We start from the raw sequence: 94,117 nt of genomic DNA, 5'->3' as shown, positions 1-94,117 counted from the left end.
TAAACCGCCATAGGGAATGCCGCACGGAATGGCGTATTGATTAAGGGAGGTATTCACTTGGAAGAGGCGGGTTCACTTGAAGCCATAGCCTTTGACAAAACTGGAACCTTGACCAAGGGTGTCCCGGCGGTAACCGATATAAAAACTCACCGTACGATGGATGAAAAAGAAGCGTTTTCCTTAGTGGCTGCGCTTGAATATGGTTCGCAGCATCCCCTTGCCTCGGCTATTCTTAAAAAGGCTGACAGCATCGGGGTAAATTATAGAGATATAGAGGTAGAGAGTGCTTCCTCGGTTACAGGCAAAGGCTTAAAAGGCATAATTAACGGAACAACCTATTACGTAGGAAATCCTCAGTTTATGGATGCGGTTTGCAGTGAAAAGGTAGAAACAGAACAATTAAATAGTATAACGTCACTTCAGGAGCAAGGGAAAACAGTAATGGCCCTCTTTACTGAAGCTAATATCCTTGCTTTCATAGCGGTTGCCGATGAAGTCCGGGGCAGCAGCAGGGAAGTAGTTGCGAGGCTTCATGAAACGGGTATAAAGAAGACAATTATGCTGACAGGTGATAATCAAGGAACTGCTCGTGCTATCAGTAAACAGATTGGCGTCACGGATGTACATGCAGAACTCTTGCCTGAGGAGAAGCTAAGACAAATTAATCTACTGCGCAAGGAATATGGCAAGGTGGCAATGGTTGGAGACGGCATAAACGATGCCCCGGCACTTGCGGCAGCAAACCTCGGGATTGCAATGGGAGGAGCAGGGACAGATACTGCGCTTGAAACGGCGGATGTTGCTCTCATGGGCGATGATTTGCGCAAGCTCCCTTTCATGATTAAGCTGAGTCGTAAAGCACTTACCATTATAAAACAAAACATTACGTTCTCTCTTGCAGTCAAGCTTTTGGCATTGCTTCTCGTTGTACCAGGCTGGCTGACCTTATGGATTGCCATTTTTGCTGATATGGGTGCGACACTTCTTGTAACTCTGAATGGCCTGCGGCTATTAAAAGTAAAAGATTGAAACCGGCCACACGAAGGCGGAATTGAAATGAATAACAAATGGAATGCGTTCATTTATAAGCTTTGGGCACCGTTTTATGACCAATTGTTTGCTAAAGGTTCTTTTCTCAGGGCACGAAAGAATATTTTTGGTTCACTTTCCTTTCAACAAGGCGATAAAGTTCTGTTGGTTGGAGTAGGCACAGGCGCGGATTTAGTACACATGCCGCACAATCTTGATATAACCGCAATTGATTATTCAAACGAAATGCTTGAAAAAGCAAAAAGTAATCTTCCTGGCTCTGGTATTCAATTTTTTCAGATGGATGCCCAGGACTTGAAATTTCAGAATGAAATGTTTGATTGGGTAATTGGAAGCTTAATTTTAACCGTCGTACCTGACGGGGGAAAAGCACTTGCCGAAATGGTTAGAGTCTCAAAAAGAGGCGGCCAAATCGTTATTTTTGACAAGTTCAAACCAAGTGGACGGAGCCTTAGTCTGCTGAAGAAAATGGCAAGACCGATTATCCGCCTGTTAGGAACGGATATAGGCGTTTCTTTTGAGGGATTGGCCGAACGGGTTCGGCGGGATATTATTATTAAGAAAAATGAAGGCATCCTCTTTAATGGAATGTATAAATTTATCCTGTTGGAAAAGAAACGGGATAAGTCAAAATAAAGCGGCAGGGGAGAAAAACGTCATGGGACATCACCATTCACATGATCACGGACATGGACATCACCACCATCACCATTCAGGTAACAAGAAGGCACTTCTATTGTCATTCATCCTGATTGCAACTTTCATGGTTATCGAGGTAATCGGTGGCATTGTAACAAACAGCCTGGCTCTTTTGTCTGATGCCGGGCATATGCTAAGCGACGCAGCCGCACTTGGGTTAAGTTTCTTTGCAATTAAGCTTGGGGAGAGGAGCGCAACTCAGGCAAAAACTTACGGATATAAAAGATTTGAAATTATCGCTGCTGCACTCAACGGCCTTACATTAATTGCTATTTCAATTTTTATTTTCATCGAAGCCTTTGAAAGGTTTTCAAATCCTCCTGAAGTTCAGAGTTTTGGGATGCTGATTATTTCAACACTTGGGCTCCTAATCAATATAGCTGCCGCCTTTATTCTGATGAAGGGTGACAAGGACGAAAATCTGAACGTTCGAAGTGCTTTCCTCCATGTATTGGGGGATATGCTTGGCTCTGCAGGAGCGATTGTAGCTGCTTTATTAATGATGTTCTTTGGCTGGGGCATCGCAGACCCAATTGCAAGTGTGATTGTCGCAGTGTTGATTGTCATCTCTGGCTGGAGGGTGACTAAGGACTCTTTCCATATCCTTATGGAAGGGGCACCTGAACAGATTGATTTTGAATCGCTTCGAAATGCATTGATGCAAATTCCTTGTGTGAAGGATGTCCACGACTTGCATATATGGTCGGTTACATCAGGGATGCCGATGCTAAGCTGCCATGTCGCCATTTCGGTCGATGGTGTGCATGATAGTGTACTTCGGCAAGCACAATCCATACTTCATGACCAATATGGGATTGAACATAGCACTATCCAGGTTGAAAAGGCCGATAATGGCTGTGCCAATCCTCATGAAGTTTGCAATTAAATATAAAAAATAAACATGGGCGGAATCGTTCATGTTTATTTGTGGAAAATAGAGAGAAAATCTGGAAAACAAACTTAAATTCTAAGTAGAATGAAATAAGGAATCTAATGATTGGAACGGAAAGCGAAGCGCCCAGAGTGGAAATCAAACGTTAAACTAAATAGTTCATTCTATATACATATAGTTTTGTAAGAAAGAATAACCTGAAGCTGTTAAGTTGACAATTTACATGTAAGAATTTATAGTTATCTTGAATTGATAATATTTTAATTAAAAATGTCGAAGGGTGGAAACTCCTATGAAACATATTTTCAAGCAAGGACAAAACTCAGATGCTCCCGTCCTTTTATTACTACACGGTACGGGTGGAAATGAACAGGATTTATTGCCCCTGGCTGACATGATTGACCAGAACGCTTCTGTACTAAGCGTTCGTGGCAATGTGCTGGAAAATGGGATGCCCCGCTTTTTCCGCCGCTTGGCAGAAGGTGTTTTTGATGAAGAAGATCTAGTCTTTCGTACGAAGGAATTGAATGATTTTCTTGATGAAGCAGCAAAGAAATATCAGTTTGACAGGGATAACATCATCGCGTTGGGATATTCAAATGGTGCCAATATTGCCGGCAGTTTGCTGTTTCATTATGGAAAGACTTTGAAGGGGGCAATTCTCCATCACCCGATGGTTCCCAGAAGAGGCATCGAACTACCAGACTTGTCAGGAACTCCGGTATTTATTGGTGCAGGGACGAATGATCCAATCTGTCCTGCACAAGAGTCGGAAGAATTGAAACAATTACTCGAGGGTGCCGGAGCCAATGTGCAGATTCATTGGGAACAATACGGCCACCAATTGACCAGGAGTGAAGTGGAGCAGGCCAGTCAGTGGTACAAAAATAGTTTCCCAGTCGCCGAGTAAGTCCAGTGGTGGAACAAAAATTCGAATACTGTTTATCGAGCCGCCGATTTACGGCGGCTCTTCTAATTGTTACCTAAGCTTCATATAACATAACATGTCCAAATTAGAAGGCGGGATGGATATGTTATGGCTTAAAAAAGGTGTTGCGATCATAATCGGCAGCATCCTGGTGGCAATTGGAATCAACCTGTTCCTGATTCCCCATAAGGTTCTCGATGGGGGAGTCATAGGACTTGGGCTGATTGTAAACTATCTTTGGGGAATTGAACCTGGTAAATCAATAATTTTATTGAGTATCCCTGTCTTTGTTTTAGCCTGGTTTAAGTATCGGGCTTATTTCTACAACAGCCTTCATGGTTTACTTGTATCTTCGCTATTCATAGACTGTTTCAATTTCCTTGAGGTATATGGGATAACTGCAAGTCCCGCCTGGTGCTCGATTTTAGGAGGAGTCCTTGTCGGGATTGGAATTGGAATTATGCTTAAGTATAAAACAAGCACTGGTGGGACGGATTTGATTGCCCAATTCATTTCAGATTTGACAGGCTTTAATGTAGGTATGCTGATTTTTACAATTGATATTATTGTCATTTCAATAGGAGGGTTCCTTTTTGCAAAAGAAACCTTCCTGCTTTCCGCTTTGGCAGTACTTTCCGTTGGGTTGGCCACAAGTATGGTTACGTGGGGAAAACAAGCTTAGTGGTGTTTTCATGCTCTTCCTTTTTGTTATAGTAGAAGCATGTATACAGTAAAGGAGCTAGTAAAATATATGAAATCCCGCTTATTAATACCAGTACTTTGGTTGCTGATACTATTTTTGCTTGTTTCATGTTCAAAGGACGAAAGGGAAGAAAGCAAGGAGGCATTGCTTATTTCTTCAGCAGTCAGCATGAAAGGAGCGCTAGAAGAGATAAAGTCCGTCTATGAAAAAGAGAATCAGGAAGTAACAATTCAATTCAACTATGGTTCATCAGGTGCTCTTGCAACACAAATTTCCCAGGGTGCACCAGTGGACGTATATATTTCTGCAGCGACTGAACCGTTTGAAAAACTTGTACAAGCCGGGAAGATTGATCGTGATTTTCACAGCACTATCGCCGGGAATAAGTTAGGTCTGATTCAAAAAAAGAATAGTGGGAAAAAGATTAGCAGCTTTGAAGAACTGGAACGGACCGATATAGAAAAAATCGCGATAGGTACTCCAGAAACTGTTCCCGCTGGAAAATATGCGAGGGAAGTACTAGAAAACCTACATCTTTGGGAAAGACTAAAAGGGAAGCTCGTTCTTACAAAGGATGTCGGCCAGGTAGCCTCCTATGTGGAAACGGGAAATGTCGATGCAGGCATTGTGTATAAAACGGACGTGCTAGGTACGGATAAACTTGTGATAAGGGAAGAAGCAGCAGAGAGTCTTCACTCACCAATCGTTTATCCTGCCGGTGTACTTGAAGACAGTGAAAACAAACAGCAGGCAGAAAAGTTTTATAAGTTTCTTTCCGGAAAAAAGGCAAGTGCTATCCTTGAGGAACATGGTTTTCTTATACTGAAGTGAACCGCCGAATTAGACACGCAATATAGAAAGATGTAAATTGGTTAAAAAGAGTTATTAAAAAGACTCGGCCGGCAGAGTGGTTTCGAAAGGGGAGTAAACAAATGGAAGCAAACACGCAGGAAGGACAAACGCAAATAAATGTTGGCGGTTTGGATTTCGAATGGAATCTTAAAAATGGCCAATTTATTTTTGAAAAAGAAGATGCTGTATTATTTTGGATCAGCTCCGCCATGAAAACATTCTTCGACACCATTGAGGAAGTTTCCGGTGAGGAGGCAGGTGCATTGGTTCTTGAAGCAACCGGATTTCGCCAAGGTCTTGTCGTCAGCGAATATTTTACATCCCGGAATGTTTCTGTAAAAGAAGCTTCCAGCCTGATACCCAATACATACGCATCTGCGGGATGGGGCACAGCCATCATTAAAGATTTGGATATTGATGAAAAAACGTTAAGGATTGAGCTAAAGGATAGCTGGGAGTACAAAATAAATAAGGCACAGGAGAAAAGTGCCGGCGGAAAATACCTGCCAGCGCATTATGCCGGCATTTTTACCGGACTCCTAGGCACAAATATTTGGTACAGGGTTGTGAGTGACCAGCTTACGGGGGATGAATGTACGATTGTTGAATACTTTCCTTCCAACATTACTGTTTCAACCAATATTCATGAACTTGCAAGACGGAGGGAATCCGAGAAAATCCGGGAGCTAGAGAGCCTGGTAGAGGAAAAGACAAAAGATCTGCAGGAATTGGTTAAGGAACTCTCCTCGCCTATTATTCCAGTTTTAGAAGGTATTGTTGTGGTGCCATTGATCGGCAAATACGATGAAAGCCGCTCTGAAAACCTCCTTGTAAAAACTTTGTTCAATCTTCCTAAATATAAAGCTAATTACCTTGTTTTGGATTTGACTGGACTAGATCATGATGTCGAGGATTACGGTATCGATTTTATCCAAAAGCTCGGATCCGCTGCTTCACTTGTTGGAATTGAGACAATCCTTGTCGGGATTTCTGCTGAATTAGGAGCAGTTGTAACCCAATCACAGATTAATTTATCAAAATTTCAATGCTTTCAAACATTACAGCACGGGATTTATTATGCACTGTCGCAAAGCGGCAAGAAAATACTCTAAAAAACAGGCATTGCAAATTGCGCAATGCCTGTTTGTATAACAAAAAAAGGCCGATTTCCGGCCTCTAATTTAGAGAAACTCGAAGTATCAGCCCTGCTTTGCAGGATCTGATGTATTCAACTGAAATACAAGTTCGCTCAAAGCAATAGTTACAAGATCCCGCTCCGTATAATCAAACGTCTCCAAAGGAGAGATCCGGTTTCGCTCAGCCAATTTTTCTCTGATTTGCTGGCACATCCATAGGTGATAGTCTGAAAGCTCAACCTGTTTCAACAAATTAGCAATCCCTCCTTTCTGACGCTGAGCTTTACCCAGAATCAGAAACTAAGTGAACCTTTAATGAAGTGGAGATTCTTCATTCTCCACTATTGCAAGAAGTGTTAATGTGGGGAAATATGAAAATTCTGTTTAAAGTCCCTCTATTACTATTTATCCCCATATTAAGGCTTTAGCAAACGTTCTAAAAGTATGCTTCATCCAATTTTTTGACAGGTAATTTCAGGAAAGCTCCCTAGCCGCGCTTTTTTTGTGGCGGTTTTATATGAGAAACAAGACCGTCAACATCGGTAATATAAAACTGTATTTCGGGGCGCTCTTTTAAATAATGGTCCTGTAAAAGCTGGTAATAGTTTACACGTCTGCTTGGATCAAATTGGAGCATGGGGTATTCGTTCTTTTCTTTCACATACAAATCCACTGCTTTCTGTACTTTATCCATCTCGACCGGGATTGCCTTGTCGCTTTCCTCAAAAATATCATACGTCTCCTTGGACATATAGAATTTCTTGGACGGAATTCCCCCTAGAATATGAGCAAGCTGGGTAAAATCAATGCTGTTATCATCATTGACGAGTATAGTCCGGTAAACCCCTTTTGGCAGGCTGTCGGAGAATTTCCTGATAGCGTTTCTAACTTCTTCAAGGTATACATCTATCTCTGGCAACTGCTTTGCGGATTCCGCTTCTGCTGAAGTCTTTTTCTGTTTATGCTTCTTAATCTTATCTGCGGCCGGTTTAAAGTATTTTATTGCCAAGGCATAAGCTGAGTATCCCCCAAACAATATACCAGCAGCTAAACCAAGAAGCGTAAATAATGGATACAACGACAGCAATTTATCAAGCATATTGCCACCCTTATAGCCAAGAAACACAGATATGCCGATTGTAAAGGCAAATACCATATGGAGGGATAGCGCTTTCATTAAAAAAATAGAAAAATCATTCCAATGCTGGCTGTTAATGTCTTTTGCACTTTTTAAATACTCAATAACCTTAGTCTTTAAATCATCCGATACGTTATTTTCATCTAAAAAGGAATTTAGATAATCTTCCAAGGGTTTATTCTCATTTTTTAGAATACAGGCTGATTTTTCAAAAGGGCCCCTTTTGTAATGAACATAAATCATCTTTTCTTCAAGGCCAAGCTCAATATCTTCTGTAACTCTTCCAAAATTGGTAGAAAAGGTCTTTTTCATTGTTATGCCCCCTTTTGGCAATTCTGGGCAGCGGCCTGTTTCCTGGCGTCATTCCTCGCATCTTTGATGATTTCTACGGCCTCTTGCTTAGAACGCTCGAAAAGCTCCATGGCTTCTTTTTCACTGCTGGCTCTGATAAGCCTTGCCTCTACTTTGGCATGTTGGACTAATTGCTGCTGTTCGGCAAGTTTTTGTTCGGCTTCAGTTTTATATTTTTCAGCAATCAGCAATTGTTTTTCAATATAAGTTTGCCTATCTTCCATAACATTTAAAAGTTTCTTCATTACAAATTTTTTGATAAGAAATACTAATATAGTAAAAATGATAGCTTGATAAATCATTGTTCCAAGTGATATTTGTATGCCAAACAATTCGATGTCTCCCATTTAGAATCTCTCCTTTCTTAACTTTTACTAATCATTTACCCATTCTAACCAAATAAATTTATGTGAGTCGATGAGCGATATAAACCATAGTCAGAGTCACAAAAATATATGCCTGGATAGCACCGATAAATAGGCAAAATGCCTGCCAAATCAACATTGGAAGTGCGGCGAGCAGCGCTAGGTAGAAACCGCTTACAATTGTTCCAGCAAGAATAGCAAGCATTACCTCACCTGCGTATATGTTCCCGAAGAGTCGAAGGCCCAGGGTGAGCGTTGTACTTAATTGTTCAAGGATATTAATGGGAAGGAATGCTTTGAATGGTTTGAAATAGCTTTGGAAGTAATGTTTGAATCCATGTATGCGGATATCAATGAAGTGGGTGTAGGCCATAATCATGATGGCTAACGTCATTGTTACGTGGGCATCGGCTGTGGGTGATTTCCACCATACAACCTGTTGTTCTTCACCTGTTACAATTGAAAATGGGATTCCCATGCTGTTGGATATAATTAAAAAGAGAAGCAGCGAAACACCTGTGGATAAAATAAAAAGATTTTTTAATGCCCCCAATCGAATTACTCATAATTCCCTGGACGAATTCAATTGTCCATTCCATGAAGTTCTGAAGGCCTTTTGGCACCCCTTTTTCCAATCTTCTTATTGACAGGAGTGCAATAATGAAGACAAGCAAGGATGCGACGGTACTTGTTAAAATCACAGATAAATCGAAGGTAACCCCAAGCCATGTGACCAAAGGCTTCCCGTAATGCATGATTTCCTACCCCTTTCTTTCTCTAATCTATATAAAGTATGTTCTGCCTGGAAAAGTAATTTCGCCTTGGAAAAACGAAGCATCTTCCTGTAGATATACAATTGAGGGAAGGATGTAGGATGTGTTATCTGCTTAGTCAATCTTAACATATAATTATTCTTCCTTAATTGTAAAATTTGTCACAATATTTCCGGAACTTTATTTCAAAATTATCACACATTTGACTAGATTATTTATTGAAAAAATAAGACTTTGTTATAAGAACATTGTTTTTAAACAGAAAGAACCTCAGTATTATCCCAAATAAAAAACCTGATTCTAGGAGAATCAGGAGCCGGCTTTAAACTGTTTAGTTCAGTATATTTGGATTTTCTTCGTATTTTACACTAATTTCGTTCAAGGTTTCATCGAAGCTTAGAATGGTATTTGTATGTTCAAAGAACCACCGGTCATTTTCTTCAACATAAAAGGTGATCCCTTTGACTATTTTTGAATAACCAGCGTTTGTTGGCGCTTCAGCAGAGAAGGCAAGGGTATAGCCCTTATGTTTGACTCCAAGGCCTGCGTATTGAGGGTAAAGGCGTATGCTTAAGGGAGCTTTTATATCAAATTCATTGGAAAACCAGGAAAATGCTTTTTCATCCAGTGACAAGATCATACTATTTACACCAGCCTTTTAAAGGTATTGGGAGGCGTTTGCTTCCTTGACTCTAGATTAAACCGTTTTCATCGCCGGATACTATGATAATGTTCACACTTGGAGTGAAGTTCATAGAGTGTTCAACTTTTTAGTTTGTTTTATAGTTTTCTTCAATTTGTAACATCCTTATAGTGGCTATGGTGTTATGATAAATCAAAAGAACGAAGGAGATAAAAAAATGGCTGATACCAACAAGGAAATCACTCTAGCAATAAATGACATAAAAAACATCATCCAAGGATTTAGTTCATCTCTTGAGAATATAGAAAATAGGCTGGCCCGGCTCGAGAAAATGGACAGCATTGAGCATCGGGTTGCCGTCAATCAAATTGACCTTTCGGATATAAAAGAATCTCTAGAGAGAATCGAGGAAAGGCAAACAGACGAAATTCTCAAAGCCGTCAAAGAAATCAGGGAAGCAACTAGCAGGCCAGCCAATGACGATATTAAGCATATTAATAGAAGGCTTGATTCGCATCTAGTTAAACTCGCAAAGGCCGAAGAAGAACTTATCATGCTGCGGAATAATAGGTGATTTTTAAATAGGCTGTGTTAGCGGATATTGTTGATTTTATAGCAGTGTTGATTGTAGCGAAAGGCGTGAAGACTCCTGTGGGAGCAGCTGGACAGGTGAGACCCCGCAGGAGCAACGCGACGAGGAGGCTCACCGCCAGCCCCACGGAAAGCGAAGCGCCTGGAGCGGAAATCAACAACATTGTTTAACACAGCCAAAAATTAGAAAGGCAATTCCCATTAAATTAAGGGAACTGCCATTTTTCGTTTAATACAGCACATGATAAAATCCATGCTAAGTGAAGCTTCAGTTATGAAAGAATTCCGGGGTTAGCAACCGGAATTTGCTGTTGTAAAGCAGGTTCTTCTGCTTCTGCCATCTTGACAGCCTCTATATACCGGATATGATGTTCTTCCATATCAAGTATTCTGAAAGAGTACTGATCGCAATGGATAATATCGCCTTCCCGTGCATCAAAGTTCTCTGTCAGGATCCAGCCGCCAATTGTATCGATATCTTCATCATTGATTTCAAGGCCAAGCAAATCATTGACTTCACTTATAAGGACCTTGGAGTCGATGATATAGTGTTCGTCCTTTATTTTCCGGACCATAGGGATTTCGTCCATATCGAACTCATCGCGGATGTCCCCGACGATTTCCTCCAAAATATCTTCTACCGTTACGAGCCCCGAGGTACCGCCATATTCATCCATCAGGATGGCCATATGGATCCGGTCCTTCTGCATTTTCAGGAGCAAATCATGAATCGGAATTGTATCGATTACACGGATGATTGGCCTTACATAATGCACGATTTTTCTTTCTGTATATTTACCTGTGCCAATCAAATCGGTCATGATTTCTTTAATATTAATTAATCCTATAATATGGTCCTTATCACCGTCGATGACGGGATAGCGGGTAAATTTCTCATCCTTAATGGTAGCAAGGATGCCCTGAAGTGTATCATCCTTTGAAAGCGAGACAATTTCTGTTCGAGGCACCATAATTTCCTTGGCTATCCGGTTATCAAATTCAAAAATTCTATTTACATACTTAAACTCTGATTGGTTTATTTCACCACTTTTATAGCTTTCGGACAGGATGATGCGAAGTTCTTCTTCTGTATGGGCCAGGTCATTCTCTGAAGCCATTTTCATACCGAAAAGCCCTACAGTAAGCCTTGCGGAGCCATTTAAAGCCCAGATGAAAGGATACATCAGCTTATAAAAAAAGATCAGCGGCCTTGCCATCATTAAAGTAATAGTTTCCGCTTTTTGGATAGCCAATGTTTTTGGGGCAAGCTCCCCTATAACAACATGGAGAAACGTAATCAGCCCAAACGCAACGGCAAATGTCAATACCTTGGAAACAGTGGGAGCAACATTAAGCCAATGAAGGACCGGCTCCAGCAATTTTTCCATTGTTGGCTCTGCAATCCAGCCAAGGCCCAGCGCAGTAACTGTAATTCCAAGCTGGCAGGCGGACAAATACTCATCCAAATTGGTAATTACCCTTTTTGCTGCTTTGGCGCTGCTGCTTCCTTCCTCAATCAACTGGTCTATCCTTGAACTTCTAACCCTGATAATCGCAAATTCAGATGCGACAAAAAAGGCTGTCAAAGCGATTAAAATGGCTATTAAAACCAAGTTTAATATGTCCAATAAAGTTCCTTACCCCGATTCTTTCGGGTAAAGGAGTCACCTCCTGAGAGTTTAAAACTAACTTGTTAATTCCTTAAGGGATTTAAGCAGGGCATTCCCTTCCTCATTCAAGTTTCTCGATACTATATCCCTTTTTTTCGTATCAAGCTTCTGGATCAGCGGCAAGAGGGCCGACAAATCGTCATGAAGCTGTTTCATTTGCTGAGCGACCAAATGGGCCTGGTCTTCCAATTGGGATTCACGGATTCTTCCGGCTTTCTTGATTTCTAGCTTTCTCTTAATCTCATCAAGCGGAAAATGCATACTTTTGCATTCCTCAATATACTTCAAGTCGGCAAGTGTACTTTTATCATATAGCCGGTAGTTGGAGTGGGTCCGTTCTGCGTTCAGGAGTCCAATCGACGTGTAATAATCAATGGTCCTCTTGGAAACACCGGCCCTGGTTGCTAGTTCGCCAATTCGGTAGAAAACCCCATCATACCACCTCGATATATAAAATTAACAATAATTATATCGGATAACAAACTATACAGTCAAACGTACCAGTTGATGGATTACTGCTTTACAACAGTTTATGGGATACGCGGCAAGGTTATGTGCATAACCTACATGAGTTTTTTCCAATCACGGGCAAGAAGTCCATACACAATTAAATCATGGAATCCAGTATGAAGAAGTTCGCCATCCCTGATCTTTCCTTCCAACGCAAACCCGAGCCGTACCGGGATTGCCCTGCTTTTCAGGTTATGTTCTCCGCAGCGGATTTCGACTCGATTTAGGCCAATATCATAAAATGCATAATTTAAAACAGCTTGGACCGAACGGAGCATAATTCCTTTACCCTGGGCTTGTTCAGCAAGATAGTAACCGACTGAAGTTTGTCTGTTCCGCCAATCTATAAAATGCATACCAATGCACCCGACTAGTTGGCCCCGGTAACGGATTCCTGCATTGAAGCCGTTGTTTTCGGCAAATTGCTTAAGCCACATTGGAATGATGGTTTCGTATTGATAGTGACTTGCCATATCATCGACCCAGGGAAGCCATTTCCGCAAATGATGTCTGTTTTGGTCAACCAAATTAAATAATGTTCTGCAGTCCTTTAATTGGAATAGCTGCAGCTCTATATCCTGATCCACTTTTAATGTAAACATTTTAAATCCCCCTCTAAAAAAACTTTTATTATAACTAAGGTTTCTCGGGTTATCACTTGGCTATTGTGTTTTGGTAAAAACAACAATAGAAAAGACATGTAGGCGTGGGCAGCGTTAATCGCAGGATACTTACTGTGTTAGTTTTGAATATATATGCTCAATGGAGATTTGTAACCCTACATAAATATACTTTCAGGCTAGGGAAAATATTTATTTATAGAGTCACGGACTGTGTACGCATGGTTTTCGAAAGCAGAAATAAGCACCTTGATATAGAGAACCGGAACCACATATCTTTTTTGTCCTAAAAAGAAACCCGTACTTAAGGAAATTAAGTACGGGTTTCTTTTTGTTCACTTGTGTTTTTTTCGAAGTGTGGCTCAACATGGATAATTGCATAGCGGACTCCATGTTTGGATTGTAATCCCTTTTCTATTGCTTCTGTGATGGCATGCCCCTCAATGATAGTGAGGTTTGGATCTACAAGGATGGTCGATTCTATGAGCGTCTGATTTCCGTGTGTTCTTGCCTTTATTTCGGTAACACCTTTAACTCCGGCTGTACTCTCAATCGTCTGCTGTAGTTCAGGGACCTTTGTCACATCAAAACCATCTGTTAATGCGTGAGAGGCATCGTGGAAAATTTCCCATGCCGTTTTGCATATGATTAATCCAACAATGATGGCGGCAATCATATCAAGCCAGACAATGCCTATCTTTGCACCAATAATTCCGATAAACGCTCCTACTGATACAAGGGCATCTGAACGGTTATCCTGAGCAACCGCTCTGATCGCGTTGCTGTTTATCTTTCTACTCAGGTTAATGTTGTAACGATAAACACCCAACATAATGGCTGCCGCTCCTATCGCGACCCAAGCTGTGAGCCAATCCGGTTCAGCTTGGCTTCCAGAGAATAGAGATTGGACACCATCCATCAATACCTGAAACCCAACACCTAGCATTATGAAGGCTGCTACTAGGGAAGCAATAGTCTCAGCACGGTAATGGCCATAATGATGATCTTTGTCAGGCGGCTTTTTTGAAATCTTAAGCCCTACCAGTACAGCTACTGACGCCAGGACGTCTGTCAAATTGTTCAGTCCGTCTGCCCAAAGGCCATCGGAGTTACCCATTTTTCCGGCAATTAATTTGCATGCAGCCAGAAAGATATAGGCAAAGATACTAACCCAAGCACCCGTCTCCCCAGACTTCAGTTGGTTCTTCCTCTCCATTGTTGTTCCTCCTAAAACAGATATACAAGCTAACCATAATTTATAAAAAAGTATATACTCTCCACATACAATTCTTATTGTTGTCAAAGTTGCCCGAGAATAGTATAGTTAAAGTGGATATCAATTGAATACTTCCACAAGGGGAGCTGTTAAAAGCGGCTGAGAGTGAACGTTTAGTTCTTACCCTTTGAACCTGTTAGTTAACGCTAGCGTAGGGATGTGGCATGCCGAATGTTTGGCAATACAGGACCCTCTTTGTATGCGTTTTGTATTGCCTTTTTGCATTGGCGGAAAGTACCCATATCAAAAAGGAAGGTTTCAAACGGATACCCAATATCAAGAGTAGGAAAACATGGAAGTAAAATCCTGTTTGCCTATTTCGGACAATAGGGGGAATCGTTTATGGAACAAAATCGTAAAACATTATTTTTGGTGGAGGTTGCTGTTTTTACGGCAATCGCATTGCTGCTTGATTATGCAGCCAATATTCTATCACTGAAAATTTGGCCACAGGGAGGTTCCATCTCGATTGCGATGGTGCCTATATTCTTAATGGCCTATCGCTGGGGGTTAAAAGGAGGCCTGCTCACTGGCTTTTTGCTGGGATTCTTGCAAATTGTGCTTGGCCAGGCATATATTATCCATCCTGTGCAGGGGGCGCTTGACTATGTTGTGGCCTATACTGTCGTCGGGCTGGCCGGAGTCTTTTCGTCTTCTGTTAAAAAAGCACAGGCGGATAGTAAGAAAACTCTCTGGATATTCTACATGGTCCTTGGAGTTCTGTTAGGGAGTGCCTTGAGGTTTATTGCCCACTATATTGGCGGTATTGTTTTCTTTGCGTCTTCAGCTCCTGAAGGGACTCCTGTTGCATTATTTTCATTCCTTTACAACGGAACCTACATGCTTCCAAATGCAATTATTTCAGCGATTGCAGTAGTCCTGGTGTTTGGAGCATCCCCTAGGCTGATCGCCGGACAGAGGCATTCTATGAATCATTCATAGGTTGTTTAAAGAAGTTAATGAATTTATTTTGGAAAAGGGCCTCCCTTTTCCTTTTTTTATTTTCATAGGTTTAACATAATTTTCACAACTGGTTATAAATCTCCTATTTGAATGATGTTAAAATTAACTCATAAGAAAGAGAATCATTCTCATTTAAATGCTAAAGGGTGATAATCATGCTGGTTCAATTGAAAACGGGAGAAAAAGCGACGATTAAAAATATATCCATGGTTGACCAGCTGGTGCAAAGAAGGCTGCTTGATCTTGGTATCACAGAAGGCAGTGAGGTTTGCGTCAAATGCATCCTGCCATTCGGCGGGCCGATTATGATTGAATCCTGTGGCCAATGCATAGGGATTCGGCGCAAGGAAGCAAAATGCATCGAACTGGAGAGGGTTTAATATGGAAATTGCATTAATAGGCAATCCCAATACAGGCAAAACCTCATTGTTTAATAATCTCACAGGTTCCTATGAATACGTTGGCAATTGGAGTGGCGTAACTGTTGAGAAGAAGGTTGGGATTTTCCGTAATAAAAGGGACCGCCTCATCGACTTGCCTGGCATTTATACGTTGAATCCACTGTCGAAGGACGAAGGTGTTGTAACCAGGTTTTTCCTGGATGGCCCCGTAGACCGTCTCCTGAACATCCTTGATGCATCTCAAATCGAGCGGAATTTGCATCTGACCCTGCAGTTAATTGAATTTGGAAGGCCAATGTTAATAGGTTTAAATATGGTTGATGTAGCAAGCAAGCGCGGCATTCATATCGATACAGAAAAGTTATCCAGTCTGCTTGGCATCCCGGTTGTTCCGGTTGTCGCCAGAAGCGGAAAGGGCTGCGATAGACTGCAGGATATGGCGGCTGCTGAAAATGCACTTCCTCCAAAAAAGAACCTTGTTTATTATGGAAGGGAAATTGAAGAAGCAATTGGGGAGGTCTGTGCTCTGATTAAGGGGAAAACCACCCATTCAGACAGATGGCTTGCTCTACAGCTTTTTGAAGGGAATCAATATGTGGCGGATTATCTTGAACAAAAAGCTGATGGTACAAAAATCAGGGCGATTGTTTCTGGACTATCCCAAGCACTTGGTTACCATGGGAAGATGTCCCTTGCCCATGTCATCCATGAAAAACGGAAACTGGTTATAGAAAAAATAGCTACCGAAGCAGTCAGGAAGAAAGGGGAGGTTGTTCCTCTTTCGGAACGGATAGATGCCATTGTAACCAACAAATATCTCGGTATGCCAATTTTCCTCTTGATGATGTATTTAATGTTCATGCTGACATTTGACTGGCTCGGTTCCCCGCTTTCGGATATTCTTGATGGCATTATTACCGGCCCAATTGCTTCATGGGCAGATGGTGCTTTAAATGCAGCTGGAGCTTCTGCTTTCCTTCATGCACTCGTCAATGAAGGGCTGATTGCAGGAGTTGGCGGAGTACTGGTTTTTGTTCCGCAAATCTTCATCTTGTTCTTTTTTATCTCATTGCTTGAGGATTCGGGTTATATGGCTCGTGTGGCTCTAGTAATGGATCGAATTATGGAATCAGTTGGCCTTAATGGGAAAGCATTCATTCCGATGATGATCGGCTTTGGCTGTAATGTACCGGGAATTATGGCCGCGAGGACGATTGAAACACCAAGGGAAAGACTTTTAACAATCCTTTTGACGCCGCTTATGTCTTGCTCTGCAAGGCTTCCAGTTTATGCTTTGTTTGTTGGGGCTTTCTTTGCAGCAAATAGCGCTGGTATCGTTTTAAGTCTCTATATTATAGGTATACTCATCGCTCTTCTTTTAGCGAAATTGTTTTCAAAAACAGTACTGAAATCCGAAGCATCACTCTTTGTTATCGAGCTTCCGCCATACCGTTTCCCTCAATTTAGGGCGTTGTGGAGAAGTACTTGGGATAAAGGAAAGGGCTTTGTTAAAAAAGCAGGTACTTTTATCTTTGCGGGCTCCGTCTTCGTCTGGCTCCTCTCTTATTCGGGGACTGGGGGATTTGATGTAGAAATGGAGCAAAGCTTCCTTGCTTCTATAGGAGGAGTCCTTGCCCCGATATTCCAGCCGCTAGGCTTTGGTAACTGGCAGGCGAGCGCATCATTATTGACAGGCTTTTTTGCAAAAGAATCGATTGTATCAACAATGAATATTATTTATTTTGCACCATCAGAGGCACAGCTTCAAGGCATGATGACAGCGTATTTCACACCGCTGGCAGCATACAGCTTCATGGCATTCATCCTGCTATATATCCCTTGCCTGGCTACAGTGGCGACGATTTATAAAGAAACCGGATCAAAGAAGTGGACAGTTTTCTCAATGGCCTATGCATTCACCATCGCCTATCTACTCTGTCTTATCATCTACCAGGGCGGTAAATTGTTTGGCTTAAGCTAAATCGGAAGGAGATGTTCAGCGATGGAAATGATTACTAATATCGTTATCGGCGGTGCAATATTCGGATATGCCGGCTGGGCGTTTGTGCGGTTTATTAACCGGTCTAAAAAGGGCAAATGTGCAGCCTGTTCCATATCTGATAGCTGTTCTAGCGGCAGCTGCGCACCTGCTAAAAAATAATACAAAAGGACAGCGCCCGCGAATTGAACGTGAGGGCGCTTTTATTTTTTGGGGCTGAGCGCTTACGCTTTTATTTTCTTCTTTTATTGTGTAATATTACACTTAGGAAAGATGAAAGAAGGGTTTTACGTGACAAGAGATGACATCATTATAAAGGTTTCTGAAAAGCTTCGCCTTATTCGGGCAGAAGCAGGCTATACACAGGATAAAATGGCCGATATAATCGGCGTCTCCAAAAAAACTCTTGTCCAAATTGAAAAGGGCAGGGTGCTGGCAGGCTGGTCAACAGTGGTGGCTGTTTGTGCGCTGTTTCGCGAAACTGAGACGATCCAGTTTCTTTTTGGAAACGAGCCTCTCGAAGTCCTCGAAACTGTAGCGAGGGAAGACATGGATTACCGGGGTGGTAAGACAATGGGCGGTAAAATATGGTGGCGCGAGCTAAAGAGGAAGAACGGCTATATTTTACAGCAGAACATTCTAAGCAAGCATCTCCGCATCCTTGATGAGGAGCATTATCGAATTTACAGTTCATTTGATGAAGAGAGTGCAACCCATCGGTTCAATGAAATTGCAGAAGGGAAATAAGCCGGAGGGGACCGGCTTATTATTTTGCAATTAGTACATGGCATGGGGCCATTTTTGTAATTTTTTCTGTGACATTTCCAAGCAGCAGTCCTTTAAGCCCGCTTTTCCCCGAGCTTCCTGTAATAATTAAATCAGCTCCCGTTTCCTCTGCATATGCGCAAATGCTTTCTGCGGGTGCTCCTTCAAGAACCTGAAAGCTGACGTTTGCCCCATCCAGTTTCTTTTTTGCATCAAAGAAGACTTGATCGACACTGTTGGTAATAATAGACTGGGTTGAATGTTCCGTTTGGTTAAAATTATGGAAAGAGGCAGGAATCCCTTCTGCTAAATAGCCTGACATGGGTGCTGGGGCAGTTCCTGCAATATCCACTCTCCGGTTCTCGATTTTTTCATCATACACATTGACTACTGTCAGTGCCGAATTTCCTCCTTGTTTACTAACTAAAGCAGCAAGTTTAAGCGCTTTGTCACTTCCTTCACTTCCGTCATAAGCCAGGATAATATTATTGAAAGAAAAAGACATACGTTAATCCCCCCTCTTATTTTTCAGAAGTTTCAGTCTTTTATTCTTTTACCCTAAATCAGGAGAACTTACTCTCCTTATCCACTTGTTACCCCCATAAAATGGGTACGGCCTGCGTAAAATTTGAAAAAGAGGTCATGAGGTGATTTTGGATGAGCAAACAGGTGCACCCAACAATACGGAAATGCCTTCAACATTTAGATATATTGGAAGCGGATGATAAGATAAAGCAAATCGTTTATATGTATATGGAATCACTTCAAAAGGAAATGAGCGAATACAAAGCGGAAACCAGGAAAACAAGCTAAAAAGCAGCCGGGCAATCGGATGCTTTTTATTTTTTGAAAAACTTGTTAGCGAGTAATAGTGATTTGCCATGGGTAAATGCTAATGAGAATATCAATCTTGGGATTTGCCAGGGGGACAACATGATGAGAAAGTTATTGTTTAATGGTCTAGTTGAAAATTGGAAAAAATGGCATATGAACCAGGTGCTAATTTTAACGCTGGCCATGGTGGTACTTGGGTTTCTAGGTGCATTCAGTTTTTTTACAAAGGATGCCGATATTTCTTCACTGGAGAATGTATTAAATCAGGCAACCGTTATTTACGATATAAATAGTGAGGTTGCAAGCAAAGTGACAGCAAATAAGAATGAGGGCACCCCAATCAATAAGGTTCCTGACCATATGAAAAACGCAGTCATAGCGATAGAGGACCACCGTTTTTATGACCATAATGGTGTAGACCTGATTGGGATTGGGAGGGCGTTCTTCCGTAACCTTTTGGCAGGCGGCGTCGTTGAAGGAGGAAGCACGATCACCCAACAGCTTACGAAAAACGCACTGCTTGATTCCGAAAAGACATACAGCAGGAAGCTTCAGGAAGCGTCTTTGGCGAGGGAGATTGAAAAAGAATATTCAAAGGATGAAATCCTTCAGATGTATTTGAATACAATTTATTTTGGCGATGGCGCCTGGGGTATAAACCGCGCTGCAAAGAAGTACTTTGGCAAAGAAGTGGAGGACCTTTCACTTGGCCAATCAGCAATGCTAGCTGGGATAATTAAAGCTCCATCTGCCTTGAATCCATATAACGATATGGAAAAAGCAGTCGCCAGACGCGATGTTGTGCTTGCCGCAATGGTCCAGCATGAATTTATTACGAAAGACCAAGCGAAAAAAGCAAAGGAAGAAAAAATTAAGCTTGTTGACAAGAGTGAAGATCCGTTTACTGGAAAATATCCATATTATGTGGATGCTGTACTGGAAGAAGCGATTAAAACGTACGGATTTACCCAGGATGAATTGCTGACAGGCGGTTACAAGATTTATACGGAGTTAGATCCAAAGATGCAAACCGCAGTTGAGAGTTCTTATAAGGATAATTCGCTGTTCCAGGTTGGAAATTCAAGTGACCCTGTTCAAAGCGGGGCAGTTCTTCTTGATGCGAAGTCAGGTGGCATTAGGGCATTGGTCGGCGGAAGAGGGGAGCATGTTTTCAGGGGCTACAACCGTGCCACCCAGTTGAAGGCACAGCCAGGCTCTATAATAAAGCCAATTGTTTCCTATACACCAGCACTCGAAGAAGGCTGGGAAATTACTGATATGGTCAAGGATGAAAAAATGAGTTTCGGAAACTATGAGCCAAGTAATTACAACGGCCAATATGAGGGTGAAGTGCCTATGTATGAGGCACTAATGGAATCCAAGAACGTTTCGGCTGTCTGGCTTTTAAATGAACTTGGGATTGAAAAGGGCTTGGAGTCGGTAAAGCAGTTTGGACTTCCCCTTGAAAAAGAAGACCGGAACCTTGCTGTCGCGCTTGGCGGCTTGCATACAGGTGTATCGCCTAAACAAATGGCGGAGGCGTTTTCTGTTTTTGCAAACCGTGGAGTTCGTTCCGGTGCCCACACTATCATCCGGATTGAAGATCCTTCTGGAAAAGTAGTAGCCGAGAGAAAAGAAGAGAAAACAAAAGTGACCACTGCAGAAGTAGCGGATAAAATGAATACGATGCTACTCGGAGTGGTGGAGCGGGGCACTGGGAAAAGTGCACAAATCGAGGGCCGAGAGATTGCAGGTAAAACCGGTTCGACCCAGGTGGCAATAGAGGGAATTAATGGTGTTAAGGATCAATGGTTTGTCGGATACACACCGGACCTTGTAAGTGCGGTTTGGGTAGGATATGACAAAACTGATAAGGATCATTATCTAACTACCACAAGCAGCCAGGGGGCGAGCAAGGTTTTTCAGAATTTCATGACAGCTGCCCTCGAAGGGACCGAGCCGACAAGTTTCAATGTCCAGGATGTAGGGGTACTGATAGAGGAAAGGGAAAGAAAGTCGTTCTGGGATGAAATTAATGAAGGCGCTAAGAAGTGGGAGAACCGCATAAAGGAAGAACAAAAGAAATGGAAAGAGCGCGGGAAGGGAAAAGATAAAGAAAAGAAAGATAAAGGCAAAGACAAAGACAAAGGAAAAGGCAATGACTAAAGTGGGGAATTTCCCATTTTTGCTCTAAATTAGGAGTTGCATGTCGTATCTATGAGCAAACTATTTTTGTCAATGTGTAAAATATGATAAAATCAATTATATTGAAATAACACTTTGACGATTGTCAAAGGGGAGTAGCTTCGAATTGGGAACCCATTCGCAATAAAGTCGTCATTACATGGTGGTTTCATCATCGGCTTTGTTGGCTTTTAAAAGAGCTAAGCGAGACCTTTGCCTTTATGGTACAGGTCTCGCTTTTTTTTATTGCCAATTTACTCCTATTATCAAAAATGGATTGTAAGGAAAGGAGCGAACAAATGGAATACTTTCAACAGACTAAGGAAGAAGTCCTGCAATCTGTAGAGACTTCAAGTGAAGGCTTGAAAGAGGAGGAAGTTCAACTCCGTCTTGAACGAGATGGCTATAACGAAATTAAGGATAAAGAAAAGGTTCCGACATGGAAGCTATTCCTTGAAACCTTTAAGGACCCCATGGTCATTGTATTGGTCATTGCTGCCGGAATCCAGCTCATCCTTGGAGAAGTAGTGGAAGCTTTAATTATCCTGCTAGTCCTGATTTTGAATTCAATTATTAGTGTTGTCCAGACGAAGAAAGCAGAAGGATCGCTTGAAGCCTTGCGTAACATGTCAGCACCTGAAGCGAAAGTAATCAGGGGTGGAATAAAACAAACGATACCAGCCAGGGAACTTGTCCAGGGAGACATTGTATACCTGGAAGCAGGTGACTATATTCCGGCTGATGGGCGGATCCTTGCTAGTGCCTCGTTAAAGGTAAATGAAGGAATGCTGACAGGTGAGTCCGAGGCAGTTGAAAAACATACAGATGCCATCCCAGGTGAGGCACCTCTGGGAGATAGGAAAAACATGGTGTTCAGTGGTTCCCTTGTTGTCTATGGTCATGGGCAATTTGCGGTAACAGGTACAGCTGAAAAAACGGAAATCGGGAAAATTGCTGACATGCTCGCCTCTGCCGAAGCCAAACAAACACCGCTTCAGCGCAAGCTTGATGCATTTAGCAAGAAGCTGGGAGTCGGCATTTTAATACTAAGTATTTTTATCTTTGCGTTGCAAGCGGCAAGAATTTGGCTCGGGGATGGAGTTGTTGATACGGGCACAGCCCTTCTGAGTGCCTTGATGTTTGCCGTTGCAGTTGCCGTTGCAGCGATACCTGAAGCGCTATCTGCTATTGTAACAATTGTCCTCTCAGTAGGGACTAATAAAATGGCAAAGCAAAACGCAATTATTCGCAAGCTACCGGCTGTTGAAACCCTTGGTTCGGCCAGCGTCATTGCGACAGATAAAACTGGCACGTTAACAAAAAACAAAATGACAGTTACAGATTATTTTCTTCCAGGGAATGTTCAAAAGCCTTTGAATGAAAATCCGGCCAACTGGAATAAATCAGAACATATGCTGGTTAATATCGCTGCATTGTGCAATGATTCCTACATTAATGACAGCGGGCAGGAGGTTGGAGATCCAACTGAGGTAGCTCTAATCCAATTTGCCAATAAAAACAACCAGAATTATAACGAGCTTCGCAATACGTATCCGCGTGAGGCGGAATTGCCTTTTGATTCCGATCGAAAGTTGATGTCGACTGTCAACACCATCAACGGTTCTCGGATGATTTTGACAAAAGGCGGCCCTGATATTATGTTTGGCCGTGCTACCCATGTATTACAAAACGGTAAAGAAGAGCCTTTAACAGATGATAAACTGAATCAATTTAGTAAAGCCAATGAGGATTTCTCCAATCAGGCGCTGCGTGTCCTGGCCTATGGGTATAGGGTACTGCCTGAAGGACAGACAACCATTGATGAAGGTGATGAAAACAATCTTGTTCTAGTCGGACTTACTGCAATGATTGACCCTCCGCGCGATGAAGTGTATGACGCAATTAAAAATGCGAAAAGTGCAGGCATTAAAACAGTCATGATTACTGGTGACCATAAAACAACTGCCCAGGCGATTGGCCGTGACATCGGGCTGATGTCTGGAGATGATATTGCCTTATCTGGACAAGAACTTGATGCGATGACTGATGAAGAGCTTGACAGAAAACTTGAACATATTTCTGTATATGCTCGTGTTTCACCGGAGAATAAGATTAGGATTGTCCGCGCATGGCAGCGGAAAGATAAAGTTACGGCCATGACAGGTGACGGTGTCAACGATGCTCCTGCATTAAAACAAGCAGATATCGGGGTTGCCATGGGAAGCGGGACAGATGTAGCAAAAGATGCTGCTTCGATGATTCTGACTGACGACAACTTTGCATCTATTGTCAAAGCTGTTAGTGTCGGCAGGACAGTATACGCCAATATTAAGAAAGCCATTGGGTATTTATTCGCCGGAAACCTTGGCGCGATTGTTGCGATTTTATATGCCGTATTGTTCAACTTACCAAACCCATTCACGGCAATTCAATTACTATATATCAACCTTGTCAATGACTCTCTTCCAGCCATTGCACTAGGCATGGAAAAGGCAGAGCCAAATGTTATGAAAAAGAAACCGCGTGATCCTAATGAAGGACTTTTTGCCGGCGGTACTTTTCAGGCTGTTGCCATACGCGGTGCGTTAATTGGCTTGGCAGTTATTCTTTCTCTCCATATCGGCTTGGCCCAATCAATGCAAATGGGAGTAGCTATGGCATTTACAACCTTGATTCTATCAAGGACCCTCCAAACCTTTGCTGCCCGCTCCACAACGCAGACAGCCATTGGTGCTGGTTTCTTTAGCAACAAACCAGTAATTGGAGCAGTATTGCTTGGCTTCGTCCTTTATGGAGTAACAGTTCTTCCATTTACACGAGAAATTTTTGGAATCCCAGCAGAGTTTGGCTGGAACGACTTCCTAATCGCAGGAGGCCTAGCAGTTGCCGCTGTCATCCTAATGGAAGTAATCAAAGTCATCCGTGTAAAACTTCAATCAGCAAAATAAAAAGGCGGAAGCGCCTTGGTCAGCGCCGTATGGCCTAGAGTCTCTCCAACTGAGATAAAGGAAACACGAAGAGCCGGAGGCGAATCGATGTTGACTTATCGTAGGGCGGAGAGCGAAGGACACTAGGCGCTAGGCGCTGGAGCTAGATTTCACTCTTTGTACAGAAATCTACAAATATTTTTATACTCTAATACCAAAAAGACGGTTATGCCTCTCATAGTGGAGGTATATAACCGTCTTTTTTTTATAATAGTGTTAATCTAAGTGTGACCCGGAAATTGGATCGTTAAAAACGTTTCAGGATCATTCATCTGGGTTTTGAATGAAATTTCTGAAGCAGAGGATTCCTGTTTTATTAGTAAGAAAGCTCAATTTTTAAAATAGGTTTTTTAGGGTTGATAGGAGCGGAAGGCGCGAAGACTCGTTCGAAAATGAAAAATCACATTTTCTTCTGCGGTGCCTTTTCTGGGAAGATTATTCAACGTCCTAACGGGAGAAAAGGTCAGTGGGAGACCCCACACGCGCTTGCGCCGAGGAGGCTCCCAGGCCGCCCGTGGAAAGCGAAGCGCCTGCAGCGGAACTCAACAGGTTGTAAAAAAAAAATAAACAACAGGGCTTTCACCCTGTTTTAGAACATTGGCATGATGTAGTTAATTAGGAACCAAAGAACTCCAAAGAAGATAATGAGGTATGCGGCATACTTGATGAAGGTGCTTCCAACTTGGGATCTGTCCGAATGTTCTTCTTTTCTTACCTCGACATTGCGCCGTTCTTCCATTTAACACACCTCACTTTCGATTCCTAAATTTGGAAAGTTTCACCTGTATTCAGGAAATGCTTCTTGCTTTTTTGTAAAAGTGAAATATTCGAAGTACAAAGAGATTGAATCGCATCCAAATGCTTCGATACATTCTCGCCTTCTGCGATGATTTTTACAGCACTCCCGGATTCCAGCGTAAGCAGGAAGGAAACCAGCTTTGGCAGATTTTCAGCATCAACTGCGCGATGACGGCAATATAAATAAGTGGAGCCTTTGAATTGCTTTGCTGTTTGATAGATATCAAGCATTTTCTTCATATTGAATTTATTTAAAATAATAACATTGGCACTCATGATTTCTTTCATTGTTCATGTCTCCTTTTTCTTATGTCCTTTATGTGTGTTGTACAGTTCATTTACCCACAGTTTAGATATCTTTAAACCTGGCAAGCTTTCTCAATTCACCCATTTGCAAGCACAAGCAGTTAGTGGGTATAGTAAGTATGGAAATTGAAAAGGGAGGAGTTTCACAAATGTTGACCCTTATTAAGAACGGAGAAATCTATGCACCACACCATCTTGGCAAGAAAGATATTCTGATTGTTGATTCTCGTATAGGCTGGATTGCCGATGAGATTTCAATCCCTGAAGGGTTCGCTAAAGTAACTGTTGTGGATGCCTCAGGAAAATATATAGTCCCTGGCTTTATTGACTCCCATGTCCATATTACTGGAGGCGGAGGGGAAGGAAGCTACCGGACTCGAACACCAGAGCTTCTTTTGACCGATGCAACACTGGCAGGTATTACAACAATTATTGGTGTCCTGGGGACTGATGGAACGACCAGGACGATGACGAACCTGATTGCAAAGGCACGTGCCCTGGATGAAGAAGGGATTACCTGCTATATCCATACCGGATCCTATCAGGTACCTTTAAAGACACTTACAGGAAAAATTGAAGATGATATTATCTTGATTGATAAGATAATAGGAGCTGGAGAAGTCGCAATTGCCGATCATCGCTCCTCACAGCCGACCGTTGAAGAAATGGCGAAAATTGCTTCTGCTGCACGTATAGGCGGCCTTTTGTCAGGTAAAGCGGGTATCGTCAATATTCATGTAGGAGACAGTTACGATCACTTGAAAATAATTGATGAAGTCGTTGAAAAAACAGATATTCCAATCAGGCAATTTCAGCCTACCCATATTAACCGTAGCCAGCATTTATTTGAAGCAGGCATCCGTTTCGCCAAAAAAGGTGGTTATGTGGATTTTACAACAAGCTCGGTACCGAAATTTTTTGATGAAGGGGAAGTTAAATGTTCGGTTGGACTAAGGCGGATGATTGACCAACACATTGATATTTCACAAATCACCTTTACGTCCGACGGCCAGGCCAGCCTTCCTGACTTCGATGAATTTGGCGAATTGCTCGGATTGAAGATTGGCAAAGTCTCCACACTTTATGAAGAAGTGCGTGATGCAATTATGCAGGAAGGAATCCCTATAGAGGTTGCGCTCCGGGTGATCACACAAAATCCTGCATCCATCTTGAAGTTAAGCCGAAAAGGGATGGTGGCTGAAGGAAGGGACGCCGACCTTGTGCTGCTGGATAAAGAGGATCTGTCGATAAGAGATGTATTTGCATTGGGGCAGATGATGGTTCAAGACGGCAAACCACTTGTTAAGGGAACGTTTGAATAATTTTTTAGAAAATTGATTCTAGTCTGTAAAATGGATTGACAACAAGCTAGTACCGGTGGTAACCTAACAAAGTAGAAATTTCCATTTATTCAGTTACTATAAAAAGGAAAAGGAGGGGCGCGTCATGCTCACGTTGTTAAATGAATTGTATACAGCTGAATATGAGAAGAGCCGCACCCGATCCTTATTTTCTTTTCCTTTGAAAGGCAGAAAGTAACAGGCAGACCGTGCGCTCTTATGGCGCGCATCTTGGTTTGTCTCCGGCTTCCATATTTAAATTCGGGACATATCGCTTATGCTGCGGTATGTCCTTTTTGCGTCTTTTGGGGGCTGGGCGAATGGAATAAAGCAAAATTTCCAAAGGGGTCTTATTGCCCGTTAATCGGGGATAAAGGGGTGTAATTATGTTTTCTGTTTTAAAAAAATTAGACTGGTTCTTTAAAGAAAATAAGCGGAGGTATACTGTTTCAATCTTGCTGTTGATTCTTGCGGGGCTGATTGATATCCTGCCGCCAAAGCTTATTGGGATGGCGATTGACAATATTCAAAAAGGTACAATGACCAAAGATATGATTGTCCAGTTCATGCTGGGCCTCGCAGTAATAACTGTCTTATCCTATACAGTCACCTATATCTGGCATTACATGCTGTTTGGGGCAGCCTTCCTTGTGGAAAGGCAGCTGCGTGGAAATTTCATGAACCATTTGCTTAGGATGACACCGACGTTTTATGAAAAAAACAGGACTGGCGATCTGATGGCAAGAGCAACCAACGATATTAAGGCGATTTCAATGACAGCAGGCTTTGGGATTCTGACGATGATTGATTCGTCTGTCTGGATGCTGACGATTCTATTGACGATGGGGTTTACTATCAGCTGGGAGTTGACCCTGATGTCAATCATCCCGCTGCCAATTATGGCCCTGCTTGTGAATATCTATGGCAAGCGGATCCACACCCGTTTTGTGAAAGCACAGGATGCGTTTGGCGAACTGAACGACAAAGTGCTTGAATCAATTGCAGGGACCCGTGTTATTCGCGCATACGTACAGGAACAAGAAGAAATGAAGAAATTTCATAGGCAAACCGAAGACCTTTTTGAAAAAAATATCGCAGTATCGAGAATTGACTCGCTTTTTCAGCCAACAATTAAAATTTTGATTGGTTTAAGCTATGTAATTGGCCTTGGCTACGGCGCAAAGCTAGTATTCAGCCAAGCCATCACTCTTGGTGACCTCGTTTCCTTCAACGTCTACCTTGGGATGCTGATCTGGCCGATGCTCGCAATTGGTGAGTTAATCAATATTATGCAAAGAGGCAATGCTTCCCTGGATAGGGTCCAGGAGACGCTTGCTTATAAAGAAGATGTAAAGAATCCTGAAACTCCGATTTCTGTGAACTCGCCTGACAGCATTCATTATGACGACGTAACGTTCAGATATCCGAGTTCAAGCAAGGACAATCTTCAGGACATCAATGTAAGGCTGAACCAAGGCGAGACACTGGGGATCGTCGGCAAGACCGGCAGCGGCAAAACGACTTTCATTAAACAACTTCTAAGAGAATATCCAATGGGAAGCGGGAGGCTCGCTATTGCTGATGTACCGATCGAGGACCAGCCGCTGGAGAATCTCCGCAGCTGGGTTGGCTATGTTCCGCAGGATCATGTCCTGTTCTCACGAAGCATCCGGGAAAATATCCTGTTTGGTAATCGTGATGCCGGCGAATCGGAGCTTCAACAAGCAATTGACTCCGCGGCTTTTAGAGGAGACCTGGAAAATCTCCCGGAGGGGCTTGAAACGTTAGTGGGAGAAAAAGGTGTCTCCTTATCCGGTGGGCAAAAACAAAGGGTTTCAATTGCCAGGGCACTAATTAAGGATCCTGAAATTTTGATTCTCGACGATTCGCTATCAGCAGTCGATGCAAAAACCGAACAAAGGATTATTGAAAATATCCGGAGGGACCGGACTGAAAAGACGACCGTTATTACAACGCACAGGATGTCGGCAGTTATGCATGCTAACCGGATTATTGTTCTCGAAGAAGGAAAAATCACTGAGGAAGGAACGCACGAAGAATTAATGGCCCTTGGCGGATGGTACAGTGAGCAGTACGAACGTCAGCAGGCCGAGACCGCTGCGGAGGAGGGGATATCGATATGACTACCGGTAAACGATTATACAAGTATGCACTCCAATTTAAATCGATCATAGCAGGGGCATTAGTGCTTCTCACCCTGTCGGCGGCGGCTGACCTTGCCGGGCCGTTCATTGCCAAGCGGGTAATAGACGTCCATATACTCGGCATCGAATCGGTCTGGTACGAAACGGAGCAGGGCGATAGAGCAGCCGAGTATGATGGCAGCTATTATAAACGGGACATTTATTTTGATGAAGGTGAACCAAAAGGAAGTGCTGCTGAAATCCTCCAGGTTGGGACCAGATTTGTTTTTCTGGAGGGAGAGGCTGGTATTGACGGCGAGCGGAGCTACAGCAACGGGACGTTAACAATTGAAAATGGCAATGAGAGAAAAACGTATCCTGCAACCGCCCTATCCGCAAGTGATGTTATGAGGTTTTCCGCACCTGAAGTGCCAGGCATTGTTTGGCTCCTGGCACTATATTTTGGATTGTCTGTCGTATCGGCATTTTTCCAGTATTGGCAGCGCTACATGCTGCAAAAGTCTGCAAATCGGGTTATCCAGAGAATGCGTGAAGATGTGTATGCAACGATTCAGAAGCTGCCTGTCCGGTTTTTTGATAACCGCCCTGCTGGAAAAATTGTCGCACGCATCACCAACGACACCGAGGCAGTGAGAGAACTTTATGTTACTGTGCTTTCAACTTTTTTTACCGGCGGGATTTATATTATCGGTATTTATATTGCCTTGTTTATCCTTAGTCCGAAGCTGGCAGCAATCACTCTGCTTCTCTTGCCAATTTTATACGCATGGATGGTAATCTACCGGAAATTCGCATCGAGGTATAATCATAAAATCCGCTCGCGGAACAGTGAAATCAATGCGATGATTAACGAATCCATTCAGGGCATGAATGTGATTCAGGCTTTTGGGCGTGAGCAGGATACAAGGGGTGATTTTGAAAAACTGAATGAAGACCATTTCCGGAATCAGAATAAGATGCTGAACCTGAATTCATTAACATCATTCAACCTGGTCAATGTGCTCCGTAACATTGTATTCGTTGTGTTCATTTGGTATTTCGGGGGAGAATCTCTCGAAGCTTCGTCCGCGATTTCGCTTGGGATGCTTTACGCATTCGTTGATTACCTTAACAGGCTGTTTGAGCCGGTTGTCGGTATGGTCAACCAGCAAGCGAATTTGGAGCAGGCTCTCGTTGCCGGTGAAAGGGTATTCGAGTTGATGGATGAGCCGGAAGAAGAAGAAAAAGGCATGGATTTGCCGGAATATCGCGGGAATGTCCGCTTTGACAATGTATCTTTTGCCTATAAAGAAGGCGAATGGGTTCTGAAAAATATCAACTTTGAAGCCCGTCCAGGAGAAACGGTAGCTCTTGTCGGCCATACAGGTTCAGGAAAAAGTTCAATTATGAATCTGCTCTTCAGGTTTTATGACTGCCAGAAGGGTGCGATTACCATCGATGGAATCGATGTTAAGAATATTTCCAGGAACTCACTGCGCCGCAAAATGGGGATAGTCTTGCAGGATCCGTACTTGTTTACAGGAACAATTCTCACAAATGTCAGCCTTGGTGATCCAGCGATTTCCCGTGAACGGATTGAAAAGGCGCTTAAAGATGTTGGTGCAGATGATATATTCAAAAATCTTGAAGATGGCTATGATTCACCTGTGACGGAAAAAGGATCAACGTTCTCAAGCGGGCAGCGCCAGCTCATTTCATTTGCACGGGCGCTGGCCTTTGATCCTGCTATCCTGATTCTTGATGAGGCAACCTCCAGTATCGATAGTGAAACCGAGGCGGTTATCCAGGAGGCAATGGAGGTCTTGAAAAAAGGCCGGACCACCTTTATCATCGCCCACCGACTCTCAACAATCCGAAATGCCGACCAAATCCTTGTACTCGATAAAGGTGAGATTGTTGAAAAAGGCAACCATGATGACTTAATGGAACAAAAAGGCCGTTATTACCAGATGTATCAGCTCCAGCTTGGAAAGGCGGACTTAGCAGGATAATAAGTAGAGAGGGTGTCCCAGAGTCAGCTTGGGACACCCTTTTCTTAATGAAAAAATAATTAAACTGTGCTTTGTTTTGCGTTTATACCGTTATTTAAAGTCACTATTAAATGAATAGGCACTCTTACATCGGCTTTCTCCGGGTACCGATTAATCTATGAGAGGGGTTCTCTTGGATTAATCTGCTTGCTCCGGATACCGATTAATCTATGAGACGGGCTCTCTCGGATTAATCAGCCTGCATCAGACGTCGATTAATCTATGAGACGGGCTCTCTCGGATTAATCCCTCTGTCCCAGACACCGATTAATCTACGAGACGGGTTCTCTTGGATTAATCTGCTTGCTCCGGGTACCGATTAATCTATGAGACGGGTTCTCTTGGATATATCAACCATAAGTTAAACAGTACTAACTAATTGAAAACCGTAAAACAGGCAATTTTCTCCGATATAGATTTTTAATACGTCAACCCAACCCTGCAATGAAGGTATTCGAGGCTTTGAAGCTGTTGAAAGGTGAAATCTCCAGTGTCATAGATTGAAATCGAGCTCGGATTTTCCGGGAGCATATTCCTGCCAACTCGAAATGTTCCCTTTCGCTCGCCGACAGGCAAGTAAGTTGGGCAGACTGCTGTCCAATCAAGACCGGATTCCTTCATAATCAAAAAAGCCTTAAGATGTTCCTCGGCATCCTTTGTGGTAGACCGCCTTGATTCGGACGATTGGAAACGGTAAAGTTGCGGTTCGGACCTTGCCTGCAAAATTCCGGCAGTACTGACCATAATAATGCGTCGAACTTTATGGTGTTTCATTGCATCAATAATGAGTGGCATTGAATCGGACAGAATCGTAGCGCCTCCTGTATTCAATGAACTAATGACTGCATCACAGCCTTCTACAGCAAGGGATACATCTGATTTATTCCTGGCATCACCGTTTAATATTGTTAAGGAAGGATGAGAAATAGCTAGTTTTTCGGGATTCCTAACAAGAGCTCGAACGTGGTAGTCTGCTTCTTGTCAGTTTTCCAACACAATCCTGCCAACTCTACCAGTAGCCCCCAAAAGGCATATGTTCATAAAAATTTCACCTTTCTGTCACGATATCGAAAATTATTACCTATTGTTCATGGTACTTTAGTAATTGATACAAGAGTTCAATCTAAAGGAGCGGGATGGATATGTTCTCAGTTACATTGACGATTGGCAGCATGATGATTCTCACCTATTTTATCGCTTATATGATTGTAAAGCACTAAGGCTGCAGACACTGTCTGCAGTTTTTATTTTGCCAAAAACAAAAGGTATACTCAATATAAGCCTGAAAAAAGGGGATAGGGAAATGAACGTTTTAATAAGGCAAGAGGAAGCAGGGGATTACATAAAGACGGAAGAATTAATTCGAAGTGCCTTTGCCAATGTGGAATTCAGTGACAAAACCGAGCATGAACTGGTTAGAAAGCTGCGGGGTTCCAACTGCTATGTACCAGAACTATCTCTTGTTGCCATTGAAGAAATGAGCGGGGAGACGGTTGGCCATGTCCTTATGACTAAGGCAAGGATATCAAGTATCCAGTCTATTGAAACACTTGCGCTAGCACCTGTATCGGTATTGCCGGAATATCAGAATAACGGTATTGGGACTCAACTCATAAATAAGGCGCTGGCTAAAGCTATAAAGCTAGGTTTCAGCTCTGCGATTGTACTTGGGCATCCAAACTATTATCCAAGGTTTGGATTTGAGAAAGCATCTAAATGGGGAATCAAAGCCCCCTGGAATGTACCAGATGAAGTTTTCATGGCCATGGAGCTAAAAAAGGGTTCTTTGGAAAATAGTTCAGGTACAGTTGAATATCCAAAAGAGTTTAGCGACTAATCCAGTTTAAACGGGCAGACAGAAAGTGATACTTCGATCAAAGAATCCCGATAAGGTGGGCAAACGTAAATAGGCTTGTTTTTATAAAAAGAGGGAAAATGGGGAAAGGATATCCAAGGGAGGGATTAGAATGGAATACAGGATTGAAAAGGACACACTCGGTGAGGTAAAGGTTCCAAAGGATCGTTATTGGGGTGCCCAAACTCAGCGGAGTCTTCAAAATTTTAAAATTAGTACGGAAAAAATGCCTCTGGACCTTATTTACAGCCTTACTACCGTCAAACTTGCCGCGGCAGTTGCCAACAATGCCTCAGGAAAGCTTATCGATGAAAAAAAGGATGCAATCGTTCATGTATGTGCGGAAATTCTGGAAGGGAAGTATGACGAACATTTCCCACTTGCTGTTTGGCAAACCGGCAGTGGCACGCAAACGAATATGAACGTTAACGAAGTGATTGCCAACCGCGCAAATGCTCTTCTTGAGCAGGAGGGCAGTGCCATGAGGATTCATCCTAACGATGATGTCAACATGTCGCAAAGCTCGAATGATACATTTCCGACGGCTATGCATATTGCTGCCTATGGTAAAGTGAATTCAACATTGCTGCCTGCGTTGGACGAACTGACAGTAACGCTAATGCAAAAGGAGAAAGATTTTTCCCATATTATAAAAATTGGCCGGACCCACCTCCAAGATGCAACTCCGCTCACCCTTGGCCAGGAGGTAAGCGGCTGGCGGACAATGCTCGAGAAAAGCAGGAAGATGATTAGTGAATCAAGCAAAACATTGCTTGATTTGGCAATAGGTGGAACAGCAGTCGGCACAGGGATTAATGCTTCCCCTGATTTTGGGGACAGGACGTCAGAAATCATTGCAAGTGTAACGGGCCATCCTTTCCGTTCTTCGGAGAATAAATTCCATGCCTTGACTAGCCACGATGAGCTTGTCTATGTGCACGGGGCATTGAAAGCACTCGCGGCAGATTTGATGAAAATCGCCAATGATATAAGATGGCTGGCTAGCGGACCGAGGAGTGGCATTGGTGAAATCACGATTCCCGCCAATGAGCCAGGAAGCTCAATTATGCCGGGTAAAGTCAATCCGACTCAAAGCGAGGCATTGACAATGGCCATTTGCCAAGTATTCGGCAACGATGCTGCCATCGGCTTTGCCGCAAGCCAGGGCAACTTTGAGTTAAATGTATTCAAGCCTGTTATCATCCATAACTTCCTGCAATCTGTCAGACTGCTGGCGGATGGAATGAGGTCATTCAATAAAAACTGTGCTGCCGGCATAACGGCAAATGAAACAGCGATATTGTCACAAATGGAACGCTCGCTTATGCTTGTAACAGCTCTCAATCCTCACATCGGATACGAAAAAGCAGCAAAGATTGCCAAGCTCGCGCACAGCGAATCGCTAACACTTAAGGAAGCAGCCATCAGGAGCGGCTACCTGGCTGAACAGCAATTCGATGAATGGGTCAGGCCGGAAAACATGGTTTGAAGCAGAAAAGCGGAAACGCCCGTTAAGCAGCGTATGGCATGGAGGGCCTCGATACGAGGTAAAGGAAACACGAAGAGCGCTAGCGATTCGATGTTGACTTACCGTAGAGAGGGGACCGAAGGACACTAGACGCTGGGCGTTGCAGCTAGACAAGAAAAGCGGAAGCACCCCCTAGAGGTTTGCAGATGCTAAGAAAAATAAGTGCCCCCTGCCTGAAAGAGGAGGGGGCATATCCAGTGTATTAACTTTTTTAAAGCTTAAACTGTTGGTTCGTCAGTCCCGACGATCCAGTCAAATTAACGGCTAAAGCCGCCACCAAGTTGGCTTTGAGCCATAGAAACTAGACGCTTAGTAATTTCTCCACCGACCGAGCCGTTTGCACGGGAAGTAGTTTCTGCACCAAGGTTAACACCAAATTCTTGTGCAATTTCATACTTCATTTGTTGCAAAGCTTGTTCTGCACCTGGAACTAACAATTGGTTACTATTGTTGCTTGGCATGCTGCTTCATCTCCTCAGTCATTATAAAATAAATTGTGATATGGCTGGGTTGGCCGGAATTGCACCGGCTCGCCGGGATGACGTCTAGTCCCGGCCCTGGAACCCATCGTTGATATTGATTTTAGTATAATCCGCATGTGTTGGTTTATACTGCGCTTATAGTGGTAATTAATGCCACATCTAACACCAGCTCGGAATAGAAAAATCAGCAAATGCAGACACTAACAAAAAGCGGGGGAATTCAAAATGAATGTTTGTCCAGTCTGTAACGGACTGAAACAACTGAATGTTCACTGCAGTGAGTGCAGCAGCCAGATGGAAGAGAAAGGGCGCTACATGGATTATTTTGACGATTATAGCCCTTACATGCCAATTGATCAAATGAAACTTGAGGATGGCATTCCAAACGATCATAAGAATCATCAATGTCCGCACCTTTATAGGTGCCCATCATGTGGGAATGACCAAATAGTCCTCATAAAAGAGTAATTTTTTCAAGGAAAAACAAAAAGCGCCTGGCCCCTCAACAGAGGCCAGGCGCTTTCAGTTTAAGGCTTATTTGTCACTCGCAGAACGAAGGCGAAGCTCAGTTTCAACATCGAAGAAGTGAACTTTGTTCATATCGAAAGCAAGGTCAAGTTTATCATTTGGATGGATATCGGAGCGGGAATCAATTCGTGCGACAAAATCCTGCCCACCAAGGCTTGAATAGACCATTGTTTCAGCACCGGTCAATTCGGCAACATCGACTATTGCGCTGATTTTTGAACCAGCAGAAGCATCGATGAACACTGGCTCATCATGGATGTCCTCAGGACGGACACCAAGAATGATAGGCTTACCAAGATAGCCTTGCTCACGAAGGTATTTCATTTTTCCTTCTGGTACAGCAATTTTTACATCGCCAATAACGAATTTGCCATCTTCCAATGTTCCGCGGAAGAAGTTCATAGCAGGAGATCCGATGAAGCCGCCGACAAATACGTTTTCTGGCTTTTCATATACTTCTTTAGGACTTCCAACTTGCTGGATCAGGCCATCCTTCATAACAACTAGGCGGCTGGCCATTGTCATCGCTTCAGTTTGGTCGTGTGTTACGTAGATTGTTGTTGTATTCAGACGGCGGTGAAGCTTGGCAATTTCAGCACGCATCTGAACACGAAGCTTTGCATCCAGGTTGGAAAGCGGCTCGTCCATCAGGAACACTTTTGCATCACGAACAATGGCGCGGCCAAGGGCAACACGCTGGCGCTGACCGCCGGAAAGAGCTTTTGGCTTACGGTCAAGGTAAGTTTCAAGGCCAAGGATTTTAGCAGCATCTTTAACTTTTTGGTCAATTTCAGCTTTAGGAACCTTGCGAAGCTTTAGTCCGAATGCCATATTGTCATAAACGGTCATGTGTGGATATAGAGCATAGTTCTGGAACACCATTGCGATATCGCGGTCTTTCGGTGCCACATCATTTACTCTCTTGCCGTCAATGTAGAAGTCGCCTTTGGAAATTTCCTCAAGGCCTGCAATCATACGAAGAGTAGTCGATTTACCGCAGCCGGATGGACCGACAAAAACGATGAATTCCTTATCCTGGATATGAAGGTTGAAGTCTTCAACAGCTGTTACTTTGTTGTCATACACTTTATAAATGTGGTCAAGTTTTAATTCTGCCATTGTATAAAAGCCTCCTGTTAAGCTTATTTCATAATTTAATTGTACAGATATTCTTTGGAAAACCATATGGACACGCTGCACAAAGATTTTCTCACAGGTTTGGGCACTTTGCTGAAAGCCCTTTCTTTTTTGTGCACAGGAGTACTTAGGCGACTTTGTACACTGAATGTTTACGTGAAAAAACTGCCTCTATTGGGCAGTTTCTTCACTGGAGTTATTTCGATTTTGTTCAAACAACAGACAGGCTAGGTATACTGTGAAGGCCGAGTGGAATTCCTTCAAGCTAACACCGGTGCGATCTGTAAATTTATCAATACGGTATTGCAAGGTGTTACGGTGGATGAATAGTTTTTTGGCCGTAAGACTTGCGTTTGAGCCGTTTTCAAGAAAACTTTTGACCGTGCTGAACATTTCTTCGTCACTGCTGAAAGCTGGCTCAAACTCATTTTGCAATGCCTCGGCCAGCGGTTCGGGCAATTTGGACGCAATATAGGCAGGGAATACTTTTTCAAAAGAATAATACTCTTCCATTGCCATTATTTTTTTTGCAAAGGAGAAGAGTGTCCGTTCCTTCTTGAATTGTTCGGTTAATTCAGGTTGAATTCGCAGCTTTTTTCCAACATAAAGGGTTGTTTTTATGTAAAAATCGCTCTCGAATGCTGCTGCCATAGAGGAAATATCCCGTTCTTCGAGTAAGAAATCGCCTAATTCAATCACAACCGCATTGGACTGATTTTCCCAAAGAATAATAATCTCGTCAGGAAAAAAACCATTAATTGCAGTTTCAAGCGCTTCATGGTCATGGTTATAACCGAAGAAATGAAATTGCAGGAGTCTGCCAGGCTCATTCTCGTAGGCAGAAGGGACCTTCCCGGCTGTAAAAAGAAAATCCTTCCACTGTTGGAGATGGGGAGAAAGTTCCCGTTCTGTTTCAGCGGCCTTTCGAAATAGCGTTCCAAGCAATTCGAGTTCACGGTCCGTGATTGCCCCGACTGGAATGGAAAGCCATTCACCAGTTGCAGAATTATTGAATATATGAAACCTTCCAGCCTCACCAGAAGGCTGCGAATCGGTCAAGATGGAACCAGGATAAAGCTCCAGCAAATTTTCAAACATAGCATTTCCCCATTTAATTAAGTAATTTCCTCTATTATATCAGTCATGGACAAGAAGAAAAAATGCCGGAGGAGAGCTCCGGCATTAGCGGTCATAGACATGGAAAAGCATCAGTTCATGGATCTGGCTTTCAACTTGGTTTCTATCATCCTGCTCAGGAGGATTGAGAAGCCACTCAATTTTTCCATCCTGTAAATAGCGGCCCGAGCGTTTTTGTTTTTTATAAAAGCATGAAAACTCCCAGCCGGGCAGGGCTTCATTCTTATAAAGCGGTTTATATTGAAAATGTGTAAGCATGATTTTGTCCCCCTCAGGTACTATTTTACAATATTAGATTTGGGAGGGCGAGTTCATGCTGTTTATAGTTGATTTTTTCGTTGGTTTAGTGATAGATAGCTTGGGGATTGGTATCTCAATTGTGAATAATATCGATAAATTGCCAGAAGAAAGTTTCCTTAGAAAAAGAGGTTGGAAAACTGGGTGATATAATTACCCCGCTACTCTTTAAGATACATCTAAGTTCGGGAGGATGCCAGCTATCTAAAATTGGATTCCCATAGTGGATGTCATAAGCCAGGAAAGCACGCTTGTAACGAGGACAAGCAGGACAAAAGCCCATCCGGGTGCTGCTTTCCAGACCGGCCTTAGTCCGGGCAAGGCATGGAGAGCAAACGTAGCTAAAAACAGGACGAATGGAAACCAATCTAGCAAGGATTCCCGATGTGAACCATCAAGTGCAGTTGAAACAGTTGTACCGACAAAATATATAAAGGTTAACGCATGGGCAGCACAGGCTAGGAAAAACAGGGATAAAGAAGACCTATAATCAAACAAGAAATTCAGCCCCTTTTTGGTTTGTACTTATATATATGTATGGTAATTACATAAGCTACCGAGAAACTGTATGTAATTTGATTTATAATGAATGTATCGATAAAAAGAAGAAAAAAGGTGGATATATTGTTAAAGGAAGCAAGGAATCTTTTAAAAACCTATTACGGTTACGATTCTTTCAGAGTTGGGCAGGAAAGGGCTATTACAGAGGTTCTTTCGGGCAGGAACACACTTTGTGTTATGCCAACAGGCGGAGGAAAATCAGTCTGTTATCAAATTCCAGCCCTGCTTATGGAAGGAACGGCCATTGTCATATCGCCGCTTATTTCGCTCATGAAGGATCAGGTGGATGCGCTAGTCCAGCTAGGCATACCGGCAACCTATATTAACAGTTCAATTTCAGGAAGGGAAGCGGCAGAGAGGATGGATGCGGCAAGATCCGGACGGTACAAGCTGCTGTATATTGCCCCGGAACGATTGGAGTCACAGGATTTCGTTTGGGAGCTGAAAGAAATGAAAATTGGGCTGATTGCGGTCGATGAAGCTCACTGCATATCCCAATGGGGCCACGACTTCAGGCCGAGTTATAGGCATATTTCGAAATTGGCGCACAGTCTTCCAGGAAATCCGGTAGTCCTTGCTCTCACTGCCACGGCGACGCCGCTTGTACGGGATGATATCAGGGATTCGCTCTCTATACCTGAAGAAAATGAAGTCATCACAGGATTTGAACGGGAAAACCTGTCTTTTTCGGTTGTAAAAGGACAGGATCGCGGCAAATTCCTTAAACGGTTTTTAAAGGCTAACCAAAAAGAAAATGGAATTATTTATGCCGCTACAAGGAAAACGGTTGATATGCTCTATGAGAACCTCAGGAAAGGCGGTTTGACCGTAGCCCGCTATCATGCCGGAATGGCTGATGCAGAGCGGTTTGCCGAACAGGAACGGTTTTTGCGGGATGAAGCGGCTGTAATGATTGCTACATCGGCTTTTGGTATGGGGATTGATAAAAGCAATATACGCTATGTTGTCCATTATCAGCTGCCCCGTAATATGGAAAGCTATTATCAGGAGGCTGGGCGTGCTGGCAGGGACGGCCTGCCGTCTGCCTGCGTTGTACTTTATTCTCCGCAGGATATCCAGGTCCAGCGATTTTTGATTGAGCAATCGGCCGACAGGGACAGAGTGCCTGCTGAGCTTTCCAAGCTGCAGGGAATGGCGGATTATTGCCACACGGAAAGCTGTCTGCAGGAATTCATTCTCCGGTATTTTGGCGAAACCAACACGAAGCCGTGCGGGCGCTGTGGCAATTGCACGGATTCAAGGGAAAGCGAAGATGTTACAAAGGAAGCACAGATGGTCCTTTCCTGCATTGTTCGTATGGGGCAGCGCTTTGGAAAAGGGCTTACCGCACAGGTGCTGACTGGCTCAGCCAACCAGAAAATTGCTGATCTAGGCTTTAACCAATTGTCCACATACGGAATTCTGAAATCCTGGACGGCCAAGGAGGCGGGCAGTTTTATCGAGTTTCTTATTTCCGAAGAGCTGATTGGGGTAGCCCATGGAACGTATCCGACGATTTTTGTTGCTGAAAAGGGGAAAGAGGTGCTTGGAGGCAAACTGCCCGTTTTTAGAAAACAGGCTGTTAAATCTGAAACAATAGCAATGGATGATCCTTTGTTCGAAACATTGAGGAGTCTGCGCAAACACCTGGCGGACGAGGCCAATGTGCCGCCGTTTGTAATTTTCTCGGATGCAAGCCTTAAGGACATGTGCCTGAAACTTCCACAATCTGATGATGAGTTTCTGGATGTCAGCGGGGTAGGGGCCAGCAAGCTTGAAAAGTTCGGGGAACCATTCTTGGCTGTAATCAAGCAGTATCTTGTTGAACATCCGGACAGGAAGGCTGTTTATGAAAACGCGGAACCGGCCTCGAAAAAGCGTACAGCTTCGAAGCCGGTGGCTGATTCCCATCTCGAATCCCACAAGCTTTATCTTGAGGGGCATTCTATTAGGGATATAGCTAAGCAGAGAGGGCTATCCCAAACTACGGTTGAAAATCATTTAATTACCTGCTTTGAACAAGGGCTGCAGGTAGATTTTGCGAAAATTATTCCAGAGCAGTTCCTGCCGCTGCTAGAAAAAGCGGTTGAGGAGGCAGGCAGGGAACGCTTAAAGCCAATCAAGGAATTACTTCCCGAGGAAGTTTCCTATTTTATGATAAAAGCATATTTAAGTATGGAAAAGGGCCGGCAGCTTACCTAGCAGCCGGCTTCTTTATTAGATAAGTGGGGCGTTTAATAAAAAGTTAAATACCTTCCAAAATCAGGCAGGCAATGTGTTAGAATATTCCTAGATTATCAGAAACGAGGGATTCTTATTTTACATAGAGATGATGTCGTGCTGTCCTTAAAAGGGCTGAAGAAAAGCTATGGTTCCAAGCAGGTTCTTAAAGGAATTGACCTTGAAGTGGGACGCGGACAAATTATTGGCTATATCGGCCCGAATGGGGCAGGGAAGAGCACGACGATAAAGCTGCTGCTTGGCCTTGAAGAAGGCTTTGAAGGAGAAATCAAGATTTTTGGAAACCTTCTGGATTCGAAAAAAAGTGACTATAAACGAAAGATAGGCTATGTTCCTGAGATAGCCGAACTATATGATAATTTGACGGCTATTGAATACCTGACTTTCACCGGGGAATTGTACGGGATGGATCCGTCGCAGGCCGAGGTGAAGGCCAAGAAACTGATGCGGGCATTCGGACTTGATAATGTGTTTTATAGCCGGCTTTCATCGTTTTCAAAAGGCATGAAACAAAAGGTAATGATTATCTCAAGCATGCTTCATGACCCCGAACTGCTCTTCCTCGATGAGCCGCTAAGCGGGCTTGATGCAAATTCGGTGATGATATTTAAGGAAATCCTTTCTCAGCTGGCTGGGAGCGGTAAGACAATTTTTTATTCCTCGCACATCATGGATGTTGTTGAGAAGATCAGTAACAGAATAGTCCTAATCAATGGCGGAATCATTGTCGCCGATGGAAGTTTTGACGAGTTAAAGGCACGAAGCGAGGAAGGTTCGCTTGAGCAGATTTTCAACCAGTTGACAGGGTTTGATGAATACAGGGAGCTGGCAAGCGAATTTGTGTCGATTGTCAAGGAGGTGTAATCTTGCAGGATTTCAGAACGTTGAAGTTCCTTGACAAATTCTCACAAGTTTTTGAGCGGCTCGGTGCTGATTACAAGGCGATGCGGGCGATTCTTTCGGTAAAGCTTACGATGGACAGCAGGAGGGCTCCAGTCATCCTTGGCAATATGAGGCAAAAGAAGGATAAGGAAGAAAATAAGTTTATCAAGTCACTTTGGATGTATGGGCTATTTGGTCTGCTCCTGGCCCCCCTTGTGCTGCTGGGTGACCATTTCCTGATTCAGATGACCTTCTATTTTGGTGCGTTGATGTTCTTTTTAATGACGTCGCTTATTTCAGATTTTTCCTCTGTCCTTCTCGATTTAAGAGACAGGGCAATTCTGCTTCCAAAGCCAGTCAGAAGGAAGACAATCAGTCTTGCACGGGCTGTGCATGTTGCCATTTATATGTTCTTCTTAACAATGGCCCTTGCTGCGGTACCGCTGGTCGCGGGGTTAACCGTCCATGGGCCGCTCTTTTTTCTGCTTTTACTAGTTTCACTTATTCTCGTGAACTTACTGATTATTGCAGTTACAGCACTCGTTTATTATTTCATTCTCCGTTTTTTTGATGGCGAGAAAATGAGGGACATTATCAACTATGTGCAAATTCTGTTGACCGTTTCGCTGGCACTTGGATATCAGCTAGTTGCCCGGGTGTTTGAATTCGTCAGCTTTGGTGAAACAATCCAGCCTGAATGGTGGCAGGCATTCATTCCGCCGGTGTGGTTCGCTTCATTGTTCGAACTGTTCCTGAATGGCAAAAGCAGCCCTGAGCTTTACCTTTTTGCAGTCCTAGCCTTTATTGGACCAATTGCTGCTTTATCCGTTTTTATCCATTTGATGCCTTCATTTGAAAATAAAATGCAAAAGCTTGCCTCAGGAAGCGGGCCAAGCCGCGTTTGGGTACCGCCACTCGATACAAAATCCGCAAAGCTGATTTGCCCGGATAATCAGGAGAGGGCCTTTTACCGATTTGCTCTGGCAATGATGAAGAGTGAGCGTGATTTTCGCTTGAAGGTATATCCGTCGATAGGATTGTCGGTCATGGTTCCACTGATTCTTGTATTAAACCAACTGCAGTGGAGCTCATTTGAAAGCCTGTCGGAGAGTAAATATTATTTATCGATTTATACGGCAGCCCTTATTATTCCAACGTCGGTGATGATGCTGAAATATTCGGGGCGGCATAAAGCTTCATGGCTGTTTCACGCTGTACCGTTGAAATCATATGCACCCCTTTTTTCTGGAACGCTGAAAGCTTTCCTTGTTAGGCTTTATTTGCCTGTCTATAGCCTGACGGCTGTGGCGTTTTGCTTCATTTTTGGGTTCGACGTCCTCCCGAGCCTAATCGGATCCTTTCTTGCGGCAATTGTATACAGTGTTTTCTGCACCGTGCTCATAAAGGGTTCGCTGCCATTTTCTGAGTCGTTTGAAGCAAGCCATGAAAATAACGGATTGATGACTATTCTTTATTTAATTCCAATGTTGGCGCTGATGGGAATTCACTGGCTGTTTACATTTGTGCAGTATGGGGCGTATTTATATGTATTGATAATGCTTGTAGCTGCCTCGGTGTCTTGGAGAGTAGCTGAAAAGAAGCTTTGGGTGTAAGAAATAAGGGTGTAGGCGATGTTGCAATTCTAATGGGCATAGGAAAAGCTGCGGGGGGTTCCCGCAGCTTTTTTCATAAACGAATAATCCTCGCAGGGAGGCGCTTCCGCTTTTCTTCTGTCTAGCTCCACAAGGAAAGCTTCTAAGAATAATCATCGCAGGGACACAAAGGAAAGCATCCTAGAATTAACATCGCAGAGACAGGCGCACTTTGCCTGTCGCGAGGCGGTTCTTTGCCTGTAACGAAGGCGCTTCCGCTTTTCTACAAATAGATTTCCTCAGGTGCGACGGCGGATTTTTCGGCGAGGCGAATGGCGTATTCGATTAAGAGTTTCCTTGTTAGGTATTCACTTTGGCGCATGGTGCTGGAATGGAAGATGGAACGGCCAGGTTTGGAATTAGCTTCAAGCAGCCAGGCACGGCCATTGCGGTCAAAACATAAGTCCCAGCCGAATTCGCCAGTTATACCATCTAGTTTTTGTTCAAGGATATGGCTTAGTTCAAGGGCGGAGTTTGCCAGTTTCTGTTCAATTTCTGCCTTTTTGTCGCCGAATAGTTCTTCCAATGTATGAATCTGGCCGCCGTATCCGGCGTGGGTAGTAATACTTTGGTTCCCAGCGAGTTTTGCAGCGATGGCGGAAACCTGCCATTGTCCGTTTGCGTCTTTATTAGTATGGACGCGAAAATCAACAGCATTACCATCCGCCTTTGTGAGCAGGATGCGCTGCTGAACAAGTAAATTCCTTCGTTTCTTTGTGCTGAACATTTCGGAAAAAAGGGCATCCAGGTTAGGGAATTTCAGCAGTTTGTTTTCTCCCTGGTTGTTACGGAAACGGGCATAGCAGGTTGATCCGGGCAGCTCCGCGATTACCTGGCAAATGCCTTTCCCTCGGGAACCATCACAAGGTTTTAAATAGACAGAACCGTATTTGTCAAGGAGCCGCCTTACTTCTGAAACAGAGCTGTAAAGAACTGTTTCTGGGAGGTATTTGCGGGCTGCGGAACTTTCCCTTAATCGGTTGTGGATGTCTATTTTGTTGAAGAATCCTGGATTGAACCAGGGGATGAAGTAATCTTTAACGAGCCTTTCCTTGGCAAACCTGGATTGTGGGTGCTGTTCGGCCCTCCGCGATGGGACTCTGTCATAGATGACGGCAGGAAAGGGGAGGTTCCGGGTTTCCCATTTTCCATTATGGAGGATATGGCCTTTCACGGTTGATGTTTCCCAATCAATTGATTGAGGTGTAAACAAATATCCGAAAGCGCCAAGTGATGTGCAGGATTCCAGAAGCTTTGCAAAATAGTCGCTCCGGTCACCAGCTGGCTTAACGGAGGATTCAAGCAGTCCTGTAGTAAATATTCCCACGAGCGGGCCCATGTAAAGAGTTTCCTCATTAAAGTAAGGCTTCAGTTCAAAGTCGAAATCAGAAATGCAAAGAGCTTTAGAAACAGGCTTCGTCAAGGCGAATTCTTTCGTATGATTGGGATTTTGGGAAAATGCCACCTCAACAGCAGATTTCCCAAAGGCTGCTTTCTTTAAAGTTGGAGGTAGCTTGAACGCTTCTGGATAATAAATAATGGGCTTGTCATCTTCAAGGGCTTTGATTGGGTAACGCCTCGCCATAATCCTCACATCCTTTCATTTAAGTTCTTTTTTCTTTGTGGGACAATTACATTTGTTTAGCGGTAAAAATTTTTCACTCAAGGTCTTCTGTTGGTAAAAATGGGGTAAAGATGGTCAAAAACTGTTATAGTATCGTATGTATAGGACAATTGAAACGTTCTTGCGATTTTTTGGAAAGGTTGATGCAAACATGAATATGCTAGTGACAATTCTGTTTATGACAGCGATAGGCGCGTTAATAGGGGGATTTACGAATCATCTTGCAATTAAGATGCTGTTTCGTCCATATAATCCGATTTACATCGGGAAGTGGCGGGTGCCGTTCACACCGGGGCTGATTCCAAAGCGCCGGGATGAACTTGCCGAGCAGATGGGCAGGATGGTTGTTGAGCATCTTCTGACCCCTCAGAGCATCAAGGAGAAATTTTTGCAAAAAGAATTCCAGCAGGATATGACCGAACTGGTTAAAAAGGAGCTCCGTACATTATTGGAGTCTGATTTTACAATAGCCAGCCTTCTCGATAAAGCTGGAATTAAAGATGGAGCAACACGGATTGACAAACGAATTGAGCGGCTTATAGAAGGAGTATATGAACGCGCGATGTCCCGGTATCGCGGCCAGCCAATTGGCAATGTGGTCCCTCAGGCATTACTTGAAGGAGCTTCGAAAAAAATCCCGGAAATCAGCTCGTATATCCTTGGCAAGGGAGCAGATTATTTTTCGAGCCAGGAAGGGAAGCTGCGCATTCAAATTTTGTTCGATGAGTTTTTTAAGGATAAGGGAATGCTTGGCGGCATGCTGCAGATGGTTCTTGGCAACGTGAGCATAGCTGATCGGATTCAGCCGGAAATCATTAAATTTTTCAAAAGTGATGGAGCGCATGGGCTGATTTCGAGCATTCTCCGAAATGAATGGTTGAAGCTGCTTGAGCGGGATGCTGCCGAGATTGAGAACATGGTCGGACGCGACAAGGTTGTTGAAACACTGAAGGAGTATGCCATCAATCTTGCGGGTACTCAAAAACTGTTGGATACACCGGTCTCAGAATTGCTGGCATCCTATAAGGATACGATTCTTGAACGTATGGCTCCAAATCTTGTGGTTATGCTGGGTGACTGGCTGACATCAAGATTAGATGTGATGCTGGAAAAAATTCATCTGAAGGAGCTTGTACGCGCACAGGTGGCCACTTTTTCATTAGAGCGGGTGGAGGATATGGTGCTTGGGATTACGCGCAGTGAGCTAAAAATGATTACCTATCTGGGTGCTTTGCTGGGTGGTTTAATCGGGATATTCCAGGGGATATTCGCTATTCTGTTTTCATAGGTCTATTAAATATATAGTTTGCATAGGCTAAACAGATGTGATTTTCGCATTCGTTTGCCCGGTCTGGTATAGTGGACAGGAATGTAATTTAATTTAAGGAGTGTTTTCATGGCTGGAAATTTCTATGATGCCGCAAATGAGCTTGAAAAAGCCATTCGGGAAAGTAATGAGTATAAACAATTAAGGCAGGTTTATGATGAAGTGAATGCAGACCCCTCTGCACGCACAATGTTTGAGAACTTCAGGCAAATTCAAATGAATCTGCAGCAAAAGCAAATGTCTGGACAGCCAATCAGCCAGGAAGAAGTGGATCAAGCTCAGAAGTCAGTTGCGCTTGTTCAGCAGCATCCAACGATTTCACGTTTGATGGAGACTGAGCAGAGAATGGGCATGGTGATTGGTGAGCTGAACAAAATTATCATGAAGCCGCTTGAGGATTTATACGGCCCTCTGCAGCAGTAAGAATTGAATGAGTGGAGAATCCGGTGCATATCGTGCCGGGTTTTTTGTGTTTTTCAGACAATCCCTACAAATTTATCAGGCAGATTTTATTTTGGGCCTATTGTTCTAGAAAAAACCTGTTTCTCATAAAAGTGAATAAGGATGATTCCATCAGGACAGGGGGCACCAACCATGATTTATCGTATGCTTGCGCTAAATATAGACGGAACGCTTGTGGATAGCGCCGGAAAGCTTCATAAATCCACAAAGGAAGCGATCAGCTATGTGCAGAATAAGGGAATCTGCGTAACGCTGGTAACATCACGCAATTATGCATCCGCCAGAAAGGTGGCAAAGGCGCTCAAACTGAAGGCCCTGTTTGTTTCCCATCAAGGAGCGTATATTGCGAATGCTGATGACCAGCCTGTATATGTAAAAAGAATTAATGAGGACCTTACGTACGAGATTACAAGATTTCTGGAGAGTTTTTCTTGCCAGATCCGTCTTGTCCATGAAAAATTTTCTCTTGCGAATAAGCTGCAGTTAAATAACAATCTCTTAGCAAAGGCAATTTTCACCTCTGGTGATCCTCTTGGTTATTCACATCAATTTGTAACGGATCTTAGCGATTCATTGGCAGATACACCGGTCGCGCCTCCGAAAATTGAAGCTTATTTTGAATCGGAACAGGATCTCGAGGACGCCCGCCTTGCTCTTAAAGCAATGTTCACTGAAGTGAAAGCTGAAGCGAATGAAGGTTTCAGGCTTGATATAGTTCCCTCGGGTGTATCGAAACTATCAGGATTGCTTTATATTTGTGATCAGCTTGGCATCAGTTGCAGGGAAGCCGTCGCAATCGGGGATAGCCAGGATGATATCCCATTCATTGAGGCAGCAGGACTCGGGGTTGCAATGGGGAATGCCCCTTATGAAGTAAAGCGGGCTGCTGACTGGGTAACCCGGGCCGTCGGCGAGCATGGGGTTGCCTACATGGTGAAAGAACACTTCAGAAAGCAGCACCCCATTGAGTTCTTGAAAAAAATGAACATCATAAAGTAGTGGCAAGTTAGGCACAGGCGGATAGCCTGTGCTTTTAATATTGGTCACGAAATTCACTTATTTAAAATAGCTTGATTCAAAAAACTCCTCGCGACAGGCAAAGTGCGCCTGTCTCTGCGATGTTAATTCAAGGATGCTGTCCTTTGTGTCCCTGCGATGATTATTCTTGGAAACTATTTGTTGAGAGGAAGTCACAGAAAAACTCATAATGCTCATATTGGGTCTGTATTATCCCACTTGTGTCTCATATCAGTTGTTAATTGTCTCAAAAAAATTGATTTGGAAGGTAGTGAGTGAATGGCATATTTTACTTGTGTTGACCTTGGTAACCTGATTTTGTACACTTAAGAAAGTCAAATTGTAAAGGTGGATGAGTGTGCATATTTCAATAACCGGCCTATCCGACCAGCGGTTTGAGCGGCCGCTACAACTTATAGCAAACTTATTTTTTGAAGAATCACAAATATATTTTAATAAAATACCCAATGCGGATATTTCTATAGAGATAAGCCTTGAACAGAATGAAACCGAAGTTGCTGTTACCGGAGTACTGGAAAGCAATGTCCCATTAAGGGCAGAGCATAAGGCTGTAATTGACCCGGAACTATCGGAAAAAGGACAATTTAAACAGTTGAAAAATGCTGTTTCCCATGTATACTTGATGCTGTTCCAAGAGCTGACAGGCATGACACAGAAATGGGGTATCCTTACAGGAGTACGCCCGACAAAGCTTCTGCATCGGAAACTTAGGGATGGAGTAGACCCTGAAACTGCACAAAAGGAACTGGCCAAGGAGCATATGATTACTCCCGAAAAGGCAGCCTTGATGCAGCGGATTGTTGATCGCCAACTTGCGGCTGTACCGGATCTTTATTCCTTGAAAAAGGAAGTAAGCATATACATTGGCATTCCATTTTGCCCTACTAAATGCGCTTATTGTACGTTCCCGGCCTATGCGATCAATGGGCGGCAGGGCTCCGTTAATTCCTTCCTTGGCGGGCTTCATTTTGAAATGAAGCAGATGGGCAGCTGGCTGAAGGAAAAAGGAATTAAGATTACAACCGTCTACTTCGGAGGCGGAACACCAACAAGCATTACTGCCGATGAGATGGACATGCTCTATGAGGAAATGTATACATCCCTCCCGGATGCAACCGAAATCAGGGAAGTAACAGTGGAAGCAGGACGTCCTGATACAATTACTCCTGAGAAGCTTGAAGTCCTTAAGAAATGGAACATCAATAGAATCAGCATTAATCCGCAATCGTATATACAGGAAACGTTGAAGGCAATTGGCCGCCATCATACGGTTGAGGAAACGGTTGATAAATTCAAGCTTGCTAGAGAAATGGGCATGGACAATATTAATATGGATTTGATTATTGGGCTGCCAGGTGAGGGAACAAAGGAATTCACTTACACCCTCAATGAAACTGAAAAGCTGATGCCGGAATCGCTGACCGTTCACACACTCTCTTTCAAACGCGCTTCGGAAATGACGAAGAATAAGGATAAATACCGGGTTGCCGACCGCGGCGAAGTTGAAAAAATGATGGAACTTGCGGAAACCTGGACGAAAGAGCATGGGTATGAACCATATTATTTGTATAGGCAAAAAAATATCCTTGGCAATCTTGAAAATGTTGGCTATTCATTCCCGGGACAGGAGAGTATTTATAATATTATCATTATGGAAGAAATGCAGACAATCATTGGCCTTGGCTGTGGAGCATCGAGCAAGTTTGTTCATCCAGTCACCGGGGTAATTACCCACTTTGCCAATCCGAAAGATCCAAAATCGTATAACGACAATTTTGAGCATTACACGAATGAAAAAATTAAAATACTTGAAGACCTTTTCTCGGAAGCAAACGAACCCGCGTCAATCTGATGCGGGTTTGTTCTAGTCGTTAAGGATATTAAAAGTTTCTCGCATTATTATGATGGACAATAAGTATAAAAAGTGGGGCAAAACTTCTGTCATTTGCAATCTGTTTTTAGTACCAATTTAATAATATTGGTTTTTATAAGCTGGTCGGTAAAAAGCTGCTGGTTCCTACATTTAGAATCAAGTGGGCCCGCCCTTATTGGTTGCGGAGATCAGGTTAAGCACTCAATCTGATAAATAAACGGAAAAATTCCGTTTAATTAGTAAAAAGTATTGAAAAGAGCTTATATAGACGGAGAGATTCCGCCTATTGACTTCAAAATATATCAAAACGGGAGCTATTACTTTGCATAACCGGAAAATCTCCCCTTATCTACACCGATACGATTTCCATTTTGCAAATAACCGGAAAACCTCCGCTTATTTTACATTCGCTGGTTACCGATTTGGGACAAGGCATTCCCAGCAGTGTTTTTCCTGTCGTAAGTCACCCTTTGCCTATCAAGAAGGTACTTGCGCTTTGTTCATTAACTTGTAAGATTTTCCCTCTTGAATTGGACATAGAATGATAGTGTTTCCAGAGTTAAAAAACTTACCTATGGAGATAGCCAAAGAAAAAATTCAACAAAGAATAAAAAGCGATTCCTTTTTTGGGAAAATTCTTACTTCTTTTAGTCACAAGAAGTATAATGAAGGTAAGATAACAATAGGGAGGCGATGGGGTTGTCTTTAAATGGTTTAACGGAAAAAGTAAGCGTTTCCGTGGACGGTCGAGTTGCGACGGTAAAGATGAACAAGCCTGAAACCATGAATGCCCTGGATAAAGAAATGATTAAAGGGCTAATTGGAAGGCTTAAGGAGATTAGCGATTCCGATGATATTGACGTTGTTGTCCTTACGGGCACCGAAAGGGCGTTTTCATCAGGCGGGGATATAAAGGCGATGTTGTCCCTGAATGATGAATATGAATTCTTTTCGATCATGGATTGCATTAATGAGTTGATTATTACGTTGTACAGTCTTCCAAAAATCACAATCAGTGCTGTTTCGGGTGCGGCAGCCGGCCTTGGTTTTAGCATCGCGCTGGCAACGGATCATATTATCGCCGGAAAACATGCAAAGCTTGCGATGAATTTCATTGGGATCGGCTTAATTCCTGATGGCGGGGCACACTTTTTCCTGACAAAATACCTGGGAGAGATGAAGGCAAAGCAGCTAATTTGGGAAGGAAAGACGTTGAGTGCAAATGAAGCCCTTGAAAAAGGCCTTATTCATGAGGTTGCGGATAATCTTGAGGAAATCCTGCAGGAAAGAATTGATGACTATTTGCAGCAGCCGATTCAAGCAATGATTAAAACAAAGAAAATCCTCGCAGAACTGAATCGCCCGCATCTTCTCAAGGTGCTTGAGCTTGAAAAATATGCACAGCGAAAAATGAGGGAAACTAAGGACCATAAAGAAGGAATCCTGGCATTTACCGAGAAACGTAAGCCAAAATTCATTGGTAAATAATTTTTTTAAAAAAATGACGCTCAAAGTGACAAAACTCTGGGCGTCATTCTTATGTTTCGTTAAACTATATTTCAGAGGCACGCCAAAATCAGGAATGAAATAAAATCAGCTTTCCGGCAGGTGATGTGCAGCGATATGTCTTCTCGGAAAAGCCCTTTTCTTCCAGTGCCTTCATTCCAATTTCCTTTGCTTGATCGTCGTTTTCTGCTTGAAATGAATCGTCAAGAAGCTTTTCCCCGTCTTGTTCAAAAACCGTCAACTTATACGTTTTCAATCCATTCCCTCCCCAGTCCTTTGTATCCCCATTTTTGCATATCCGGCACTATTCCGTAAAGAATGAGAGCCTCTACAAAACAGAACGTGCATTCGTCTTTTTGAGATGATAGAATAAAGGAAATACAGCAAGCGTCGAGTGCTGCAATGCCGGGCATTTTTATATCCTGCTTGAGTCGGTTCATTTAGACTTTGGTGGGGATACAGGAGCATTACTTTAAAAAATGAAAGGAGTTGTGTCATGAAGAAAATACGGTTCATCCACACAGCGGACCTGCATCTTGACAGCCCGATGGCAGGCCTTAGCAAGATGCCGAAGACTATTCTGGATAGGCTGCGTGAAAGTACCTTTAAAGCATTCTCTAGAATTGTCGATGCAGCTATCGAACATGAAGTCGATTTTGTGATTATCGCTGGCGATTTGTATGACGGGGAAGACAGGAGCCTGAAGGCACAGTCAAGGTTTCGGGCCCAAATGGAAAGGCTGTTTGAAAAGAATATCCCCGTATTCGCGATTCACGGTAATCATGACCATCTTGGCGGGGACTGGGTAAAGCTTGCTATGCCAAATAATGTCCATGTATTCGGCAGCGAGCCCGAAATGGTCCATTATCTTACAAAATCAGGCGTAAGTGTATGCCTGTACGGGTTTAGCTATCCTACAAGGCATGTCAAGGAGAAGAAAGTCGATAGATACATAAAGGCAATTCATGGAGACTTCCATATTGGGATACTCCATGGCAATGATGGATCGAGTTCCGAGCATGGAAATTATTGTCCATTCACAGTTCCTGAATTAGTTGGCAAACAATTTGATTATTGGGCTCTTGGCCATATCCACAAGCGGGCTGTTCTCTCTTCTGCTCCGCCAGTGGTGTACCCGGGTAATATCCAGGGCAGGAACCGAAAAGAAAAAGATGAAAAGGGATGTTACCTTGTTACACTGGATGAAGCAGGAGCTTCCCTGGATTTTATTGAAGTGAACGACTGCGTCTGGAAGGAAACAACCATAAGCTCAAAAGGTCTTAAGGACTTGTCCGATATCCTTCAGCTTTGCCAGGAGGAGAAAGAAAGACTTCGCACCGAGGGGGCAGGGGTCCTTCTATCGATTAAATTGACTGATGTGAGTTTAACAGATGCACTGGAACAGGAAAGCCTTTATCAAGATGTGCTTGAAATTCTCCAGGATGGAGAGGAAGAGGAGACCTCATTCATTTGGACAATTAAAGTCTCAATAGAAGAAGAGGCTGCGTGGCGCCGTGAAGATTTGATTCAAGAAGCTGATTTTTACTCCGAACTTTTCGGGATAGCCGACCATTTTGAACGTGGAGCTGATGTGCTGGAGCCTGTTTATGGACGCCTTCCGGGAAGAAAGTATCTTGAACGGCCTACCGAAAAGGAACAAACCGGGCTGCTTGTAGAAGCAGAGCAGCTGCTTGTAAAGATGCTCAAAGGAAATTGATAGTAAGGAGGTGGCAGTATGAAAATTGAAGAAATTCATATTTATGGATATGGAAAGCTTGAAAATGTCTTTATTGATAATCTTGAAGATTTTCAGGTGTTTTATGGCGAGAACGAAGCAGGAAAATCGACTATCATGGCCTTCATTCATGGAATCTTGTTTGGATTTCCAACCAGGCAGCAGCTTGAACTGCGATATGAGCCTAAACAAGGCGGCAAATATGGGGGCAGGCTTAAACTCAGGCATCCGGAATATGGTTTGGCTATTATTGAGAGAGTACGCGGCAAAGCGGCAGGTGATGTCGCGGTTACGCTTGCAGACGGAACTTCGGGTGGGGAGGAACTTGTAAAAAAGCTTCTTGGTAATTTTGATAAAGGCATGTTCCAAGCGATCTTTTCCTTTAACCTTCATGGCCTGCAAAATGTCCATCAAATGAAAACGGAAGATATTGGGCGGTTCCTGTTCTCCTCCGGTACACTCGGTACGGACAGGCTTGCAAAAACAGAGAGTGAGCTGCAAAAGGAGCTGGATGCAAGGTTCAAGCCTTCTGGAAAAAAACCAACCCTAAACCAGAAGTTTGCCGAGTTGAAAATCCTTGAAGCAGACCTTAACAAGGCAGCAGACAAAAACAGCCGCTATGAGTCCTTACTAAAGGAGAAGGAAGCTGTTGAAACGAGGCTTTCAACCCTGCAGGGCAAAATCCCTGAGGTGCAGGCTGAAATCAGGAAACTTAAGGAATGGTTGAGAATAGAGGATCTGGCTCGCGAAGAAGCGATTTTAAAGGATGAACTTCAAACGTATGATAAGTTTGAGTTTCCTTCTAGGGGTATGGAACGGCTAAGCTCCTTGAAGCAGATGATTGGACCGTATCAGGCCCAAATCGAAAACCTGAAGGAACGCCGTGCAGCTCTCCTAAAGGAAATTGATAACCTCGTCATCAATCACGAGCTGCTTAGCCATGAATCTGAGGTTTTAGCTATTCTTGAAAAGAGGCCCGATTATGATCGCTCAACACAGGAAGAGTTAAAAATCAGGGAAGAGGCTTCCCGTCTTGATGAGACGATTGCTGTATTGAAGGAGAAACTCCATATTGACCTGACAGAAGAGGAAATAGAGAGAATCAATACAGATATTTACATAAAACAGCAGGTAGAGAAAGCAGCCAATACAAGGGTAAGGCTGGACAATCTGAAGGCTCAGCTGGATACAAGCTTTCATGAAGAAAAGGCTGGTCTTGAAAAACTTGAATCAGAGCTTAAGGCTGCTAAAGCATCGTTGCTCCCGCGGCCAGAACGCGAAAAGCTAGAAAAAGCTTCCCGTGTCAGTAACAAGGCAGAGCTGCAAAGGCGTCTTGAGGATACCCGGGAAAAGATAAGTTTGCTTGAAGATGCCGCCAATGATGAGATATCGTATCAAAAGCGAAACAAGGCCTTTAGCATGGCTGTCCTAGTTATAGGAATCCTGCTCATCGGGTATGGACTTACGGTTCAGCTTATTTCGCTCGCAGGGATTGGTTTGCTGTGCGCAATTCTTTCAATCACAATGTTCGCTAAATTCTCCAAGAGCCAAATGTCTGGAGGAAAGCAGGCTCAGCTTTTAAAAGAAAGGCAAAAAGCCCAGAGGATAGAAGAAGAATTATCCGGAATGAATCATGCTGCTGCCGGTGAAGCGACCGTCAGGCTTGGGCTTGATGATCAGCAGAGGAACAAGGTTTACAGTCTTGAGGCCAGGCTTGATCAGCAAAATGCACAATTTGAAAAAGTACTTTCCAGGTTCGAGCAAATTGAAAAAGAAGAGCGGGAACTCGGAGAAATCATACTTAAGCTTTCCGATGAGTTTAGAATCAGCGAAAAAATCGGCAGGCGAATGATTCTTGAGGCTTACAGGCTTATTGATGAATGGAAGGCAAGCATTCGGGAAAAGCGGAGATTGCATGAAAAAATGGATGCACTACTAGATATTAAATCAGGGATAGAGGATAAGTGGTCGGGGCTGTCAGGCCTATTCGGCAATAGTATGCCGGACGACTTTATGGTTGCAAGCCTAATGGCTAAGGCCGAGTTGGAAGCTGAAAAACAGAAACAAATCGTATACAATGAAAAGTCTGCAAAGCTCGAGGAAATAGAACAGGATCTTAAGATGCAGGAAAAGGAAAAAGAAGTACGGCAACTGGAAATTGCGCAGCTTCTAAAGCAGGCGGGAACAGAGGATGAAGAGGCTTTTTACAAGCTTGGCGAATTGGCGGCAAAAATTGATTCCATAAAAGAACGGCTGGACAATATTGGCAGGGAACTCTCCTATTCTTCGATTTCAGAGGATGAAAGAAAGGCTCTATTGCAAATGAACGACGTGGATGAGAGGTTAATAGGGCTTGAGCAGGAGGCAGCGGAAGGGGAGGGTTCAATTAAAACCCTTCAAACCCGTCTTCCGGAGCTACAGCATGAAATTGATATTCTAGAAGAAGGCGGTATTTATTCTGAGCTGCTGCATACATTCCGTCTTGCCAAATCCGAAGCCGAGCAAGAGGCAAAGGAATGGGCAGTATACCAGCTTGCGAAGGAACTGCTGATTCGAACGACAGACCGTTTTAAGGATTACCATCTTCCGAGAATGCTGAAAAAGGCAGAAGAATATCTTGCCTATTTGACAGAAGGGAATTATAGTAAGCTATACCTCGCCCCGGGAGGGAATGGATTTTTGATAGAACGAAAAGACCATACCCGCTTCGAGGCAAATGAATTGAGTCAGGCGACAACCGAACAGGTGTATGTTGCTATAAGGATTGCTCTGGCAGAGACAATATATGAAAAATTCACATTCCCTTTCATTATTGACGATAGTTTCGTAAACTTTGATGGAAATCGGGTAAAACGGGTAATAGAGCTGCTGAAGCGGTTTGAAAACAGACAGGTACTATTCTTTACCTGCCATGAACACCTCCTCGAGCACGTGGACGGCCGGCAAGTCCATCGGCTAGGCAAGGAGCATGCAGCAATCAAGGGGTAAATACCTTAAGTGGTATGATATAGTGATGGTATCGGAAGGAGTCGAGAGTATATGGGGAAAATGATACTTGAATATGAAACTGGTGAACAGGTTGACCAATTTTTATTAATAAAAAGCTCAACAAAAGGTATTGCCAGTAATGGAAAGCCCTTTTTAACCTTAATCCTCCAGGACCAGAGCGGGGACATTGAGGCGAAGCTCTGGGATGCAGGGGATGAAGAAGAAAAGACATACAGTGCACAGGCAATCGTTAAGATAATTGGAGATATCCAGAATTATAGAGGGAAGAATCAGCTGAAAATCAGGCAAATCCGTCCTGCCGGCCCGCATGATGGCGTCAAGCTTGATGATTTCCTGGAAACCGCCCCATTAAGTAAAGATGAAATGGCTGGAAAGCTGACACAATACATTTTTGAAATGAAAAATCCAAATATCCAGAGGATTACAAGGCATCTGATGAAAAAGCATCAACAGGCATTCATGGAATTCCCTGCCGCCACCAAAAATCATCATGAGTTTGTTTCCGGCCTGGCCTACCATGTTGTCAGCATGCTTGATTTGGCAAAGGCGATATCAAGCCTTTACCCGAGCCTTGATAGAGATTTGCTTTATGCGGGTATTATCCTCCACGATATGGGCAAGGTCCTTGAGTTGTCAGGGCCTGTTTCAACCGTATATACCGTACAGGGAAACCTGCTCGGCCATATCACTATTATGGTAAATGAAATCGGCAAAGCTGCCGATGAACTGGGCATCTCAGGAGAAGAAGTCCTGGTCCTCCAGCATTTGGTCCTGTCCCATCATGGCAAAGCGGAATGGGGAAGCCCGAAACCGCCATTGATTAAGGAAGCGGAAATCCTGCATTACATTGATAATCTTGATGCCAAGATGAATATGCTTGACGGTGCACTTGAACGGGTGCGGCCTGGTGAATTTTCCGAGAGGGTTTTTGCCCTCGATAACCGGTCATTTTACAAACCAACATTCCATAAATAAAATTTCAAGAGACCTGTACCTCGGGTCCCTTTCTTTTTGACCAGGATGCTGTTTCTTTGTTTAAAAAAGAACCTTTATTGCTAATGGTGAAGCATAAATTTCGCTTAACTGAATATCTATACTGTAGTGGACAACCATTACAGGGAAAGGGGCAGCGGATATGATTATTCCTCTTTGGATTTATTCAATTGTACTCGGTATTGCAATTAGTGCGGTGATGGCAGTGAAGACTGGTAAAGAAGAACGGAAGGAAGAGCGGGAACTGATTGAAAAAGAAGGAGAAATCTACATGAAACGGCTCGAGCTCGAGAAAGAAAGGCGCGGCCTGCAAACCTAAGCATGAATTCATTTAAAAAACAAAAGGGGGACTCCAGTTGTTTAAGCCGGAGTCCCCTTGTCATATATTACTGTTGAGGATTGGTTTCAAGAGCTTTCTTAAGGTCTTTGTCTTTAATTTCAACATCGGCAGCTTTAAGTTCTTCCTGCATTGCTGCGTCAATCATTTCAGGAGTCAGCTTTGAAACCTTCACCTGATACTCAATTTCATCCTTCATTTTATCATATGACTGCTTTTCTTTGATGTCAGTAACCTGGATGATATGGTAACCGTATTCGGTTTTAACAGGAGCGCTGATTTCATCCTTTTTCAGCTTGCCAGCAGCTTCATCAAATTCCGGAACCATTTTGCCAGTGCCTGGCTGGAACCAGCCGAGGTCTCCGCCTTGCTGGGCAGACAGTGTATCAGTGGAAACTTCTTTTGCTACATCCTCGAACTTTTCACCTTTATCAAGTCTTGCCTTGGCAGCTTTTGCTGCGGCTTCATCCTTGACTAGGATATGGCGGGCCTTGATTTCAGGCTTGTAGTTCTCGTAATATTCCTTCATTTCTTTTTCAGTTGCCTCGACGTCTTTTAAAGCAGCCTTTTCTTGCAGAAGTCCAATTCGGAAGGTTTCCTTAAGGTCTTCTTCACTGTTGTAGCCATATTGTTGTAGAGCCATTTCAAATTGATCCCCAAGATCAGCTTTCAATTCTTCTATCTTTTTGTTTACTTCTTCATCTGTGACTTTATATTTATCAGACAACACTTTTTCATATACAAGCTGCTGCAGGGCTGGGCTGCCATACTTGTCCTTCATAAGATCGTAAAGGTCGTCCTTAGTGATATTCCCAGCTTTGGATTCAGCTACAACTTCGCCGCTTCCATTATCTGTATTGTTGCAAGCACCAAGGGTTAGAACCCCGCCAGTGAGAGCAAAAGCAAGCATCCATTTTTTCATGATGTATCTCTCCTAAAAGTTTATTTCCAGCAGGTCTTCAACCCACATCCATTACTATAACATAAATGGACAGACATGCCAAAAATTTTCAGGGCCAAACTGTGAACGATATTCCATATTAATGACAGGAAACCCGATTGCCACAAGGCTTCGAGTTAACCATGAAAATAGGTGGGATTTTCTCTTAATGGAGTAAAAAGGAAGAGAAGAAAAGTAAAAGTAATGGACATTCGCCTATTCGAAACAATGGTGAACTGAATAGTATATGGTAACTTCCTGAAAGGAGGTGCCGTTATGAGTGGTGGAGGAGGATATGGTGCAGGCTTTGCACTGATCGTGGTTCTGTTCATTCTATTGATTATTGTTGGCGCTGCCTGGCTATAATCAATAGACGCATGAGGGACATGGGAATTTGAGCCCATGTTCCCGGAATTGCGCTAACATAAAGCAAAACGTAAAAAGCGGTGGGAAAATTCCCCACCGCTATTATTCTTTATGAAGTACGATAATTGTAGTTTTTAAGTAAACAGTACCTCAATGTAAGACGAAATCAACAGAATCGTAACCAATACGTTTATTGTCCTAAAAAGGCCTGGCTGGCGTTCCTCCGGAATTTCCTTCTGGATACAGAGGGAGTTGGTCAATTGGTTAATAGAATATAAAATAAACAGAGCAAAAACGGCAAAAACAAAATACATTCTGACTCTCCCCTTGGTTTTCTCATGTTATCTACAATATCAAATTCCCTTCAAAAAGGAAAGTTGAAATGCCCCTGGGGGACAAGCAAAAGTTTACTCAGTATGGGATTCAGTAACCATCGAATACTTCCCCATTGATCACGAGTGTCGGCTGGCAATATAAAAACTTCCATTCGTATTATATTGGATTTAGGACAAGCCCGCGACATCTTCTATCAAACTGACATTTATTTCCATTAATTGAGACTTTGCTCTACACAAAGTGAAGTATGACTCATATGCCTGGAATAGATATAACTTGCTTATAAGTTGGGATAAACGTGTTAAAATAATATGAATTGGAAGGAATCTTTATTAAGTACTTGAAAAACAAGGGACCATTATAATAGGTCAACCAAAACAATTGCCAAGTACATCATATCTCATTATCATAACTTATGATGAATAAAGCTTTAGAACTCTTATTTGTAAGGCTGATAACACACTTGTTTAACCAGCCGATTGAGTGAAAAAAAGTCGGACAATTAATCCGGTAAAAACCACATCTTCTTTGAAGCCAACAGTACCCCGCCCTTCTTAAGGACGGAGTACTGTTGGCTAAAAATAGAATGGTAAATGTCGTGAAACGAGGGCTGTAAATGGATAGCAGGCAAATACTGGATCGGATTCAATTGTTGGAATATCACATGAGGCTGCTGGCAGAAGCTGTAGATAAAACCGAGTATGAATTGAATAAGCTCCTTGTAAAGAGAAACATTACCGAACGGGAAGCTGCCGAGTTCTTCGCTTTGTGTGAGCGAATGAACAAAGTTATGGAAGAACAAAAAGCGGAAGGATTTTTACATTTTCATCCGCTTTTTCAGGAATTCGCATCATTATTGCCTTCAAAGTTGGATTCCCGAGAGGTAGTTACTGCATGTCTAAGGCAAAAAGTATTTGTCCCTTTAATGACAGAACTCAATAAATATCTCTAATTAGACCAACTCTTCAGACTTGCCAATTTTGCGAAGCTTTCCTTCCTCTTCGTTGAATTCACATTCAATGTTGTGGAAGGACTTTTCGAAAATTTCCATAAAATCATCACCATAAATATTGCGGACAATTGCCATCATTTCAATGATATCCGGGAATTTCCCATATAGATCCCTTAATGGGAGTGCACCTGAAAAAACTGAATTTGCTCCAGGTTCATAGGATTCCATTAAATCAAGGAGAAGAGCTTCACCTGAATCAGTTAATTTGATATACGTATTACGTTTGTCATTTTCTTTCTTCGAAAACTGGAGGAGTCCCCTCTCCTCAAGCTTCTTGGAAAAATTGAACGCAGTCGAAACATGCATGACCCCGAACTTTGCAACATCCGAAATGGAAGCGCCATTTAGATGATACGCAATCCAAAGAATGTGGTGTTCGTTAATATTAAGGTCATATGGCTTAATCCAATTTTGCCAGTCCTTTTCAACTGATTTCCAAAGCGCCTTGCTTAATTGAGCAATCCTCTGGCTAAAGAGCATTGCTCCCTTCAGATTGTAGTGTTTTTCTGCCATCCTTCGTTCACCTCTTTTGAAAAATCTTTCCCCTTGTCCCTGTTCGTAGAGTTGTTTCCGTTTGCAAAAAAGTTAGGCATGTAATACAACACATGAAAAAATTGCCTTTCTTTTCTATATTAACATTATGCCAATAAAATAAAAATTAATAAAGATATAAATTTACTAAATTTTTAGAAATTGAATAAATTATTTTTTCGACATACTATCCGAACAATGTCGAGCACTGTAAAAAATTATATGTAAAGTTTGAAAAATCCTCCCCCCGCATGTGGGAGAAGGATTGCATGTTACTTTACTGTCTGGCCATTGCTCTCTTGCTGCTCATTTTTGGAGAGGCCCTGGGCTGCCAATTCCGATTCTAGCTGGCCGATTGCAGTTTCAATTTCACCGATTTCTTTTTGGATTTCAATCTGTTGTGGCAGAGTCTCGGACTGCCAGCGTTTGATTGCGGTATTGACCTCGTTGACAAAGAATGTGAGGTGAACCCGGCCTTCCTTCGTGGCGTGCAGGGAGGCATCCTTGACCTCCATGATGCTGTTCTTTAAATCCTTCAATTGAGCAAGATACAGATCTTTATTCTGTTTCAGCCCTTCCCGTAATTCGTTGCCCGATTTAGGGGCGGTAAATAATGTAGCAATTCCGGCGGCCGCGCCTCCCAGCAGGACCCCGTACAGAAATCGTTTAGCTCCCATATTCCTCAACACCTTTCTATATGAATCGCTTTTCTCTATTGTACCCAAAATGTGAAAAGCATGCCAAATCTCTCCATATAGTAAATATCACAAATTCAATAAGCTAAACCTTCCTTCATACGAAGGGATATGCTCTCATATATATTTAGATGAATATAGCTTTTCCAGGTGAATTTCTCGAATGGTGTTCAAGTATTGTTGACAGGTAGGATAGGAGTGAATGCTGTGGCATCATTTTTCTTTGCATTGAGTGCATTGTCCATAGTGGGTTGTCTGTATTTTGGAATCAGTTATGCAAAAGGTGGAATGTATCCGCCAAGGCAACTTTTGAAAAAGAAGACTGCCGGGATGGCCGCAGGGGCAGCAGTGTTTTTACTCATGGGGACTGTTGTGTGGCTCGCCCAACGATGAAAAAGAACCCGCGCGGCTGCGCGGGTTCAGTAATTTTCTTATTTTTGTTCCTGAATGGCGGGCTGAGATACAAAGCTGGTCCGTTTTAAAACCGATTGGACGATAGGATAAACGACGACCATAATCACGGTATTCAAGGCAATGGTTGGCAGGACAATACCGATAAACAATGCAGTGAATGTAGCCTCACCAGGCAAACCGGCAATCACAACCGCTGAAGCTAGGAACACAGACCCAGATACTAATGTGCCGACAGCAGTTAAAAGACCTGCACCGGCAACAGTGTGGCTGAATTTTTTAAGCCCAAGGAACAATAGGTAAAACACAAAAGCAGTTACAAATTTATCGATTATATTTGGGAACAGCCCACCAGGGAATTGGGTGGTCAAACCGGAAAGAATCCCGGTAACTATTCCGACAAGCAGGACATTCTTTTTGTCAGGGAACAGCAAAATTCCAAGAAACATCATCGTCAGCATCATGTCTGGTTTCATTCCGTTTCCAATCCCTGGAATGATTGAATGAAGGACGACACCAATCCCCATCAATAAAGAAAGTGCCACAAGATTTTTCGTATTCAATTCTCATCTCTCCTCAGCTTATCTAAGCTAAAATTTTGTAGTTCCTCCTGCAGTGCACTCCTTGCCTGCAGCGAAAAACTTGTTGTCATTATACCATATATGTAAAACGATTGGGAAGAGGAGTTTTCAGATTATTTATAAGGCTTAGTCCTCGTTAATATGGCTCCCAATTGCACCAGCGAGTTCGGCTAACTGCTCACCTGTATAGCTTCCCTGATTATTGCCCCATTTTAGGCCAAAGTCATCGTCTTTGCCAAAACGAGGAATAAGATGAAGGTGGAAATGGAAAACAGATTGATAAGCCTCAGCACCGTTATTGTTCAATGTATTGAGGCCGACCGGGTTGAATTCTTCCTTTAGTGCATTGGCAATTGCAGGGACCTTGCTGTATAAATTGGCTGCGATTTCGGGTGTGAGCTCGAATATATTTTCCTTATGTACTTTTGGGATGACAAGGGTATGGCCTTTCGTAACCTGGCTTATATCGAGAAATGCAAGGATATGCTCATCCTCATAAACCTTTGATGATGGGATCTCACCTTTTACAATTTTGCAAAAAATACAGTTATCCATTTTTTCACTGCCTTTCAACGGTTTTGCCCGTATTTTAGCACAGTTTCAACCTAATAGAGAAATGAATAACAAGTATTATGGTAGATTTCAATTTAAATTACTTTTATGGTGAGAAGTAAAACGATGGCTTGTGGCTTGGCTTTTTAGGCTCTAGCCGTTGAGAGAAGCGTGCAGAATGTTAAGGTCGGGCGGAATTGTGAAAAACGGCGATAAATTTTTGGTTAAGGGTTATAAATTTTTATTCAGGGCTATAAGTGTGGCGTATAGGGTTAGTTAAGTGGAAATTGTTGAAACATGGAATTTCTAGTTGTGGCGATAAGCTCCACCCAATCAAAAAGGCGGTGGGAAAATCGAAAATGAATAGCACTATACACTTTGAATCCAATCCAAATTTGTGCGTAGCTCCGCCCAATCAGAAAGGCGGTGGAGAGAAGCGAGGGAAAATTTATTCAAAAAACGAAAATGAATAGCACTAAACACTTTGATTCCAAGTCATATCCATGCGAAGCTCCGCCCCTTATCAATTAACAGGGCGGGAACACGTTTGGTTCCCGCCCAGTTGAAGGGGTAATCTCTGTTTGCGTTCAATCAGGAATTTTCTTTGACAAACACCTCATTTAGCATTGAAATGAAATGTCCAGGCATATCGTAACTTCGTCCAAGCTAACCATCCCCAAACTTTTATAGTTGTGTGGCAACATATAAGTCAGTCTGATGGTTCTTTGGTAAACACCTCATTTTTTTAGAAAATGCTGCTTGCAGGTCAAGCAGTCCGGTGCATGTTAGACAAGTGTGGCCTGTGCAAAACAACCATCCCCTCATTTGGAACGTCATGAGAAGCAGCTTTTATTGAATGGAAACTGTCTTTGACAGACACCCCTCTTCACAATCGCTGGTTGTTCCCCTTCATAGATTAGAATCTCCGAAGGTGTGGAAAGTATGATTGGAATCACTTTCCATTGTTTGTGTAAAATACGGACAATCATTCGCAAATCGAGGAATTTTTGCTAAAATATAAAGAACCTTAAGTAAGGAAGGGCGTTTGCCATGACGTTATTATCAATTCAACATTTGACTGGGGGATATACGAAAAACCCCGTTTTAAAAGACGTATCGTTTGAAGTGGAAGCTGGTGAATTGGTTGGGCTAATCGGGTTGAACGGTGCCGGAAAAAGTACAACCATTAAGCATGTTATTGGTCTGATGGAGCCGCATTCGGGTGAAATTAAAATAAACGGGAAATCCTTTCTTGAAGGGAAGGAGGCATACCGCAGGGAATTCACCTTCATTCCTGAAACACCGATCCTCTATGAGGAACTCACTCTTGAGGAGCATCTGGAATTAACTGCGATGGCCTATGGCCTTGACCGCAGTCAATTCAAGGAGAGAATGCCGGTATTGCTTAAGGAATTCAGAATGGAGAAGCGCCTAAAATGGTTCCCTGCCCATTTTTCAAAAGGGATGAAGCAAAAGGCGATGATTATGTGCGCATTCCTTGTTCAGCCATCGCTTTATATCGTCGATGAACCTTTCGTTGGGCTTGATCCACTCGGTATTCAATCGTTGCTTGACCTTATGAGGAAAATGAAAGAAGAAGGCGCAGGCATTTTGATGTCTACGCATATTCTGGCAACTGCCGAGCGATATTGTGACCGTTTTGTCATCTTGCATGAGGGGAAAATTCGTGCAAAGGGGACGCTTGAAGAATTAAGGTCTGAATTTTCGATGCCAGGTGCAACATTGGATGATATTTATATTCAGTTAACAAAGGAAGAAAGCCATGTTTGACGGCAATAAGCTTTGGAAGGAGAGAGCCGGCCAGCGCATGAAAGACTTGAGCCGGTACCTGAAATATATATTTAATGGACACCTGGTCATTGTTCTCCTGTTCTTGATTGGTACCGCGGCATTTTATTATCAGGAGTGGCTGAAGACGCTGGATACAGGTTTTCCTTCAGAATGGATTATGGCAGTAGTATTTGGTTTCATTCTTACACTAAGCCCTGTCTACAATTTTCTGAAGGAGCCGGATAAAATATTCCTGATCCCCGTAGAAGAAAAACTTAGTGGCTACTTTTTCCGCTCGGCAATCGTTAGCGGTGTGATTCAGGCATACGTCATTCTGCTTCTTCTGGCAATTTTCATGCCGCTGCTTGCCAAAACAGGCGATGTTGGCTTTGGAATGTTCCTGCCTATTTTAGCGATATTGCTTGCGGCCAAGGCATGGAACATTGCAGCCGAGTGGAAGGCATCCTTTCTGGGAGAGAACACTAAGCTGCCAATGGAACGCTTAGTCAGGTTCTTTGTAAATACAGCGTTTGCCTATCTCCTATTTAGCTGGGATGGATGGTTATTCCTAATTCCAGTTGCCGGTCTGATGATAGCCTATCTCGGTTATTTCATCTCAGCATCCAGGCAAAGAGGACTGAAGTGGGAGACATTGATTGCTGGTGAAGAAAAAAGGATGAATGCTTTTTACCGGCTTGCAAATATGTTTACGGATGTCCCAGCTATTAAGGAAAGCGTAAAGAGGCGAAGATGGCTTGATTTCCTGCTTGCCAGGATAAAATATAGCCAGGAGAATGCCCAATTATATTTATTATCGAGGACTTATCTGCGTTCAGGAGATTACCTTGGACTCTCGGTAAGGCTGACTGTCATTGGCATCCTTGGCATATGGTTTATTACATATGGGCCGGCACAAATCTTCCTTGCACTATTATTCCTTTATTTAACCGGCTTTCAGCTTATGCCTCTGGCCTCGCATCACCAGAACAATTTTTTAGTGGAACTTTATCCGTTCCCCCAAACAACCTTGACATCAGCATTTCAGCATTTGCTGGGACTAGTCCTTGGTGTTCAGACAGCTTTCTTTGTGATTGCCCTATTTGTTTCGGGTAATTATTTTGTTGGACTGGCTGCAGCAGTTTCTGGCGCAGTTTTTACCTACGCTTTTGTTCGCTTTTATAGTGCCAGGAAGCTGAAAAAATAACTTAACGAAAGTGAAAGCACAGTTACTTGCGCTTTCACTTTTTTATAAAAAAAGACAGTTTTTTTGAAACCGTTGGTTGGAAAGCTACGTAAAACACGTACTTAACTAAGTAAAGGTGTGGGGCTAATGACTGAATACGAACAAAAGGTGTATGGAGAAGTACAGGAATGGAAATGGAAGCTTTCCGCACGATCCGGCCTTTTTAACCGGCTATCCAAAAAAGCCCAGACGAAAATTAACGGCTTGATACCTGAAAAAGTCCATAACGCACTAACTGAAGCCATTAAAGGAATGGTAAAAACCACGCTTACCGGTTCAGGATTTACAACAAAAAAACCGGTTTATCCAAGTCCATTATTAAAGGAAATGGATGAGGAAGCGGAAAGAAAGATAAATGTATATCAAAAAACAGCAATGATTGAAGGGGCTGGGACCGGAGCGGGAGGCCTTCTGCTTGGACTGGCGGATTTCCCGCTTCTTTTGACAATAAAGATGAAGTTCCTGTTTGAAATTGCCTCAGTATACGGTTTTGACACCGATGAGTATGAAGAAAGGCTGTTTATTCTTCATGTATTCCTTCTCGCCTTTTCAAGCGATGAGACGCGCTTCGAGACCCTCGATATTATCGACAACTGGGAGGAAAGGAAGAGGACGGTTGCGGATATGGACTGGAGGGAATTCCAGCAGGAGTATCGAGATTATATTGACCTGGCAAAAATGCTTCAGCTAGTCCCGGGAATTGGAGCCGTTGTTGGCGCGGTAGCCAATAACAGGCTTCTCGGCCATCTTGGTACGACTGCGATGAATGCGTATCGGCTCAGGCTGATGAATGAAAAGCCAGCTGGTTTGTAATGAAACAGAACTAGGGGAGAATGATCCATGTCAGAACGCAAGACTCTATTTATTGGTATAGTCGTTTCGATCGCAGCTTTATTATTCCTATTAATAGGAATTAATCAAAATCGGCCTCTGCTTATTGATGAATCGATTTCAGCTGTGTTCTCGCTTGTGCCTGAATCCCTTAATCCTATTTTTCGGGCAGTGACAGAGCTGGGGGATAAGCTGGGAATTGGTATTGTCGGTCTCCTGATGCTTGGCTGGCTTTTGGTGAAAAAGAGGGACTTTTTGGGGATGGGCATTCTTGCGCTTAGTGTAGCACTCGGAAATGAGGCCAATAAATTACTAAAGAATCTAATCGGCCGCGAGCGTCCGGCGTTGGAGCATATGGTCGATGTTAACAGCCTGAGTTTTCCAAGCGGCCATGCGATGGTTGGTTCAATTTTGTATTTATCTATTGCCTATTTTTTAATGAAAGAATATGACAGTCCATCTGCTAGAAGGTGGATTGCCCTGGGTGCTGGGAGTATCATTTTCCTAATCGGTGCTAGCAGGGTGATTTTGAATGTGCATTATCCATCTGATGTCATTGGCGGATATGCGTTTGGATTTATCTGGACAGCTTTTGGGCTGTTTGTCTATGAAGGGCTCCGTAAGAGGTATCCACAGCTAAGGCCGTAGGGCAGGAGGTAGAATTGATATCATTATTATGTTTGGAAAATAAGAATAGAAAAAGAGGATTATAATTTCGGTCATTTGCAGTGTTGTTTTGAGCACCAATTGTATAAGCTGGTCGATAAAAAGCTGCTGATTTCTTCATTTAAAATCAAGGAGGTCAGCATTTATCGTTTGGGTAAACCCGAGCAGGTAAATAGCCGGAAGAATTTCGCTTAATTAGTGAATAGCATTGATTATATTTAAAATAGACGGAGAGATTCCGCCTATTGACTCAAAATATATGAAAATAGGGGCTTTTGCTTTGCATAAACGGAAAAACTCCGCTTATTTTCACCGATATGAACTCCTTTCTGCATTTAACCGAAAATTCTCCGCTTATTTTGTTTACTTTGCTGGTTACTCGATTAAGGACAAAACTCTTATTTGAAGGAGAGTGAGTTTTTTTATTCATCCAGCAATTTATCGCCGTTATTCATAGTTCCGATTCAAATGGGTGACATAGAAAAAAACAGAACAGCCCCTAAAGGCTGTTTTTTGCTATATAAGGAACATTGCGACAATGGTTGTAACGACGAGACCGATTGTGACTGGGAGAAGGTTTCTTCTTGCCAGCTCGAACGGGTCAACATTACAAATCGCGGCGGCAGGGATGAGGGCCCATGGGACAAGTGTTCCGCCGCCGACCCAGATGGCCGCAATCTGGCCAAGGGCGGTCAATGTGGCTGCGCCCTTGCCAATTGCAACTGCGAACAGCCCGGCAACTGATCCAGCAAGCGAGATTCCTGAGAAGCCTGATCCATCAAGTCCTGTGATGGCACCAACAGAAGTTAAGGTGACAGCCGCAATTTCTTTTGTGAGAGGAACAACTCCGGCGAGTGCAACACCGAGGTCGTTGACAATACCCTGCGATGCCTTCGGTAGATAATCACCAATGATTTTTCCAAAGCCAGAGTCACCAAGGTAAAAGAAAGCTGCAATTGGAATGACAGGTCCGAAAACTTTAAATCCGAATACAAATCCATCAATTAGATACTGAGTTGTTTTTTCAAGGCCTTTGTTCTTGTGTGCGGTGAGTGTGATGGTGAGAAGGATCAATACGGAAGTTCCGCCGAGAAGCGCTGTCGCGTCTCCTCCCTGAAGCTTCAGAACGTACATTGCTGCGACATCAATCGCAAACAAAAGCGGGATGAGTAAGGCGAAGAATCGCTTTTGGCCGTGAGACAACAACGTTGGATCCGCTTTCGTTATTTCTTCTTTTCCGCCAGTCAAGCCGGTTGAATGAGTCAGTTTACCTAGCCTCATATCCCTTTTTATAAAATAGAAAGCTGCCAGGGTTGTGACAGCACCCATGACAAAGACGAGTGGAATGCTGGCATTTATGACTTCACCAACTGACAGCCCAGCGGCATCGGCTGTCAACTTCGGTGCTGCCTGGATGACAAAGTCACCGGAAAGGGCAATTCCATGTCCAAACAAGTTCATAGCCATGGCTACTCCTAAAGCAGGTAAGCCAGCCCTTATAGCAACCGGCAGAAGGACTGCGCCGAGGAGCGCAACAGCAGGGGAAGGCCAGAAGAACCAGGAAATCAGCATCATAAGAATCCCGATTGTCCAGTATGCGAGTGTTGGGTTTTTAATCAGCTTTGTAAAAGGGGAAATCATGACATCGTTAATTCCTGTAGTCGTCAGCGTTTTGCTCATTCCAACAATGATTGAAATGATCAAGATCGTCGACAGGAGCTCAGTGATTGCATAAATGAAACTGTTGAAAATACTGCTGACTGAGCCGCTTAGGGACCCCGTCGCAGAGAGGGCGATAAGGAAGATGCCAGCGATACAAACTAGCGTTGTATCACGCCTCATAACCATAAAACCAATAATAAGACCTATAAAAACAACATATATCCAATGGAGAGCAGTCAGCTCTACAAGCATATAAGGAATCCTCCCTTCGTCCCCGCCCAATTGGGCGGATGTACTACAGGATATGAAAAATCAGGGGATGGGTGATAGGAAAATGGGGAAATGCGGGGAGGTAATTCTGCTATTTTTTCATGAAAAAGAGCAGGCCCCCAATGCCTGCTCTGTACACCATGCTATCCGATTGTATAACGTGATACATACGATTGGCCTGCAAAGATGTTTGAAGCGTTTCCTGATCCGCCATGCCCATGGCCTTGGCTAAAGTCGTCCGATTCCTTCCAGCGATGGAAGGCCACTTCATCCTCCCAAACTGTTAAAATTACATACGTATTCGAGCCCAGTGGACGGAGGACCCGAAGCGCCTTGAATCCTTCTGTATTCTCGATCTTGCCAGCGCGGTTTTTAAAGCGGTATTCAAAGCCCGATCTGCCCTCGTCGGTTACAGGAATATTGTTCATGATAACAAGGCCTTCGCCTTCAATTGCCCCAACAGCTTCGAGTACTTCATATTTTCTAGGAGAATTGAAGACTGTCTCTCCCGGTGTTTCATGAAGAAGCAAAGCCCCTTCCTCCCCGGACATCAGCACCATGTGCTCGCCGCCATGTTTTTCCGCCAATTTTTCGAGAAAATCGTAGGTTCCCGCTGTAATATAAATGTTCATGCAATCTCTCCTTTTTGTAAGTTTTGGATACGGTTATAAAGGCTCACTTGTATCTTCCCCTTAAGTTACAGACTTGCAAACTTAAAAACGACTTTTTTTTGACAGTTGGTACCGTTCCCTATGCACGCCTGAAATTTATAGATATAGTTGAAACAGTTATGAAATTTAGATGATTTCTATTTTTATCGTGATTATATTACAATGTTGAGAGATATGTCGTGAAAGGTGGAACTGCAATGAGAGAGATCAACGAAACGTTTTTAAAAGCAGCGAGAGGTGAAAAGACTGACCATGTACCGGTCTGGTATATGCGCCAGGCAGGCCGTTCCCAGCCAGAGTATCGGGCAATCAAAGAAAAGTACTCCCTGTTTGAAATCACCCATCAGCCTGAGCTTTGCGCTTATGTAACAAGGCTTCCGGTTGAGCAGTACAATGTAGATGCTGCCATCCTGTATAAAGATATTATGACTCCGCTGCCTGCATTAGGTGTGGATGTTGATATTAAAGCGGGAATTGGGCCTGTCATTTCAAACCCGATTACTTCACTTGCAGATGTTGAAAAGCTTGGCGAACTTAATCCTGAACAGGATGTTCCATATGTAATCGAAACTATCAAGCTTTTGACTGAAGAACAGCTTTCTGTGCCGTTGATTGGCTTCTCAGGTGCACCGTTCACGCTAGCAAGCTATATGATCGAAGGCGGACCGTCCAAAAACTATAATAAAACTAAAGCGTTCATGTACGCTGAACCAAAGGCATGGTTCGCGCTAATGGACAAACTAGCCGAGACAACGATTACGTATGTGAAGTCTCAGATTAAAGCGGGAGCCCGGGCAATCCAAATTTTCGACTCCTGGGTTGGAGCGTTGAATGTTGAAGATTACCGCATATTCATTAAGCCTGTCATGGAAAGGATTTTTTCCGAGCTCCGTGAAGAGAATGTACCTTTAATCATGTTCGGTGTCGGCGCGAGCCATCTCGCACTTGAATGGCACGATCTGCCGCTTGATGTTGTCGGCCTAGATTGGCGCCTCCCAATCAGCGAGGCGAGGGCAATGGGAATCAATAAAACGGTTCAGGGCAATCTTGACCCGGCAATCCTGCTAGCTCCATGGGAAGTTATTGAAGAGCGGACGAAGGCAATTCTTGATCAAGGAATGGCTCGTCCTGGCTATATCTTCAACCTTGGCCATGGGGTCTTCCCATCAGTTAATCCTGATGTGTTGAAAAAATTGACTAGCTTTGTCCACGAATATTCGGCTTCTAAACTAAGCCGTTAATTAGAACGAGTCTAAATAGTGGTATAGTGGCCGATTATTTGGCAAAATAGTATGGAACTCGCATCGGCAGGGAGAAATCCCTGCCGTTTAAGGTTGAAAACACTTACACGAGACAAATGCCCGGCTAGGCCGGGAGATTAAGAGGTGTGGAAAATGGAAAGAAAGAAAATGGGCCTACTTGTAATGGCCTACGGGACACCCCATACATTAGATGATCTTGAACGCTATTATACTCATATACGCCATGGCCGAAAGCCTTCTGAGGAATTGCTGGAGGATTTACGGAGCCGCTATGAGGCGATTGGCGGTATTTCACCATTGGCTGACATAACAGAAAAGCAGGCAAGAGGGCTTGAAGCACGCTTAAATGAAATCCAGAATGAAATTGAGTTCAAGATGTATCTTGGGCTTAAGCATATCGATCCATTCATTGAAGATGCAGTCCAGCAAATGCATGCAGATGGCATAGAGGAAGCTGTAAGCATCGTTCTGGCTCCCCACTTTTCAACGTTCAGCGTGAAATCCTATAATGGACGTGCAAAGGAAGAGGCTGACAAGCTTGGCGGCCCGACTATTGTTTCCGTCGAAAGCTGGTATGAAGAGCCGAAATTCATCACATACTGGGCGGACCGTGTGAGGAATACATTTGCAGAAATGCCTGCTGAGCAGCGTGATCATGCAGTCCTTATCGTTTCGGCACACAGCCTTCCGGAAAAAATCCTTCAATTTGGTGACCCATATCCAAACCAGCTGAAGGAGACTGCAGAGTTGATTGCCAGGGAAGCGGGTATAAAGGATTATGCAGTCGGCTGGCAAAGTGCCGGCCAGACTCCAGAGCCATGGCTTGGGCCGGATGTACAGGACCTGACACGGGATCTCCATGCCGAGCATGGCTATAAAGCGTTTGTCTATGTGCCTGCCGGTTTCGTTGCCGAGCATCTTGAAGTACTTTATGATAACGATTACGAATGCAAAGTAGTCTGCGATGAAGTAGGCGCTGCCTATTATCGCCCAGATATGCCGAATAGCCAGCCAGAGTTCATAGATGCCCTATCCGAAGTGATTTTGAAAAAGCTCGGGGGGACAATAACATTCAATAAATGAGGCGATAGATGTGGAGCAAGCCAAGAAAAGAGTAATCATCATGGGAGGTGGAATCGCGGGCCTTACGGCAGCTTACTATCTTCAGAAAGCCGTCCGGGAGCAGGAATTGCCTGTAGAGGTTTTGCTCGTAGAGGCTTCTCACCGTCTTGGTGGAAAAATGCAGACTATAGTACGGGATGGCTTCGTAATCGAGCGGGGGCCAGATTCGTTTCTGGCTCGCAAAACCAGTATGTCGCGACTTGCGGCTGAAGTTGGGATGGACGATAAGCTGGTCAGCAATTCCACTGGACAATCTTATGTACTCGTGAATGATAAGCTCCACCCGATGCCGGGGGGCTCCATCATGGGCATACCGACTCAGATTGCGCCTTTTCTTACAACTGGTTTGTTTTCTGTTCCAGGGAAGCTCAGGGCTGCGGCCGATTTCATTTTGCCAAAGTCGCCGGAGGGAAAAGACCAATCACTGGGAAAATTCTTTAAAAGGCGGCTCGGCGGGGAGGTTGTCGAAAACCTGATTGAACCGCTCTTGTCCGGGATTTACGCTGGAGATATTTATCAACTAAGTCTAATGTCTACTTTTCCGCAATTTTATGAGGTGGAGCAAAATCACCGAAGTTTGATTGTTGGGATGAAAAAAACCACACCAGCACCGAAGACGCCGCAGAGTCAGCAAGGCTCCAAGAATAAGGGCGGAGGATTTCTTGCATTTCGTACCGGATTCCAGTCGTTTGCTGATGCAATTGAGTCAAAACTCAATCCAAACACGATCCTAAAAGGGTACAAAGTCAAGAACGTCGTCAAAGAAGACGGATTTTATGAAATAAATCTTTTTAACGGGGAACCTCTGATTGCTGACTGCATTATTTCGGCGGTGCCTCACCATGTCGCTCATTCGATTTTTTCCGAGTACAGTTTTTTTGAACCGCTAAAAAGCATGCCGTCTACCTCTGTTGCGACAGTAGCGATGGCATTCCCGGAAAGTGTGATTAAGGACGATATTAATGGTACTGGATTTCTGGTTTCCAGGAATGGTGATTATTCTATTACGGCCTGCACGTGGACTCACAAAAAGTGGGCACATGCTGCACCGGAAGGGAAAGCACTATTGCGCTGCTATGTCGGACGGGCTGGAGATGATACAGTAGTCGATTTGTCCGATGACAAAATTACTGAGATTGTCCTCGAAGACTTGAGAAAAGCGATGAATATTCAAGCAAGGCCCGAATTTGTGATCATCTCCCGCTGGAAAGATTCGATGCCACAATATACGGTCGGCCATAAGCAGAGGCTCGAAACACTAAAGCGGCATTTGGCAACCGAACTTCCCGGTGTGTATCTCGCCGGAGCCTCTTATGAAGGAGTCGGGCTCCCGGATTGCATCGACCAGGGAGAAGCGGCTGTCAGGGATGTCCTGAACTTTTTAGGATTGCAAAGCTAATATAGGTTGGACTAAATCTGTTTAACTGGAATAGATGGCGTGCCAGACTTTCCGGAATACGATCACACCTGGAGTAAAAATTAAACTAATTGGTTCATTGTAATATAACTTGATTCACTCTACCCGCTCCAAATCGGCGCGGGTTTTTTATAGGTGTTTTGAAAAGTGGCAAGATATTCTTATAAAACATATCTACGTTGAGCTCCACAAGTGGGTTCCGTTTTTGCAGGTCCAAAGCATGAAAAATATTGATATTTTCAGTATAGTTAATACTAAGTGAATCCTATTTAAACGAGGTGGGAACAAATGAAACTAACGGTGATAGGTTTTTGGGGCGGATACCCAAAAAAGGATGGGGCAAGCTCAGGGTATTTATTGGAGCATGACGGGTTCAAGCTGTTAATCGATTGCGGCAGCGGTGTACTTGCCAAAATGCCGCATGTTGTAAAACCTGAGGAGCTGGATGCGGTTATCCTGTCGCATTACCACCCTGACCATATTGCAGATATTGGAGTTCTCTACCATGCCAGACTGATTCAAAGCTTCCTTGTTGGCAAGCTGCCAGTTCTGCCTATTTACGCGCATAGGGAGGACCAGGCTGAATTCGCTAAGCTGACACATGATGATAAGACCAGGGGTGTTGCCTACGACCCAACTCGGACCTTGGAAATTGGACCATTTAAAGTAACCTTTCTTAAAACTGCTCATCCCGTACCTTGCTTTGCGATGAAGTTTGAGGCGGGCGGAAAGTCCTTCGTCTATACGGCTGACAGCTCCTTTAAAGAGGAGTTTGTCGAGTTTTCCAGGCATGCGGATGTGCTGCTTTCGGAATGTAATTTTTACTCAAATCAATCAGGTAAAGGTGCCGGCCATATGAATAGTAAGGAATGCGGAATCTTCGCTCGCAGGGCCGAAGTCAAAAAACTCATTCTCACACATCTTCCCCATTATGGAAATATTGATGACCTAGTTGCTCAGGCTTCAGAAGAATGGGACGGGCCTATCAGCCTGGCATACGAATTCATGGCTGTAGAAATCTAAATACAATACTAGCCTTTTTAGGCTGAAAAAGGAGAATGTAACATGCTGTTTATCGATAATCAGGGTATCACAGATCCCCGAATCAATTTGGCAATTGAGGAATACGCCTTAAAAAACCTCGACATCAACGAAACGTACTTGCTTTTTTACATAAACGGGCCATCGATTATCATTGGAAAGAACCAAAACACCGTTGAAGAAATCAATACAGATTACGTAGAGGCAAACGGAATTCATGTTGTCCGCAGGCTTTCAGGCGGAGGGGCGGTCTATCACGATCTCGGCAACCTGAATTTCAGCTTCATCACGAAGGACGATGGTGAAAGCTTCCATAACTTCAGGAAGTTCACTGAGCCTGTCGTCGCGGCCCTTAACCGGCTTGGTGTCAATGCTGAATTAAGCGGCAGGAATGATCTGGTCGTTGATGGCCGGAAAATTTCAGGAAATGCGATGTTCTCAACCAGGGGCAGGATGTTCAGCCATGGAACGCTCATGCTGGATTCGGAAATTGATGCGGTCGTTTCTGCCTTAAAGGTGAAAAAGGACAAGATTGAATCCAAGGGCATTAAGTCTGTCCGCAGCCGGGTAGCCAATATTTCCGAGTTTCTGGACAAGAAAATTACTATGGAGGAATTCCGCTCTCTGCTATTGAACTATATCTTTGATGGTGCCGATCATATTCCGGAATATAAACTAACCGATAGCGATTGGGAAAAAATCCATCAACTATCTAAGGAACGCTACCAGAATTGGGATTGGAATTATGGCAAGTCCCCTAAGTTCAATCTTCAGCGTTCACATCGTTTCCCTGTCGGGTCAATCGACCTTAGGCTCGAAGTTGACAGAGGAAAGATTGAAAACTGTAAAATTTACGGCGATTTCTTTGGAGTTGGCGACGTTAACGAAATTGAGGAGAAGCTAAAAGGCCTCCGCTATGAGCGCTCTGAGATTGAAAAGGCTCTGAAGGACGTTGATATCAAGCACTATTTCGGCAACGTGACAAAGGAAGAGTTCATTGGGCTAGTATATTAATAAAAAGGCTTTCCAAAAGGTCATTGAGCTTGCGACCTTTTTGGGGAGCTTTTTTTGAAAAAGCATTGTTGGATGTTCGAAATCAACAACATTGTTTAACATAGCCTTGTTAAAAGGGAAGTCGAGTCTTGGATACGTTTTGGAATAGATTTACGGGAGAAACGTAACCAACAATGTGTATTGGTAACATTTTGAGAGAAGATTTAAGGCGAAATGTAACCAATAGAGCGTCTTGGTGACATTTGGAAGCAGGATTTAAGGAGAAACGTCACCAATAGGCTTCAAGGCAATCCCGAGTGAATTTTTGCAAATAAAGATGAACTGCCCACTTTCAGACTCACACACTGCTAATCTTCACTAGTGTCAATTTTTCCATAAGCCGTTATTCTCTTTTTATATATAATTTGGTTGGCTTAAACTTGAAGGGGGTTGACGATGGCTCTATAATGTATTTAGAATATTTTAAATTTTAAAGAATAATGAATGAACAGCCATTCATTTTTCGAACAAGGGGGAAAAGGAGTTGAACATATCAGCAAAGTTGCATGAGACAGCTCAGACTGTACCTGGCAAGCCAGCATACTATTTCATGGGAAAACCGACTGCCTATGGGGAGCTGGATGCCGCCATTACTAAATTTGCGTCGGGCCTTGAGCAGCTGGGGATTAAAAAAGGGGATAATATTGCCCTTCTGCTAGGTAATTCGCCATATTTTGTTATCAGCTTATATGGGGCACTTCGGCTCGGTGCCACCGTCATTCCGGTTAATCCACTCTATAGTGCCGATGAAATCGGTTATATCCTTACCAATGGGGATGTAAAGGCTGTTGTATCATTGGATTTGCTGCTGCCGGTCGCAGAAAAGTCCCACAACCTGCTTCCTAAAATTGAACATTATATCATTTGTGACTCCAACCAGCCTGAAGCTGCGGCAATAAAGGCAGAGGAGCTATCGATTTACCCAAAATTGAAACCGTTTACAGAGGTGCTGGCTTCCGGCCGTCTTGATTACATAGGCCCCAACCTTGCCGAAGACGATACGGCAATTATTTTGTATACCTCAGGAACAACGGGAAAGCCGAAGGGGGCTATGCTGACCCACAAAAATATTTACAGCAATGCTATTGATGTCGGCAGTTATTTAAAAATGGATGAAAACGATCGTATTATTACGACGCTTCCGATGTTTCATGTTTTTTGCCTGACAGTTGCTTTGAATGCTCCGCTAATGAGCGGGGCGACGATGCTGATTGCGCCTCGCTTTAGCCCGAAGGAAATTTATGATTTGGCTCGTGATTACGAGGCAACGATTTTTGCTGGAGTACCGACCATGTACAACTTCCTTCTCCAATTCGCTGGAGCTGGCGGCAATGTTGAGGACTTTAAGCATTTACGGCTTTCTGTATCAGGAGGAGCATCGATGCCGGTCGCTCTCTTGTATAACTTTGAAAAAACATTCAATGTTAGGATTTCTGAAGGCTATGGTTTGTCAGAAGCATCACCGGTCACCTGCTTCAATCCACTCGACCGTGAAAGGAAGCCGGGTTCGATTGGCACTTCGATCCTCAATGTTGAGAACCGGGTGGTCAATGAACTTGGCGAGGTGCTGCCTCCAGGACAGGTCGGTGAACTGATTGTCCGCGGCCCGAACGTGATGAAGGGCTATTACAAGATGCCTGAAGAATCTGCTGCGGCTATCAAGGACGGCTGGCTGTATACAGGAGACCTGGCCAGGATGGATGAGGAGGGATACTTCTACATCGTTGACCGGAAAAAGGATATGGTCCTCGTCGGAGGCTACAATGTGTATCCCCGTGAGGTTGAAGAGGTTCTATACGACCATCCTGAGATTGTTGAAGCCGCGGTCCTTGGTGTCCCTGACCCTGACTTCGGCGAGGCTGTTGTTGCCTATGTTGTAACTAAAAATCCGGCGCTGGGTGAAGAGGAACTTCGCGAGTTCTGTGCCGCCCACCTGGCTAAGTATAAGGTGCCGAAAACAATTGAATTCCTGGAAGAACTTCCGAAGAATACGACTGGGAAGATTCTGCGCAGGGCGCTGCGTACCCAGGTGGCGGAAGCAACAAAAAAGTAAAGAAGAGGTTAGTAACGAGAACGTTTGACTAAGTGAGCTTGAGAGGAAATAAAGTAACAAGGGGGCAGGAGATGAAACCTGCCCTTTCCACTGTAAAGAATTGAGGTGTTAAAGATTGGATCAGATTTTGTTAGAGAAAAAAAACCACATTGCGATTATAACGATTAATAGGCCAGAAGTAATGAATGCTTTCAATTATGAAACCTTGCTTCGGCTTCAGGAAGTAGTTGAGGAGGTTAGTGCCGACCAGACAATCAGGGTAGTCATTTTTACAGGGGCGGGGGAGAAGGCTTTCAGCGTAGGTGCTGACTTGAAGGAAAGGAAAACGCTGAGCGTCGAGCAGGTTTTACGGAACGTCGGAAAAATAAGTGAAGTCTTCAATCTTGTCGATGGGATGCCGCAGCCAACAATTGCTGCGATTAACGGGTTCGCATTTGGCGGTGGTATGGAGCTCGCGTTGGCATGTGACTTCAGGATTGCCGAACAGGGCATCCAGCTCGGGTTGACCGAGACGAGTCTTGCGATTATCCCCGGAGCTGGCGGTACGCAGCGCCTGCCAAGGCTGATTGGACAGGCTAAGGCTCTGGAACTTATTCTTGGCGCCCACAGGCTTACAGCAGGAGAAGCAGACCAATATGGACTGCTGACCAGGCTTGCGGAGGAAGGCAAAGTGATGGAGTCTAGTCTTGAATTCGCCGAGAGGCTTTTGGGGAACGGCCCGATTGCTTTAAGACAGGCAAAGTTCGCCATCAAACGGGGAATGGAAACTGATTTGCAGACTGGGCTGAAAATCGAGCGGGAAGCTTACGAGGAATTGATCCCGACCGAGGACAGGGTAGAAGCGCTTGTCGCGTTCAGCGAAAAGCGAAAGCCAAACTTTAAGGGAAAGTAAGTTTAGTATTTTTGATTTATTTAGAGGCTGGCGAAGCAGGGAAGGGTATTTCTCCTCCCTAACAACATCTATCGAAATGTCCTTGAGCGGTATGCTCAAGGACATTTTTACATTTCGAAACGCGTTATGTCCTTTTATCGCTATACCGATCAGGACAACTTTTTTAATATACAGGACAAATTTCAAGATATTCAGGACATTTCCCGGCTGATTCAGGACATTTCCCAAACGATTCAGGACAGATTTTCGCATATTCAGGACAAACCCGGTCCGCCGACAGTGTAAGGTGAATTACCGTAGAGAAATGGGGAAAGCAGCCAAACTACCCGGTCCCCACATTCCATTATACCGCGGAACATGAAAAAACTTCATAACCCGTAAAATATAGGATGCCGAACGACAGAATTTTTGGTAAAATCTATCCTTATAGAGATTTTGCATGGCAAGGGGGATGGAAAATGGCAGAAACAGTAGCAGGAAAAATGACAATTTCAACAGATTTTAGATCCGGTTTGCAGGCAGGCATCAGTATCGCAATCGGCTATTTTCCGATTGCACTAACGTTCGGGCTTTTAGCAAAATCAGCGGGACTATCAATAAGCGAGACGCTGTTGATGAGCCTGATAGTCTTTGCAGGAGCAGCCCAATACATATCACTAAGCCTTTTAAGTCTAGGGACTGGTATCTTTGAAATTGTCCTGACTACGTTCATTCTTAATATCAGGCACTTTCTGATGGCAACTTCCTTGAATGAAAAAACGCCCGAGGGCGATATTGGTGCGAAAGCCATTTATTCCTTTGGTTTGACTGATGAAACCTTTTCGGTTGCCGCAACGAAGGAAGGGGAGGTCAGGAAGGGGTATATGTTCGGCCTCATTCTGATTTCTTATGCGAGTTGGGTAGTTTTTTCAGGAATCGGCCATGTGATTGGCTCCAATCTGCCGCAAACGCTCCAGGATGGTATGGCTGTCGCTTTGTATGCAATGTTTATTGGTCTTCTGGTTCCTTCGATAAAAGGCAATGCGAAGGTTGTATATCTGGCCGCAATGGCTGCCGCCTTCAATACCATTTTTACAATGAGCGGGGTGCTTGAAGCCGGTTGGTCGATTGTCACTGCAACACTGCTTTCTGCGTTCATTGCTGAAGCTATCGTATATGTGAGGGGAAAGAGGGTGGCCAGCGATGAAAAGTGAAATCGTTTGGATGATCATCGGCATGGGGATTGTTACCTACATTCCGAGAATGCTGCCATTTGTCCTTTTCAAGGGAAAGGAACTTCCGCCTTTCCTGCAGGGGATTCTGAAAAATGTTCCATTCGCAACACTTGGAGCGCTGATCTTTCCAGGGATTCTATCAATCCATGAAGATTTGAGATTTGGGCTGATTGGTGCAGCCTCGGCGTTTATCATAGCATTCCTTGGGGCAAATGTAATTATTGTGGTGATCGGAAGCATTGCTGTCCTGTCCGTCATATCAGGAATACTTTAAGTGCCGTCCCTTTGTGGGGGCGGTTTTTCTTATAATCACCAGAAATTAGATTTTTTTTGAGAGCTGTCTAGCTCCAGCGCCTAGCGCCTAGTGTACTTCGGTCCCCTCGTTACGATAAGTCAACATCGACTCGCTTGCACTCATCGTGTTTCCTTTATCTCCTTCGAGGCCCTCCAGTCCATACGGCGCTGGACAAGGCGCTTCCGCTTTTCTTCTGTATGGCAGGCTGCTTTTTCTGGAATAATTGGAACATGTTCCTAAAGTTGAGGGGAACCTCGTTCTAAACAAAGACTTTTATACTAAACTAATAAGAGAGAGGCTGTACAAAAAGGAGGACACACTATGGCAAGGAAAATGGGGGCATTTGCAATCCTGGCTTTTGCGCTCTACGGGCTTTTCTTTTATTGGTACTTGTTCCATTTTTCAAGTTCTGCCCTTCCGTTTGAATACCAGGGGACAAGTGCGGACCCCGCGACATTCCTGAATGGACGCGAACTTGAATTGACTGAAGAGTATTCAAAGATAAGGAATATGCTGTTTTTCCTGGCATCCCCATGGGAATGGCTATTTTACATTTTAATTATGCTGACAGGGCTCAATACCTGCTTTAAACGCTGGGCTGACGAATCCGCTCCAAGAAAGTTTCTAAGAACACCGATTTACTTGTTCTGGTTATCGCTTGCAGGGTATGCAGCCGCGCTTCCGCTAAGCTATATTGGTTACAAGCTGTCAAGGACCTATAATATTTCAACCCAAACCATTCCATCCTGGATGAAGGACGAATTGATTGATTTTTGGGTCAACTATGCAACCCTATTGATTATCATCCCGGTACTTTACTTTTTGTTAAAAAAATTTCCGAAGCGCTGGTGGCTGCCGGCATGGCTTCTGACCATTCCATTTACGCTGTTCATGATGTTCCTGCAGCCTGTGATCATTGATCCGTTATACAATGATTTCTATCCGCTTAAAAACAAAGATCTCGAAGCCAAAATCCTTAATCTGGCAAGCCAGGCCCATATACCCGCCGAGCATGTGTACGAAGTGAATATGGCGGAAAAAACGAACGCAATGAATGCATACGTTAACGGGATTGGGTCCAATTCGCGGATCGTCCTCTGGGATACGACGCTTAACCGCCTTGATGATGACCAAATTCTCTTCATAATGGCCCATGAAATGGCCCACTATGTCGAGAAGCATCTGTATATTGGAATAGCGGGATACTTGCTTCTATCGCTTTTCGGTTTATACCTTGTTCAGGTTATTATGAAGCGGGTACTAGAAAAATGGGGCAATGAAGTGAAGATTTCATCAGCAGATGATATTCGCAGCCTGCCGCTCATCCTCGTCATCCTGTCGATGCTGATGTTCATTTCGAGCCCCGTCTCAAATGCCGTTTCCCGTTATCAGGAAAACCGGGCAGATACGTATGCGATCAATATGACAAAAAATCCTCAGGCAGCAATCGGCAGCTTCCAGGAACTGACCCGCAGCGGACTTAGCCAGGTAAACCCTCCATTTCTGGTCAAGATATTTCGATATGGTCATCCGACCATGTTAGAGCGCATTACCATGCTTGAGGAATATGAAATCAAGCATAAGAAGAACGAATAAAGTTTGGGCCGGGGCTAACTCGGCCTTTTTCTATTTTAGAAAAATGCACCCTGCCTATGCCCTTTCGGTAACGGGGATAATTCGCGAAATTCACACATATAGTTTGGGGAATGCATGTTTTTAAAGGTGGGAAGAGGCATGGAGGTAACGGTTAGGAGAGGCGATACACTCTGGTATTACAGCCAGCTATTCAGAATTACCCTGCAACTTATTGTTGACTCGAATAGAGGGATAAACACAGATGCCCTGTCTGTCGGGCAAAGAATCAGGATTCCAGGCTTTGTTGCCACCGGGTATCAAATCAGGGCGGGAGATACGTTATGGCGAATTGCGCAGAGCAGAAACCTTTCACTCGATGCCATCCTGCTTGTAAATCCAGGCCTGAATCCGAACCGGCTTCTAGTCGGACAGACCATTTTCCTTCCCCTCAGGATTACATGGAGACTTGTCCAAGGCAGGCGAGAGTATGACCATGGAGCGATGATGAACGATCTTTCAAGGCTGCAAAATGTTTATCCTTTTTTCCGCGTTTCTTCAATTGGCAATTCAGTTGCCGGCCGGAGCCTACCGGAGGTGCTGATTGGAAATGGCAGCAAGCGGGTTCATTACAATGGATCTTTCCACGCAAATGAATGGATTACGACGCCTGTTCTAATGACCTTTTTGAATGACTATTTATTGGCTCTGACAAATGAAACGGGAATTCGCGGCCTTTCGGTTTTTCCGTTATACCAGCAATCGACCCTTTCGATGGTTCCAATGGTCAATCCGGATGGCGTCCATCTGGTCATCAACGGGCTGCCGCCAAATGACCCGTGGTACAGCAGGGTGGTTGGCTGGAACAATGGAAGCACGGACTTTTCAAACTGGAAAGCCAATTTACGGGGTGTTGATTTAAATGACCAGTTCCCAGCGAGATGGGAACTGGAACGCGCACGGAATCCGAAGGTACCAGGTCCAAGGGATTACGGTGGGGAAAGCCCATTATCCGAGCCTGAAGCTATTGCGATGGCCAACCTGACGAGGAGGCGTGATTTTGCATGGGTGCTAGCCTTCCACACCCAAGGAGAGGTCATTTATTGGGGATTTGAAGATTTGGAGCCTGCTATATCCGAGACTATGGTGAACGAGTTTGCAAGAGTCAGCGGCTATGAACCTGTTAAAACCATCGAGAGCTATGCAGGCTACAAGGATTGGTTCATCCAGGATTGGCGTCGGCCTGGCTTTACGGTCGAGCTTGGCAGCGGGGTGAATCCTCTTCCACTTGAGCAATTCAATGAGATTTATGAAGAAAGCCTTGGAATCTTCCTTGCGGGGTTGTATTTGTAAAAGGTCGTCTACTGGGTTCAGCATAGTTAAAGAAAGTTGCTACTGCTATGAGTTGTTTTTAGTTTTACTTTGAGTATTACTATTTGTCACCTCAAGTTCACAGTACTACTCCGAGACCGGCTAGTGAAAAGTGCTATGACTGTTTCATGTATTTGGTGAAAAAGTGTGATTTGGCGGCATAGTCATTTCTAGTACTACTCTGAGTATTACTATATATCATTTCGAGTTTACTAGTACTACTCAGAGACTGGCTAGTGAAAAGTACTATAACTGACCCGTGTGTTTGGTGAAAAAGTGTTGTGCGGTGGCATAGTCATTTCTAGTACTACTCTGAGTATTACTATTTATCACCTCGAGTTCACTAGTACTACTCAGAGACCGGCTAGTGAAAAGTGCTATGACTGATTCATGCATTTGGTGAAAAAGTGTGATGCAGCGGCATAGTCATTTCTAGTACTACTCTGAGTAGTACCATCCTCGGGTTCACTAGTACTACTCAGAGACCGGCTAGTGAAAAGTACTATAACTGATTCATTTGTTTGGTGAAAAAGTGTGATTAGAGAATTAATTTAGAGATGCTTATTGAAACCAAGCCCATTCCGCCCACACTCATGCACTGGGTTAGTGGAAATAGATTGAACCCCTCATCACTTGAGGGGTTTTCTTTCATTCTCGGACTTATTCATGTTAAAATTTTTGCAACATGAATGGGGGATGAGGTACCATGTGCGGACGTTTCTCGCTAATTACTGAGGTATATTCGTTAATGCAGCAGTTTGATTTCGAGTTTGACGGGGATTTGAACCCGCGTTACAATATTGCGCCGGGAACAGATATCCTTGCGATCGTAAACAGAGGCGGCAAGCGGGTTGGGATGGATTTTCGCTGGGGCCTGATTCCATATTGGGCAAATGACGAAAAAATAGGCTATAAAATGATCAATGCCCGGGCTGAATCAGTCCATGAGAAGCCAAGTTTTAAAAATCCCTTGAAGACGAGAAGATGCATAATCCCGGCGGATGGCTATTTTGAATGGAAACGGGAGGGGAAAACCAAGCAGCCTTACCGGTTTGTCAGCAAGGATACAGTCCCGTTTGCTTTTGCGGGTCTCTTTGACCGCTGGGACAAGGATGGAAAAACCATTTTTTCATGCACGATCATTACTACAGAGGCAAACGAAAAAACAGCCGCCATCCATGATAGAATGCCAGCAATCCTCGAACCGGAGCAGCAGAAAATTTGGCTAGACCCGGCAGTAGACAACCCGCTTGAATTAACATCACTGCTTACACCATTTCCATCTAATAAAATTGATTTTTACGAGGTCTCAACTCTTGTAAACTCGGCGAGGAATGAAGACAGAGAAATCATATTGCCGCTGAACAGTAAATAATCTTATAGGCAAAAATTAACCACTTGCGGGAATGGCACTTCGTAGTTTAGTACCTGTCATTCAGATTCAGTAATAAGCTACTAATAGGTCAGAAAAAATCCGCCCCAATCCTGAGGCGGATTTACGTTTATTCTCTAAATTGGCTGCCTTTTATGCTCCGTATCGTTTGTTCAGTTCCTTCAAGCTTCCAGTTAAGTCCAGAAATACAAGTTTGTTACGCTGTTCCAGTGACTCATCGATCTTTTTCATCAATTTTTCCTTTTCAATGTTTAGCTGGATTTCATTCAGCAGCATCTCAACATACATTTCCTGGAGTGATCCTTCAGCCTTTTCCTTTTTCATGGCGCCGATTTTCATTAATTCCGTATAGGATTTTTCGTTCATTTTTAATCCTCCCTGCTGCTTTTTTTTATTATATTGGTTGGGGGGATCAAAATCAACTAATTATTTTTAATTTTCAGAAAAATATATTTTTAAATAGATATTGTGTATAAATTCGCAACTTTCTTTTAGTTTTGATAAATTTTGGAAAAGAAATGATATGATGGACAAGTATCCATAATAGCGAGGAGCTGAAAGTGTGAAACAGAAGCAAATAGAAGAATATGAGATTAACCCGTGCACAATGTTTATTAAGCCATTTGTGTATGGAAGCAAGGTGTATTCACAAATTTTCGAACTCGAAGATGAATTCATCTCTCCCTTCAAGCCGCTTGAAATTGTCAGGAAAAGCTGCGAGTATTTCGGGAGTTCCTTTGACGGCAGGAGGGAGGGAACGAGGCAATTGATCGGTATTACCCACAAAGTCCCCATAGTTGTTGACCCCACTAATTTCATTTACCTTTTCCCTACAACATCGCCAAGCCGCCCTGAATGTATTTGGATATCCCATGAACATGTTATGCACCATGAACGAACCGCGGTTGGCGATACAGTTGTGACATTTCAAAACAAGCAGTCCTATCCGCTTCCAGTATCCTATAGTTCCTTCAAAAATCAGCTTCTGCGAACAGCCCTGCTCAGAACAAAACTTATGCAGCGAATTGAACAAATGGAACGAAAATCATATTATGTAGTGCATAGACCGAGACACCTTGAAGCGTCTGAACAGCATCGCAGATATGGCCAGTTTATTGAATAGATATCTCCAACTATTTAGCCCTTGAAATTCCTGACCTGCTTGGCCCTTGGACGGATGGGCTCCCAGTATGCTGTTTAGCTGCGGCCTCTTCGCCAGAACGATGTCTGCCAATAAAATAATACTCCATTAACTCCTGTACCCTATTTCGGATGCGGGGATTAAAATAGTTATGGTATTCTTCATAGCCATTGTAAAGGAACAGGAACATGGTAAATGCCTCGTCCCGTTTCGTCTCCATCACCTTCAGATTGTTTGCCTTCATGTATGCTTTTACCCCGGAAAGTTCTTTCTGGACAGCCTTCATTGTTTCCTCAACGAATTCCTTATAAGGCTTTTTAAGCTTGAATGGGCTATTTTCAATAACACCTAGATCTCTGTTAAGAATTGTCAGTACCATTGGCAAATAAATGGCCAGTTCCATGATATCACGGTCTTTTTCAGGTATTCTTGTCATCTGGGCACCTCCTTCAAAAACGGAACATTTGTTCGTATTTATCATACGAAATTCAAGATGAATTCGCAATAAGGAAATGATGAATATATCTTGATTCGCTTCCGTTATAGTTGTTTTCTGTTAGAGTATGCAGAAAAATTTAAAATTACGAATTATTTTTGCAGGAAAACTATTTCTGTTGTCGAAATAATTTTGTAACCAACAAAGAAGGTGGGAACTGGAATGGGCTTTACAGGTATTAAATCAGAGGATTTACTTGAACTTAAATCGGCGGTTGACCCGCAGCTTTCACCAGATGGGACGCTATGCGCCTATACAGAAACCGGAATATGCAGTGAAAAGAAAGAGTATTACTCAAATATTTTTATAGTGGGCACGGAGGGACAAGCCAGCCCTGTTCAATGGACTTATGGAAAGCATAGGGATCATTCGCCACGCTGGTCACCAGATGGGACAAAGCTGGCTTTTGTTTCAAACCGAAGCGGCAAAAATCAATTATATGTTGTCAACGCAGCTGGAGGGGAAGCAAGAATGCTGACCGACCTTGAAAATGGCGCGGGCAGACCGGTATGGTCACCCGATGGTACCAGGATTGCCTTTCAGGTGTCGGTTGAAACAGGAAAGAAAGCAACTGACAAGCAAGATGAGAAAAAAGAAAAGGAATTGGAGCCTCTTGAAGTAACGAGAATGAAGTACAAGTCCGATTCTTCTGGATTCTGGAAGGGGAATTATTCGCAAATTGCGGTTGTTGATGTAGAGACAGGTGAAGTCAGCCAGATGACCGACGGTAAGGAAGATTATCACCTCCACTGCTGGTCGCCGGACGGCAAAACATTGGCAATAGGTGCTGATCTCACCGAAGACAAGGATCAATCTTTTACGCTCGGGCTATATCTTTTCAATATTGAAACAGCGGAATTAACACAGCTGGAGACAGGGGATGTTTCATTCTGGCAAGCATCCTGGTCTCCGGATGGCCGGAAGCTTGGATTGATTGGCCAGGGAAGAACGTTCCAAAATGCAACACTCGCTCGCGTCTGGGTGTATGACTTGGAAACAAAGGTATTTACCTGCATGACTGAGGGGCTTGACGCCACGGCTAGTGATACCGTAGCTGCCGATTTCCATCAGGGTGCAGTGTCGCCCGGCTTTATCTGGGCTGACGATAACAGCAGTTTTTATTTTATCGCAAGCGACCTTGGCAATACAGTTGTTTATTATGGGAATACAGAAGGCGAACTGTACCCGGCGCTGCTTGGTGACCAGCATGTATATGGCCTGTCAGTAGACAGTAAAAACCAGCGGGCTGCAGTTGCCATCAGCAAGCCGCACGAGCCAGGGGATTTGTTCATGCTCACGATAACGGATGGCACTCTCATAAGACTGACGTCTGTAAATGAGTCATTCCTTACGGGTAGGACTCTCTCAAAAGCGGAACCGCTCACGTTTGAAGGAAGTGAAGGCCACTTCCTGAACGGCTGGATTATGAAACCGGCAGGCTTTGAGGAAGGAAAAAAATATCCGCTTATCCTTGAAATCCATGGCGGACCGCATGCAATGTATGGGAACTCCTATATGAATGAATTCCAAATCCTTTCTTCGAGAGGATACGCTGTTCTTTACATAAATCCTCGTGGAAGCCATGGCTATGGCCAGGAGCATGTTAATGCAGTGCGCGGCGACTATGGCGGCGGAGATTACCAGGATGTAATGGCGGCAGTTGATTATGCACTTGAAACATATGATTTTATTGATGAAAACAGGCTGGGAGTAACCGGAGGAAGCTATGGCGGCTTCATGACGAACTGGATTGTCGGTCAGACAAACCGCTTTAAGGCTGCTGTGACCCAGCGTTCGATTTCTAACTGGGTCAGCTTTTACGGTGTCAGCGATATTGGCTACTATTTCACTGAGTGGCAAATCGGTTCCGGTCTTGAGGATATTGAGAAGCTATGGAAACATTCACCGCTTGCCTATGTCAAAAATATTGAAACACCTTTATTGATTCTTCATAGTGAAAAAGATTACCGGTGCCCAATTGAGCAGGCCGAGCAGCTTTTCATCGCAATGAAGCGGCTTGGCAAAGAAGCTAAATTCGTCCGTTTCCCTGAATCTAACCATGAGCTGTCAAGGAGCGGCAAACCCAATTTGAGAATTGCGCGGCTCAATTATATCGCTGACTGGTTTGACCAATATCTAAAATAAGAAGATTGCAGAAAGCCGCACATTTGCGGCTTTTTACCTTTGAAGACCTTCAAAAAAAAGCCTGAATCCTGCCATCATTCGCCTAAATTAGGCAAACAGCAACAATAATTGATAGAATGGACCTATAGCCCCTAATAAGGGAGACAATCATTTTTCTGGAATGGTGGGGTCTTAATGAGGTATGAACAGAGGCACGGTCAAAAAAAGAAGCGTTTTTGGAAGCCGTTTTTAACCGTCCTGCTCCTTCTTTTTGTTAGTATTGCGGCATATTCGTATATTCAATATAGGCAGGGCGTCAATCAATCGTTAGAGAAAATCGGCAATAAAGAAAAAGTAGAATATAAATTTTCCGGTAAAAAAGACCAGTATGGGGGAACGAATATCCTTCTATTGGGCAGCGACGCACGCGGAGATGAAAACTCTAGGGCGGATACGATCATGATTGCCCATTACAATGAGGACAAAGGCACATATAAGCTAACATCGATAATGCGGGACAGTTATGTGGAAATACCAGGACACGGTAAGCATAAAATTAACAGGGCCTTTCTTGAGGGCGGCCCGGAGTTGATGCGGCAAACCATTAAGGAAAACTTTGATATTGATTTGCAATATTATGCGATTGTGGATTTTGAGGGGTTCGTCCAGCTTATTGATGAAGCATTCCCCCAAGGTGTAGAAATCGATGTGGAAAAAAGAATGGAAAAATACATTGGCGTTACGCTTGAGCCAGGCGTGCAAAGGCTTGATGGAAAGCATTTACTCGGCTATGTCAGATTCAGGAATGATGCGGTCGGCGATTTTGGCAGAGTCGAACGCCAGCAAAAGGTTGTGAGCAAGGTAGCTGGGGAATTGTCCAGCATTGAAATGCTTCCAAAGCTTCCAAAACTGATTGGGGTCGTCCAGCCCTTTGTCAACACGAATGTGAACACGGGAGATATGATTTCTATGGCAATGGATTTTGTGAAAGGCGGGAGAGGTACTATTGAAACTCTTCGAATTCCAGTCAAGAACGGTTATACCGATGCAAGAGTAAGCGGCGATGGGTTGGTCCTGCAACTGGATTTGGAAAAAAACAAACAAGCCCTTCATGAATTCATTCAAAAATAGGCGTTAGAAGTTGTGGTGAATTTAAAAACGATATTACAAAATGGTTAAGTTTTTTTAAAAAAGATTAAATATGCCCCAAAAAGGATATAAAAAAGAAAGCTGGCAATAAGGAGTTTCAAATGGATGCTGAATTATTAAAATCATGGTTTACACTTGAGAATATCATGGAATTGATCCGTGAATACAAGTCTTTCGGGCCTATACCCGGGATTGTATTACCAATGCTTGAGGCGTTTCTGCCATTTCTGCCTTTGTTTCTATTTGTCATGGCCAATGCAAGTGCTTTCGGCCTGTGGCTGGGCTTTTTATACTCCTGGGTAGGAGCGTGCATTGGGGCATTTCTTGTATTCTTTATATTTAGGAAATACGGACAAAGGCGATTCCTGTCATTTCTGCAAAAGCATTCAACTGTCAGGAAGTTGATGAAATGGGTGGAACGACATGGATTTGGACCATTGTTTTTGCTGCTGTGTTTTCCATTTACTCCTTCAGCGGTCGTTAATATAGTCGCCGGCCTTTCAAACGTCAGCACCAAACAGTATATGCTCGCTGTTGTTGCCGGAAAAATGGCGATGATTTTTATGATTAGCTTTATCGGAGCTGATATTCGTTCCCTATTCACTCAGCCGCTCAGAACACTCATTGTGTTGATAGTCATTTTCATCCTGTGGCTGGCAGGGAAACAGATTGAACGAAGATTGACGATTGCCAGCGAAAAGCAGGATTGATTTTGCGCGGGGGCGATTAAGTTGACAGGCTGGAAAAAGGAAGCATTTGAATGGCTAAAAGCCTTTGCTGTCGGTATGGTCATATTTATTTTCATTAGGTCCTTCTTCTTTTCCAATTATGTAGTTGAAGGAGAATCAATGATGCCGACGTTGAAGGATGGAAATAAGCTTGTGGTCAATAAGATCGGTTATCAAATAGGGGACCTGGGACGGTTTGACGTAATCGTTTTCCATGCTAATGAGCGTGAAGATTATGTCAAACGGATTATCGGATTGCCTGGTGATCAGATTGAATATAAGGATGACAGGCTTTATATTAATGGGAAGGAATACGAGGAGCCTTATCTGGACAGATTCAGGCAAGTATATCCTGGACAGCCGCTGACAGGGGATTTCACCTTGACCGACTTGACCGGCAAAAAGAAAGTCCCTAAAGGTAAGCTATTTGTAATGGGCGATAATCGCCTCGAAAGTTGGGATAGCCGCCATTTTGGTTTTATTCCCGCTGAACAGGTAGTTGGAAAGGTTAATCTATTGTATTGGCCAATCAAGGATGTCGCAATTTCGCCCTAATTAGTATATTGATTGATTTAAAACCCGGCTGTGGCTGGGTTTTTTGTGTTGGCATGATTGCAGCGGTTGAGGAAATAGCGGTTTGGCTGGGATTTTAATATCCTAGTAATTGGTATCAAACAGGATAGTGTAATGCAAACATTTGTACCCTTTTTGTGGTAAAATAGTGAGTATGCAGAAAAAGGACGGAGGATGAGCAATGTCGCTACGAATGCTGATTGGAAGAGCCGGGAGCGGGAAGACATTGACCTGCCTGGATGAAATTAAATCTAAGCTGATCGAGAGTCCGGAGGGGCCCGCAATCATATATCTGGTTCCAGAGCAAATGACGTTCTTGTCGGAGTACAGGCTGGCAACAGATGAGGCAATCGGAGGTATGATTCGTGCCCAGGTTTATAGTTTTTCAAGGCTCGCCTGGAGAGTGCTAGGGGAAACGGGAGGCTCAAGCCGATACCATTTAAGCAGTGTCGGATTGAACATGCTGATCCGGAAAATTATCGAAGAGCAAAAAGACCAATTGATCCTGTTTCGCCGCGCCGCGGATAAAAATGGCTTCATCTCTCAGGTTGAAGACATGCTCATTGAGTTTAAACGATATTTAATAGATCCTGAAAAGCTTGCTGAAGGGCGTTCCCAGATGAATGCCAACCGCACTGATGCTAAATCACTGGCGGATAAAATGCACGATTTGGAAATCATTTATAAACATTTTGAAGAGGCAGCATCCGGGAAGTACATAGATTCGGAGGATTATTTCCACCTTCTGGCCGAGAAGACTGCCCAGTCCGCCTACCTGAAAAATGCTGAAATCTACATCGACGGTTTTTACAGCTTTACACCGCAGGAGTACAGGGTTATCAGTGAGCTCCTGAAGGTGTGTAAAAGGGTGACAGTCACCCTGACCCTTGATAAGCCGTGTTCGGATAGGGCCCCGGATGAGCTGAATTTATTCAGGATGTCGGGGAATGCTTGCAAGACCTTCTTTGATCTGGCTAGAAACGAAAATATTGAAATGGAAGAGCCGGTTATCCTTGGAGGCCAAAAGCGCTTTAATAATCCGTCGCTCCGGCACCTTGAAGCCCAGTTCGATTCCCGGCCCGCAGCCACTTTTGATGGAGTACCCGATGTAACCATCATCCAGGCAGTAAACCGCCGGGCGGAAATTGAAGGAATTGCGAGGGAAATCAGGACTCTTACAAGGGAAAAGGGATATCGGTACAAAGATATCGCTGTGCTTGTCCGGAACGGCCGTGAATATCATGAAACAATTGATCCGGTATTCTTTGATTACGAGATTCCTTATTTCATAGACCAGAAGCGGACGATGCTTAACCATCCGCTTGTCGAGTTTATCCGCTCCGCGCTTGAAACTGTAAATGGCAATTGGCGTTATGAGCCTGTTTTTCGCGCAGTCAAAACCGAACTGCTTTTCCCGTTGGAAATCAATGCGGATTTCACGCGCAGGCAGATGGACAGGCTTGAGAATTATGTCTTGTCACACGGTATCCAGGGAAGCAAATGGACAAAGAAGGACCGCTGGAAATACAGAAGAGTGCGCGGACTCGAGTTTATTTCACAAACACAGACCGATGAGGAAATCAGGATTGAACGGGAGTTAAATGAGCTTCGGCTGATTATTTCGGCTCCACTGATGAGGCTGTCAAGGCGCCTGAAAAGAGCCGACTCGGGACGGAAGATGTGCGAAGCCGTTTATTTGCTGTTAGAAGAACTCGACATTCCTGCAAAGCTTGAAAGATGGAAGGCTGAAGCTGAAAGGGAAGGGAACTTGATTAAGGGACGAGAGCATGACCAGGTATGGAATGCGGTTATTGACCTCCTGGACCAGTATGTCGAAATGCTGGGGGATGAAAAAGTCACCTCCCAGCAGTTTGCAACGATTCTGGATGCGGGGATAGAAGCACTTGAATTTTCTTTGATTCCCCCGGCTATTGATCAGGTCATGGTGGCCAATCTTGATAAATCAAGATTGGCAGAAATCAAGGTTGCCTTTGTCATAGGTTTGAATGATGGTGTTCTTCCTGCAAAAATCAGTGACGACGGCATAATCGGCGACACCGAAAGGCAGCTGCTTCTTGGTACAGGGCTGAAACTCGGGCCTAGCAGCACCGAGCGTCTTCTTGATGAAAACTTCCTGGCATACAAGGCATTTGTAACACCGGCTGATGCGCTTTATGTGAGCTATCCGCTAGCGAACGCGGAAGGTAAATCGCTTATCCCATCTTCCTATATTTCCAGGATAATAGATTTGTTTCCGGATGCGAGGGAATGCGTGTATGCTGCAGACCCTGCTGACCAGCTTGAAGACGACCAGCTTGCCTTCGTTTCAAACAAGGGTACAGCGTTGTCATACCTCACTTCACAGCTTCAGCAGAAGCAAAGAAATTACCCTGTATATACCTTCTGGTGGGATGTTTATAATTATTTTGCTGAAAATCCGGTCTGGAGAGACCGGGCGCGCTCAGTTCTATCAAGCCTTTTTTACACAAACAGGACAGTCAGCCTGCCGCCGGAACTTGCCGAAGAGCTGTACGGAGAAGATATCCAGGGAAGTGTTTCGAGAATGGAGCTGTTCAACAGCTGTCCGTTCTCTCATTACATCCAGCATGGCCTGAAGCTTCGTGAAAGACAGATTTATCGGCTGGAGGCACCGGATATTGGCGAGCTGTTTCATGCGGCATTAAAGTATATAGCAGAAACAGTCAAAGAACAGAACATTGCCTGGGCCCAGCTTTCCAGGGGACAATGCGAAAGGCTGGCAAAACAGGCTGTTGAGGCAATTGCCCCAAGGCTTCAGAATGAGATATTGCTAAGTTCAGAGAGGCATCACTATATTAAAAGGAAGCTTGAACAAATTATCACCAGGGCGTCGCTAGTCTTAAGCGAGCATTCAAAACTGAGTGAATTTGAGCCAATCGGCCTTGAAGTGGGCTTCGGCCGCGGCGGGCAGCTGCCTCCGTTGACATTTGGCCTGAAAAATGGCCGCAGGATGGAGCTTGCAGGCCGGATTGACCGGATTGACAGCGGCGAAGGGAAAAACGGAGAGCTGTTTTTAAGGGTCATTGATTACAAGTCCAGCAGCAGAGGATTAAATCTCTCTGAAGTCTACTACGGTATAGCATTGCAGATGCTCACCTATCTCGATATTGCCATTTCGAATTCAGCCGAGCTTACGAGAAGGGATGCCGAGCCTGCAGGGGTGTTCTATTTCCACGTCCATAACCCGATGATTTCAGCCAAGAAAAATATGGACGAAGATGAGCTTGAACAGGAGATACTTAAACAATTCAAAATGAGCGGCCTTGTCCTTGAGGATGCGGAAGTTATCAGGCTTATGGATAAGAGCCTTGAGACCGGCACGTCCCATATCATTTCCGCGGGCATTAAAGCAGACGGCTCAATCAGAAGTGGTTCAAAAACGGCCACAGCTGATGAGATTCAGGATTTGCGGAAATTTGTCCGTAAAGTATACGAAGATACAGGTAACGCA

The 94,117-nt window shown here is 43.7% G+C and carries 87 protein-coding genes, 3 pseudogenes and 2 riboswitches (1 of these 92 running past the window's edge); of the genes and pseudogenes, 61 read left to right on the top strand and 29 right to left on the bottom strand.

The features are described 5' to 3' along the window. From TY16_RS17980 to TY16_RS17950, 7 genes and pseudogenes are all read left to right on the top strand, one after another. Positions 1-1,029: pseudogene (locus tag TY16_RS17980) on the top strand (heavy metal translocating P-type ATPase); the annotation flags it as partial. Positions 1,030-1,056: 27 nt separating this feature from the next. Next, complete coding sequence (locus tag TY16_RS17975; protein WP_043933194.1) at positions 1,057-1,686, top strand: class I SAM-dependent methyltransferase; 630 nt, start codon at positions 1,057-1,059, stop codon at positions 1,684-1,686. A gap of 22 nt (positions 1,687-1,708) precedes the next feature. Beyond that, a complete protein-coding gene (locus TY16_RS17970) occupies positions 1,709-2,635 on the top strand; it encodes a cation diffusion facilitator family transporter (protein WP_043933193.1) in 927 nt (308 codons plus the stop codon). 298 nt (positions 2,636-2,933) lie between these two features. Next, positions 2,934-3,551, top strand: a complete 618-nt coding sequence (locus TY16_RS17965) for an alpha/beta hydrolase (protein ID WP_043933192.1) — start codon at positions 2,934-2,936, stop codon at positions 3,549-3,551. Positions 3,552-3,672: 121 nt separating this feature from the next. Beyond that, positions 3,673-4,251 carry a YitT family protein gene (locus tag TY16_RS17960; protein ID WP_043933191.1) on the top strand — a complete coding sequence of 193 codons (579 nt, stop codon included), beginning with the start codon at positions 3,673-3,675 and terminating at the stop codon, positions 4,249-4,251. Positions 4,252-4,320: 69 nt separating this feature from the next. After that, positions 4,321-5,103 (top strand): molybdate ABC transporter substrate-binding protein, encoded by a 783-nt coding sequence (gene modA / locus TY16_RS17955; RefSeq protein ID WP_043933190.1) that lies wholly within the window; start codon positions 4,321-4,323, stop codon positions 5,101-5,103. A 101-nt stretch (positions 5,104-5,204) separates the two neighbouring features. Then, positions 5,205-6,236, top strand: coding sequence for an STAS domain-containing protein (locus TY16_RS17950; protein WP_043933189.1), 1,032 nt, complete (start codon positions 5,205-5,207; stop codon positions 6,234-6,236). An 87-nt stretch (positions 6,237-6,323) separates the two neighbouring features. Here the strand turns inward: TY16_RS17950 and TY16_RS17945 are convergent, their stop codons facing one another. The 5 genes and pseudogenes from TY16_RS17945 to TY16_RS17925 form a co-directional block, all read right to left on the bottom strand. Further along, positions 6,324-6,512 (bottom strand): hypothetical protein, encoded by a 189-nt coding sequence (locus tag TY16_RS17945; protein WP_043933188.1) that lies wholly within the window; start codon positions 6,510-6,512, stop codon positions 6,324-6,326. Between the two features lie 235 nt (positions 6,513-6,747). Further along, entirely contained in the window at positions 6,748-7,710 is a 963-nt protein-coding gene (locus tag TY16_RS17940; RefSeq protein WP_043933187.1) for an AtpZ/AtpI family protein, read from the bottom strand. Between the two features lie 2 nt (positions 7,711-7,712). Then, positions 7,713-8,096 (bottom strand): F0F1 ATP synthase subunit B family protein, encoded by a 384-nt coding sequence (locus tag TY16_RS17935; RefSeq protein WP_043933186.1) that lies wholly within the window; start codon positions 8,094-8,096, stop codon positions 7,713-7,715. A gap of 58 nt (positions 8,097-8,154) precedes the next feature. Next, a pseudogene (gene atpB, locus TY16_RS25840) lies at positions 8,155-8,815 on the bottom strand (F0F1 ATP synthase subunit A). A 403-nt stretch (positions 8,816-9,218) separates the two neighbouring features. Then, entirely contained in the window at positions 9,219-9,527 is a 309-nt protein-coding gene (locus TY16_RS17925) for a HesB/YadR/YfhF family protein (RefSeq protein WP_043933185.1), read from the bottom strand. A 220-nt stretch (positions 9,528-9,747) separates the two neighbouring features. Here TY16_RS17925 and TY16_RS17920 point away from each other — a divergent pair, with 220 nt between their 5' ends. Beyond that, positions 9,748-10,104: a hypothetical protein gene (locus tag TY16_RS17920; RefSeq protein WP_043933184.1), complete on the top strand. Its 357-nt coding sequence runs from the start codon at positions 9,748-9,750 to the stop codon at positions 10,102-10,104. 289 nt (positions 10,105-10,393) lie between these two features. Here the strand turns inward: TY16_RS17920 and TY16_RS17915 are convergent, their stop codons facing one another. From TY16_RS17915 to TY16_RS17900, 4 genes are all read right to left on the bottom strand, one after another. Continuing rightward, positions 10,394-11,749, bottom strand: coding sequence for a hemolysin family protein (locus TY16_RS17915; protein ID WP_043933183.1), 1,356 nt, complete (start codon positions 11,747-11,749; stop codon positions 10,394-10,396). Positions 11,750-11,806: 57 nt separating this feature from the next. After that, entirely contained in the window at positions 11,807-12,208 is a 402-nt protein-coding gene (locus TY16_RS27145) for a MerR family transcriptional regulator (protein ID WP_052342782.1), read from the bottom strand. 146 nt (positions 12,209-12,354) lie between these two features. Continuing rightward, entirely contained in the window at positions 12,355-12,903 is a 549-nt protein-coding gene (locus TY16_RS17905) for a GNAT family N-acetyltransferase (RefSeq protein WP_043933181.1), read from the bottom strand. A gap of 331 nt (positions 12,904-13,234) precedes the next feature. Then, positions 13,235-14,137 carry a cation diffusion facilitator family transporter gene (locus TY16_RS17900; protein ID WP_043933180.1) on the bottom strand — a complete coding sequence of 301 codons (903 nt, stop codon included), beginning with the start codon at positions 14,135-14,137 and terminating at the stop codon, positions 13,235-13,237. A 129-nt stretch (positions 14,138-14,266) separates the two neighbouring features. Continuing rightward, positions 14,267-14,372: riboswitch (TPP riboswitch) on the top strand. 167 nt (positions 14,373-14,539) lie between these two features. On the opposite strand from TY16_RS17900, the gene thiT reads away from it, so the two are divergent. From thiT to TY16_RS17875, 5 genes are all read left to right on the top strand, one after another. Further along, entirely contained in the window at positions 14,540-15,139 is a 600-nt protein-coding gene (gene thiT / locus TY16_RS17895) for an energy-coupled thiamine transporter ThiT (RefSeq protein WP_043933179.1), read from the top strand. Between the two features lie 176 nt (positions 15,140-15,315). Continuing rightward, a complete protein-coding gene (locus TY16_RS17890) occupies positions 15,316-15,540 on the top strand; it encodes a FeoA family protein (RefSeq protein ID WP_081773029.1) in 225 nt (74 codons plus the stop codon). A 1-nt stretch (position 15,541) separates the two neighbouring features. Then, on the top strand, positions 15,542-17,542 hold the full coding sequence (feoB, locus tag TY16_RS17885; protein WP_043933178.1) for a ferrous iron transport protein B: 2,001 nt from the start codon (positions 15,542-15,544) through the stop codon (positions 17,540-17,542). A 27-nt stretch (positions 17,543-17,569) separates the two neighbouring features. After that, positions 17,570-17,722, top strand: a complete 153-nt coding sequence (locus TY16_RS25835; protein WP_081773149.1) for a FeoB-associated Cys-rich membrane protein — start codon at positions 17,570-17,572, stop codon at positions 17,720-17,722. A 129-nt stretch (positions 17,723-17,851) separates the two neighbouring features. Continuing rightward, complete coding sequence (locus TY16_RS17875; protein ID WP_043933176.1) at positions 17,852-18,307, top strand: helix-turn-helix transcriptional regulator; 456 nt, start codon at positions 17,852-17,854, stop codon at positions 18,305-18,307. Between the two features lie 19 nt (positions 18,308-18,326). On the opposite strand, the gene TY16_RS17870 is transcribed toward TY16_RS17875, so the two are convergent. After that, entirely contained in the window at positions 18,327-18,830 is a 504-nt protein-coding gene (locus TY16_RS17870; protein WP_043933175.1) for a universal stress protein, read from the bottom strand. Between the two features lie 152 nt (positions 18,831-18,982). Here TY16_RS17870 and TY16_RS26350 point away from each other — a divergent pair, with 152 nt between their 5' ends. The 3 genes from TY16_RS26350 (at position 18,983) to TY16_RS17860 (ending at position 24,291) form a co-directional block, all read left to right on the top strand. Continuing rightward, positions 18,983-19,138: a hypothetical protein gene (locus tag TY16_RS26350; protein ID WP_155922278.1), complete on the top strand. Its 156-nt coding sequence runs from the start codon at positions 18,983-18,985 to the stop codon at positions 19,136-19,138. Between the two features lie 120 nt (positions 19,139-19,258). Continuing rightward, a complete protein-coding gene (locus TY16_RS17865) occupies positions 19,259-21,325 on the top strand; it encodes a transglycosylase domain-containing protein (RefSeq protein ID WP_442853228.1) in 2,067 nt (688 codons plus the stop codon). A 117-nt stretch (positions 21,326-21,442) separates the two neighbouring features. After that, positions 21,443-21,545: riboswitch (yybP-ykoY riboswitch) on the top strand. A 97-nt stretch (positions 21,546-21,642) separates the two neighbouring features. Then, positions 21,643-24,291 (top strand): cation-translocating P-type ATPase, encoded by a 2,649-nt coding sequence (locus tag TY16_RS17860; protein ID WP_043933173.1) that lies wholly within the window; start codon positions 21,643-21,645, stop codon positions 24,289-24,291. A 628-nt stretch (positions 24,292-24,919) separates the two neighbouring features. Here the strand turns inward: TY16_RS17860 and TY16_RS26655 are convergent. Together TY16_RS26655 and TY16_RS17850 are read right to left on the bottom strand one after the other, a co-directional pair. Continuing rightward, complete coding sequence (locus TY16_RS26655) at positions 24,920-25,069, bottom strand: hypothetical protein (RefSeq protein WP_197028419.1); 150 nt, start codon at positions 25,067-25,069, stop codon at positions 24,920-24,922. A 23-nt stretch (positions 25,070-25,092) separates the two neighbouring features. After that, a complete protein-coding gene (locus tag TY16_RS17850) occupies positions 25,093-25,416 on the bottom strand; it encodes an HPr family phosphocarrier protein (protein ID WP_043933171.1) in 324 nt (107 codons plus the stop codon). 167 nt (positions 25,417-25,583) lie between these two features. Here TY16_RS17850 and iadA point away from each other — a divergent pair, with 167 nt between their 5' ends. The 3 genes from iadA to TY16_RS17835 all read left to right on the top strand — a co-directional run bounded on the left by iadA (position 25,584) and on the right by TY16_RS17835 (position 30,930). Continuing rightward, positions 25,584-26,756 (top strand): beta-aspartyl-peptidase, encoded by a 1,173-nt coding sequence (gene iadA, locus TY16_RS17845; protein ID WP_043933170.1) that lies wholly within the window; start codon positions 25,584-25,586, stop codon positions 26,754-26,756. A 404-nt stretch (positions 26,757-27,160) separates the two neighbouring features. After that, positions 27,161-28,918 carry an ABC transporter ATP-binding protein gene (locus tag TY16_RS17840; RefSeq protein WP_043933169.1) on the top strand — a complete coding sequence of 586 codons (1,758 nt, stop codon included), beginning with the start codon at positions 27,161-27,163 and terminating at the stop codon, positions 28,916-28,918. Further along, positions 28,915-30,930, top strand: a complete 2,016-nt coding sequence (locus tag TY16_RS17835) for an ABC transporter ATP-binding protein (RefSeq protein ID WP_043933168.1) — start codon at positions 28,915-28,917, stop codon at positions 30,928-30,930. Before TY16_RS17840 ends, TY16_RS17835 begins: the two co-directional genes overlap by 4 nt. 459 nt (positions 30,931-31,389) lie before the next feature. Here the strand turns inward: TY16_RS17835 and TY16_RS17830 are convergent. After that, a pseudogene (locus TY16_RS17830) lies at positions 31,390-31,935 on the bottom strand (NAD(P)-dependent oxidoreductase); the annotation flags it as partial. A gap of 337 nt (positions 31,936-32,272) precedes the next feature. Between TY16_RS17830 and TY16_RS17825 the strand changes: the two are divergent. Further along, positions 32,273-32,806: a GNAT family N-acetyltransferase gene (locus TY16_RS17825; protein ID WP_043933167.1), complete on the top strand. Its 534-nt coding sequence runs from the start codon at positions 32,273-32,275 to the stop codon at positions 32,804-32,806. 130 nt (positions 32,807-32,936) lie between these two features. Continuing rightward, complete coding sequence (gene fumC, locus TY16_RS17820; RefSeq protein WP_043933166.1) at positions 32,937-34,313, top strand: class II fumarate hydratase; 1,377 nt, start codon at positions 32,937-32,939, stop codon at positions 34,311-34,313. Between the two features lie 296 nt (positions 34,314-34,609). Here the strand turns inward: fumC and TY16_RS17815 are convergent, their stop codons facing one another. Then, positions 34,610-34,813 carry an alpha/beta-type small acid-soluble spore protein gene (locus tag TY16_RS17815; RefSeq protein ID WP_043933165.1) on the bottom strand — a complete coding sequence of 68 codons (204 nt, stop codon included), beginning with the start codon at positions 34,811-34,813 and terminating at the stop codon, positions 34,610-34,612. A 246-nt stretch (positions 34,814-35,059) separates the two neighbouring features. Between TY16_RS17815 and TY16_RS25830 the strand changes: the two genes are divergently transcribed. Further along, a complete protein-coding gene (locus TY16_RS25830; protein ID WP_081773028.1) occupies positions 35,060-35,302 on the top strand; it encodes a hypothetical protein in 243 nt (80 codons plus the stop codon). A gap of 66 nt (positions 35,303-35,368) precedes the next feature. On the opposite strand, the gene TY16_RS17805 is transcribed toward TY16_RS25830, so the two are convergent. The 3 genes from TY16_RS17805 to TY16_RS17795 form a co-directional block, all read right to left on the bottom strand. Further along, complete coding sequence (locus tag TY16_RS17805) at positions 35,369-36,481, bottom strand: ABC transporter ATP-binding protein (RefSeq protein WP_043933163.1); 1,113 nt, start codon at positions 36,479-36,481, stop codon at positions 35,369-35,371. A 189-nt stretch (positions 36,482-36,670) separates the two neighbouring features. Next, positions 36,671-37,597, bottom strand: a complete 927-nt coding sequence (locus TY16_RS17800; RefSeq protein WP_043933162.1) for a PucR family transcriptional regulator — start codon at positions 37,595-37,597, stop codon at positions 36,671-36,673. 84 nt (positions 37,598-37,681) lie between these two features. Continuing rightward, positions 37,682-37,894: a YheE family protein gene (locus TY16_RS17795; RefSeq protein ID WP_043933161.1), complete on the bottom strand. Its 213-nt coding sequence runs from the start codon at positions 37,892-37,894 to the stop codon at positions 37,682-37,684. 55 nt (positions 37,895-37,949) lie between these two features. Between TY16_RS17795 and TY16_RS27140 the strand changes: the two genes are divergently transcribed. The 5 genes from TY16_RS27140 (at position 37,950) to TY16_RS17775 (ending at position 43,230) form a co-directional block, all read left to right on the top strand. Then, positions 37,950-38,081, top strand: coding sequence for a hypothetical protein (locus TY16_RS27140; protein ID WP_269320308.1), 132 nt, complete (start codon positions 37,950-37,952; stop codon positions 38,079-38,081). 75 nt (positions 38,082-38,156) lie between these two features. Next, positions 38,157-38,423, top strand: coding sequence for a hypothetical protein (locus tag TY16_RS17790; RefSeq protein WP_043933160.1), 267 nt, complete (start codon positions 38,157-38,159; stop codon positions 38,421-38,423). A 134-nt stretch (positions 38,424-38,557) separates the two neighbouring features. Next, on the top strand, positions 38,558-40,696 hold the full coding sequence (gene recQ / locus TY16_RS17785) for a DNA helicase RecQ (RefSeq protein WP_155922277.1): 2,139 nt from the start codon (positions 38,558-38,560) through the stop codon (positions 40,694-40,696). Between the two features lie 135 nt (positions 40,697-40,831). Next, positions 40,832-41,599: an ABC transporter ATP-binding protein gene (locus TY16_RS17780; protein WP_231505644.1), complete on the top strand. Its 768-nt coding sequence runs from the start codon at positions 40,832-40,834 to the stop codon at positions 41,597-41,599. A 2-nt stretch (positions 41,600-41,601) separates the two neighbouring features. After that, on the top strand, positions 41,602-43,230 hold the full coding sequence (locus TY16_RS17775; protein WP_043933157.1) for a hypothetical protein: 1,629 nt from the start codon (positions 41,602-41,604) through the stop codon (positions 43,228-43,230). A 262-nt stretch (positions 43,231-43,492) separates the two neighbouring features. Here the strand turns inward: TY16_RS17775 and TY16_RS17770 are convergent, their stop codons facing one another. Further along, the gene (locus tag TY16_RS17770; RefSeq protein WP_043933156.1) at positions 43,493-44,854 is read right to left on the bottom strand and encodes a YheC/YheD family endospore coat-associated protein; all 1,362 of its coding nucleotides are present in this window, start codon (positions 44,852-44,854) and stop codon (positions 43,493-43,495) included. Between the two features lie 190 nt (positions 44,855-45,044). Between TY16_RS17770 and TY16_RS17765 the strand changes: the two genes are divergently transcribed. The 5 genes from TY16_RS17765 to TY16_RS17745 all read left to right on the top strand — a co-directional run bounded on the left by TY16_RS17765 (position 45,045) and on the right by TY16_RS17745 (position 51,081). Then, on the top strand, positions 45,045-46,181 hold the full coding sequence (locus TY16_RS17765; RefSeq protein ID WP_043934823.1) for a DUF445 domain-containing protein: 1,137 nt from the start codon (positions 45,045-45,047) through the stop codon (positions 46,179-46,181). A 108-nt stretch (positions 46,182-46,289) separates the two neighbouring features. Further along, on the top strand, positions 46,290-46,643 hold the full coding sequence (locus tag TY16_RS17760) for a YlbF family regulator (RefSeq protein ID WP_043933155.1): 354 nt from the start codon (positions 46,290-46,292) through the stop codon (positions 46,641-46,643). A gap of 171 nt (positions 46,644-46,814) precedes the next feature. After that, positions 46,815-47,681 (top strand): Cof-type HAD-IIB family hydrolase, encoded by an 867-nt coding sequence (locus TY16_RS17755; protein ID WP_043933154.1) that lies wholly within the window; start codon positions 46,815-46,817, stop codon positions 47,679-47,681. 376 nt (positions 47,682-48,057) lie between these two features. Next, positions 48,058-49,572 carry a coproporphyrinogen III oxidase gene (locus TY16_RS17750; protein ID WP_043933153.1) on the top strand — a complete coding sequence of 505 codons (1,515 nt, stop codon included), beginning with the start codon at positions 48,058-48,060 and terminating at the stop codon, positions 49,570-49,572. A gap of 720 nt (positions 49,573-50,292) precedes the next feature. Continuing rightward, positions 50,293-51,081 (top strand): enoyl-CoA hydratase, encoded by a 789-nt coding sequence (locus TY16_RS17745; protein WP_043933152.1) that lies wholly within the window; start codon positions 50,293-50,295, stop codon positions 51,079-51,081. Between the two features lie 88 nt (positions 51,082-51,169). On the opposite strand, the gene TY16_RS17740 is transcribed toward TY16_RS17745, so the two are convergent. Beyond that, positions 51,170-51,355: a YhzD family protein gene (locus tag TY16_RS17740; protein ID WP_043933151.1), complete on the bottom strand. Its 186-nt coding sequence runs from the start codon at positions 51,353-51,355 to the stop codon at positions 51,170-51,172. A gap of 240 nt (positions 51,356-51,595) precedes the next feature. Between TY16_RS17740 and TY16_RS17735 the strand changes: the two genes are divergently transcribed. The 4 genes from TY16_RS17735 (at position 51,596) to TY16_RS17720 (ending at position 57,155) form a co-directional block, all read left to right on the top strand. Then, positions 51,596-52,816 carry a metallophosphoesterase family protein gene (locus TY16_RS17735; RefSeq protein ID WP_043933150.1) on the top strand — a complete coding sequence of 407 codons (1,221 nt, stop codon included), beginning with the start codon at positions 51,596-51,598 and terminating at the stop codon, positions 52,814-52,816. Positions 52,817-52,834: 18 nt separating this feature from the next. After that, entirely contained in the window at positions 52,835-55,822 is a 2,988-nt protein-coding gene (locus tag TY16_RS17730) for an ATP-binding protein (protein ID WP_043933149.1), read from the top strand. Positions 55,823-55,873: 51 nt separating this feature from the next. After that, positions 55,874-56,818: a 3'-5' exoribonuclease YhaM gene (gene yhaM, locus TY16_RS17725; protein ID WP_043933148.1), complete on the top strand. Its 945-nt coding sequence runs from the start codon at positions 55,874-55,876 to the stop codon at positions 56,816-56,818. Between the two features lie 160 nt (positions 56,819-56,978). After that, a complete protein-coding gene (locus tag TY16_RS17720) occupies positions 56,979-57,155 on the top strand; it encodes a sporulation YhaL family protein (protein WP_197028417.1) in 177 nt (58 codons plus the stop codon). Positions 57,156-57,222: 67 nt separating this feature from the next. Here the strand turns inward: TY16_RS17720 and TY16_RS17715 are convergent, their stop codons facing one another. Continuing rightward, positions 57,223-58,095, bottom strand: a complete 873-nt coding sequence (locus TY16_RS17715) for a peptidylprolyl isomerase (RefSeq protein ID WP_043933147.1) — start codon at positions 58,093-58,095, stop codon at positions 57,223-57,225. Between the two features lie 294 nt (positions 58,096-58,389). Here TY16_RS17715 and TY16_RS25825 point away from each other — a divergent pair, with 294 nt between their 5' ends. Further along, positions 58,390-58,479: a YjcZ family sporulation protein gene (locus tag TY16_RS25825; RefSeq protein ID WP_081773027.1), complete on the top strand. Its 90-nt coding sequence runs from the start codon at positions 58,390-58,392 to the stop codon at positions 58,477-58,479. Positions 58,480-58,613: 134 nt separating this feature from the next. Here TY16_RS25825 and TY16_RS17710 read toward each other — a convergent pair whose 3' ends face one another. Continuing rightward, entirely contained in the window at positions 58,614-58,793 is a 180-nt protein-coding gene (locus TY16_RS17710; RefSeq protein WP_043933146.1) for a hypothetical protein, read from the bottom strand. Between the two features lie 638 nt (positions 58,794-59,431). Between TY16_RS17710 and TY16_RS17705 the strand changes: the two genes are divergently transcribed. After that, entirely contained in the window at positions 59,432-59,767 is a 336-nt protein-coding gene (locus TY16_RS17705; RefSeq protein ID WP_043933145.1) for a DUF1878 family protein, read from the top strand. Here the strand turns inward: TY16_RS17705 and TY16_RS17700 are convergent, their stop codons facing one another. Both TY16_RS17700 and TY16_RS17695 read right to left on the bottom strand, forming a co-directional pair. Continuing rightward, positions 59,768-60,340: an HTH-type transcriptional regulator Hpr gene (locus TY16_RS17700; RefSeq protein ID WP_043933144.1), complete on the bottom strand. Its 573-nt coding sequence runs from the start codon at positions 60,338-60,340 to the stop codon at positions 59,768-59,770. Between the two features lie 290 nt (positions 60,341-60,630). Beyond that, positions 60,631-61,035, bottom strand: a complete 405-nt coding sequence (locus TY16_RS17695; RefSeq protein ID WP_043933143.1) for a YtxH domain-containing protein — start codon at positions 61,033-61,035, stop codon at positions 60,631-60,633. A gap of 225 nt (positions 61,036-61,260) precedes the next feature. On the opposite strand from TY16_RS17695, the gene TY16_RS17690 reads away from it, so the two are divergent. Continuing rightward, positions 61,261-61,446 carry a hypothetical protein gene (locus tag TY16_RS17690; RefSeq protein ID WP_052342781.1) on the top strand — a complete coding sequence of 62 codons (186 nt, stop codon included), beginning with the start codon at positions 61,261-61,263 and terminating at the stop codon, positions 61,444-61,446. A gap of 38 nt (positions 61,447-61,484) precedes the next feature. On the opposite strand, the gene TY16_RS17685 is transcribed toward TY16_RS17690, so the two are convergent. After that, positions 61,485-62,027: a tryptophan transporter gene (locus TY16_RS17685; protein WP_043933141.1), complete on the bottom strand. Its 543-nt coding sequence runs from the start codon at positions 62,025-62,027 to the stop codon at positions 61,485-61,487. 144 nt (positions 62,028-62,171) lie between these two features. Then, positions 62,172-62,600, bottom strand: a complete 429-nt coding sequence (locus TY16_RS17680) for an HIT family protein (RefSeq protein ID WP_043933140.1) — start codon at positions 62,598-62,600, stop codon at positions 62,172-62,174. A gap of 1,047 nt (positions 62,601-63,647) precedes the next feature. Here TY16_RS17680 and TY16_RS17670 point away from each other — a divergent pair. From TY16_RS17670 to TY16_RS17655, 4 genes are all read left to right on the top strand, one after another. Beyond that, positions 63,648-64,388: an ABC transporter ATP-binding protein gene (locus tag TY16_RS17670; RefSeq protein ID WP_043933138.1), complete on the top strand. Its 741-nt coding sequence runs from the start codon at positions 63,648-63,650 to the stop codon at positions 64,386-64,388. Continuing rightward, positions 64,381-65,592: an ABC transporter permease gene (locus TY16_RS17665; RefSeq protein ID WP_043933137.1), complete on the top strand. Its 1,212-nt coding sequence runs from the start codon at positions 64,381-64,383 to the stop codon at positions 65,590-65,592. The genes TY16_RS17670 and TY16_RS17665 overlap by 8 nt, the downstream gene beginning before the upstream one ends. 126 nt (positions 65,593-65,718) lie before the next feature. Then, on the top strand, positions 65,719-66,444 hold the full coding sequence (locus TY16_RS17660) for an EcsC family protein (RefSeq protein WP_043933136.1): 726 nt from the start codon (positions 65,719-65,721) through the stop codon (positions 66,442-66,444). Positions 66,445-66,471: 27 nt separating this feature from the next. After that, on the top strand, positions 66,472-67,110 hold the full coding sequence (locus tag TY16_RS17655) for a phosphatase PAP2 family protein (RefSeq protein WP_043933135.1): 639 nt from the start codon (positions 66,472-66,474) through the stop codon (positions 67,108-67,110). A 534-nt stretch (positions 67,111-67,644) separates the two neighbouring features. On the opposite strand, the gene TY16_RS17650 is transcribed toward TY16_RS17655, so the two are convergent. After that, positions 67,645-69,042, bottom strand: coding sequence for a hypothetical protein (locus TY16_RS17650; RefSeq protein WP_043933134.1), 1,398 nt, complete (start codon positions 69,040-69,042; stop codon positions 67,645-67,647). A gap of 161 nt (positions 69,043-69,203) precedes the next feature. Further along, the gene (locus TY16_RS17645; protein WP_043933133.1) at positions 69,204-69,692 is read right to left on the bottom strand and encodes an antibiotic biosynthesis monooxygenase family protein; all 489 of its coding nucleotides are present in this window, start codon (positions 69,690-69,692) and stop codon (positions 69,204-69,206) included. 236 nt (positions 69,693-69,928) lie between these two features. Here TY16_RS17645 and hemE point away from each other — a divergent pair, with 236 nt between their 5' ends. The 12 genes from hemE to TY16_RS17585 all read left to right on the top strand — a co-directional run bounded on the left by hemE (position 69,929) and on the right by TY16_RS17585 (position 84,398). Continuing rightward, positions 69,929-70,972 carry a uroporphyrinogen decarboxylase gene (hemE, locus tag TY16_RS17640; RefSeq protein WP_043933132.1) on the top strand — a complete coding sequence of 348 codons (1,044 nt, stop codon included), beginning with the start codon at positions 69,929-69,931 and terminating at the stop codon, positions 70,970-70,972. A gap of 153 nt (positions 70,973-71,125) precedes the next feature. Beyond that, positions 71,126-72,076 (top strand): ferrochelatase, encoded by a 951-nt coding sequence (hemH, locus tag TY16_RS17635; RefSeq protein WP_043933131.1) that lies wholly within the window; start codon positions 71,126-71,128, stop codon positions 72,074-72,076. A gap of 10 nt (positions 72,077-72,086) precedes the next feature. Further along, on the top strand, positions 72,087-73,514 hold the full coding sequence (hemY, locus tag TY16_RS17630; protein WP_043933130.1) for a protoporphyrinogen oxidase: 1,428 nt from the start codon (positions 72,087-72,089) through the stop codon (positions 73,512-73,514). A gap of 306 nt (positions 73,515-73,820) precedes the next feature. Then, positions 73,821-74,555, top strand: coding sequence for an MBL fold metallo-hydrolase (locus TY16_RS17625; RefSeq protein ID WP_043933129.1), 735 nt, complete (start codon positions 73,821-73,823; stop codon positions 74,553-74,555). Positions 74,556-74,597: 42 nt separating this feature from the next. Continuing rightward, positions 74,598-75,587 (top strand): lipoate--protein ligase, encoded by a 990-nt coding sequence (locus TY16_RS17620; protein ID WP_043933128.1) that lies wholly within the window; start codon positions 74,598-74,600, stop codon positions 75,585-75,587. A 523-nt stretch (positions 75,588-76,110) separates the two neighbouring features. Continuing rightward, complete coding sequence (locus TY16_RS17615; protein ID WP_043933127.1) at positions 76,111-77,679, top strand: fatty acid--CoA ligase family protein; 1,569 nt, start codon at positions 76,111-76,113, stop codon at positions 77,677-77,679. A gap of 115 nt (positions 77,680-77,794) precedes the next feature. Continuing rightward, a complete protein-coding gene (locus TY16_RS17610; protein WP_043933126.1) occupies positions 77,795-78,571 on the top strand; it encodes an enoyl-CoA hydratase-related protein in 777 nt (258 codons plus the stop codon). A 458-nt stretch (positions 78,572-79,029) separates the two neighbouring features. Then, positions 79,030-79,764 carry an AzlC family ABC transporter permease gene (locus TY16_RS17605; RefSeq protein ID WP_043933125.1) on the top strand — a complete coding sequence of 245 codons (735 nt, stop codon included), beginning with the start codon at positions 79,030-79,032 and terminating at the stop codon, positions 79,762-79,764. Continuing rightward, positions 79,754-80,059, top strand: a complete 306-nt coding sequence (locus TY16_RS17600; RefSeq protein ID WP_043933124.1) for an AzlD domain-containing protein — start codon at positions 79,754-79,756, stop codon at positions 80,057-80,059. Before TY16_RS17605 ends, TY16_RS17600 begins: the two co-directional genes overlap by 11 nt. Before the next feature lie 342 nt (positions 80,060-80,401). Continuing rightward, positions 80,402-81,676: a M48 family metallopeptidase gene (locus TY16_RS17595; protein ID WP_043933123.1), complete on the top strand. Its 1,275-nt coding sequence runs from the start codon at positions 80,402-80,404 to the stop codon at positions 81,674-81,676. A gap of 138 nt (positions 81,677-81,814) precedes the next feature. Beyond that, positions 81,815-83,005 carry a M14 family metallopeptidase gene (locus tag TY16_RS17590; RefSeq protein ID WP_043933122.1) on the top strand — a complete coding sequence of 397 codons (1,191 nt, stop codon included), beginning with the start codon at positions 81,815-81,817 and terminating at the stop codon, positions 83,003-83,005. A gap of 724 nt (positions 83,006-83,729) precedes the next feature. Then, the gene (locus tag TY16_RS17585) at positions 83,730-84,398 is read left to right on the top strand and encodes an SOS response-associated peptidase (RefSeq protein WP_043933121.1); all 669 of its coding nucleotides are present in this window, start codon (positions 83,730-83,732) and stop codon (positions 84,396-84,398) included. Positions 84,399-84,548: 150 nt separating this feature from the next. On the opposite strand, the gene TY16_RS17580 is transcribed toward TY16_RS17585, so the two are convergent. Next, positions 84,549-84,782 (bottom strand): IDEAL domain-containing protein, encoded by a 234-nt coding sequence (locus TY16_RS17580; RefSeq protein WP_043933120.1) that lies wholly within the window; start codon positions 84,780-84,782, stop codon positions 84,549-84,551. Positions 84,783-84,978: 196 nt separating this feature from the next. Between TY16_RS17580 and TY16_RS17575 the strand changes: the two genes are divergently transcribed. Further along, the gene (locus TY16_RS17575; protein ID WP_231505643.1) at positions 84,979-85,539 is read left to right on the top strand and encodes a competence protein ComK; all 561 of its coding nucleotides are present in this window, start codon (positions 84,979-84,981) and stop codon (positions 85,537-85,539) included. 10 nt (positions 85,540-85,549) lie between these two features. Here the strand turns inward: TY16_RS17575 and TY16_RS17570 are convergent, their stop codons facing one another. Further along, positions 85,550-85,993 carry a hypothetical protein gene (locus tag TY16_RS17570; RefSeq protein WP_231505642.1) on the bottom strand — a complete coding sequence of 148 codons (444 nt, stop codon included), beginning with the start codon at positions 85,991-85,993 and terminating at the stop codon, positions 85,550-85,552. A gap of 222 nt (positions 85,994-86,215) precedes the next feature. Here TY16_RS17570 and TY16_RS17565 point away from each other — a divergent pair, with 222 nt between their 5' ends. The 5 genes from TY16_RS17565 to addB all read left to right on the top strand — a co-directional run. After that, positions 86,216-88,198, top strand: a complete 1,983-nt coding sequence (locus TY16_RS17565) for a S9 family peptidase (protein ID WP_043933119.1) — start codon at positions 86,216-86,218, stop codon at positions 88,196-88,198. A 174-nt stretch (positions 88,199-88,372) separates the two neighbouring features. Continuing rightward, positions 88,373-89,308, top strand: a complete 936-nt coding sequence (locus TY16_RS17560) for an LCP family protein (RefSeq protein ID WP_043933118.1) — start codon at positions 88,373-88,375, stop codon at positions 89,306-89,308. A gap of 119 nt (positions 89,309-89,427) precedes the next feature. After that, positions 89,428-90,036: a TVP38/TMEM64 family protein gene (locus TY16_RS17555; RefSeq protein ID WP_043933117.1), complete on the top strand. Its 609-nt coding sequence runs from the start codon at positions 89,428-89,430 to the stop codon at positions 90,034-90,036. 21 nt (positions 90,037-90,057) lie between these two features. Continuing rightward, positions 90,058-90,609 (top strand): signal peptidase I, encoded by a 552-nt coding sequence (lepB, locus tag TY16_RS17550; protein WP_442853227.1) that lies wholly within the window; start codon positions 90,058-90,060, stop codon positions 90,607-90,609. A 199-nt stretch (positions 90,610-90,808) separates the two neighbouring features. After that, positions 90,809-94,117 carry the 5' portion of a helicase-exonuclease AddAB subunit AddB gene (gene addB / locus TY16_RS17545; RefSeq protein WP_043933116.1) on the top strand. It continues 189 nt past the right edge of the window, so only the first 3,309 of its 3,498 coding nucleotides appear in the window; the start codon lies at positions 90,809-90,811; its stop codon lies off the right edge, out of view.

This window comes from Bacillus sp. EB01, from assembly GCF_000613125.1.
Lineage (GTDB): Bacteria > Bacillota > Bacilli > Bacillales > Cytobacillaceae > Bacillus_D.
The sequence above is the reverse complement of the archived record's forward strand: the minus strand, read 5'-3'. Positions and strand labels throughout refer to the sequence as shown.

What these genes read in the sequence shown, in the direction of transcription:
- TY16_RS17975 (WP_043933194.1), top strand. Translation starts at nt 1,057, where the DNA reads ATGAATAACAAATGGAATGCGTTCATTTATAAGCTTTGGGCACCGTTT.
- TY16_RS17970 (WP_043933193.1), top strand. Translation starts at nt 1,709, where the DNA reads ATGGGACATCACCATTCACATGATCACGGACATGGACATCACCACCAT.
- TY16_RS17965 (WP_043933192.1), top strand. Translation starts at nt 2,934, where the DNA reads ATGAAACATATTTTCAAGCAAGGACAAAACTCAGATGCTCCCGTCCTT.
- TY16_RS17960 (WP_043933191.1), top strand. Translation starts at nt 3,673, where the DNA reads ATGTTATGGCTTAAAAAAGGTGTTGCGATCATAATCGGCAGCATCCTG.
- modA (WP_043933190.1), top strand. Translation starts at nt 4,321, where the DNA reads ATGAAATCCCGCTTATTAATACCAGTACTTTGGTTGCTGATACTATTT.
- TY16_RS17950 (WP_043933189.1), top strand. Translation starts at nt 5,205, where the DNA reads ATGGAAGCAAACACGCAGGAAGGACAAACGCAAATAAATGTTGGCGGT.
- TY16_RS17940 (WP_043933187.1), bottom strand. Translation starts at nt 7,710, where the DNA reads ATGAAAAAGACCTTTTCTACCAATTTTGGAAGAGTTACAGAAGATATT.
- TY16_RS17935 (WP_043933186.1), bottom strand. Translation starts at nt 8,096, where the DNA reads ATGGGAGACATCGAATTGTTTGGCATACAAATATCACTTGGAACAATG.
- TY16_RS17925 (WP_043933185.1), bottom strand. Translation starts at nt 9,527, where the DNA reads ATGATCTTGTCACTGGATGAAAAAGCATTTTCCTGGTTTTCCAATGAA.
- TY16_RS17920 (WP_043933184.1), top strand. Translation starts at nt 9,748, where the DNA reads ATGGCTGATACCAACAAGGAAATCACTCTAGCAATAAATGACATAAAA.
- TY16_RS17905 (WP_043933181.1), bottom strand. Translation starts at nt 12,903, where the DNA reads ATGTTTACATTAAAAGTGGATCAGGATATAGAGCTGCAGCTATTCCAA.
- TY16_RS17900 (WP_043933180.1), bottom strand. Translation starts at nt 14,137, where the DNA reads ATGGAGAGGAAGAACCAACTGAAGTCTGGGGAGACGGGTGCTTGGGTT.
- thiT (WP_043933179.1), top strand. Translation starts at nt 14,540, where the DNA reads ATGGAACAAAATCGTAAAACATTATTTTTGGTGGAGGTTGCTGTTTTT.
- TY16_RS17890 (WP_081773029.1), top strand. Translation starts at nt 15,316, where the DNA reads ATGCTGGTTCAATTGAAAACGGGAGAAAAAGCGACGATTAAAAATATA.
- feoB (WP_043933178.1), top strand. Translation starts at nt 15,542, where the DNA reads ATGGAAATTGCATTAATAGGCAATCCCAATACAGGCAAAACCTCATTG.
- TY16_RS25835 (WP_081773149.1), top strand. Translation starts at nt 17,570, where the DNA reads ATGATTACTAATATCGTTATCGGCGGTGCAATATTCGGATATGCCGGC.
- TY16_RS17870 (WP_043933175.1), bottom strand. Translation starts at nt 18,830, where the DNA reads ATGTCTTTTTCTTTCAATAATATTATCCTGGCTTATGACGGAAGTGAA.
- TY16_RS26350 (WP_155922278.1), top strand. Translation starts at nt 18,983, where the DNA reads ATGAGCAAACAGGTGCACCCAACAATACGGAAATGCCTTCAACATTTA.
- TY16_RS17865 (WP_442853228.1), top strand. Translation starts at nt 19,259, where the DNA reads ATGATGAGAAAGTTATTGTTTAATGGTCTAGTTGAAAATTGGAAAAAA.
- TY16_RS17860 (WP_043933173.1), top strand. Translation starts at nt 21,643, where the DNA reads ATGGAATACTTTCAACAGACTAAGGAAGAAGTCCTGCAATCTGTAGAG.
- TY16_RS26655 (WP_197028419.1), bottom strand. Translation starts at nt 25,069, where the DNA reads ATGGAAGAACGGCGCAATGTCGAGGTAAGAAAAGAAGAACATTCGGAC.
- TY16_RS17850 (WP_043933171.1), bottom strand. Translation starts at nt 25,416, where the DNA reads ATGAAAGAAATCATGAGTGCCAATGTTATTATTTTAAATAAATTCAAT.
- iadA (WP_043933170.1), top strand. Translation starts at nt 25,584, where the DNA reads ATGTTGACCCTTATTAAGAACGGAGAAATCTATGCACCACACCATCTT.
- TY16_RS17840 (WP_043933169.1), top strand. Translation starts at nt 27,161, where the DNA reads ATGTTTTCTGTTTTAAAAAAATTAGACTGGTTCTTTAAAGAAAATAAG.
- TY16_RS17835 (WP_043933168.1), top strand. Translation starts at nt 28,915, where the DNA reads ATGACTACCGGTAAACGATTATACAAGTATGCACTCCAATTTAAATCG.
- TY16_RS17825 (WP_043933167.1), top strand. Translation starts at nt 32,273, where the DNA reads ATGAACGTTTTAATAAGGCAAGAGGAAGCAGGGGATTACATAAAGACG.
- fumC (WP_043933166.1), top strand. Translation starts at nt 32,937, where the DNA reads ATGGAATACAGGATTGAAAAGGACACACTCGGTGAGGTAAAGGTTCCA.
- TY16_RS17815 (WP_043933165.1), bottom strand. Translation starts at nt 34,813, where the DNA reads ATGCCAAGCAACAATAGTAACCAATTGTTAGTTCCAGGTGCAGAACAA.
- TY16_RS25830 (WP_081773028.1), top strand. Translation starts at nt 35,060, where the DNA reads ATGAATGTTTGTCCAGTCTGTAACGGACTGAAACAACTGAATGTTCAC.
- TY16_RS17805 (WP_043933163.1), bottom strand. Translation starts at nt 36,481, where the DNA reads ATGGCAGAATTAAAACTTGACCACATTTATAAAGTGTATGACAACAAA.
- TY16_RS17800 (WP_043933162.1), bottom strand. Translation starts at nt 37,597, where the DNA reads ATGTTTGAAAATTTGCTGGAGCTTTATCCTGGTTCCATCTTGACCGAT.
- TY16_RS17795 (WP_043933161.1), bottom strand. Translation starts at nt 37,894, where the DNA reads ATGCTTACACATTTTCAATATAAACCGCTTTATAAGAATGAAGCCCTG.
- TY16_RS27140 (WP_269320308.1), top strand. Translation starts at nt 37,950, where the DNA reads ATGCTGTTTATAGTTGATTTTTTCGTTGGTTTAGTGATAGATAGCTTG.
- TY16_RS17770 (WP_043933156.1), bottom strand. Translation starts at nt 44,854, where the DNA reads ATGGCGAGGCGTTACCCAATCAAAGCCCTTGAAGATGACAAGCCCATT.
- TY16_RS17765 (WP_043934823.1), top strand. Translation starts at nt 45,045, where the DNA reads ATGAATATGCTAGTGACAATTCTGTTTATGACAGCGATAGGCGCGTTA.
- TY16_RS17760 (WP_043933155.1), top strand. Translation starts at nt 46,290, where the DNA reads ATGGCTGGAAATTTCTATGATGCCGCAAATGAGCTTGAAAAAGCCATT.
- TY16_RS17755 (WP_043933154.1), top strand. Translation starts at nt 46,815, where the DNA reads ATGATTTATCGTATGCTTGCGCTAAATATAGACGGAACGCTTGTGGAT.
- TY16_RS17735 (WP_043933150.1), top strand. Translation starts at nt 51,596, where the DNA reads ATGAAGAAAATACGGTTCATCCACACAGCGGACCTGCATCTTGACAGC.
- TY16_RS17730 (WP_043933149.1), top strand. Translation starts at nt 52,835, where the DNA reads ATGAAAATTGAAGAAATTCATATTTATGGATATGGAAAGCTTGAAAAT.
- yhaM (WP_043933148.1), top strand. Translation starts at nt 55,874, where the DNA reads ATGGGGAAAATGATACTTGAATATGAAACTGGTGAACAGGTTGACCAA.
- TY16_RS17720 (WP_197028417.1), top strand. Translation starts at nt 56,979, where the DNA reads ATGATTATTCCTCTTTGGATTTATTCAATTGTACTCGGTATTGCAATT.
- TY16_RS17715 (WP_043933147.1), bottom strand. Translation starts at nt 58,095, where the DNA reads ATGAAAAAATGGATGCTTGCTTTTGCTCTCACTGGCGGGGTTCTAACC.
- TY16_RS25825 (WP_081773027.1), top strand. Translation starts at nt 58,390, where the DNA reads ATGAGTGGTGGAGGAGGATATGGTGCAGGCTTTGCACTGATCGTGGTT.
- TY16_RS17710 (WP_043933146.1), bottom strand. Translation starts at nt 58,793, where the DNA reads ATGTATTTTGTTTTTGCCGTTTTTGCTCTGTTTATTTTATATTCTATT.
- TY16_RS17705 (WP_043933145.1), top strand. Translation starts at nt 59,432, where the DNA reads ATGGATAGCAGGCAAATACTGGATCGGATTCAATTGTTGGAATATCAC.
- TY16_RS17700 (WP_043933144.1), bottom strand. Translation starts at nt 60,340, where the DNA reads ATGGCAGAAAAACACTACAATCTGAAGGGAGCAATGCTCTTTAGCCAG.
- TY16_RS17695 (WP_043933143.1), bottom strand. Translation starts at nt 61,035, where the DNA reads ATGGGAGCTAAACGATTTCTGTACGGGGTCCTGCTGGGAGGCGCGGCC.
- TY16_RS17680 (WP_043933140.1), bottom strand. Translation starts at nt 62,600, where the DNA reads ATGGATAACTGTATTTTTTGCAAAATTGTAAAAGGTGAGATCCCATCA.
- TY16_RS17670 (WP_043933138.1), top strand. Translation starts at nt 63,648, where the DNA reads ATGACGTTATTATCAATTCAACATTTGACTGGGGGATATACGAAAAAC.
- TY16_RS17665 (WP_043933137.1), top strand. Translation starts at nt 64,381, where the DNA reads ATGTTTGACGGCAATAAGCTTTGGAAGGAGAGAGCCGGCCAGCGCATG.
- TY16_RS17660 (WP_043933136.1), top strand. Translation starts at nt 65,719, where the DNA reads ATGACTGAATACGAACAAAAGGTGTATGGAGAAGTACAGGAATGGAAA.
- TY16_RS17655 (WP_043933135.1), top strand. Translation starts at nt 66,472, where the DNA reads ATGTCAGAACGCAAGACTCTATTTATTGGTATAGTCGTTTCGATCGCA.
- TY16_RS17650 (WP_043933134.1), bottom strand. Translation starts at nt 69,042, where the DNA reads ATGCTTGTAGAGCTGACTGCTCTCCATTGGATATATGTTGTTTTTATA.
- TY16_RS17645 (WP_043933133.1), bottom strand. Translation starts at nt 69,692, where the DNA reads ATGAACATTTATATTACAGCGGGAACCTACGATTTTCTCGAAAAATTG.
- hemE (WP_043933132.1), top strand. Translation starts at nt 69,929, where the DNA reads ATGAGAGAGATCAACGAAACGTTTTTAAAAGCAGCGAGAGGTGAAAAG.
- hemH (WP_043933131.1), top strand. Translation starts at nt 71,126, where the DNA reads ATGGAAAGAAAGAAAATGGGCCTACTTGTAATGGCCTACGGGACACCC.
- TY16_RS17625 (WP_043933129.1), top strand. Translation starts at nt 73,821, where the DNA reads ATGAAACTAACGGTGATAGGTTTTTGGGGCGGATACCCAAAAAAGGAT.
- TY16_RS17620 (WP_043933128.1), top strand. Translation starts at nt 74,598, where the DNA reads ATGCTGTTTATCGATAATCAGGGTATCACAGATCCCCGAATCAATTTG.
- TY16_RS17605 (WP_043933125.1), top strand. Translation starts at nt 79,030, where the DNA reads ATGGCAGAAACAGTAGCAGGAAAAATGACAATTTCAACAGATTTTAGA.
- TY16_RS17600 (WP_043933124.1), top strand. Translation starts at nt 79,754, where the DNA reads ATGAAAAGTGAAATCGTTTGGATGATCATCGGCATGGGGATTGTTACC.
- TY16_RS17595 (WP_043933123.1), top strand. Translation starts at nt 80,402, where the DNA reads ATGGCAAGGAAAATGGGGGCATTTGCAATCCTGGCTTTTGCGCTCTAC.
- TY16_RS17590 (WP_043933122.1), top strand. Translation starts at nt 81,815, where the DNA reads ATGGAGGTAACGGTTAGGAGAGGCGATACACTCTGGTATTACAGCCAG.
- TY16_RS17585 (WP_043933121.1), top strand. Translation starts at nt 83,730, where the DNA reads ATGTGCGGACGTTTCTCGCTAATTACTGAGGTATATTCGTTAATGCAG.
- TY16_RS17580 (WP_043933120.1), bottom strand. Translation starts at nt 84,782, where the DNA reads ATGAACGAAAAATCCTATACGGAATTAATGAAAATCGGCGCCATGAAA.
- TY16_RS17570 (WP_231505642.1), bottom strand. Translation starts at nt 85,993, where the DNA reads ATGACAAGAATACCTGAAAAAGACCGTGATATCATGGAACTGGCCATT.
- TY16_RS17565 (WP_043933119.1), top strand. Translation starts at nt 86,216, where the DNA reads ATGGGCTTTACAGGTATTAAATCAGAGGATTTACTTGAACTTAAATCG.
- TY16_RS17560 (WP_043933118.1), top strand. Translation starts at nt 88,373, where the DNA reads ATGAGGTATGAACAGAGGCACGGTCAAAAAAAGAAGCGTTTTTGGAAG.
- TY16_RS17555 (WP_043933117.1), top strand. Translation starts at nt 89,428, where the DNA reads ATGGATGCTGAATTATTAAAATCATGGTTTACACTTGAGAATATCATG.